The sequence below is a fragment of the Paenibacillus sp. J22P15 genome, from assembly GCF_056269345.1.
On the sequence record NZ_JBWDNT010000002.1, the window covers coordinates 403,700 to 519,042 of the forward strand.

A 115,343-nucleotide genomic window follows, 5' to 3' on the forward strand; every position below is an offset into this window, starting at 1 on the left:
TACATGCGTCACCACACCGACCACCCCGGTGGAAGTGCAGAAGGATCTGACAAAACAAGCGATTCAATTGAAACAGGGTTGGAATAAACTGATGATTCAAATCAAGCATACCTATACAGAAGATGTGAATGCCAACAATGTTCCGGTAGGGAAAGATCAGCATGTGGCCTATCTCGGGTTTTATGGCCGAGTCGCAGATCAAAACGGCAATAAAATAAGCGGATTAATCCAATCGGTCGAAGGTGAAACAGAAAATTTGAAAATTGTTACGCAAGGCCTTTCAACCGAGGATGATTTGGAAGCATCGCTTCCGACCGAAACGATGCCGATTGGTTATAAGGAATGGCCTTATGTATGGAATAAATCGACGACGAACAACCAACACGGCGTCGCGGCATCGGCATTTCAATTTATGGCTAGTGGCGGGAAGCCAGGTTATACGTGGACGATCGTAGACGGCAAACTGCCTGACGGATTGGAATTAAATGCAGATGGAACCATTGCAGATGGATTAGTGAATGGAAATGTCGATTTAACTAGCAGTAAGGGTATCATCGATATTAACACGAAACCAGGTGATTATAACTTTACTGTACAAGTAACGGATCTTGATGGGAATAAAGTTAGTAAGGATATGACCATTACAGTAAAGGAACGCCCCAACAAATGGTTTGAAGAGGGCAAGGTTGGCGCGTTAAGTCATACAATTGTCACTTACGGCTATTTTGTCGACCCCAATTACTCCGCTGATTTATGGGCAGAGAGAGCCAGACGTCAGGGACATTCACTCGTCTCGATTGAAGCATTGCAACAAAATTATTACTGGCCGTCAAAATTTTCGGATCCGAAACACGACCGGCAAAAATATCTTCCAAAGGATGAGAATGGTCAAGTCGTAGATGGATTAAAACAGTTTGAAGAAGCCGTAAAACGTAATGACATGAAATTCGGCATCTATTACGCAACCGAAGGCGGAGGCTTACAACATTTTTCTACGGATGTGTTTATGCAGAACGTGGAGGACCTCATTTTGCGGTATGATCCTGCTTACCTTTATTTTGACGGTCCGCAGGCAATGCGCAGTGCTAATTATGATGTGATGTACAGTAATATACGCAATTACAGCGATGAAATTATTGTCAACTCCAATGCATGGGGCGAAGAGTACGGCGACCCGGACTTAAGAACCGCCGAAGCAAGTCATATTTATGCGAATACGGGAGCAAATCATCTTGTAAAACGTACTACAATGGAACCATGGAAGTCTGTTCACACCAAGAACAACTATACGCCATACTATGAAAAACGCGATGATTACCGTCAGGTCGCGAAAGAAATGATCATGAATACCGGCAGGGGCTATGTGGATAACAACGACCAAATGCCGCTTATGAGCCGCGGAACAAACTGGGATTCTCCAGAAGACGTTGCCACAAGATATCCAAAATCCGTTCAGGAGTTTATCGATGTTCGCGAAGGGCTTGCAAGCTGGTTCGCGCCTGAGGGCAAGCAGGAAAGACACGAATCAACGACAGGTACAATGCCCTATTTCCTTAGCGGCTACGGTTACGAAGACGATGGAAAAGGAAACTATGATAAGTTTGCACATCCCAATAGTACAACAGGCCCGCAATGGGGATATGCAACCTCTAGAGATAACAATATCTATCTTCATATTATGAAAGATCCCGACAGTAAAAAAGGGTTCGATGCGATTGCCGGAAGATCCTTGACCATTGGTCCGATCAAAGATAATGTAACATCGGTAACTTGGTTAAACGAGAATAGTCCGATCCAGTCGTATACACAAAATGGGGACAACCTAACAATCGATCTTGCCAACGTTTCGGAGGATCCGATCGATACGATCATCAAGATTGTAACGGACAATTCCACTCGCAAATATACGCTTACGAATGTCAAAGCGACGGGCGAGCAGTTATCGCCTTCATCACTGCAAATTCACGCGGAGGGATATATGACCTTCTCAGCGCTGAAAGCGAAGCTTTCCGGTTTAACTTACGATAGCGGGAATGCTGACATAGCGGCAGTCGATAATAACGGAATCGTAACTGCAGTATCGAACGGAACGACAAGCATCACTGTAAGCGGCACTTATGAGGGAGTGACGAAACAGGATACATTGAAGGTAACGGCAAGAGACGGCAACATTTATGTGGGTGAAAGCATGATCGGGGCAACTTTGCATGTCAATGGCAAGGAGGCATACGGTGAATTCAACACATTAGAAACACTCGGCTATCAGATTGAGGGCAGGTCAGCGAAAGGCGGAGCCATCGGATTGGATGCGGCGCAAATTGTATGGCACGGCGGCATCGTTGACTTGCAGGCGGGAGACAAGAATAAGCCAGTTGTGATCAAAGAGGTTAGTACCTTCACTTTCAACAAAAATGTAATGATCACACCGTATGTCGATCAACTGACGAGAGGCGTTGTATGGGCGGATGTCACGTTAGACGGGAAGACGTTTACAACCAATAAAGTTTTCATGGATGTGCGTCCTTACACCAATCTTGCGAAGTCTGCCGAGATTACAGCGAGCCATAATCAAGCAGCGGTAGAACATTTAGTGAATGGCACAGCTATCGACGGTATTCATTTTGATCAAGCCAAATGGTCCGTTGCGGCAGAAGAAAAGGCATGGATTCAATTTAAACTGCCAACCAAGTCCGATATTGCAAACATCAATATCAACTTCAATTCGTTGGATCAAAGATATATCAATACGCCGAAATCGATTAAAATTCAAACGAGCGAGGATGGTACGACCTGGAACGATGTCAGCACTGTTACTGGTCCGACGGGGAATGCTTATTTTGGATTCTATAATCAATATCCAGTAAACACTTCGGCGCAATATGTCAAAATCGTATTTGAGGGCGGCTCGAACGGATCGACGATGGATTTGCTAGAAGTAGCTGTGAACGGAATCGATAAGTCCAATTTGTTCGATAGCTTCGATTACGAGTTCAAATCAGTAGACGCGACGACAGGTAAATTTGACATTAAAGCGTATACTGGAGCGGGCGAGCAAATCAATGAAAATATCGAGATTGCGGTAACAAGCGAAAATCAGGATGTCATTGCGGTGGATCAATCCAACCTGATAACGGCTGTTTCCGAAGGCATGGCCAAGCTGAAGATTAAGGTAATGATTGGCGGACGCACATTGGAGAAACTGGCATATTTATTCGTTGATAAGTCAGGACAACTCTATATGGATTCTTATTTGGACAAAGTCAGCGTTACGCTGAATAAGACGACAATTAAAGCTAACGAACCGATCGTTGCTGCTATTGAAGGTTTATTAGACACGGGAGAAAAAGGTGATTTATCCAGAGCTGTAGTCGAATATCTGTTTAGTGACTCGAGATTGGAAGTTGTTCCAGGCAGCAATACAATTGTGGTCAAAGAAGCTGTCAACAAAACGTTCCAATCGACCGTGAAAGCAAGAGTAACGCTGGACGGAGTGACTGTGGAGTCAAGTGAGCAAACCATTACTGCTTTAGGCAGAAATATAGCCGACATCGCCAGTGTATCCGTATCCTCTGTAAGAGACAGGAACGGTGTCCCTAATGGAGACGATCAGGATGATCGATATTTGGGAATTAAAGCAATTGACGGTAATAAAGGAACGACATGGGCTGCAAAAAGTGCGGATAAATCCCCATGGATAAAGCTTCAATTCACTGGTCCTATGGAAATTAGCCATATTAATCTGGTGGATAGAGGACACGATGTTAACCAAATTGTTGAGGGACTCCTTGAGTGGGAGGGCGGAAGCCAAAAGGTAACGGGTATCAAATGGGAAGGTCAACCGGATAACATCGTGACATTGGATGCTCCGATAACGACAAGCTGGATTAAGTTTACTATCGATCCGGAAAGTAAATACAGCAATCCAAGCGGTGCAGAATGCGGACTGGCAGAGTTTGAAGTATACGAAGCTCAGAAGCCATTCGTAAAAACGATAGTAGATTATAAATCGGTCGCCGTAGATACGGACCAAGGCGTAATCCCCGTACTTCCTGCACAGGTTGAAGCTGTGTACAACGACGGAACGACAGGATTAGCGGATGTTGTGTGGGCGCCGATTACGGCAGAAATGGTAGCTGAGCCTGGCGTACTTACCGTTAAAGGAACGGTAGAAGGGGCTTCGGCAGAACCAAAAGCTATCATCAGAGTAGCCGGGGTTCAACAATCGTTTACGCTCAGCTTGAACCAACCGTCATTCAGCTTGACCGTTGGCAATACGGTTCAAACGGTCGTCACATCGACATACGAATCCGGCGCGGTGAAGGATGTCACTTCACTAGCCGAATTCACGACAGAGGACGGGAAGATTGCCACTGTAGATAACAAAGGAATGATCACCGGGGTAGGGGAAGGTAGCACGACGGTGAGCGCATCTTATGGCGGAAAAACAGTAACGGCGCAGGTTCATGTGACAAAGGGTGACGAGCAGCAAACGGCTGTGAAGCTTTCCGGTCCGTCTTCGGTTGTGAAGGGCGAGCCGTTCTCGGTGAGCTATGGTCTGAAGGAAGTGCAAAATCTGGTGCTGGGCCAGGATGTGCTGCTCCAGTATGACTCCAGCCTCTATGAATTCAAAGGTGCGGTTGCCATTCTTGAGGGTATTAGTGTCTATGTAGAGGAGATGCCTGCTCCTGGACAAATACGTATGCTAGTCGCTAGTCATGGAATAGACAATGCGATCAAGAATGATTCAGAAATAGTAGAGCTGAAATTTATCGCTAAGCAAGTCTCGAAGAACGCAAGCGGGTCGATCACGGTTACAAGCGCTTCTTTAGGCGACGCGCAAGGAAACGAAAGTCAAGCGATTCCGGCGTCCATACGCGTTGAAGTGACGGCGGCATTGCCGGGCGACTCGAACAACGATAATAAGCACTCGATCGCCGATCTTGCCATCGCAGCGGCTCATTATGGCATGAATGACAAGCATCCGGATTGGAATCAGTTCAAGTCCGCGGACATCGATGGAAGTGGCGTTATCGATATTGTGGATCTTGCGGCGATTGCTAGAAAGATTTTGGAATAACCTGACCCATTACTGGGAAGTAACAACGAATATTCATAAGTGCTAACCAAACAACCATCCGCCTGGCTCATTATGCCGGAGCGGATGGTTGTTTTGCGTGCGATGCGGAAATCAATGGTTGTTTCATATGAAAGAATTGTAAAATATTAATGAAAATAGCACATTTTAGAGACTTTCTTTAGTTAATTTTCAGTGAAATATCTCCTTTTTTCTGTATTCAAGATAGGTCAGATTCATTAATGTTGAGTTGTTATCGGAGTTTTGCACCAAACATCATTGGCTGTCCCGTTACGAAGGCATACGCACAGCAGGAGGGATAGAGGACACAAAGTTAACCGAATTGTTAAAGGGCTTTTTAAGGAGGTGAAATTTTGTATTCTTTACTGCGTTGTGAATAGATAAGTGTTTTTGAAAGCGGCATCAATCCAGGCGGAACGACTAATAAGGATTATTTCCAAAAAACTTTAACGGAGGAATAAGACGTTGAGAAAAAAATTAAAGCGATTTTCTTCTTTATTATTAGCTAGTACTATAGTGGCTTCGTCGTTTTCGTATATGAATACAAACCTTGTAGAAGCGGCTCGAACGAACGGCACCGCGTCGTACATAAACCAATGGGCGGTCTCCGGTCCTTTTACAAACGAGCAAGCTCTTGGAAATGTTATGCCTATCATTGGCGAGTCTTTTGCTAACCCGGACAACACAGAAACATCCACTTGGCAATATTTCGACGACCGTATCTTCAATCGCAACTATGATGATTACAATGACCTGATGGGTTATTTTGATGTCAAACAGGGGCAGGATACACTCAATAAGTGGTTAGTGGCTGGGACCTATGTTTACAGCCCCACAGCACAAACGGTTCAGTGGCAGGTAGGCGGTTCGGGTGTGTATAAACTTTTTGCCAACGATATTCTCAGTGGACAACAAACTTCGAGTCCAGGTCGTGTGAGCAAGAGCGGTACCCAATATGCAATCAATTTAAAACAAGGTTGGAACAAGCTTTTCATTGAAATTCAGCACAAAAACCCAAGCAGTAATAAGAATTTTTTCGGCTTTTATACAAGACTTTCCGACACCAACGGAAATGAAATTCCTGGCCTCACATATTCTGTAACGGGACCAAACGTAACAAACAACCAACTGAAAATTGTGACACAGGGCCTTGCAATTGATAAACAAGCATTTGATGCCCGCAATGCAAATGTCCCGGCCAACGACTATCCTTCAAACACACTTCCATACGCTTACGATGAAAATCCATATGTATGGATGGTTGGGAAAATTAACGGAAATGTGAATACATCGGGTAATGCCCCGCAGGCATCTTCCTTTACATTCCAGGCTGCCGGCGGAAATCCCAGCTACACTTGGGAAATTGCCGATGGTCAGTTGCCACCCGGTCTGACATTGGCAGCAGACGGTCACATTGATGGTAAGGTTTCAGACGGCGCTCACGGCACTTCACAAAAGGATTACACCTTCACAGTGAAGGTAACGGACGCTCAAGGTACTACTGCAACAAATCCATATACCATCACTGTCAAGGAAAATCCGGTTGATTGGTTTATTGAGGGCAAGATGTCGGCACTGTCACACACCACAGGCACTTTACCGAACCTTTATGACCCGAACTTCAACTATGACACGTGGGCACAGGCAGCTAAAGAATTGGGAATGACCATGCTTTCGACAGAAAGCATTCAAAACACCATTTACTACTGGCCGTCACCCAATGCGAACTTGACCCCGAACGACAGTAACAAATTGTACAAATACAACGCTTTATACCAGTCTGAGGGCGGCAAATGGCAAGTAAAAGACAGAGTGATGCAGGCAAAGCAGGCTGTTGAGCGTTACGGCATGAAGTTCGGTGTGTACTTGTCGGCACTGTACGAAGGAAAAGAAATTATAGAAAGCGATATCCAAGGTTTGGTAGCAAGATACAATCCATGGTATATCTTCGTCGATGGTGGTCCTGCAAGCTATTCCAATCCTGACGTGGCGTGGAGTTCTGCCCGCAACTATAACGACCGTGTTTTAATTGATGCCAACCCCGATGCGCAAACGGGTGACCAAGATATTACGATTCACGAGCGTAATTTCTGGAACAGTGAACCTTATAATTATGGTAACTGGAAAAACGGTATTTTGCCACAGACCAGAAAAGTTGCCCATGAGGAATGGAACGATCCATATACAACTGGATTGGATGTCTGGAAACAATATGCAGGTGGAAACGAACGTGATAATTGGACTTATTTAGCAAAGGAGATCCTCAACCAATACGGACATGGTTATGTCATGAATTATGACCAGACCTTTGGTAGATCCCGCGGTATGGATAACCTGTCTAGTAGTTTGGATAACACAAATATCTTCTCAATGATACCTGTTACCACACAGCAACTGCTTGATATGCGTACTTCCATTACAAAGTGGATGGTAAATGCAGGCGGTCCCGACCTTCGCGAGTCCATGTACGGCACTATGCCATACACCTTGGATTACACCATTAAATCAGGATGGTATACCGACCCGCAAATGGCTATCGCCCATGGTCAGGGTCCAGACTGGGGTTACGCCATGTCCCGTGACCAGAATGTCTATATGCACATGATCCAAAACCAGATTCCGGGTACGAGCAAGGCAGGATTTACCGGCCAAGCCTCGATGAGCGGAATTGGTCCCTTCGATTACCCGGTTGACAAGGTCGAGTGGCTGAACAAGGGTGGTTCCCTGTCATTCACAACTGGGCAAAGAAATGGCAAAACCTATATTACAATTGACACTTCAAGTGTTGTTGCCGACCCTGTTGATACAATCATTAAAATTACAACACAAAACCCTGCAAGAACATACAAAATGACAAGTGTTAAATTGTTCAGCAGCCAAACTGAACCAAACAAACTGAAACTTAGAGCAGAGAGCTATATGAATAACTACACCAATGCTTTCGCGCCTGCTACACTTAACTACACAAGCGATAAAACAAGTGTAGCAACTGTAGACTCTGCAACAGGTTTGGTAACAGCTGTCGGTGACGGTACAGCTACAATCACCGTTACGGCAACCTATGATGATGGTGTGAACGCTCCTCAGGTGAAGACCGACACATACCCTGTAAAGGTGTCGGGCGGTGCGATTTCAGCTGCACTTCCGCTGGTTGGTGTTAATATGTTGACAAAAAGCGTTGTGTTATGGGGACAATTCTCCACGAACAAAGACCTTCCTGTGACATTCCAGGGATTCACAGAAAAAGGCGGCGCGGTTGATATTCTGAACGGCACGAATATCAAATACCACTATGCAACCGTTGACGGCAACCGTAACAACTCTACAGGTAAAATCATTGTAACTGAAGTGCCAGCAGATCAAGTACCGTTCGTTGTAAATGGCAGCACCATGCAATTTACAGGTAAAGTTTCCATCCCTACGATGTACAGCTATTGGGCTGATATCACGGTAGACGGAAAGACTTATACATCAAGCCGCAATTACATTACACTAATTCCGGATGCAAACGTCGCAGCTGGCATTGTGCCGACTGTTACAAGCGACAGCAGTAACGCTGACAAATTATCTAACGGCATCATCAATGATTCTACCGGCGGCAATCTCGCAAAGTGGGTAGCGCCGGCAAGCGACGCAAATCCGAGCATCACGTATGATTTGGGCAAACTGCAAAATCTAAGCCGCGTTAATATTTTCTTCAACCACCACATGCCGAATGCCAACAACGTTACTTACTACAACGTGCCGAATAAGGTAAAGATTCAGTATAGCGTTGACGGAACAAATTGGATAACAGGTAATGAAACAAATACATTGTCCGGCGGCGGATTGCCAACGAAAGATACACTGGCTGTTCCGAAAAGCGATACAACCTTGTATGCTTGGGAGCAAGAGGGCTTGTATTACAACTATCCGGTTGATCCAGACAAATCCGGCGTACAGGCGCGTTATGTAAGAGTATCCTTCCCTGGCGGGGGTCAAGGCGGCAGCCCGATTGATGTGCTGGAGGTTCAAGTATTCTCATCAGCAGATTTATCAGGGCTTGGCAGCATTAAGCTTGATCCGAATATCGGAACGGATAACAACACGGTAACGGTTGATGTAGAAGGTTCTTCCTTTTTAGGTGATCCTCTGGACCTAACAGGTGCGAACATCACGATCACAAGCGAAAACCCGTCCGTTGCAGCAGTTGGCGCAGATGGTGTGATCACAGCTGTTCATGAGGGTAAGGCTAAGATCAATGTATCTGTTAAGCTAGGCGGCAACATCGTAATCGATTATTTCTATGTTACTGTAGACGCTAACGGAAAAATACATCTAGATACTTTTCTGAAAGAAGCAAAGCTTTCTCTAAATAAAACTACAATTCAAGCCAATAAACCAATCATTGCTTCAATTGAAGGCCTCTTAAATACAGGAGAAACAGCTGATGTATCAAGGGCTACTGTAGAATATAAATTTAGTGATGAAAGGTTATCCGTTGTTGAGGGCAGCAATACAATCATTGTTAAAGGCAATATAGGTAGTGGATTTAATGCGACCGTTGCCGTTAAGGTGACTTTAGACGGGCTGACCGTTGAAAGTCGTCCTATGACAATTGAAGCAGTTAGGGATAGTATCCCTCAGTCGCAAATGACGGCAACGGCGACAAGTGAGGAATTTCAAGAATTTCTTGGGGGAGACAACAGAGCCCCGATGGCGATTGATGGAAAAATTGACACGATGTGGCACACGAAATGGGATGGTTCCGATGTACTCCCCCAATCGATTACGTTAAACCTTGGAGGAACCTACAATATCGATACAATCGCCTATTTGCCAAGGGAATCAGGCGGCAATGGAACGATTACAGGCTATAATGTATATGTAAGTGCGAATGGAGTGGACTTTGCCAAGGTTGCAAGCGGAACTTGGGCAAACGACACGAAAGTGAAATTCGCAAGTTTTACAAAGGCGAATGCATCGTATGTCAAGCTCGAAGCAACGGCGGGTGCTGGCGGCTTCGCAGCGGCTGCGGAGATCAATGTCTTTAAAGTAAATGATGAAGTCGTGAAAACGATCGTTGATTACAAGTCGGTTGCTGTGGATACGGGCATAGGTAGAATACCATCACTACCTGCACAGATCGAGGCTGTATACAGCGATGGAACAACTGGATTAGTTGACGTTGCATGGGCGCCTGTTACTGTAGATATGGTATCACATGAAGGTGTATTTACAGTAAACGGCACGGTAGCAGGAACCTCGGTCCAAGCAAAAGCGATCTACAGAGTAGCAGCTGATTTCAAACCTGCTCTACGAGAAGTTAAGCTTTCTTTGGATAAGCAAGACATCAAGAAGAACGAACCGATTGTCGGGACTATAGTGGGAACATTAAATACTGGCGAACAGGTGGATGTATCAAAAGCTGCTGTAGAGTATGTGTTCAGTGATTCAAGATTAGAGGTTGTTCCGGGCAGTAATACAATTGTGATCAAAGGAGATTTGAATACATCATTCCTTGCGACTGTTAAAGCGAATGTAACTCTGGATGGAGTAACCGTGGAGACCAAGCAGATGACGATTTCAGCTCTAATTGGAAACATAGCCAATATCGCAAATGTATCTGTAAAGTCAGTCAGGGGTAATGGTGATTCCAGATATGTTGGTAGTAAAGCGGTAGATGGTGATAAGAATACAAGTTGGGCATCATCTCCGAGTGATAATACCAAGGCTCCATGGATTCAATTGGATTTCGCTGCTCCATTAACCATCAGTAAGGTGAACCTGATAGACCGTGGCCACCAGGTCAATCAGATTGGAGAAGGGCTTTTGGAATGGGAAGGAGGCAGCAGGAAGGTAACGAATATTCTGTGGAATGGAAAGCCTGACAATATCGTCACGTTTGATACGCCGATCGTGACCAGCTGGATCAAATTCACGATTGACCCCGAGAATAAGTTCTCAAATGTAAATGGTTCGGAACAGGGAGAACTTGGTCTTACAGAATTTGAGGTATTTACACCGACTAAAGAATTTGTAAAGACGATTGTCGATTACAAATCGGTTGCTGTAGATACGAACGTTGGCGTCATTCCAACTCTTCCGGCACAGGTTGAGGCTGTGTACAACGACGGAACGACAGGATTAGCGGATGTTGTGTGGGCTCCGATTACGGCAGAAATGGTAGCTGAGCCTGGCGTACTTACCGTTAAAGGAACGGTAGAAGGGGCTTCGGCGGAACCGAAAGCTATCGTCAGAGTAGCCGAGGCTGGGCAATCGTTTACGCTCAACTTGAACCAACCGTCATTCAGCTTGACCGTAGGCAATACGGTTCAAACGGTCGTCACATCGACATACGAATCCGGCGCGGTGAAGGATGTCACCTTGCTAGCCGAATTCATGACAGAGGACGGGAAGATTGCCACTGTAGATAACAAAGGAATGGTCACCGGGGTAGGGGAAGGAATCACGACGCTGAGCGCAACTTATGGCGGAAAAACGGTGACGGCGCAGGTTCATGTGACAAAGGGTGACGAGCATCAAACGGCTGTAAAGCTTTCCGGTCCGTCTTCGGTTGTGAAGGGCGAGCCGTTCTCGGTGAGCTATGGCCTGAAGGAAGTGCAAAATCTGGTTCTGGGCCAGGATGTGCTGCTCCAGTATGACTCCAGCCTCTATGAATTCAAAGGTGCGGTTGCCATTCTTGAGGGTATTAGTGTCTATGTACAGGAGATGCCTGCACCTGGACAAATACGTTTGCTAGTCGCTAGTCATGGAATAGACAATGCGATCAAGAATGGTTCAGAAATAGTAGAGCTGAAATTTATCGCTAAGCAAGTATCGAAGAACGCAAGCGGGTCGATAACGGTTACAAGCGCTTCTTTAGGCGACGCGCAAGGAAATGAAAGTCAAGCGATTCCGGCGTCCATACGCGTTGAAGTGATGGTGGCTCCTGTATTGCCGGGTGACTCGAATAACGATAACAAGTACTCGATCGCCGATCTTGCCATCGCAGCGGCTCATTATGGCATGAATGACAAGCATCCGGATTGGAATCAGTTCAAGTCCGCGGACTTCGACGGAAGTGGCGTTATCGATATTGTGGATCTTGCGGAGATTGCTAGAAAGATTTTGGAATGATTTTTATTTACCACTTTGATTCTCTCTACGATTAAATAAATCGACCAACATGGTCGGTGAAAACACAGCAGGCACGGCTCAATCATTCCGATGATTGAGCCGTGCCTTATCCCTATGCAGAGCTTCTCTTTTTAGAGACTCGTTAGTTTTTGATGTGCCGATTCTATTGAATTTGATGTTTTATTCACTTTTTATTGTTGCATATGGTAAGGGTAACCATATATACTGAGGTCGTAAACAATAAGAGAATAGCCATTCTACTATCGAAAGGAAGAATTAATAATGATCCGTAAATTACTTTTGTTCAGCTTGGCTTTATTCCTGTGTGCATCTAGTTTACCTCCAAAAGCTGCGTTTGCAGCGAAAGAGCAAGCCTATTCGCTATCCATCGCCAATGCCAGCCCGAAGGTGAACCAAACCTTTCAGGTCAAAGTGAATGGAACAGATGTTATTGATTTGTACGCGTTTGAAATTAATTTAACTTATGATTCGAAACGTCTGCAGTTTGTGAGCGCGGACCTTGGAAAAGAAGGGTTCGCAGTAAAACCGATTTTAAAAGGGAATACAATTCAGTTAGCGCATACACAAATAGGAGAAAAGGCAGGCAAAAAAGGAAATGTGACCCTGGGCACACTAACCTTTAAGGCGATTGCTGCGGGATCGGCCGATATTGCACTTTCAAACATTAAAGTAGTAAATTCCAAAATAGAATCCAAGGTCATTTCAAGTCGTTCCAGTGTGAAAGCTGTTGTGAAAGGCGATACGGGAACTAACGGATTTACTGACATTTCCAGTCACTGGGCGAAATCGTCTATCGAAGAAGCAGTTAAGCTAGGATTCATCACAGGCTTCACTGATGGCACATTCCGTCCGAACGCACAAACAACGCGAAGTGAATTCGCTGTCATGTTGAGCCGTGCATTGAATCTAGAAGGCGAAGAAAGAGAGCTGCCTTTCACAGATCTGAATAAGATTCCGGCTTGGGCTAGACCTTCCATCTCACGAACGATAGAAGCAGGAATTTTGAAGGGCTATGACAATAATACCTTCGGTCCGACACGTAATATTACTCGTTCTGAAATGACGGTCATGATCGTCCGTGCACTAGGGCTCAAAGTAGATCCGAAAGCGAAGTTATCTTTTGCCGATGCGGACAAAGTAGCTGAGTGGGCAAGGCCTTCTGTAGCCGCAGCGTATGAAGCGAATCTCGTTAAGGGTCGAGGGAAGAACCTCTTTGCACCGAATGAGAATGCCACGAGAGCTGAAGCGGTGATGATGATCTTAGGGGTGCTGGAACATAAAGAAAAGGCAAATTAATAGTAAAATGAAAAAGGATTAATTAAGGGTTAAAGCGTTTGGATATTGCAGTTGTTGCTAGATTGATACAGGGTTAAATAAGGACAGGGGGAGGCAGCAAAGCCTTCCCTTCTTCTATTACTGATGATGCCAATTATCAAAATCTCCGTTTTTTCATCATAATGTCCGCATAGTGCAAAATTAAGTCTCGTTAGTTCAAAGACTAATATAGCTTGGGAGTTTATCATATCAGACAACACTATCATTTATTGATTCGTGACGGGCAGCAGCTGTTCCAGCATCGAATGATGTTCCAATTTCTGATAGCGTTTGCAAACGAAATTTAATCACTTAACTAAGGAAAAGAGGATTTAAATATGATCACAAACCAAATACAGCAATTAGGAAATACGGCACGCAGCTATGAACTTGTTGAAGGCTGGGCAAAGCTTCCTTCTCACTTGGAGCTTGGCTACACACATGGAATCGTCGTAGATCAACAGGATAACGTCTATGTCTTTCATACAGGAAAGCCCTCCATTTTCAAATTTGATCAGAATGGGGAATTTCAAGCGGCTTGGGGCGAAGAGTTCGAGGGCGGCGCACACGGATTTTATCTTCATAAGGAGCAAAATAGTGAATACCTGTATATCACAGACACATCTCGCGGTAATGTTGTAAAAATGGATTTGAGCGGAAATCACTTATTGACATTAGGAACACCTGATCGTCCTGATATTTACAACGAGGAGCTTAAATATATCCCTACAGATGTAGCCGTTTCGGCAAATGGCGATATTTATGTATCCGACGGTTATGGACAAAGCTGGATTCATCAATATACAGCAGCTGGGGAATATATCCGTTCTTGGGGTGGGAAAGGTACGGACTTAGGACAATTGAACTGCCCGCATGGTATTTCCATTGATATTCGCAGTGGTATAGAAGAAGTTTATGTAGCGGATCGCGGCAATCATCGGATACAAGTCTTCACCTTACAGGGCGATTTCAAAAGAGTCATCGTCGATGATATGGATATGCCCTGCAGCTTCTATTATCACGGGGACGATCTCTTCTTCCCAGACTTAAACAGTCGGATTACGATCTTCGACAAAAATGATCGGTTGATCTGTCATTTAGGCGAAGATCAGCAGGCCTACAAACAAGAAGGCTGGCCGAATTTACCTAAGTCTTACTACAAAGATAATAAATTCAGCTCACCGCATGGTGTTTGTGTCGATTCTAAAGGTTCTGTTTATGTTGCTGAATGGATTTTCGATGGACGTGTAACTAAGCTTACACTTGCATAATTAACTGGTAAACAATCATTATTACCTAGTCATAGAAGCTGATAAAGTAGGTAAACTTTAGTTTCAATAAACTAGTAAATGGAGATGATAGCATGTCTGGAAATAAGGCAGTTGTTTATAGTAAACCGGGAATTGTTGAGGTACGAGACACAGCTTATCCAGACTTGGTGTTGAAGGATGGGCCGGGTGTCAATCCTTTAAATGTAGGACGCAAATGTGAGCATGGGGTTATTCTGAAAGTCATTACAACCAATATATGCGGAAGCGATCAGCACATGGTTAGAGGAAGGACAACAGCTCCATCCGGACTTATCTTAGGCCATGAGATAACAGGTGAAGTTATTGAAGTGGGGCGTGATGTCGAGTTTATTAAAAAGGGTGACTTGGTCTCTGTTCCTTTCAATATTGCTTGCGGACGTTGTCGCAGTTGTAGAGAACGGAATACAAATATATGTTTAAATGTTAATCCAGATCGTCCTGGTTCTGCTTATGGTTATGTGGATATGGGTGGATGGGTTGGCGGACAATCCGAATATGTCATGGTTCCATACGCAGACTTTCAGTTATTGAAGTTCCCAGATAAAGAGAAAGCAATGGAAAAGATTCTTGATTTAACGATGCTCTCCGATATTTTCCCAACAGGTTACCATGGTGCGGTTAGTGCTGGGGTTCGCCCGGGTTCAACGGTATATGTTGCCGGTGCAGGCCCGGTAGGTCTTGCCGCAGCGCACTCCGCTCAATTGCTAGGGGCAGCGGTTGTTATCGTCGGTGATTTAAATGCAGAGCGTCTTGCCCAAGCGAAAAGCTTTGGCTGTGAGACGATTAATCTTCGTGAGAACGGTGATTTGGCCGGACAAATTGATCAAATTTTGGGATCTCCAGAAGTAGATTGTGCGATAGATTGTGTTGGATTTGAAGCACATGGGCATGGGAAGGGGCATGGCGAAGCGCCAGCAACTGTATTGAACTCTATTATGGAAGTTACTCGTGCAGGCGGCAGCTTAGGAATTCCGGGACTTTATGTAACAGGGGATCCGGGCGCTGTGGATGAGGATTCGAAAATTGGAACATTGAAAATTCGTTTTGGTCTTGGTTGGGCTAAGTCCCACACGTTTGTAACAGGCCAAACGCCAGTTATGAAATACAACAGAGAATTAATGATGGCGATCATGAGCGGACGTGCACAAATTGCTAAAGCCGTGAATGCCACACTTATATCATTAAATGATGCTCCAAAAGCGTATCAGGATTTTGATCGCGGCGTTTCCCGGAAATTTGTTATTGATCCTCATGGACTCGTTAAATAATGTTGTCTTTATCTAGATCGGATTAACATCATCTATAAATATTACGTTCAAAGGGGCAGGGAAACGTCGACTGAAGTCGATGATTCCCTGCCCCTTTTGTATGAATGCCAATTCGTTTATGAATTTCGATTGCGATAAAGCAAATAAATGAAGAACGGAGCACCGACGCCGGCAGTGAACACGCCGACCGGGATGTCGTACGGCAAAAATGCCGTCCTTGCGACCGTATCCGCCGCGACGACGATCAACCCGCCGATTAGGGCCGACACAGGCAGCATACCGCCATACGATGGACCGACCAGCTTGCGTGTCATATGAGGCGTAATGAGTCCGACGAACGAGATCGCCCCGCCTACCGATACGGCGGCTCCGGCGAGCGCAACGCTAATCATAAGCAGCGTAAAGCGCTGCCGCTGTACGGCGCTTCCCGCGCTTGCCGCGACATCGTCCCCGAGCTGAATCACGTTGATGTTCCGGGCGAATACGAATGCGAGAGGGATGAAGACGACCAGCCACGGCAGGATCATTCCCACAATGCTCCAATCGGTACCGTACACCGTACCCGTCAGCCACACGTAGGCCTGCGAAGCGGTAAACTCCGGGCTTTTGATCAGTATGACTTTGGTGATCGAGCCGAACAGGAAGTTGATACCGATTCCGACGAGTACGAGACGGATCGCCGTCACGCCTTTCTTCCATGCGAGCAAATAGATCAGTAGGGAGGTGATGCCCGCGCCAGCTATCGCGGCAATCGGCAGCCAGGCGATGCTGACCGTCCCCGCCAAAAAGCTGATGAAAGCAACTGCCGCAAGGGAAGCGCCGCTCGTAATGCCGATGATGTCGGGGGAAGCGAGCGGGTTGCGAATAACTCCTTGCAAAATCGACCCGGCGACGGCAAGTGCGGCTCCGACGAGAAACGCGGCAACGATACGGGGGAGACGAAGCGTATGAACGATAAGCCGCTGTTCTTCGGTGCCGTTTCCAAGAATCACGCGGATGGCATCCAAAGGATGAATGCGTACATCCCCAAGCGAAGCGCTTAGCAGGAAGAGGACAACGGAGGCAGCCGCAAGCACGATTGTAAGCATGATTGTTTTCTTCTGAATGAAAAAAGAAACCGGGATTCGCTCGAAGCGGATGTGCATATGGGGTTTCACTTCTTGACAATCCCCTTTCTGGCGATCGCGATAAAGGCTGGAATGCCGATGATCGCGGTCATAATGCCGACAGGAAGCTCTTCCGGCTGGATGACGAAGCGTGCCGCGACGTCGGCTGCGAGCACGAGAATCGCCCCGAGAATCGCGCTGTAAGGAATATTCCAGCGGTAATCATTGCCGGAGAACAAGCGGGCGATCGTAGGCACAATGAGCGCGATGAAGCCGACGGGACCTGCCACCGCTACGGAGCTGCCAGCAAGCGCAACGATGATCAGGCCGGCGGCCAGCTTGATGAACACCGTTCGCTGTCCGAGGCCTTGCGCCGTATCTTCCCCCATCGTCAGCACGTTCATATGCCTTGCGATCCAGAGCGCCCCGATCCATCCTGCTGCCATAATCGGCAGCACGCTCTTCAGCATGTCAAGCGATCTGCCCGCAACTGATCCGGCCAGCCAGAACATAACCTGGTTTAACCCCTGCTCGTCGAGAACGAGCATCCCTTGTGTGAACGAAGAGAAAAGGGCGCTCAGCGCGGCTCCCGCCAAAATGATCTTAAGCGGCGTCAATCCGTCGCGGCCGACCGATCCCAGCAGGTACACTGCGATGGCGGCAATTGCAGCGCCCACGAAGGAAATGCCAGTCAATACCGGCAGCGAGGAGACAGATAGCTGGGTGACGGCGAATACGATGGCGAAAGATGCACCATAATTGATTCCAAGAATATTGGGATCGGCGAGCGGGTTTCTCGTCAATCCTTGAATCAGCGAACCGGCAACGGCCAAGCTGGCACCGATGACGGCCGCGGTAAACGCTCTCGGTACGCGTGAAGTTTGTACGATGATTTGCGCGTCTGATGTCTCGTCATATAGCGTGAAAGAATGGTACACGTCGCTCCAACTGATCATCGTGATGCCAAATGCCAAGCTGGTGAACAAGCAAGCAATCAAGACGAGCAAGCCGAGCACAAGACCGGAGCTCTTAGCGAGGTTTCCAGTGAACAACCTTTCCATGAACGCCGCTCCATTCCCGCGACGCGAGGAAGAATGGACCGTTTCGGCCCATTCTTCCTTGTGTCGCCATTTATATTTCATCGTTTAAATATCGAAGTAGAAGAACAGATCATCCAGCATCATTTTCGCCGCGGTAGCGCCGCCGGACATGTTCCAGGTAATGTCGTTAACTTTGTAATACTTTTTATTTTTTACTGCTTTGAGATTGTTCCATAGTGGATTCTTCTGCCATTCAGCCTGCGTTTTGAACTCGTCCCCACCGCCGTTGCTGGACGTAATGTCAAAGATGATATCGCCGTTGATGAGCGGGATCTGCTCCTGCGAATCAAGATCGATGAACACTTTGTCTGGCGATTGCTGAGATTTCGGCCGTTTCAAACCGAGCTCTTCCAGGATGGAACCTGCAAATCCGGTAATGTAGATACGAGCGGAATTGTCATCATAGAAGCGGACGATCGATACCTCGGCGTTTCGGTCACCGACTTTGGCTTTGAATTCCGCTACACGTTTGTTCCAATCGTTCATGAAAGAAGTGGCTTTGTCTTCTTTATTGAATGCTTTGGAGACAATGTCCATGTTCGTTTTCCATTCGAATAGTTGGTCAACCATTATGGTAGGTGCGATTTTGGACAATTGGCTGTAGATTTTCTCATGGCGAGGCTTCGCTCCGATAATCAAATCCGGCTTCAAGGCGACGATGGCCTCCATATTAGGCTGCAGCTCGCTGCCGAGGTTTTTGACGCCGGCCATATCCGCGCGCAGGTAGTGATACCAAGGAGCTTGCACCCACGATTCAACCGCGCCGACAGGCTTGACGCCCAATGTAAGCGAGATATCAACCATGCCGTTAAACAAGACGACGACACGCTTTGGAACGGACGTGAGTGACGTTTGGCCTAGAGCATGATTAATCGTGCGTTTCGTATCGATATTAACCGTACGTGTGCCGGCGTTCCAGTTGACCCACAAGCTGAACGCTTCGCCGAGGAAACGGAGAGGCACGAGCGTGCGGCCGTTCTTCTCGATGACATTGACGGGAAGCTTAACGGCTTTCCCGTTAACGATTGCTTTATTGCTATTAATAGTTAATTCCACGGTCGTATTGCCCCGCGTGACTTTGAGCTGTTTCGTCTTCGAATTCAGGTTTAAGGTAGCGCCAAATTTGGATGTAATTACGGAGTAGGGGACCATCGTGGTTCCATTAATGACCTGAGGCTGAACATCGAAGCTGAGCTGCTTGCCGTCGAGCACAACTTTGATCGGCGCAGCGGCCGCTGTTGCAGCGAATGGGATGGAGACGATGGCAAGCAAGAAAGAGAGACATAAAGCGATTATTCGGAGCGTTGGTTTAACCATGGGAAACGGAAATCCACCTTTCAAGAGTATGTTATGATGATAATAATTATCACTATCAATTAAATTAGATCATTACTCTCATGCTTGTCAAGAATAATTTACCAAAAAATGATATTCCTTTTAAATGCCCGCCTTGTCGGCTAGTTGTCGAAAGGCTTGATACAGTTCGTAGTCCAGCTGTAAAATTGCGGTCGTGTCGAGCGTTTCAGCGGCTTGCAGCTCATTTAATTTGTCGATTTTTTCTTGCAAAAATTTAAGCATATCAGGATGGGAGGCTTCGACGTCCGATTTCATGCTGTCCCAACTCTTCGAGATTTGAGAGGAGACTTCTGCAATTTTTTTCACGTCGCCGCTCTCAGCTTGCTGCTTCAGGTCTTTGATGAGCTCGCGGATGCTCGGGATGGATGTTTTTAACGCTTGAGTTTCCGGGTCATTAACTGCGGCTATATCTTTATCTTTATCTTTATCCATAATGGAATCGGTAACGGCTTTGCCGATAGAAGCATTGTCTTTCCTCGCTTCCTGCGGCTTCGGGGGCTTAACAGGCTTAACTGCAGGTTTGGTTGTTGACGTGGATTCCTTTTTCGGGGTCTCGGTTGTCGTTGCCGCTGCGGCTTGTGTTTCAGCGACAGGCGTGTCTTGGTTCAATTGATTCGTCTCGGCGTTCTGCTCACTTGGCGTCTGCTCTGGTTGAATGGTCTGCTCGGTCTGGTCGTTTGCAGTTTCCTCGCTCGCAGGCTGAGCCCCTTTCTCTATGTAACGGTTCGATGACGGTGAAGAGCTGCAGGCCGTCATCAGGCACAGCGCTGTTACGATGGCGATTGTAAAAGTAAGTTTCAAGTAAAGTTCCTCCCATGTTATATGATTCGTCGCTTTCTGACTTCAAACGTATTCTAGTGGAAATACCGACCAATTTCAATAACTAATTAATAATGACTATCAATATCATTGACATCGCCTTACCTAGCGATTAAGATTTATGGTAAATAAAGGAGGAGTGCCGAGTGAATGCTCTGGAAGCAAAAGACTTGTCGATAGGCTATGGCGATCAATATATATTTCGGGAATTGCAGCTGTCGATCACCAAGGGGAAAGTCACTGTGTTGATCGGCAGCAATGGCTGCGGCAAATCCACGCTTCTGCGCACGATGGCTCGGCTGCTCAAACCGCAGAATGGCAATGTGCTGCTCGAAGGACAGTCTATTGCGGCGCTTCCCACGATTGAAGTCGCGAAGAGGATGGCGTTGCTGCCGCAGGCTCCTTCGGCGCCGGAAGGACTGACAGTGTTTCAACTCGTCAAGCAGGGGAGGTATCCGTACCAGAGCTGGTTGCAGCAGTGGACCAAGGAGGACGAGATGCAAGTAACCCGGGCGCTTGAGACGACCGGTTTGACGGAGCTGGCCGAGCGGCAGGTAGATTCGCTGTCCGGTGGACAGCGGCAGCGCGCTTGGATTGCGATGGTTCTGGCGCAGGACACGACTATCTTGCTGCTTGATGAGCCTACGACATATTTGGATCTGACGCACCAGATCGAGGTGCTTGATCTGCTCTATTCGCTTCATGAGCGTGAAGGGCGAACGATTGTTATGGTTCTTCATGACATTAATCTAGCCTGCCGTTACGCGCACCATATCGTAGCTATCCAGGATCAAGAAGTGTACGCCATGGGCCCACCGGAAGAAGTTGTGACAGCGGGCATGATTGAAGCCGTCTTCCAGATGAAGTCAAGCGTGATCCAAGACCCGTTGTACGGAACGCCGTTTTGCGTGCCGTATGGCAAGGGCAGAAAAATCTAAGCAAACGAGGGAAAAGCGATGCCGTTTCAGTATACGCCTGAAGAAATCGACGCGTTGATAAAGGATCACCGCTTGGCTCTGGAGCCTTCGGTGGACAGATGGTACTCTATCCCAGCGATCGACCTGCTAAATCGAGACAAAAGCCTGGTTTATCTAGAGAAGGTTGCCAGCATTTTCGAAGCGACATCCAGTAAGGCGAACGCCTCGCTGTTCGCCAAGAGATACAGCTTCTTGATTCTTGCATCCAGCCTTTACGCCATGAGCCGGTATGACAAAAGCCTGGACTATTCAATTGGGAACTGCCATGTTGAATCCTATCATCAAGGCGAGGCCTGGCTGCCAAAGGTACGCTTGGCCAATTGGAATGTCTCTCAGCCCGAGGAGGGCGGCCGCGACGAATGGCGAGACCTTGTAATTCGCAATGTGTTCGCCGACAATCTGGCCAAAGCCTGGCGCGCCATGTCCAAATCAGCCTCGATCTCGATCTCTGTTCTATGGGAAAATACGGCGATCTACGTATACTGGCTGTACGAGAACAAATTTGTCGAAGGTGCCAGCCCGGTCCAGCAAGCGCGAATTCAAGCTGACTATAACTATTTGTGTACCGCAGCCCCAGCGCATCTATTCGGTGAAACGAAAAATCCGCTTACCAAATTCAATAGCCCCAAAGTCGTTACCTGCGCTTCGGAAACGCCTATCCGCATTCGTAAAACCTGTTGTTTATACTATCAGGCCTCGGATGAGCCTAACGATTATTGCGCAACCTGTCCTAAAATAAAACACGAACTGGTATCGATAGGAGGTTAACCGCCTATCGATACTGTTGTTTCGAAGGTATAACCCCCCTATAAATCTGTCTCACCTCGGATATATCCCAGTCTCCACAACAATCTACAAGAGTGCAAGAAAACTCATGAAATTATAAATATTGACAATAACGAACGCTTTCTCTTATGATAAACAAGCAAAATGATATTGATTATCATTATCAAATAAAAGCGACAAAAGCATAACACTACGTTTCGCTTGTCGTCTGGGAGGGTGGCTTTGAAACAGGAGGATCAGGTTCAGAACCCGCAGAACAAACTCATTATGAGCAAAGCTTTAGAATTGGGAATCACCTGTAAGCCGCTGATTCCTGGAAACGAAGATTTTCTGGAGCTATCTTATGAAGGCAAGAGCATCATTATCAACAAGACCAGATCGCACAAAATGCCGCTAATGGCGGGATTGCTGGCCAAGAATAAAGAGGCGACCAATCTTCTCCTGCGAAGACGAGGGCTGCCGGTTCCGGCATATATCGTCGTCTCTGAAATGAGTGAAGATGCTTCGCGCTTCTTATGTGCGCATCGTCTAGTCACGGTGAAGCCGCTGGACTTGAACAGAAGCATTGGCGTGACGCTGGGCGTTCGGTGCGAGGAAGGCTTGGATCAAGCGATTCGGACGGCGCGTCTTCACAGCGAGAGCGTCATGATTCAGCGCTACGTGGAGGGCTGTGATTATCGGGTTTTGGTCATCGCGGGCAAAGCGGTTGGCGTCTTGGAGTACCGGCCCGCGTTCGTCGAAGGTGATGACCGTTCGACGGTCGGGCAGCTTATTAACGGATTGAATGAGCAGCAGCTTAAGCGAAACGCCGCAGGAACGGTCGGTTCGTTCCAGCCGATTGACGCCGAATCGGATATTGTACTCCTCCATTTGCGGGAGCAGGGCAAGAGCGTTCATGAGGTTGTTGAGAAAGGGACGCGGGTAGAGCTATTTGCAAGAGGGAATATAGCGGCGAACGACATCAGCGAAGTGGTGACAGACCGATCCGCTGAAATATGCCGGACAAATATCGATATTGCAATTGAGGCCGCTAAGGCATTGCATGTCGACGTCGCCGGCGTAGATATCCGCTGCAAGGATATCGGCCGTCCGTTGGACGATGAGAATGGAGGGATTTTGGAGGTAAATGCTTTGCCAGATATGATCGATCCCCACATCTTCTTCCTAGGGGATTGTTCAGACGTGGTCAAAATTTATTTGCAATACCTATTCGAGTAATAAAGGAGCGATCGATAATGATATCGGTGAGCGTAGGGAAGACCTATCTAGAGCTGCAGAACGAGAAGGAGTCAAATGCCCAGTCGTATCCGCGTCACTTTCCGCTTGTCATCGACAAAGCGAAAGGTATACTGATCACCGACACGGATGGCAAATCTTATTACGATTGCTTGGCAGGTGCGGGAACATTGGCGCTAGGCCACAACCACGAAGTGATCATCGCGGCTATTAAGGATGTACTGGCGAAGCAAATTCCTCTGCATACACTGGATCTGGCCACACCGCTGAAGCTGGCGTTCATGCAAGAGATTTTCTCGATTCTGCCCGAGCAGTTAAGGAATACAACCAAAATTCAATTTTGTGGCCCGACCGGCGCAGACGGAGTGGAAGCGGCGATCAAGCTCGCCAAAAACGCGACCAAGGGCAAATCTATTCTAGCATTTCAAGGCGGCTATCACGGTTCGACCCAAGCGACGATGGCGATGAGCGGCAACCTGAGCAAGAAGCAGCATTTGCAAAGCTTATTGCCGGATGTACATTTTCTGCCTTTTCCCTACGAATATCGCTGCCCGTTCGGGGTTGGAGAAGGGATGACGGCTCGTATCAGCGCGCAGTATATCGAGAATCTGCTGGATGATTGCGAAAGCGGCATCGCGGCTCCCTGCGGCGTGATCGTCGAGACTGTACAAGGGGAAGGCGGCGCAATTCCGGCCGATATCGAATGGCTGAGAGAATTGCGCCGCATCACCGCCGAGAGAGGAATTCCGTTGATCGTAGACGAGGTGCAGACTGGAATCGGCCGAACCGGAACGATGTTCTCTTTCGAGCATGCAGGAATCGTGCCGGACATCATCGTATGCTCGAAAGCGATCGGCGGCAGCTTGCCGATGTCGGTCGTGATTTACAAGGAGGAATTAGATCAATGGAAGCCAGGGGCTCATACGGGGACGTTCCGTGGGAACCAGCTGGGCATGGCAACGGGGCTCGCAACATTGAAATACATACAGGAATATGGCGTGCTTGCAAATGTGAGAGCGCGCAGCGATCAGTTTTTCAACGCGCTTGATCACTTGCAGGAGAAGGTTGAGGAAATAGGCGACGTACGCGGCAGAGGCCTCATGATCGGCGTCGAAATCGTCGATCCCCGCGGACGCAAGGACCGGCTCGGGCATTATCCGCAGAGCGGTGAACTGGCAGCCAGGATTCAAGAAAGATGCTTCAAGAATGGTCTGATCATTGAAGTGGGCGGTCGCCGCTCGGCCGTCATGCGGTTCTTGCCGCCGCTGACAATCACGGAGCGAGAAACGGCAGAAGTGCTTTCGATTTTCGAGAAATCGGTGATGGAAGCGGTAGAGACGGCGAAATCTACATGCTGATTTTCGCCCAGGTGAAGAAGCATTCCGTGCTGCTCGCGATTCTTATCGGCGCCTTCTCCTTGGTGCTGACGAACAGCGCATTCAATACGCTGCTGCCGAGCTTTGTCCAAACGTACGGGATTTCGACTGCGTTAAGCGGGTGGATCATCATTCTTTATATGTTGGCGATGACAATTACGATGCCTCTGACATCGCTTATCGTGGATCGTCTTGGCCGCAAATGGACGTATATTGCGGGAATCGGATTATACGGATTGTTCTCCATTTTGGGCGGGCTGTTTCACCGCTACGTGGAGGTCGTGTTGATCGTGCGCGTCATGCATGGCGTGGCCGCGGGGTTGATGATCCCCCTTTCCCTTGTACTGTTATTCGATTATTACGGACAAGAAACGAGGGGGAGGGTAGTCGGAATTTGGGGAATGCTGCTGACGATCGCACCCGCGATCGGTCCGACGCTCGGCGGCTTCATCATGCAATTCGGAGAGCTGGAACAGCTTTTCTGGATGAACGTTCCATTCGCTCTGATCTCATTCGTGCTGTGCTGCACGCAGATTCAATCCTATCGGCCGGCCAACAGGAAAACCATCCGCTTTCAAAGTATTGTGATGATTGTGGCCAGTCTTGCAGCAATTAGCCTGAGCATTCAATTCGTATCCAATTCCGCCGTTCCAAAGGCGGTCACATGCCTGCTGTTTCTGGCAGGCGTCCTGATGCTGATTGGCTTTATTCGGAATGAGAAAGCCCAGGAAGAACCTTTGATCCGATACGGGCTGCTGCGCCGCAGCCCCGTTTTCACGGTTGCGCTGCTGATCTCGACGGTGCAGGATGCGGTCATGTTCGGCGTCATCTTCGTCATGCCGCTGATCTTTCAAGACGTTCTTCATCTGTCGCCATTCGTAGCGGGTGCCTTGTTTATTCCGACAGCCGTTTTCACGAGCCTGTTCGTCTGGGTAGGCGGCAATTGGCTCGACGCGGGAAAATCCTTGACATTCATCGCATATGGCATCGTATTTGTCGCGGCGTCCGTGTTGTCTTTTGCGTTCGTACCGGCGGGCGTCTCGCTCATTCTCGTGATTTGTCTGATGGCGTTAAGGGGCATCGGCAATGGATTGTCCGATATGACGATGACGGCGATCGGCCTTCAAGCGTTGCCTGAAGAGGACCTGCACGAAGGCTCTGCGCTGTCCAATACGATCCAACGTCTGGCTTCTTCGTTTGCAGTTATGCTGCTGGCTGTATTTTATGACTTCCGGTGGCAGATGATCGCCCGGTCGGGAGAGACGGCAGCGCGCGCGAAATGGATAACGTTACAAGAGGAGTGCATCGTGTTGGGCATCTTGATGGTCCTGACGTTGCCGCTTGTATTTATGATAAATAAAAAGAGGGCAGGTGCGGTTATCGGACATGGAAAATAACGTACGGACGGGAATCCGCGAACATGCCAACGCGCATGCATGCAAAACGTTGTTGAATTGTTATATCCGGGAGTTTGGCGAACAACCCGCCAGCGGGATAACGCTTCACCCTGCTAACCGGACGTATGCAGTCTCGTTCCCGGCGAGCAGCGCTGCGATTTCGGGCAAGCTTGCATATTATTCGGCAATAGGCGAGCACGAATATTTAGATTTTTACACGAATGGCGGACGTCAGTTGGACTATAGCTCCTTGGTTCGCTATATCGCTGAGGAGCTTCGCCATCGTGATCCGTCAATCGTGCTCGAACGGACCGATGATTTGGCGGAGAAGGTCGGCAACAGCTGCCGGAACATGGTTTTCTACTTAGAGCATTCGGCCGGCTATCCGGTTCAGGACTACTTGTCCTCCGAACAATCCTTGATCTACGGGCACCCCTTTCACCCTTTTCCGAAGAATACGATAGGATTCACCGAGGAGGAAGCGAGAAGATTTAGTCCGGAACTTCGTGCTTCCTTTCCATTGTGCTATTTGGCTGTGAGAGAAGATGTCTATCTGGAGGAATGGGTGCTTGGCAGCAGTCGGGTCGAACTCCCCGGAAGCGTCGAAGCGATAGCGAGACAGGTGCTTCGGGAGAAGAGGGACGCATACCGTGTGCTGCCGGTCCACCCTTGGCAGTATGAACATGTGCAGACGGTTCAAGAAGTGAAGGCCTATATTCGGGAAGAGAAGATCGCCCTGTTGGGAAGCTACGGCCCGATTGCCTATCCGACTTCTTCGGTGCGAACCGTCTATATTCCCGATATGGCTTGCAACATCAAGCTGCCGTTAAACATTCAAATTACCAATCTGAGAAGAAACAACAGCCGAGAGCAGATGCGTCGAACGTTGGATGCGTCGAACTATCTGCTGCAGAGGAACTGCTTCGGAGACGAGGAGGCAACGCGGATCGCTTATGAGGAAGGCGTATGCGGCTGCCATTTCGATGACGAGAATATTTCCAAATTATTGACCGTCGCGTATCGCAGGGTTGAATTCGACGTGGCGTCAACCTATGTGTTGTCGAGTCTAATCGAGGCACCAGTGCCGGGCGAGCCTTGCCGGTTATTCGCGTTGATCGACCGGCGCGTTCCCATCGAAAGCTGGTTCCGCTGTTACCTCAGCATCTCCCTTCTGCCGATCGTCCGCGCGGCGGAAGAGCATGGCATTCATTTCGAAGCACATTTGCAGAATACCTTGCTTACGATCAAGGACGGCATGCCGCATGCATTTGTAATCCGAGACTTGGAAGGCGTTAGCGTGAATAGGGAGAAGACCTTGCCAAGTGCGGACGTGACAAGCCCTCTTTTTTATGAGAAAGAACAATGCTGGGCGCGTACGGACTACTACTTTATCGTTAACCATCTCGGTTCTTTAATACACGCGATAGCTAGGGATGTCCAGGTGGAAGAAGTGTGGTTGTGGGCGATCGTGCGGGAGGTTTTGACGGAAGCGTATGCGGAAACGGGGAACGAATACGTTTTTCACTTGCTGACGGCGGATGTGTTTTATGCGAAGAGGAATTTAATCAGCTGCCTTGCAGGGAACAGCGAGACGCCGTCTTACGCGCCCGTAAACAATGCAATGAAGACAATAGGGAGTGAAGCGAATGGAATCAACAAGCTGCTTGTCAAATGAAGCGAAGATTACCTCCTTGGATGAAGTCGTAGAGAGAATCATGCGACAGACGATAGAAGCTTTCCTGTTCGAGCAAATTATTGACGCCCTGCGACAGGGAGAGGTATGGCAGTTTACAGGTAGAACGACGAACGGGGCGACGGTCTCCTATTCGTGCTTGGCGGAGGAGAAAGCGTCTTTTGGCCGCGTAAAGCTCGTCAAACACTCCATCCGAAGAGAGGGGGAGCCTTGCGCCGATCTTTACCGGTTTCTCGAAGAGGTCGTTGCGAACAGCTTAGATGGAGCGTATGTTATGCAGTTCGTGGGCGAGCTGCTCGAGACGATGGCGAAGGATCATCAAGTCAAGACGTCCCAGCCAGAGCGCGTCCCGGAGCAAGATCGGCATTATGAAGCACTAGAGAGTCATATGGCGGACGGGCATCCGTATCATCCGAGCTACAAGTCGAGGATAGGATTTTCGCTGGCAGATAACGAAGCCTATGGGCCGGAATTTAATCATGCCGTCGCGCTGCATTGGGTAGCGGTTCATGACAGGCTTGCGGATATCTCCGTTTCGGACGAGACGGCTGCAGAGGCGATCAATATCAATCATCTGACGGATGAAGACAGACAAACGTTCAATAGCTTACTGGAAGCAAAAGGCTGCGATGCCGGGAGATACGTGTTTATTCCCGTGCATCCATGGCAAGCGGAGCATCGGATCCCCACGCTCTTTGTTCAGCAGTTGACGAACAAAGACATCGTGTTGCTAGGCGCGTCGCAAAGCCCGTATCGGGCGCAGCAGTCGATTCGGACGTTATCCCGCCGGGACGATGCAGGCGCCGCTTATATTAAACTTGCGCTGAGTATTACCAACACGTCGACGAGCCGCATTCTCGCGCATCATACGACGCAGAACGCTCCGAAGATCAGCAACTGGCTGCAGCGGATTATCCAAAACGACGCGCTGCTCGGCCGTGAGAGATTTCAAATTTTAAGGGAAGTGATGGGCGTCTCGTTTCGATATGAAGCGCTGCCGTCGATTGCGCAGGGATTGGTCTACGGGACGCTTGGCGCCATTTATCGTGAAAATTTATCCACTTACCTGACGACCCAAGAAGAAGCCTGGCCGTTAAACGCTGTGTCGCTCGTGCAGCGAAACGGAGAGTCATTTATCCAGGCCGCGATAAATCGTTACGGTGTGGAAACGTGGAGCGCCGCGCTGATCAAAGCAGTGACGCTTCCGATCATCCATCTGCTGTACGCCCATGGTATCGCGCTGGAATCCCATGCACAGAACATCATTCTCGTCCTCGAGAACGAGCTGCCGACCCGAATCATCGTAAAAGACTTGCATGACGGCGTTCGCTACGTTCCTGGCCAGCTGCTACATCCGGAGTGGGCACCGATGCTTCATCCTGAGCCGGAGACGCATCGCAAATTCAACCGTTACTCGTTCCTTCAGGCGGAAACGGCTTCGGAAGTGAGAGATTACACCTATGATGCGTTCTTCTTCATCTGCATGACGGAAATCGGCTTCACGCTCGAGAAATTTGGGCTCAGTGAAACGGACTTCTGGCGCAAATGCACGGAAACGATCCTCACCTATCAGAACGATCACCCGGAATACAAGGAACGGTTCGAGCTGTTCGATCTCTTCTCCGAAGACGGTCTCATTGAAGAGATGACGAAGCGGCGTATCTACGGCGACGGCGAATTGTATTTCCGCAAGGCAAATAACCCGCTGAAGCGGGCAAAGGATGCCTTTCAATGAGAAGGAATAGGTTGAAGGAAAAAATTAGCGCGGGCGAACCGGTCTTTGGACTGTTCGTCTCGATTCCTCATCCGATCGTCGTCGAGCTGATCGGCCATGCGGACTATGACTTCGTTATTATCGATTACGAGCATGCATCGACGAACATGGAAACGATCGAAGAGCTGATTCGCGCGGCGGAGCTGCTCGATCTGACGCCGCTTGTCAGAATCTCCAAGGTGGATCGTGGTGAAATTTTAAAGGTGCTCGATTGCGGCGCGCAAGGCATCGTTATACCCCACGTGGAGAGCAGAGCCCAAGTCGAGGAGGCTGTGCGCTTCGCCTATTATCACCCGATTGGAATGAGGAGCTTGAACAGCGGCCGACCGGGTGTTTTCGCGAAATACTCTTTATCAGACTATACTGCAGAAGCAAACCGGGAAATTTTGATCGTTCCTATGATCGAAAGCGTCGAGGGTGTGAATCGCCGCGAAGAGATTTTGTCCGCGCCGCATGTCGGCTTCGTCTTGGAAGGGGCAGCGGATTTGTCGCAATCGCTGTCGATGCCTTGGGAGACCGAGCACCCGGAGGTGCAGCGCCAGTTAGAGCTTGTGCAGGAGACGGCAGCGAAATTCGGTGTGCCTTATGCGGCCGTATCGCGAAACACGGCTGGCCATCTCCGGTGGGCGGAGCGGGGCGTCAATATTTTCGTGCTGGGGGACGACCGGAACACGGCTTTCCGCGCCTATTTGAACAAGCGGAACGACTATCGAAAGGTGATGGAGGAACGGAAATGAGCAAGGAAATCAATCGATTGATTGCAGAATGGAAGGGGGCGAGCCGTGAACCAGTCTGCGCGTACGTGTACGACTTAGCGGGCATTCGAGCGCATGTTGCAAGCATGCTGCAGATGATGCATGCGCAAACCAGCTTGTTCTATGCGATCAAAGCCAATCCGGACAAACGGATTATTGAGGCACTGCTGCCGCTCGTGAAGGGCTTTGAAGTGGCGTCCATCGGCGAATTGTTAAAGGTACGGGAGGTGTCTGCCAGTGTTCCGATTCTTTTCGGCGGTCCAGGGAAGAAAGACACCGAACTTGCGCAGGCCATGCGCAGCAACGTGACGTATTTCCATGTGGAAAGCCTGCTGGAGCTGCAAAAAATTATCGAACTGGCGAAGATTTTGAATCGGCCAACCGAAATTTTGCTTCGGGTCAACTTGAGAACGAATACGCTGCCTCAAACGAAGATCGCGATGGGTGGCCGCCCGAGCCCGTTCGGGCTCGATGAACCGTTGATCGAAGAGGCGATTGCGTTCCTGAAGGAGCCGGGCAATACGCATGTTCGCCTATGCGGCTTCCATTTTCATTCCCTCTCCAACAATGTGCTGGCCGATTTGCATGTGGATATGGTGTGTCTCTATTTGCAGAAAGTGGAGGAATGGAAGCTGCGCTATGAGCTGGACGTCAAGGTCGTGAACGCGGGAGGCGGGTTCGGTGTGACATACGACGGCGAGCCGGGCTTCGATTGGGCGAGTTTCACTTCGCTTTTGGCGCAGAGCGAGGAAATGGGCCGTCTAGGGGATATGCAATTGTTCTTCGAGCCGGGCAGATTCATCGTGGCCGATCACGGTTATTACGTGGCCGAGGTCATTGATATCAAGCGGTCGCACGATCAATCTTTCGCTGTCATTCGAGGCGGTACTCATCATAACCGGCTGCCGGCTTCGTGGGGGCATAATCATCCGTTCCGCGTCGTGCCAACGGAGGAATGGTCCTATCCTTTCGCACGCCCGGAGACAAAAGGCGGCAGCGTAACGATCGTCGGCGAGCTGTGTACGCCGAAGGATCGGCTGCATGCCGATGCCGAGCTTGAAAGTCTGCGTGCAGGAGACGTTCTCATTTTCGAGAAGTCGGGAGCTTATTGTTGGACGATTTCCCATCATGATTTCCTGGGTCATCCGCACCCGGCATTTTATTATCTGACGGAAGAGGGACAGATATGAAGAAGGACATTGTAATTACGCTATCGCCGCAAAGCCTGTCTGCCGCTGAGCGCCGAATTCGGAAAGAGCTCATGGACGCTTTTCTGGCGGAGCGGCTTATAGTCATCGATGATGAAAATACGAAGATACTATCGGAGGCGCACGAAGAGGTGCGAAGCCTTTACCCCGGCGTGCCTCATGCTTCCGTCTATACTGGCGATATCTGTTTTCTCATTGAGTCCAGCTATAGGCAAGGAGTTCAGTGGTCGGTAGATACGCCTATTTATAAAAAAGAGGGGGCGGGCTGGACCGTTGTCGACTTTCCCGTGGAGATTGGCCGTCTTGTACTGCTGCAAGCTTTATCCAAGGAAGCGTACGCCCATCCGGGCGTGGCAGATTTTCTGGAGGCGCTGAACGTCGCAGTCAATCAACTGAGCCTAAGCTTGGAACAAACGGGAGAGCACCTCGACTTTGCGCCTAAGTCGGCCTACGAGTGGTTCGTTAAAGGAGAGCGGCTCTCCTCCTTGCGCGATCGGCCGTTCCATCCGTTGTCCAAGGCGAAGATCGGATTCACGGATCAGGATTATCAAGCATACATGGCGGAGTTTGGGAATACGGCTGCGCTTTATTGGGTTGCCGTCGCAAACGATGCCGTGGCAAGCGGATGCGATGTGGGGGAAGTGAATTGTCTCGATGTACTCGACGAACAATCGAGAACGAGCATCGAGGAAGAGCTTGCGCGAAAAGGGATCTCGAAGGAGGCGTATACGCTGCTTCCCGTTCATCCGTGGCAGCTCCGCAACCGAATATTGCCGGGTTTTCGGCGTGAGCTGGAGGAAGGAACCGTCGTCCTTCTGGAGACGCAGACGGGCGAGTTTTTGGCGACTTCATCGGTGCGTTCATTCGCGCTAGCCGCCGAATCGACGAAAATGCTGAAGCTTCCGATCAGTGTGAATTCGTTAGGGGCCGCGCGGTACTTGCCGGTCGTGAAGCTGCTGAACGGGCTTGCTGGAGAGCGTTTGCTGCGCCAAGCGGTGGCAATCGATGAGACGCTTGCGAGTCGAGTCTTCCTATGCGAGGAGAAGCATTGGTGGGGCTATTTGCCTCCGGCGATGGGATTATTCGACGATCATCCGCGCCATCTTGCCGCTCAAGTCAGAATCTATCCTAAGGAGATATTGGAAGACGGATATAAGGTTATTCCAATGTCAGCTTTGGGAGTAACGAGGAACGGCAGCCATTTCCTAACGGAAATCAGGGGCGGGAAGCCGTCCTTGGAAGAAGCTGTTTGTTTCTATACGGATGTAGCGGAAACGTTCTATGACATTGCAATGCGATTGTTCAAGGTCGGCATCGTGCCGGAGATCCATGGACAAAATTGCTGCCTCGTGTTGAAAGACGACAACATCGCAGGCATACTGTTCCGTGATCACGATTCCGTGCGTCTGCATCCGCCTTATCTGGAATTGCACGGAATCGATGACCCTCGTTATCACATTCGGCCGGGTTATTCGAACAGCCTTTACAACGAAACGATCGAGAAATTGATATTTTACGTTCAATCTCTTGGCACACAAGTCAATTTAGCTTCGATTATGGAAGCTATGTCGGAGTCATATGCGATTCCGGAAAAGCGGTTATGGGACATTACGGAGAAGGCGCTGAGGGAGGCCGTATCGCGCATTGATATTCCGGAGGCCGATCGGGACGCGCTGGCGCATGCGTTGTTCGAAAGCGAGACGTGGCCGTCGAAGCTGGTCATCCGTCCGCTGCTAGAAGCTGACGGCGTGCCGGGAGCGATGCCGTCTGGCAAAGGTGTGGGGCATAATCCATTTCGTATAAGGTAAAACATTAATGATTCAAAGCACTATCGGCGGCAGCATGGCAACTCGATTAGCAGCTTTAAGGTTGCCATTATCTAACCATAAAGGATACAAATGAACTGAATGAATGAGCCTCAGAAACCACAATCAAAGTGGAATCGGAGGCTTATTTTTTTTTGATTTCAACACGCAAAGCGGGGGCTCGAAAATGCTGGAATGACTGATGAAGCTGCTTTTTTCAGCTATCTCTTTCAATGATTATAGTGACTCGCTAAAGATTATGGGAGCAAGGTCAAGCAAACTCGCTCGGCGATGATTGTAGACGGTAATTGCTTAGACAAGTTAGTTTTGGTGCTGTAAGAACATATGCGTGCTAACAGCGATCATTTGGATGTAGGCAGGTGGGTTTGAAGGCTCAGTAAGAACGCATACGTTCTTACAGGTGCTTAGACAGGTTAGTTTTGGTGCTGTAAGAACATATGCGTGCTAACAGCGTCCATGCGGACGGAGGCAGTTGGGTTTGAAGGCTCTGTAAGAACGAATACGTTCTTACAGGTGCTTAGATAAGTTAGTTTTGGTGCTGTAAGAACATATGCGAGCTAACAGCGTCCATGCGGACGGAGGCAGTCGGGTTTGAGGGCTCTGTAAGAACGCATACGTTCTTACAGGTGCACAGACAGGTTAGTTTTGGTGCTGTAAGAACATATGCGTGCTAACAGCGATCATGTGGGTGTAAGCAGGCGGGTTTGTGGGCTCTGTAAGAACGCATACGTTCTTACAGGTGATCAGACGGGTTAGTTTTGGTGCTGTAAGAACGCATACGTTCTTACAGGTGATCAGACGGGTTAGTTTTGGTGCTGTAAGAACATATGCGTGCTAACAGCGATCATGTGGGTGTAGGCGGTCGGGTTTGTGGGTTCTGTAAGAACGCATACGTTCTTACAAGTGCTCCTAAATCGAAAAGGAATAGCATCACAAAAATGGAAGGGTCACTTTCAGAGTGAAGGAGTACCAGCACAAAAAGTGGAGATTTCTCCAAATGCGCCCTGCATGTTACTTTAGGTTGGCAAGGCGTTGCTGAACCGAATTATTATTTGCATAAAGAAAGGGGGATTACATTGAAGCAGCATTCGCAGTCAGCAGCTCAGGCTCCAATGCCTGACACGCCGAAGACAGGAACAGGATCAAGCTGGATAACGTCCATGCGGAAGGAATTAACTCGCAATCATTTTCTATATATGCTTCTAGTTCCTGTAGCTATTTATTTATTGCTATTTAAATACGCACCGATGGCCGGAGAGATTATTGCGTTCAAAAACTACCGATTGTCCGAGGGGATTTTTGGCAGCTCATGGGTAGGATTCCAACAGTTCGAGAAGCTGTTTGCAAGCCGTGAATTTTATATCGTATTAAAAAACACGCTGCTGCTCAACCTGTATCATTTGATCTTCGCATTTCCTGCCCCGATTTTGCTTGCGATCATGCTTAATGAAGTGAGGGTGGAGTGGTACAAACGAACGTTGCAAAATCTGCTGTACATTCCTCACTTCATTTCGTGGATTGTTCTTGGCAGTATCATTATTGCACTATTATCACCATCTACAGGAATCGTGAACTACTTACTGCAGGCGTTTGGGATCGAGCCGGTCTATTTTATGGCCGACAAGGTCTGGTGGCCGGTGACGTTCATTGTGTCCGGTATTTGGAAGGAAGCAGGATTTGGGACGATTCTTTATTTGGCAGCGATGGCCTCGATTGATCCAACGTTGTATGAAGCAGCCAAAATCGATGGTGCCAATAAAATAAGACAAATCTGGCATGTCACGCTGCCAGGCATTCGCAGTACAATTGCGATTCTGCTTATTTTGCAAGTCGGTAAAATGATGGATGTTGGATTCGAGCAGGTGTATGCGCTTAGGAATCCAGCTGTAACGAGTGTGGCCGAGGTTATTAGCACCTTCGTGTATACAAGGGGGATTGTGAACTTGCAGTACAGTTACACTACCGCATTGGGCTTGTTCCAATCACTAATCGCGCTCATCCTCATCGTGTCGGTGAACCGGATTATTAAAGCGTTGGGAGAACGAGGATTATGGTAAGGGACGAAAGGAGTGATGCGTTCTGAAGGATGGAAAACAAACCGTTTCATCGATACTATTTCGCTGGTTTAATTACATCTTGCTGGCACTGCTCGCTTACATGGCATTATTTCCGTTCATTAACGTGATTGCAGTTTCATTCAGCAGCAGCAGAGCAATCAATGCTGCGGAAATCTTCATGTGGCCGGTTGAATTCAATGTGGAAGCATATGCAAAATTACTGAAAGACGGCCAATTAATAATCGCAATGAAGAACACTGTCGTGATAACAGTAATTGGAACGGCTTTGAATATGTTTTTTACGATCATTGCAGCGTATCCGCTCTCTAAAGCAAGATTGAAGGGCAGAAATTTCATGCTGATGGCTATTTTATTTACGATGCTGTTCAGCGGCGGATTGATTCCTAATTTTCTGCTTATTAATAGCATCGGACTGACAAACACTTATTGGTCACTTTGGCTTCCAGCTCTTATAAGCGCTTACAATATGTTCGTTATGAAAACATTCCTGGAAGGGCTGCCTGATGAGCTGGAGGAATCCGCTGCCATTGACGGCGCTGGGGATTTCACTATTTTATGGCGAATTATTTTGCCGCTATCCAAACCGGTCATCGCCGCGTTGACGCTGTTCTATGCAGTGGGCTGGTGGAATTCCTATATGAATGTCCTAATCTATATTCGCAGTACAGACAAAGTGTCGTTGATGGTGAAATTGTATCAGATGATAGATTTGGTAAGTCCGGAATTGCTGCGCGGGAGCGGTGAAGGTGTCTCGCAGATTTCGATTACGCCGGAAGGCATTCGTGCAGCAGCAGTCGTATTCGCAATTGTGCCGATATTATGTGTGTATCCATTTTTGCAAAAGCATTTCATTAAAGGCGTGCTGCTAGGCTCCATTAAAGGATAGCTGTCGAAATATATGTAATGAACGGAATATCAAGTGCGCCTTACTGGCGCGTTTCGATATATAAATTAATTTTTTTAGGAGGTCAAGTATGAAGCGAAATAGAATACAAACAGGGAAAATGTTATTTATGCTAGTTATGATCATGGCGTTCTTGGCAACGGCGTGTTCCAACAGCGGTGAAAACAATGGCTCTGAGAAGCCGGCAAACGAGTCTACGAACAATAAGGCCAATGAGTCCCCAAGCGGAGATAAGGACCCTTATGATGGATTACCTAAGAAAGTTAGTATTTCTACTTTTGATAGAGGTCAAGTCTCCAGCGATGAGGGCACCTATGAGGACAACCGCTGGGTGAAATGGATTCGCGAGCAATCGGGTATTGATGTGTCGATCGTTCCAGTACCGCGTAACCAAGCGCAGGATACGCTTAACGTATTGATTGCATCGAAACAAGCGCCGGACCTGCTCTGGGAGTATGACCGCACCTATATTGGCAAATTGGTTACTCAAGGGGTTATCCAGCCGATCGGAGAATATATAGAGAAGTACAGCACGACTTACAAAAAATATTTGGAAGACAATCCCGATTTGCTGCCTTATATTACTTTCGATGGTGAAGTCTATGCAGCTGTGACGAAACGTGCGATTACAGCCATTGTTAATCATGGCATGTGGATTAGGCAGGATTGGCTGGATGAATTGCAGCTTGAAAGGCCGACGACTGTGGAGGAGCTAGTTGCTGTAGCAAAAGCGATGAAAGAGCGTTATCCAGACAGCACGCCAATTGTTGGTCATACGACATTTGATATTTATTCTGCTCTCTATGCGGCAATGAACAATCAATGGTATGTGGAAGATGGGAAGATGGTATATGGCGCAACGCTAGATCGTTTCGGCGAAGCGATAGCGCTGGAGAAGCAGCTGTACGATTTGGGATTGGTCGATCGTGAATATTTAACTGATAGCAACAATCAGCGTGCAACGCAGCTGTGGACAACCGGCAAGGCTGGTATTTATATGGGGCAATGGGGACTTGGTAATACCGACATTTTAACAAAAGATCTACTTATTAATGTGCCGGACGCCAAGCCTGAGCCACTAGAAGCAGTCTCTACTCCGCATGGCAAATATGGTACGTATCAGGAGGCTTCACCGCTCTTTTATGTCACTTTCAATAAGGATATGAAAAATCCGAAAGCTGCCATGGAATATTTGGATTGGATTTTGGAGAAGGGCTGGTTCACACTCGTGAATGGCGAGGCAGGCGTGCATCATGAAATGGTAGGTGACGTTGCGAAGCGTCTAGACCCTGAGAAATTTACCAAAGAAGTGATTTTTGCAGGTGAATATGCTGTATTGCGAGATGAGAGCGGTTTCAAAGCTGAGAATTTGCTCGTTCAAGCGGCCAGTGATGATGTTTCGCAGCGCATTGCCAAGCTCGATATGGAATCACTCGATATTGTACTGAAAAATGAGTTCCGACGCGATATTCCTTATCAACCAAGCTTTGATGAAATCAATGAAATTCGTTCAACGCTCGATACCTTTATTAAGGAAACACGCGCCAATGCAGTCACACAAGGGGCGAAATATACAGGACAGTGGGCACTGGACGAAATTCGCAAGGAGTGGAAACGCCTTGGCGGTGAAAAAGCAGAAGAGATTGCACAGAAGTGGTATGAAGACAATAAATCCAGCTTCTAAATAGTAAGCTTTGGCTCTTGAAGAAGATACGGAGGAGGAACAGAAATGAAGCTCGTACAAAATCGGCGACTTACTAAAGCGGTCGCAATACTATCGACGCTGCTGTTCCTCCTCGTGTTTTCCTCTGCTTTTTTAACGTACTCCGTATTCAACCGTCAATTGGAGGGTCAGTTAACGAGTACAAACATGGAGCTGCTCGGACAGATGGATCATAAGCTGGAACTGTCGCTTAAGCATATTGATAAAACGGCTATTCAACTGCTGAAAGCATACGAGGTAGGGCGGTTCTTTAATAATGAGCTGAGCGAGCAGGAAACGCAGAACAATTCTTTTCGCGTATCCACTCTCATTACGAATGCGATCAACAGTATTGATTATATATTTTCGATTGATCTATATGCGTACGACAAGCAGCGGCTCGTTTCAGGAAATGTATTAACTGAACAGGATTATAAGCTGGATTTTTCATGGATTCCTGAGTTTCAGCAGTATGAAGGGTATTTCAACTGGATGTCGACTCGCAAAGTACAGCTTAATCACTCGCGATATCCAGTATATCGTAATGTTGTAACGTTGGTTCGCTCCTACCCGCTTATTCATTCTCCAGGTACACGCGAAGGCGCGATGGCTGTGAATATTAAGGAGGATTTGCTGTATGGCTTGATTCGAAATACGGCGCCGATGGATAAAGGACAGACCTTCATTATAGATAATGAAGGTGTCGTGGTGCTGCATGCTGACCAGAGTAAGCTAGGCAAAGATATTAGTGAATTTCCGTACATCGATCAAATTTTAAATGCTCAGGGAGCAAGCGGTCACTTCTCTGAGGAGGTTGAACAGACGGCAAGCTCGGTTTTTTATGTGAAATCAGATTATACGGACTGGAATATTGTGCGGGTTGTGCCGGTGGCACAATTTATGAAGCCGTTGTATGCCATTCGCAATGGACTGCTTATCCTTGCAATCGTATTGTTTGTGGTGGCGACAGCATCGGCAGCGATGGTAGGACGTTGGATTTTCAAGCCGGTCAATCGTTTCATTCAGGTGATGACACGGCATTTGACGATTCATTCGAAGGAAGCGGCAACACGTAAATATACCGATGAATTCCAATATTTTGAGTCGACGGTACAGCATATTTTACAAGACCGGGAAGATCTGCATAAGCAGGTGGTCGAAAGCAAGCCGCTCATCAAATGGCAGCTGCTGACTGAATTGCTGTCTGAGAAACGCAAAAACTTCGTGGTGTTACAGCCTTATATGGACATGCTTGGCATTAGTTTGTATCCAGACCATTTTATCGTAATGAGCATTGAATTTGACAATAAGCATGAAATTGCCTTGCCGCGGGATTTGCAGCTGTACGCTTATGCGCTCTGTAATGTTGCTGAGGAATTGATGAATGCAGAGAGCCGAGGAATCGCAGTGGAGCTGAGCATCGGCAAATGCGCGGTCATTATGAGCTTTGGTGCTGGCGATGAGTCGGAGCGACTGATGATGCGGGCGATGGCCGTAGCGGATTTAATGAAGGATTTCGTTCAGGAATACTTTAACCGTACGATTACGATTGGTATTGGAGATATTGTGGAGACGGTTAACGATATTCATCGCTCCTACAAGCAATCGCTTGAGGCACTGAGCTATAAGCTCGTAATGGGCAGCAATTCGATTATTACGAAAGAGGATGTATTCAGCGATCAATCCCCGCAATTTTATCGGTTATTCGCTATGACAGATGGGATCGTTGCTTCGGTTAAGGCGTCAGATGCGGATAAAATGAAGCTGCAAGTGCACAGATGGTTCGACTCTTTCACCGAGCATGTTGTACCGCCAGAAATGATTATGCAGCTAATTGTGCAATGTCTGATGAAGGCGGCGACAGCAGCCGTAGAGATTGGCGTCGATCCGGAAGGGATTTTTCCAGAGCAGTACATGGTTGAGATGCTGAATCAGTATGAGCAGCTGCACCATCTTGAGGCTTTTACGATCCAATCACTCACAAGCTTCATCGAACGGATTAAGGAAAAACGTAACAGCAGGGAACGAAATGATGTCATTGACAATGTGATGGTCTATATTCAAGAACATTATATGCGCAGCGACTTATCGCTCAACCTGCTCACAAGCGAGTTCCATTTGAGTGTATCCCATCTCAGTAAGCTGTTCAAAGAACAGAAGGAATGCAATTTCATCGATTATTTGATGGAAACACGCATGAACAGGGCCAAACAGCTGCTAAAGGATACGGAAGAGAAAATTCGCGATATTGCGGAGTGTGTGGGCTATACGAATGTGAATAGCTTTGTAAGGATTTTCAAGAAGATAACGGGATTTACACCTACGGAATTCAGGGAACGGTCACGGGGAGACCAAGACGAGGAAGTCAGTTCAATCCTATAGCGGAGAGGAAAGGCACAGCATGCTTATTCGCAAGTTGAAGGACCCTTTAACGAATATCGAAATAGGATCAGCACTTATGGATTGGTGTAATTGACCTTGATCAAATTTCGGAGGAGAGCTGATATGACAGGGCAGATGACAGATACGATGAGTAAAATCTACAGCTGCATGACCAGCGATCATCAGGGCATTTGGGGCATGGATATTAATCAATGGGACTGGGTTCCTGGTGTAGGTGTCATTTCGATTCTAGATTACGGAGAGAAGACAGGGCAAGAGGAAGCCATTCATTACGTACAAACATGGGTAGAGCGGAATAAGAATAAAGCCGATGCGCTGAATGTAATTAATGCAATGGCACCTTATGCCGTATTTCCTTCTTTGTATCGCCGTACAGGGGAGGAGTGGCTGCTGACCAAATCGCAGGAAATTGCACAGTGGATGCTGCATGAAGCGCCGCGCACTCGCGAGCGGGCTTTCGAGCATACGGTTACAGAAGCTGTTGAATTTAGGGAGCAGGTGTGGGCGGATACGGTGTTTATGGCGGTGCTATTTCTAGCACGTCTCGCCAAATTGACAGGTGACAAGCAGCTGGCGGAGGAGGCGCTCGAGCAGACGATGCTTCACTTGCAGCTGCTGCAGGATACAAATACGGGATTGTTATATCACGGCTGGAACTGTGAGGCAGGCAACCATTTGTCAGCGGTTCATTGGGCGCGGGCAAATGCTTGGGTCGTTTTGAGCGTACCAGAGATTATGACGGAAATTAGTGGATTAGCTGCCATCCCAGCAGAGCTTTATGAACGTTATCGTACCCTTGCTGCTGCACTTCGCGCTTGTCAGGCAGCAGATGGACTGTGGCATACAGTGCTGGATCGCATCGATACGTATAAAGAAACATCGGCAAGTGCCGGAATCGCATGCGGCTTTCTTAGAGGAATCGATGCGGGACTACTCGATGCCTCGTTCATGGAGCCGGCCGAGCGAACAGTAATCGCTGTGCTTTCCTTAATCAATTCGGTTGGTGAAGTAGCTGGAGTATCAGGCGGAACACCAATTATGCCATCCGTGGATGCGTATAATCAAATTAGTATCTATCCGACGCTATATGGGCAAGGATTGACTCTTCAGCTGTTGGCACAATTCAAATTGAATTCAAGCGAGGGATGAAATAGACATGGCGTACTATTCCGATAATCCATTTAATAACAGGCAAATGCTGATCAAGCAGATCGATTCTCGAGACGCACAGTACAATCCAGAGAATCGCCTTTTGAAGTCGCCTTTCAGCAGTCCTGGTTATCATACAACGATCAAACAAGCTGATTTTATTCACTCAACTCGCAATTCTCTCGTGTATGCGCTAGGTTTGCTAGATACGGAGGAAGCACACTATGAGCAGCGCGCCTTTGATATTATTGAGCAGGTTGTTTCTCTACAGGATACGGATCGCAGCCGCAGTACGTTCGGTATTTGGTCATGGTTTTATGAGGAGCCGCTCGATCATATGTCGCCTCCCGATTGGAACTGGGCTGATTTTTGCGGCAAGCTTCTCGTACTGATCGTTTCAAGGCATGCTGCTAAATTGCCAGAGAAGCTGAGGCAGTCGGTACAGCAAGCAATCTACAATGCCTGTGATGCAATAATTATACGGAATGTAGGGCCAAATTACACGAATATTGCGATTATGGGCGCATTCGTTACACTCGTCACGGGTGAATTATTCGAGCGGGAGGATTATGCGAAATACGGATTTGAACGATTGGAAAAGCTGCACAACTATACGCTGCCTAGGCAGGCGTTTCTAGAATATAATAGTCCGACGTACACGCAAGTCGCTATTTTGGAGCTGTCCGCTATTGTAACAGAAACGAATAATGCTGAGGCGAAGCAGCTCGGAAACGACCTGCTGAATATTGCATGGAAAAGCGTAGCAGACCATTTTCATGCGGGTACTCGGCAGTGGTCAGGCCCTCACAGCCGCTGTTACAAAACGCTGCTTACACCGCTGAGTGAAGCTTTCCTACAACTCGCAACAGGAGGAAAGCTGGCCTTCTATCAGGAGAAAGAGCTTCCCTATGATGAAGGTTGGTATAAGTGCGGTGTTGTTTGTCCAGAGCAATATATTGAACAGTTTCTTAGCCCCGTTCAGCAGACGATAAGAGAATGCTTTGGGATGAGCGGCAGCGGAACAGAGAAATGGGCAACGACTTATATGACGCCGACCTATTCGCTCGGCAGCTTCAGAAAGGAGATCATGTGGAATCAGACACGGACTTTGCTTGCGTATGTGGATAATGGCGGCAAGGCGACTTACTTGCAACTGCGTGCTTTGCATGATGGTTATGATTACTGCTCGGCTATTTTTCATGGGGAGCAGCGGGCGAACCATGTACTATTTGGTATGAATTTTGTCGTCAATGGCGGTGATACTCACCCGAATTTGGATATGATTAATGGAACCATCGAGGCTTCCGATTTCAGATTTCGTCTGGAAATAGGCGGTGCATTGGAGCATGTTCGTCCGGTTGTCGGAAAGGACAGTGTAAACCTGCGAATTGGTGAGACGTTAGTGTCGCTGTGCACTTGGTTTTCCGCATTTGAGGATCAAAGGGACTTGCGCTGGGAAGTAAACGAGTTAGACGGAATACTTGGTATCGATCTTGTCCTTCATGCCGGTGTAAAGAGGATCATCGATTTTCAAAAACTCAATGAGGCGGCGTTTGTCTTCTCTCTCAGTATTGGAGAAGAACTGGGGGGCTTCGTACCGCAGATTGATTGCACAGAAGAGCTCGTAAATGTGATCGGAAACTGGAATAATGAGCAAATGGGGCTTTCTTTGCAGCTGATGCCAGGCACGTTGTGATGATCTAATCGAGTAAATCGATTATATAATGATACAAAGAAGAGCCAAATCGGTCTTGAGCGACCGTTTGGCTCTTTTGGCTTTCATGATTTCAAATAAAGTCGACTAAGTAGCGCTGCGAACTAATTTCGTAATGCGGCCATCATGAATCCACTCGGCAACGTATACGCTTCCTTCACTGTTTACACATACTCCGTGAGGAGAGCTGAATTTGTTGGCGCGGTAATAAGCTTTTGGAAGATTAGGCCAACCTTGTTGCTTATAAGCCTGCTGATCTTCTCCTAAATGAGCTACGAGTCGATCATTGCGATCATAGATCGTAACACGGCTGTTCAAGTCAGGGACGTACATTTCATCCTTAAAGAAATAAAAGCTGCAAGGCATATCCATATCATCGACAAGGATTCGTTTCAATTGACCATCTAGTGTGAAAACCTGAATACGATGGTTTCCGCGATCCGCCACGTAAATTTCAGGTTCTCCGCTGCGTAAATCAACAGAAATACCGTGAGGGCAGTTTAATTGCCCCGGCTCTGCCCCGAATCCGCCCCATGAACGAATAAGTTCTCCAGCAGCTGTAAATTGATGAATCCATGGTTGTCCGTACCCATCAGCGATGTAAATGTCCCCATTAGGCGATACGGCAACATCGGTAGGAGAAAATTTGTTTTGCTCATTATAAATATGAGGCAAATTGGGAGTCTCAATAGTCAACAGATGCTGGCCTTCAGTGGTCATTTTTACCATGATTCCTCTAACATTATCTGTCACGTAAAGAAAGGCTTCCGCTGCTTCTTGATGCAAATAAAATCCGTGTGCGCCGCCCTCGAACTCATCTCCGAAAGCAGTAAGGAATTGCCCATTCGCATCAAATTTCATAATAGACGGTTTGCCTGTGTGAAATACGTATACGTTATCATTTTGATCTACTTCAATACCATGTGTGTAACCAAATTGAATGTGATCGGGCAGCTTCAGGAAATCATTGACGACGGTATAGTTATGTGAACTGTTGCCTGATTGTTCTAGACGAGTGATAGACATAGGACTCTCCCTTTAAAATTAATTTTTTGTTCATTGTTCTAATTTATCGTTAATCAGTCCAGCTTGCAATAGTTCTTAAATAATTTAGCTGTAATGTATGTCTGGTGCGAGGCAGCTTCGTTTGTAGCCTGAGGGTGTTGTTCCTGTTAGTTTTTTGAAGGTGCGGTGAAAATGCGGCAGACTCTCGAACCCGCACTCATTGGCTATCGCGTGGACAGGGGCATCCGACGAAAGTAGAAGCTCCTTTGCATGACTGATTCGTTTGGCTGTCACATATTCGGTTAGCGTCATTCCCGTAAGAAGCTTGAAGACACGTGTGAAATGAGACGGATTCACTGCTGCTTTGGCAGTTAGCGTAGCTAAGCTAACGTCCCCAAATGGGTGCTCGTCGATGGTTCGCAGCGTTAACCTCATCCACTCCGGAGCTCCATTATGTTTCCGTTCCTCCGCTGGCGCGGGTATTTGCCGATTCAGCAGAAGCAGCAGTTGAAGCAGGTGAAGCACGGCACCGTGTCGGCGCCCCGGTCTTTCAAGGGATAGCTCATTGTCGATATGAATGAGCGTCGTCTCAATAGGGTTCTGGTCCATAGTGTCCATTAGTAGTTTATGGCTCTTGCGTTTTTTTGCCTGTTCGAAGCATTGCAGGAATGAAAAGTTATCGCCAAGCGAGTCCCATTGTACAACACGTCCATGGAAATAAATGGCGCTCACCGTCAAAGGTGCTTCTTCATCCGGCAATGCGCGATGTACGGTATTACCAGGCAACAAGAACAGATGACCGGGCTCTATTGTATAGAATAACCCATCAATAAAAAAAACGCCTTTTCCCGAATGGACATATACGATTTCATGCCAATCATGCAAGTGATTAGGCAGCTCATTATGAGAATCTTTGACCACACGGTAAGCAAATTCAAATGGGAAAGAAGCAGCAGCATCGAATTGTTTGCGAATGGGCTTCATATAGCTGGACCTCCCTCGTTGGGATGCTGAAAAATATCTTGTTTGCTACTAGTGTAATTGCTCCTCGATTAATAGTCAAAATAGGGTACTAATAAGCGTATTCACGCTATTTTCGTAGCTTAAATGCTCGATTATTATGAAGGTTAATGGTATTGGTAGTGAGGCAATTAATCATCAACGAAGAGGATGAGGAGGTATGCTGGATGACCCAACAAATTACAGATGGCGTTGACGCATTAATTATGGATGACCGAGATCATGTTGTAATGGCGCTGCGCGATATAAAGCCAGAGGAAACAGTCCGATACAGAGATGGTCATGGTTTTCATGAAGTAACAGCACTTGACCCCATCCCGTTCGGCCATAAGCTGGCAGTTAAGGTGCTTGTCGAAGGACAGGAAGTACGGAAATATGGGGAAACCATCGGACGTGCAAGTATGGCAATTCAAGTTGGTCAGCATGTTCATGTTCATAATATTGAAGGAATACGCGGCAGAGGCGATAAGGCTGGAGAGGTGAGCGCATGAGCACATTTATGGGGTATGAAAGACCGAATGGAGATATTGGTATTCGCAATCATTTGCTCATCATTCCAACCGTTATTTGCTCCAATCAGGTTTGCAACCGGATCATGCAGCTGGTGCCTGGTACTGTATCGATTCCGCATCAGCATGGTTGCAGCCAAATCGGAGCGGACAAGGAGCGTACTTTCGAGGTGCTTTCCGGGACGGGTAAAAATCCAAATGTAGGCGGGGTTATCGTTGTCAGTCTAGGCTGCGAGGTAGTCGATCCTTACGCGCTTGCAGACGATATTAGGAAGACCGGCAAACCTGTGGAAGTGATTGATATTCAAGCGGTTGGCGGCTCGGTGAAGGCGATTCAGCATGGAACTGATATAGCAAAACAAATGATGGCGAAGCTTGAGCGTGAGCCTAAAGTACCCGTTCCTTTCTCTAAACTGAAGGTTGCTGTGAAATGCGGCGGCTCCGATGCGACATCCGGCTTGTCGTCGAACCCGGCGCTCGGTGAAGCTGCGGATGCATTAATTGCGGCGGGCGGAACGGTTGTCATCGGTGAGACAACAGAGATCATCGGCGCCGAGCATGTGCTGGCACAGCGCTGCGCTACACCGGACACAGCGGAGATGCTCTATCATATTGTCGGCCGGTTCGAAAGAGAAGTAGAGAGGATGGGCGCTGACATGCGGGGCGGTAATCCAAGTCCCGGCAATATCGAAGGCGGACTCTCTACTATTGAAGAGAAGTCGCTAGGCTGCATTAGTAAATGTGGGAAAGCGCCTATTAAAGGCGTCATCGAATACGCGGAACGGATACCTGAGGGCGGGCTATACTTCATGGATTCACCCGGCAACGATATTGAATGTGTATCGGGTATGGCAGCCGGAGGCGTTCATATCGTTTGCTTTACGACGGGCAGAGGTACGCCAACGGGTGCAGCTGTCGTTCCAGTCATCAAAATTACAGGCAACAAACGGATGTACGAGCGGATGGAAGACAATATGGATGTTGATGTTAGCGGTATGCTCGATGGGACGTTGAGCTTGGAAGCTGCTGGTGAACGGATTTGGCAAGACATCATCGATGTAGCGGATGGAAAATGGACAAAAGCGGAAACGCTCGGTCATCAAGAATTTAGTATTAACCGCATCGGACCAAGCCTTTAGTAAAGGCTTGGTTGTACATACGACAGCTTTGGATCATGAATCCAAACGGAGAAGGGATGTTAGGCCATGAGATTGGCGGATAAGGTTGTCCTCATTACAGGTTCAGGTTCGGGTATCGGCAAAAGCTCGGCACTATTGTTCGCAAGTGAAGGCGCGATCGTTGTTGTTAATGATCTGGATGTGGACAAAGGCAAGGAAACGGTGGAGGAAATTAATTCACAAGGCGGACGAGCTTCGTTTGTACATGCGGACGTTACTAATCCGGATTCTGTCCGCGCCATGGTGAGCGAGATAATTGCGGTACATAGCCGTATCGATGTGTTATTCAATAATGCGGGCATCAGCGGAGTAGGTGCGCTTCATGAGGTTGAGCCAGATGATTGGGATCGCGTCATGCGGGTCAATATCCGCGGAGTTTACTTGCCTTCTAAATATGTATTGCCGCATATGATGGAACGGGCATGCGGATCGATTATTAACATGTCCTCCTGCATTGCAGAGATGGGACTCGCGAAGCGCGCTTCTTACGCAGCCACCAAGGGAGCAGTGCTTGCGCTTACCAAATCGATGCAAGTCGATTATGCCCCTTACAATATTAGGGTGAATGCAATTCTGCCAGGAACCATTATGACGCCGTTCGTTGAGAACTATCTCCGCACCTCTTACGAAGACTCCGAGGCTGCGATTGCGTCACTCAAAACACGGCAGCTCAGCAATGAACTCGGGCGTCCGGAAGATGTAGCGAAGGCTGCGCTATTCCTTGCATCTGACGAGTCTAGCTTCATGATGGGCTCACCGCTTTATATTGATGGAGGCGTCGTATTCGGGAAGAACGCCTAACTCAGCAGTAGAATAGTAAACTCAAATACGAGAGGATGGTAGAAATGAAATTACTTATGATTCAAACAGAAGCTGGCGCTCATTTAGGCGTTAAGCTAGATACGGGCGTACTCGACATCGTAGAGGCGCTGAAAATTAGCAATGACCCCAACATTCCGACAGAGGTTATGGAAGTTATAGAGGGTGGATCAGATGTGCTATTGTCTTTAACTAAGTTCGTTCAGGAAGCTGCCGCTGCGCCAGAAAAGTTTGCTGCTGCGCTCTATCATGAAGAAGAGATTACATTCGGTCCATGCGTAACCGCCCCGCGCAAAATCATTTGCGTCGGACTGAATTACCGCAAGCATGCGGAGGAGACGAATGCACCGATTCCGGCGTATCCGATTTTGTTCAACAAATTCGATAATACGGTAGCCGCACATGGTGAGGACATTCCACTTCCATCTAAAGTGACAAGCCAAGTGGACTATGAAGCTGAACTAGTTATCGTTATTGGCAAAAAAACAAAGTACGTTGAGAAGGAGCAAGCGCTGGAGCACGTATTCGGTTATTGCTGCGTCAACGACTTGTCCGCAAGAGACCTGCAGATGCGCACGGCGCAGTGGCTGCTTGGCAAGTCGCTGGACAAGTTCAGTCCGCTCGGACCGTACCTGGTTACTGCGGATGAAATTGAAGATCCTAACAATCTATCGATCGGCTGTACCGTTAACGGTGAAGTGCGTCAGCAGTCGAATACATCGGATATGGTTTTCCGTTGTGATGAAATCGTCAGCTATGTTTCACAGCATATGACATTGTCGCCTGGTGATATTATTCTCACCGGAACGCCAGAGGGCGTCGTGCTAGGTTATCCAGAGGAGAAGCGGGTATGGCTGAAGGCTGGAGATACAGTTACGATTGAAATTGAGAAGCTTGGTTCGCTAACGAATCGGTTAGTAGAGGAAGTCATTTAACAACAAATCGCAACAAACCTATAATTAACAAAGAAACGCTTGGGAGTCCAAGCGTTTTTTTGTGTTTGCAGCTATCAATATGGCTAATAACAGGAGTGAAATATCAGGTTGAAAAAAGTTACAACGAACGCTATAATACTTTCAGCAAGCAAAAGCATACCGTCCAGACGGTTTTTTCGAAAGAGAGGGTAATCGGTAATGGATAAAGATGATAAAGTGTCTACGCGTAAACGTTTATTAATAGCAGCCTCCAACATTGTTCTGAAACAAGGAATGACGAAATTAACGCTTGAAGCGGTTTCCAAGGAAGCGGGAGTGAGCAAGGGAGGGTTATTGCATTATTTTCCGAATAAAGAGTCGCTGGTTGAAGGTTTAGTGAATGAGCTAATGCAAGAGTATGAGGAAGATATTGAGCAAAGAGTGCAAAGCGAAGGCGATACACATGGCAAGTGGGTGAGATCCTACGTAAAGTCGACATTTGAATATGATGAAGGCGGATTAGAAGTAGGTGCTGTTTTCTCAGCGGCGCTATTTGCTAACCCTGATTTATTGCTGAGAACTCAAACGCAATTTGCTGATTGGCAAAAAAAAATAGAGAACGATGGAATAGATCCCGTTCATGCAACAATAGCGAAGCTTGCGGCTGATGGGCTATGGTTCTCTGAAATATTCGGATTGCCTCCGATAGATGAACAGCTGAAAACTCAAATTCTTCAACAATTGATCAGATGGACCGAGGAGAGGACTGTATAATGGGTTATTTATTTTTAATGTTTTCTATTGTATTTGAGTTGATAGGCACCTCGATGCTGAAAGCATCTCAAGGGTTCACACGGATATTGCCTACGATCATTACAGTGATCAGCTTGGTGTGTTCCTTCTATTTCCTATCGTTGACGCTGAAGACGATTCCGTTAAACACGGCTTATGCCATTTGGTCTGGTCTGGGCGGCGTTGCGACTGTTGTTATATCGGTGCTCATTTGGAAAGAGAAATTGAATGGATGGAGTATTGTCGGCATTTCTCTTATTTTATTAGGCGTTATCGTGTTGAATTTACTGGGGCCTGGTCACAGTAACGAGTCAGCTTCTTCATCAGAAACCCAAATATCTGCTTAAGACAGACCAGCAAATCCTTAAAATAGGGTTTGCTGCTTTTTTTGTAGCGAGCCTATTTCGTTATATTGCTATTATATTCTAATAACTGAAAGTACAGAGCTTAGTAGGGTATAGTTAGAGTACGGAAATACTAAAGGAGGCGAGCCTTCTGCCAACCGTATATACCAAGCTGTTTGACTATGGGCAAGCAGAAATCGATTATTTGAAAAGCGTAGATGAAATGCTCGGATCTGCGATGATTCGGCTCGGAAAATTAGATCGCGTCATCATGCCGGATTTGTTCGCTGCACTCGTTTATGCGATCGTAGGCCAGCTTATTTCTGCTAAGGCAGCTCATACCATTTGGGAAAGAATGCAGGAGAAGCTGGGAGAAATCTCCCCATCAAATGTGGCGAAGCATACTGCCGATCAGATTCAAGGCTGCGGGATGACGATGAAGAAAGCTGTATGTATAAGAAGTATTGCTGAGTCGATTACACAAGGCGAGTTCCAGTTGGAAGAACTGAGCAGCTTATCGGATGCAGAGGTCATTAAGAGGCTGATCGCTCTAAAGGGAGTCGGCAAGTGGACGGCTGAAATGCTGCTTATTCATGCGTTGGAGCGTCCTGATGTTGTCAGCTGGGGCGATATCGCTATTCGACGCGGGATGATGAAATTATATAATCTTGAGGCGCTAACCCATGAACAATTCGAGCAATATCGGCTTCGCTATTCGCCGCACGGATCGGTGGCTTCAATCTATTAGTGGACGCTGTCTATGGAATAAATGAAAAAGGAGTGAACGGATGGAGAAGACAGTCAAGGAACAGCTGCTGGAATGGGCGGAGGTGGATTATCAGAAGTTCTCAGCTGCGCTGATCCCTACGATTAGTAATGTACTAGGGGTTCGACTGCCGAAGCTGCGCAAGCTGGCCCAAGCGATAGCAAAGGACGACTGGCGTAATTATCTTGCGTCTGCGGAAAGCGAATATTTTGAGGAGGTCATGCTGCAAGGTATGGTGATCGGTTACGCGAAAGCGGATATCGTAGAGATGCTGAGCTATGTCGCAGCATTTGTTCCGAAAATAAATAATTGGTCGGTATGCGATAGCTTTTGTATTGGATTGAAATTTACGAAGACGAATAAGGAGGTTGTATGGGATTTTATACAGCCATATTTGTCTTCACATCAGGAGTATGAAATACGCTTTGGCGTGGTGATGCTGCTGGATTTTTATATCGAAGAACAATACATTGAACGTGTTTTGCAACTGCTAGGGGAGACCGAGCGAGAGAGCTATTATGTCAAAATGGCTGTAGCATGGGCATTATCGATTGCTTATATAAAGCTGCCAGAGCCTACGATGAAATATTTGGAGAGCGGCGGTCAATCCTTAGATGACTTTACGTACAACAAAGCTTTGCAAAAAATAACCGAATCATACCGCGTTGATCAGGAGACAAAAAACATGATTCGCGGTATGAAACGAAAGAGTGGTTAATTGTATAGTTATTGTGTGCTCATGCTAGCTTTTTTCCAACTGAAGCAGATTCGTTTTCATTTCGATACCGCCGCGATAGCCTGTTAGAGCGCCGTTTTTCCCGATCACGCGATGGCAGGGAACTGTAATTAAAATGGGATTTGCGCCTATTGCCGAGCCAACTGCACGAACCGCCGCAGGCCGTTGAATTTGATGAGCAATATCGGAATAGGACTTCGTTTCACCATAAGGAATCTCGCAAAGCGCTTGCCATACGTCTAGTTGAAAGGTGGTACCGTGATAATCGAAGGGAACGTTAAAGTGTGTCCGTGTACCTTGGAAATACTGCTTCAATTCAGCCGTGTAAGGCTGGAGCAGTTCATTGCTTCTAAGCAAAGTGCTGCCAGGGAACCGTGAGTTTGCCCATCGTATAAGCTCATCTATCGTTTGGTTCTGAGAGCCAATAAAACAAAGCCCCTTCGTTGTGGCTGCAACGTGTATGCTCCAAGCCTCGTGCGTGAACAATGTCCAATAGATTAGAGGTTTATTGCTGCTGGTCATTTTGGCTTGCCTCCTACTTCGTTATTTGATGTAATTGTCGATAGTTTGCTGGCGTGTGGCCGGTCTTCTTTTTGAAAAGGGTAATAAAATAAGGTGTGTTGTGCAAGCCGACATTTGAACCGACCGTCGAAATGGCCATATCCGATGAAAGAAGCAGCTCCTTAGCCTTAAGGATTCGTTGAAGCTGCATATATTCAACAGGTGTCATCTGTTTGATTTTCTTGAATGTCCGATGCAAATGATAGGGACTGCCGTGACAGCTATCTGCAATGATTTGCAAAGTTAAATTGTTCATATATTGACGATCGATGAATGAAGCAGCTAAAGCGATCCACTCCTCATCAGGTAATCGTTGTCCAGTAGGTTTACACCGCTTGCACGGGCGAAAATGAGCAGACAAAGCTTGTTCAGCCGTGCGGTAAATGTTGATATTCTCTTTATTTGGCGGTTTGGATTTGCAGGATGGCCGGCAAAAAATACCCGTAGTCTTTACCGCGTAAAAAAATGTTCCGTCATAGGAAGCGTCATTGCTCAGGACGGCTTGCCACCGTGCATCCGTCAATATTTCCGACTGCGTAATTTGTTTCGCCACTTAGCTCACCTCATAACTAGTATAACCTCGAAAATGAACGTATGTACGTATTTGAGAATGTAAAAGCAAGATAACGAAGTCGAAGAGGAGCAACCCTGCAAAAGCAAAACTTTGATCCTGCGGTGCAATCGCGTAAAATGGGAGGATAAAAGGAATATATGCTGAGTCTAACCGGCGATCCTCATATAAAAGGAGAACAAAACAATGACATTACCGCTTTCGAAACAACTAAATCGAGAATATATATTGAGCCAGCTTGAGGCTTTGCTTAACATACCAAGTCCTAGCGGATACTGCATGGACATTGTGAAGTATTTGGATACAGAAGTTGGGAGACTTGGCTGTTCGCTAGAGATAACGCCGAAAGGGAATGGTATGGTTACGATTCCAGGCGTTAATTCCGAGAAGGTGATCGGCATAACGGCACATCTAGATACGCTTGGAGCGATGGTTCGTTCGATTAAGTCAGATGGTACGGTTCGTTTTACGCCCATCGGGGGTTATAATATGCAAACCGTGGAAGGTGAATATTGCCTCATTCATACACGCGACGGCCGTAAATATGAGGGAACGGTTTTGTCTACAAAAGCGTCTGTGCATGTTTACTCCGATGCTCGTGAATGGAAGCGTGAAGAAGCGAATATGGAAATTCGCATTGATGAGCTTGTGAAAACAAAAGCGGAGACGGAGGGGCTTGGCATTTCCGTTGGTGATATTATATCGTGGGACCCAAGGGTGCGTATGTTCCCGAATGGCTGGGTGAAATCGCGGCATTTGGACGATAAAGCGAGCGTAGCTGCGCTGCTTGGTCTGATCGAGTGGTTCAAGCGTGAAGGAAATACGCCCGTACATACATTGAAGCTCATCTTCTCGACTTACGAAGAGGTTGGACACGGAAGCTCGCACATCCCGGCTGATATTACAGAGATGATAGCGGTGGATATGGGGGCGCTTGGCGATGATCTTTCCGCTACAGAGCAGGATGTTTCTATTTGTGCGAAGGATTCAACGGGGCCTTATGATTACAATATGACTACGCGGTTAATTGAACTGGCCAAACGCGAGAAGCTGGCGTATGCGGTCGATATTTACCCGCATTATGGCTCCGATGCATCGGCTGCACTGCGCGGAGGAAGCAATATCCGGGCGGCTTTAATCGGACCAGGGGTGCATGCTTCCCATGGTATGGAGCGAACGCATGCGGATGCAATAGTTAACACAGCGGCATTGCTCCTTGCTTATGTAATGGAATAAGAAGTCATATAGAAGGAACGAAGAGTACCGCGCTGTCGGTGCTCTTCGTTTTTTTTGCTGTCCTCTTTCGTCAAATTCATCGGGGAATAGGACGTTAGTAGATTAACGCTATATAGATATTTTGGAACAAAACGATAGTATTTGTGGGTCTGTTTCAGTGCTTTCGAAGCTTTATATTTATCCCGATTAATGCTCGATAGTCCTGATAGGATGCAAAGGATAGAACACGGAAGAGTACGAACACTAAGTATAAAACCTTTGAATGTCCGCTTTTTTGGCTTCAAGAGCCCTCTTTTTTGAGTAAAATCATCTTTTTATTGTTTACTTAATGTAAATATAACGGCTTTAGGTGGTAAAAAGCATACAAAAAAGAGAGATGCAAAATATGTCGAATGGTGCTGTACTCCTGCTTAGGTAGGATGCTGGTCAATAGTCCCTTGTTTTATCGTTAAAATAGTAGTTTTTTTTATTGGAATTGTGACGTGGAGAAATGTGGGAAAAAGAGAAAAACCTTTATATTACACGGCATTAAGGAAAAAAATAGGTGATCATATACGAACTAAAAGAGGGTCCTAATTCGAAAATTAATAAAACGCTTTCAATAATTAGAATTATCAAGTTCACCCTAAAAAGGATGGCGTGTTATTTCCAACTATTTACATCAACTAGGAGCCCGTACTTATAAAAACAGCGAAGAAAATGAGCATGAATGTCTAAGTGCCACCATGTCTTTATTCCCTCAAGAATTGTTCTCAACTGTGTCATACTAGAGTGCAGCGAGAGACAAGAAGCATTCCAAAACTCAAAATGTATGAGCGTGCTTATGAATGGAGGTTTCAAAGATGAAGGTTTCAAATCAGGAGCAGAAGCGAAAGAAGCTGAAGCAATTTTTGAAAAGGTTATCCGAGGATCCTTCTCTATTACAGAAAGACGGATACACGGAAACGAGAACTTTGCCTGAGCTCCTTGCTGCGACCGGCTGCCGTATTCCTAATGAACCGATAGACATGGCGGAGCTGGTATCGCATTTGCTGGGAAGGATCGGACTGCAAGCCTGCTCAGCGGATATGATGGAGCATGTGATGAATGGCGGAACCGTAGATGAATTTATAAACAACCCTAGAACATAATTATATCCTTATAAGCAGGAATAGCTGAAACAATTCCTGTAAACAAATGATGCCCAAAAGTTCGCGTTTTGAATAATGAGAGAATTTTAATATTCATTAAGAACAACTTCCGTAATGAACGAAGACGGATGAATCAATTGTAATGGAGGAAATGATTTGGAATTAAAACAGTATTGGATCATCGTCAAAAGAAGGTTACTGATGATAGCTCTACTTATTTCAGTAAGCTGTCTAACCATGGGCATTTACTCCAGCTACTTTATCAAACCGCAGTATGAGGCATCCGCTAAATTAATAGTTAACCAATATAAGGACGCTAGCTCGCTTATTCCAAGCATAGACGTTGGATCGATTAACTCCACAATCGGACTTATCAAAACCTATAAAGAAATTTTGAGAACACCGCGAATGATGAAAAGGGTCGTTAAACAATACCCGACGCTTGGGGTCACCTATAACGAACTAATTGGCAAGGTAAGCGTAAGCTCGGTGAATGAAACGCAGGTCATGTCCATATCGGTTAGGGATGACTCCTACGAGCAAGCAGCTAAAATTGCGAATGCGGTTGCTATCGTCTTCCAGAAATCGGTTCCCGAGCTGATGAAGGTAGATAATGTCTCGGTCTTGGACCAAGCAGATCCACATGAGAATCACGGGCCGGTGGCACCGAATCCGAAAATGAATATTGCGGTCACGTTCATGCTGGCCTTGATGGTGGGAGTAGGGATTTCCTTCCTGCTTGATTACTTGGATGACACGATTAAGACCGAGGAGGACATAGAGGCATTACTTGAGGTTCCGGTATTAACTTCAATTCCTATTTTTGAAGAGAGAGATGTGACGGATCGGAGCAACGGCGCACCGTTAACGACGAAGGCAGGGAGGGAACACAATGTCTCGCTTGATTCCTAAATGGAACCTCATTACAGAGCTTAACCCTAAATCACCTATATCTGAAGGTTATCGTATGCTGCGGACAAACATTGAGTTCTCGACGATTAATCAAAAGCTGCAAATTATTATGGTCACCTCTTCTAAGCCAAGCGAGGGCAAGAGCACAACCTGCGCCAATATGGCTGTCGCCTTTGCGCAAGCAAACAAGAGGGTGCTGCTAATCGACGCTGATCTTCGCAAACCTTCACAGCATCATATTTTTGGAAAGTCTAACCGAAGCGGTTTAACGACAGCTTTATTGAACCAGCTAGAGCTGGAGGACATTATCCAGTTTACGAATACGGAGAACCTGTCCATTATTCAGGCGGGGCCAACGCCTCCCAATCCTTCAGAGCTGCTCTCATCCGAGCAAATGGCGCAGCTGCTGAAGAAGGCTAGAGAAAAGTACGATGTGATCGTCGTTGACACACCGCCTATTATGTCTGTGACAGACGCTCAGATCGTAGCAACACAAAGTGACGGCGTCGTTCTCGTTATCGACTCGGGAAAAGTGAAAAAGGATGTAGCACTTAAAGCGAAGGCTCAGCTTGAGCATGTGAAGGCTAGGCTTATCGGAGTTGTGCTTAACAGAATTAATCGAAATCATTCAGATATCTACTCTTACTACTACGGAGAAAAAACGGACGCATAAGCATTATTCCGCTCGTGGCTAGAAGCAAAGAATAGATAGGTAATGTCTCCTGCACCTCTATCACCGGAGGCACTCGGTCATGCTGTGGGTCAGCCGACCTTAGACGTTAATCGTCAAGGGTGTGACGTGAGGAAGGGTTAGATGCCCTAGTTAACATAAAAAAATAATAGGATAGGGTGAAATCAAATGAAAAAAGTGAGAAAAGCCATTATCCCGGCCGCCGGACTAGGTACCCGTTTTTTACCGGCAACAAAAGCGATGCCTAAAGAGATGCTTCCGATCGTCGATAAGCCAACTATTCAGTACATTGTTGAGGAAGCGATCGAATCTGGTGTTGAGGACATCATTGTTGTAACTGGTAAAGGAAAACGAGCGATCGAGGATCACTTCGATATCGCATTCGAGCTTGAACATACATTAGAAGAAAAAGGTAAGTTCGACATATTGGAAAAGGTAAGAAAATCATCAAATGTGAATCTTCATTACATAAGACAAAAAGAAGCAAAAGGGCTAGGTCATGCCGTTTGGTGCGCGCGCAATTTTATCGGAAACGAGCCGTTTGCCGTTCTGCTTGGCGATGATATCGTGGAAGCAGAGGTTCCTTGCACAAGGCAGCTGATTGAGCAATATGAGAGAACTGGCCGTTCGGTTATTGGTGTTCAGACCGTAGGCGTTGATCAGACACATCGATATGGCATCGTTGATCCAGGTAAGCAGTTAGATAATCTTTATGAAGTCAATCGATTTGTAGAGAAGCCGCCGCAAGGACAAGCGCCATCTAATCTAGCAATAATGGGACGTTATGTACTCACTCCTGATATTTTCGAGTTTTTAGGCAGGCATGAGCGCGGAGCTGGAGGCGAAATTCAGCTTACCGATGCGATTCAGAAGCTGAACGTTGAACAAGGTGTTTATGCGTTTGATTTCAAAGGCATTCGTTATGATGTCGGGGAGAAGCTAGGCTTCATTATGACGACGCTTGATTTTGCATTAAGAAATAATGAAATTAAGTATCAGCTTATGACTGAACTTGAGGAATTAATGGAGCGGGAGCTTAGCAAGCGATTAATAGCTGGGAGGGGTGAAAGAAGATGACACCTCCACCCTATCAGGATGAAGCGGTAATCGGTGTTTCTGATTACTCTTCGAATGCGATCTCAAGACGTAAGGCTGAGCAAGGGGTAAGTGTATACTCGATTCTCAAACGTACGCTTGACATTGTTGGTTCGCTAGTAGGTTTAATGCTGTTAAGCCCTCTGTTTATCATCATCGCTATCCTTATTAAATGGGAGGATCCTAAAGGTTCTGTCTTCTTCTATCAAACGAGGATCGGCAAGGATGAGAAGCCGTTTCGTATGTTCAAATTTCGCTCGATGCTGACAGGTGCCGAAGACAAGCTGAAGGAACTCTTGGATAAGAACGAGATCAGCGGCGCTATGTTCAAAATGAAGGATGATCCTCGCATTACGAAAATCGGAAAGCTGATTCGCAAAACGAGTATCGATGAGCTGCCTCAGCTGCTGAACGTACTTCGAGGTGAAATGTCCCTGGTTGGTCCAAGACCGCCGCTTTCAAGGGAAGTCGCAGAATATACAGAGTACGACAAGCAGCGCTTGTCTGTAACGCCAGGCTGCACGGGGTTATGGCAGGTTAGCGGCAGAAACAGTCTCTGCTTCAAGCAGATGGTCGAGCTTGACCTCGCTTATATCGAGAAGAGATGCATTTGGTACGATATCAAAATCATGCTGAGAACAGTGAAGATGATGTTCGTCCCCCAAGATGCATATTAGGAAGCTTATGCTTACGAAGTCAGTTTTGCTACGCAAAACCAAGCTTATGCTTACGAAGTCAGTTTTGCTACGCAAAACCAAGCTTATGCTTACGAAGTCAGTTTTGCTTCGCAAAACTTAAGGAGTTGAAGATAGTGGCAAGAATCCTGCATATTTCAGAGTTTACTAAGGGCGGCATCGAAACACACTTGAACGAGGTGCTGAGCTACCAAGCGAGCAGGCACGATATTTATCTTATGGCTTCTGAGCAGAATTCCAGCCCTGATACGCTTCAAATTAGCCGAGATCGGTTGTGCCTGTACCCTTACAAGAGAAAGCCGGCTTATTTCATTCAAGCGATGAAAGCCATTCATCGCAAAGTAAAAGATTTAAATCCAGATATTATACATGTGCATGGAACGTTCGCGGGTGTTTTCCTGCGAACGTTATTTTTTTTCCGAAGCAATCGACCGGTCATCATTTATAACTCGCATGGCTGGGCGTTTCTGATGGATACGAAGCCGTGGAAGCAGCGTGTTTTTGCCCTGGTGGAGAAAGTGCTGGCATCTAGAACCGACTTTATTATCAATATATCCAAACATGAATTTGAGATGGCGAAACATTACGGATTGCCTACCGGCAAGTCTGGGGTCGTTTATAACGGCGTTTCGGATACAGCAGCCTTGAGCAAGCCTCCTTTCGAGACGGATCCTGATATGATTCATTTACTTTATGTAGGGCGTTTCGATCGGCAGAAGGGTTTTGACCTGCTGCTTGAAGTATTCAATGAGTATCAGTTCAAGAATGTTCGTCTATATTTGGTCGGCGATACGGTGCTGAAGGATGTGGAATATAGCTTCCCTGAGAACACGATTAAGATTGGCTGGGTGGATAATTCTCAGATTGACCGCTATATGCAATCCTGTGATGCGGTAATTATTCCATCACGCTGGGAGGGATTTGGCATTGTCGCCATTGAAGCTCTGCGGAATAAGAAGCCAGTTATAGCAAGCAATCGGGGTGCGCTTCCTGAAATTATTAGGGATGGCGTTAACGGATATGTTTTTGACTTTAACGATAAACAAGAGCTAGCGCACATCATTGATGAACTTGATAAGAAGAAATTGAAAGAGCTGGGACAAGCGGGCTGGGACATTTTCCAAGAGAAATTCCATTCAGACAAAATGAATACCCACATTGAGCGGCTATACGAAGAAACCATGTTAAGAAAAACCAAATCGTATTCCGCCGCTGTCAAAAAATATGTCTAGATTTACGGGGATGAACAAAGGATGAGTCTAAGCTTGCAAAATAACTTAATAACCAAAGCTAAATTAGCCCAAAAAGCGGAAAAGGAACAGTTCTTTTTGGCGATTTATTTGTGCCTTTTGCTGGTGCTTACCGTCTATCAGGATTTCCCGTTAGTCAATATGATCGGAGAGATCGGCAGAACGCCTATTATTTTAATGCTTCCGTTTTTTATGTTTTGTGAGATTGGGCTGATGGCGAGGCATAAGCGGGTGATGCACGGCTCGAAGCTGCAGAAATATATATTAGGCTTTATTTTATATTTGAGCTTTATCAGCATTATCTATTTGTTAATTCAATTTCTTCAAGGAAACTACAGCTTCGGATCAGAAAGCATGCTGGGCAAGGCCATAAAGGTGCTGATCTACTTCGTGCTAATCCTGCTGTATATCAGGCATATGCAGCTTGTTTTTGCCAAAATAAAAAGCTTCAAAATGCTGTATGGCTGCTTTCTTGCGGTCGTTACGCTGCTTACATTCATTATGATCGTCGAGCTTATGAGTATGCCTCATGCATTCACGTCTTTGCATGCAGGGAGTAATCCCTATTGGAGAGTGAGGATGCTGACCTCAGAGAGCAGCACGACGGGTTCTATTGTTGTGGTATATGCATCTATCCTTGTTTATTTAACGAAGTATTTAAGTCGGCTAGGCAGAATATTAACGATCGTATATGCTTCAGGTTTTTTTCTGTTTTACTTATTTATTACGGGCTCGAAAGGGTTTATGATCATCAGCTTGCTGACGCTTGTCGTGACGATGGTCAAGTTTTTGGATTTTCGAAAGAAGAAAAATTTTGTTTTGCTCTTCGCAGTCGTTCTGGCCATGTATATGTTCATCACTCAATTTGCCGGGGGTTTGGTCAGCTCGTTCAGTAATGATATTGAAAACTACACATCTTCCTATACGCGAATGGGAACGATCATTATCTCGCTGATTACGGTGTTTCACAATCCTTTTGGGGTTGGCACAGGTGCATATCTCATGTATTTCGATAAATATGTGAATGATTCAATCAGCATGATGTCCCATTTCTACTACAATACATTTGGCATCAGCCAAATTAATGCGGGGGAGCTGTTGCAATATTCGGGCTCGGATAAAAACCTGGGCGTCAAATCGGGTTTTTTCCAATGGGTCATGTTTGGCGGTATAATCTCGGTCTTGTTTTTCTATTTGCTAGCCAAAAACTTGATCGTAAAAGTGAAATCCAGCTCTATTTTATTTCTTGCTCTCGTTTTTATTTTATTTTCAACTCTCCTCGTTTCCTTGGAGATCAAATACGAGGTGTGGCTGCTGTTTGCTTTTATAAGTCACTATCTAGGAAATAACGAAATGAAACAATTCAAACGGTCGGGGGTAACGAAATGAAAATGCTAGTGGTGTGCAGTGATTTCCCCTATCCCGCCGACCATGGCGGAAGAGTGGACACATGGGGCAGAATTAAGGTTTTGGCAGAGCTGGGCTGGGAGGTGCACTTGCTCGTATGCGGCAAACAAATGCCATCCAAGGAAGAAATGGATACGGTGTACGACTATGTGAAAGTCATTACGCTTTGTGAACGTAGAAGCAAGCTTGCTGATTTGCTCTACGCCATACCTATGCAGGTGCAATCGCGGAGCGAGCTAAGTAACGTTGAGCTTGCTGGGGATTATGATTATGTGCTGCTTGAGGGCGATTACGTATATCCAGTTTTGCAAAATCCGAAGATTAAGCATGACACGGTCATTCTAAGGGTTCATAACGATGAAGCGGTATATTTTAAGGCGCTTGCTAGAAGCACCAAAAACGTCGTTCATAAGATGTACTACCATATGGAGAGCAGTAAATTTACGGTTTTGCAGAAAAAAATGCTGGAGAAGGTTAATAAATACTTGTTTATATCAAGCAAGGAGTTTGATAGCTTTCAGAAGCAAAATCCTGCTGCCAAAAGCTTGTTCCTGCCTCCCCCCGTTACGAAGGTCAACTTCGAGGCGAGTGATTTTCAAAGCAAGCATGTTGTATTCATTGGCTCTTTGTTTATGCCGAATAACAGAGAAGCGATTCAGTGGTATTTGGAGCATATTCATCCGCTGATGCTGAAGGAGCCGGATTATAAGTTCATCGTCGCGGGCAATAGCAGAAAACAGAGCCTCAGCTGGCTCGACAGCTATAATCTAACGAATGTGATTGTGCATGATACGCCAAAGAGTCTGGATGATATTTATCGAAGCGGTTATGTATTCGTAAATCCGATGCAGAACGGGGCGGGGGTCAAGCTGAAGACGATTGAAGCGATTCAGAATGGCTTGCCGGTCATCTCGACCTCCATCGGCTATGAGGGAACAGGGCTTGTCGATAATGAGCATATTCTAGTCGCTGATCGACCGAAGCAATTTTACGATAAAATCAAACAGCTATTCGATAATCCGCAAAAGGCCAAATCGCTGCTGGATTCATCACAAAGCTTCTTGCACACGCATTACAACCATAAAGAAGTGCTGAACACGTATATTCAATCCTTAAATGTCAGTTATCCAGTAAAGCAGGTGCAGTAGCATGAGTCGTATGAAGACGAATATTTTGTTTGTAACCCATGCCGATAAAAAAGGCGGCGCTGAGCAAAGCCTCATACATCTGATCAATTATTTGGATCCATCAAAATTCCGGGTTTTCTTATTAAGCCCTCGAGACGCGACGTATTTAAATGAAATTAGAGCCGAATATGTCCATTTTCCGCTGCAGCTGGGCAGTATTAAGAAAAAATTAGGATTAGGCTACATGGAAACGGTGCTTAAAATTCAGTCATTTGTGCGGAAAAATCGAATCGATATCGTCCATGCTAATGGCTGGCGAGCACCATGGTATGCAGCTCCGCTGAAATTTTTAACGAAATGCAAGCTGATCTGGCATCACCGCGATTACAGTCACTTGCGTATGTACAACCAAGTGCTGCCGCGCTTCTTTGATCAAGTTATTTGTATTTCGCATTTTGTAGCGAATTCAATTCAGGGCAGTAACAAAACGATTATTTATAACGGTGTTGATCCAGAGCTTGCTTTGACGAAAAAAAGCCGGACCTTTATGGAGGATGATACGCTCGTTATTGGAACGTTCGGCCGCATTGTGGAATGGAAAAGGTATCATCTTATGATCGAGGCGGTAAAGAAGCTTGCTGATAGCAATCGTCAAAATTGGAAGCTGCTCATTGTAGGTGATACTTCTGTAGACGGGTCGGATGACTATTACAATGACATGATTGAGAAGGTGCTGTCTTATGGCTTGGAGCACCATGTTGTCTTTTATGGCTATAGCAAAAAACCGCTTGATGTGATGAAGGAATGTGATTTAACGATTAATTTCTCGCTAAACGAGCCGTTTGGGCGAGTCATTATTGAATCGATGCTCGTACAAACGCCAGTTATCGTAGCGGATTCAGGCGGAGCGCCTGAGATCATTCATGAGACGAATGGCGGCTTTATCGTGAAGGATGGCGATGTCGAGGAGCTGTATCAGACGATTCAGCGTGTTTATGATCAAAGGATCGATTATGAGCAGCTATCCAGCCAAGGTTATACGAGTGTAATGAATGATTTCAATATGAATACAATCGCGAAGAAGGTAGAGTCCACGTACTACCAGTTGCTCACACCAACGACGAAATCCGAACCGGCGGGTGAGATGGCAAGATGAGTACAACCTATAGTCGGATTAGCTTCAGTAAGCTGCTGGCTGCACCAAATCGATTCGAATCGGCAGGCAGTGTCGTAACGCGGGACATTCCGAGCAACGTGCTTGCAGGAGGTACTCCCGCTAGAGTTATTCGCGAGCTCCATGTAACGAAGGAATGGATTCGTAGATATAACTAAAGGGAGCGTATGGCGATGAAAGTATGGATGTGGCCGAAATCAAGCGAGTTGAACTTCTACAATGATTTGTTGACGGATTCACTCAGCAGCGCAGGTATGGAAGTCAAAGATTTGAAGCACGGCAAGCTGATGCTTCAGGTTGGTGAGGCGAGAGCGGGTGATGTTGTCCATATTCACTGGATGCATCATGCGTATCAGAATGACAGGCTGCTGCTGTTCATTGTGAAATCGTTTATTTTTGTGATGACGATGCTTTATTTAAAGGTGCGGAGAGTGCAGCTTGTCTGGACGATTCATAATCTGTATCCGCATCAGGTGAAATATAAAGGGCTGGAGAGGTTCATGCGATCGCTCATTTGCAAGTTTTGCAGCAAGCTGCTCGTTGCCTCTGAGTCGATCAAACGTAAGGTAATGATGGAATTTGGGGTTCCGGCAAAAAAACTTTTTGTCGTAAAGCACGGTCACTATCTAGGCGTGTATAAGCCGGCAGGGTTAGATTTCAGACAGTGCTATGGTATCAGTGAGAGTGCTGATGTTTATTTGTTTTTAGGCGCGATCAAAGCTTATAAGGGTGTTGAGGATTTAATTGAAGCCTTCAATGCGCTGAAGACTAGAAATTCCTATCTGATTGTTGCGGGTAAGGCGGACAAGCAGATGGAATCTTTTTTGAAGCATGTCGAGGATAAAGAAAATATTATATTGGATTTACGCTTCATTCCGAATGAAGAGGTTGCTGATCTCATTAGCGCCGTCGATGTGATGGTGATGCCGTATAAGGAGATTACGACTTCAGGCTCAGCGATACTTGGCCTCTCATTCAGGAAGCTGATCGTCATGCCGGATAACGACTTTATTGATGAGTATTTTAAAGAGGACATGGTGGTCAGCTACAATTCAAACGATTATAACGGCTTGGAGAACGCGATGAAAGCAGCTTTAAATGTGAAGCGAGAGCAAAGAACGCCTAAGTATGAAGAGGTACTTAAGGAGCTCGACTGGAGTGCAATCGCACAAAGGATAAAAAATGTGTACCAAGGATGGGGATAAAGGATGAAGGTAACGGTAGCCATCTGCACCCATAACCGGGCTAAGGATACGGGAGAGGCAATTGAGAGTGTGCTTGCTCAAAGCTTTGAGCGGGAGCAAATTGAAATCGTTGTGATCGACAATCGCTCGACGGACAACACCGCAAAGGTAGTTGGCGAGCTTGCAAGGCGTCATGGCAAGGGAGTTCGTTATATTTTTGAAAACAAGCTTGGATTGTCGGTTGCTCGCAATCGAGCGATTAAGGAAGCAAAGGGCGAATATATTCTATTTCTGGATGATGATGCACTAGCCTCTCGCGACTGGGTGCGACATATCGTGGATGTGTTCGAGAGCGACGCGTCGATCGGCTGCGTAGGCGGCAAAATCGATCCGATCTGGGAAGTGGCTGAGCCGGATTGGATTCCGGAGGAACATCGTTCGGTGTTCACCATTCTCGATTATTCGAGCGTAGTTAAGGAAATGCCAGCACCGTCCATTCCTTATGGCGCTAACGTTGCTTTTCGAACAAGTGTATTCCGGAAATTCAAGCCATTCCGTGAGGATCTTGGGAGGGTTGGCACGAACCTGCTCTCGAGCGAGGAAAGTGAGCTAATCGCACGGATTCGGAAGAACTATAAGGTGTTTTATACTCCGTTTGCGAGTGTTCAGCACAAAATTGCCAAGGAGAGAACGACGAAAAAGTGGTTTTTGAAGCGTATTTTCTGGCAAGGTGTGAGCGATGCGGTTAAGCGGCAGGACAGAAGCTTCCTTGCTATCGTAAAGCATTTGGTTCGAATGATTCAGGCAATTGGAACGTCCTTGCTGTCTATTTTTCATTTTAAGAGATTTATTAGCCAAGTCGTGAAAATATGTTACCGCAACGGATCACTTGTCGGCATCCTGCGTTATAACGGCAGGGGTTGATAGACAGGTATGGCACAACTCGCCATTTCAAAAGCTTGGAGGGGCAACGGCCTCATTCAAACGATCATGCGTACGAGCGCAACCAATCTGCTGGTCATGGTCATTAGCACGCTGACCTCAATTGTGACGGCGCGTATGTTTGGTGTCGTTGGGAAGGGGGAGTTTTCGGCCATCTTATTTTGGCCGACGCTTCTCGCAGGACTTGTAGGCTTCGGATTACCGACCTCTCTTATTTATAATATGAAGCAAAATAAAGGCAGCGGGAGCGATTTTGTTAGAGCGGGTTTTCTGTTTCAAATTCCGGTCAGCATAATCGTTGGTGTGGTCGCGTGGATTTGGCTGCCGGTTTGGTTAGGTAATTATCCCGCTGACATCGTTCAAATTGCGAGATGGTATACGGTGCTTATGCTGCCGATTCTGCTCGCTATCAATTTAATATCGGCACTGGCGCAAAGTACGGGCAGGTTCAGCATTTATAATGGTGTGCGTTTATCTGTTCCGCTGTTCAATTTAGTTGGGCTTATGGGGCTTTGGGCAGTCGGCGATTTAAGCTTGCACAATGCTTCTCTCGTCTTCCTCGTGACCAGCGTGCTTGTTATATCGTGGTCCCTGTACAGCATAAGGGACGCGCTTCGGATAAACTGGCTAAAGGGGCTTGGCAATCGATTGGCTGCCAAGGCACTGTTCGGATATGGCAGCAAAGTGTTCGGAGTTGAGCTGTTAGGGACGTTGTATTCACAGTTCGATAAGCTGGTCATTCTATCGATGCTGACTGCTAGAGAACTCGGGTTGTACACCGTCGTATACGCGTTGTCTCGCGTATTCAATGTCGTGCAAATGGCGATCACCAATGTTGTGTTTCCGAAGGTGACCGGCATGGATAAATCAGTCATTATTGCGACGGTTGGCAGGGCATTTCGACTATCGATGATGCTAATGACAATTGTTGTCGTTCCAAGTATGTTCATTGGACGATATCTGATGGGCATTCTGTTCGGAGCACCGTTTCTGGAAGCGAGCGGAGCATTTTATCTGTTGTCGTTTGAATGTATTCTCGGGGGCGGCTCATGGATTTTGGCATCCTCGTTTAATGCGATGGGCCGTCCGGGATTAGTGCTTATACGCCAGCTTATTGCGTTGACGGTAACGATCGGATTGTTTTTCCTGTTAACGCCTTTGTATGGGCTGAATGGAATCGCGCTCGCCTTGTTGATCGGAGCGGTCATCCGCTTAGCGGTGACGATGGTTTCGATGAGGATGATTTTTCGTGTAGAGCTTTCAGGCATGTTGTTTGATAAAAATGATTTCCGTTTTCTGATCGACCGTTTGAAAGACAAAAAACTACGTAAAGGAGCGCGTTGATATGCAAGTTGAATCACAGGTACATCCGATGGAGGGTTTGAAGCAGATGCTGCTTCGTATCACGAAGGTGATTCCTCCGGGCTCAAGCATTTATTATATCGATTACCCTGTATACAACAATGGCGGAGATTTGTTGATCATGAAAGGAGCAGAGGCGTTCTTCAAGGACAATAATATCCGCGTTGCGGCTCGTTACAGTGTCCTTGATTTTCCCGACAAGCTGAACATTCCGAAGGATCAGATCATTGTACTGCAAGGCGGAGGCAACTTCGGCGATTTGTATCCGGTGCATCAGAAGCTGCGGGAGAAAATTGTTGTCGACTACCCTAACCACCGGATCGTACTGCTGCCGCAGACGATTTTCTTCGAGAAAGAAACGGAGTATGATCGGACAGCGCGTATTTTCAACAAGCATAAGGATGTACATCTTTTCATTCGAGATACGCTGTCTTATGGCGTGGCTGCTCAAAAGTTTCATAAGTGCTGCGTATACTTATCACCTGACATGGCGCATCAGCTATGGCCGATTTTACCAAAAAGCAACCCTGGCAAGGAGCTGCTCTGCTTTTTCCGCACGGACATCGAGAAGACATCTGAGCAGGCGAGCTTCGAATCTGCTGGAATGGGAGATTTTTTGGACTGGGCATCCCTTTACAATCGCGTGGAGAAAAAGTCAATTAAGATGATCGGACAAATGATGACGAAGAGCAGTGTGCCGCTGCCAATGCAGGCGATATGGGGCAAGTATTCAGATTACCTAGTGGATAAAGCGGTTAAGCGTTTCAGCGGTTATCGTGCTGTACAAACCTCAAGACTACACGGGCATATATTATCTTGTCTTATGGACAAGCCGAATACGCTGCTCGATAACTCATACGGCAAAAACTCTAATTATTATAACACTTGGACAAGCGCCATCAAGTCAGCTCAACTAGTGGTGAAGAACGAAGCTTAGTTGCCTCGGCAACGGGGACTGGCACTTATAAGGCACATTGGTGGGGCGCGCGTCATGCATAAGTCTAATTTCTAGATCTATTTGAGTTAATTTGGTCGTTTTGGGAGAAATAGATCTAGTTACTAGACTTATTTTCTCGGTACGAGCACTTATAGGGCACATTGGTGGGGCGCGCGTCATGCATAAGTCTAATTTCTAGATCTATTTGAGAGAAAATGGTCGTTTTGGGAGAAATAGATCTAGTTACTAGACTTATTTTCTCGGTACGGGCTCTTATGGGGCACATTGGCGGGGCACGCGTCATGCATAAGTCTAATTTCTAGATCTATTTGAGTGAAAATGGTCATTTTGAGCGAAATAGATCTAGTTACTAGACTTATTTGTTCGGTACGGGCACTTATAGGGCACATTGGTGGGGCGCGCGTCATGCATAAGTCTAATTTCTAGATCTATTTGAAAGAAATTGGTCGTTTTGGGAGAAATAGATCTAGTTACTAGACTTATTTGTTCGGTACGGGCACTTATAAGGCACATTGGTGGGGCGCGCGTGGATAACTACGAAGTCATACAAGCAGCAGTGCTCCACAAAACTAAGCTGATGCTTACGAAGTAAGTTTTGTTACGAGGTCTATGAATCAGTAACGCTCCACAAAACTTTTAGGAGGAATCAAAATGAAAATAGTTCTTCTATCCGGTGGTTCTGGGAAACGTCTTTGGCCGTTGTCGAACGAGTCGAGGTCCAAGCAGTTTTTGAAGGTGCTTAAGGATGCTGATGGCGAGCGTGAATCGATGGTTCAGCGAGTATGGGGGCAAATAACGAAAGCGGATTTACGTGAACATTCTTATATCGCAACAAGCAAACCTCAGGTAGACATGATTCACAGCCAGCTCGGAAGTGAGATCGAGGTGATCGTTGAGCCGGAAAGAAGAGATACTTTCCCTGCAATCGCGCTAGCAGCCACTTATTTATATTCGGTAAAAGGTGTAAGTTTGAATGAGACAGTCGTTGTTATGCCCGTCGATCCTTACGTGGAGAAATCGTTTTTCCATAAGACGAAAGAGCTTGATCAGGTTCTAAATGAATCTGGCGCGGATTTGGCACTTATGGGCGTTAAACCTACGTATCCTTCTGAAAAATACGGATATATCGTTCCTGACCCTTCCGCTGATTCGGATAAGTCTTTCGTACAAGTACACAGCTTTAGAGAAAAACCCCGCGAAGAAGAAGCGGCAGCCATGATCGAGCAGGCTGCGCTTTGGAACTGCGGGGTTTTTGCATTCAAGCTGGACTTTCTTATTAATATTTTGATCGCCAATGAATTCCCGATTCAGTACGACGAGATGCTGAAGCAGTACGGCAAAATGCCGAAGAACAGCTTTGACTATGAAATTGTAGAGAAATCCAATCATATCGTGGCGCTGCCATACGAGGGAGATTGGAAGGATCTTGGAACATGGAATACGCTGACCGAGGAAATCGAGACGCCGCTTATCGGCAAAGGGATTATTACGGGCGACTCAATTAACACACATGTTATCAATGAGCTCGACATCCCAATTACGCTGCTGAATGTATCCAATGTGATCGTTGCGGCGAGTCCTGACGGTATTTTGGTATCGGATAAAGCGTCTAGTCCCATGATTAAAGAAGTGATGAAGCATTCGGATCAGCGTCCGATGTATGAGGAGCGGCGCTGGGGACGCTATCGCGTGCTGGATTATTTGAAATATCCGAATGGCAAAGAGGTGTTGACGAAACGTATCTGCGTAGCACCAGGACAGAATTTAAGCTATCAGTACCATCTGCTAAGAGATGAAGTGTGGACGATTGTATCAGGACAAGGGGTTATGGTCTTGAATGGTCGAAGCTTTGAAGTGAAATCAGGAGATGTGCTAACGATATCGAGAGAAAATCGGCATAGCCTGCGCGCGGAGACAGAAATGGACATTATCGAAATTCAGACAGGGACGGAGCTTATTGAAGAGGACATCGTCCGGCTTGCCTTCGATTGGAATGAGATTATGCAATTGTGCACCGTATAGATAAATCATTCAATGAAGGAGCGATCAGCATGAACATTACGGTTATTGGAACGGGTTACGTGGGACTCGTATCGGGTATCTGTTACGCCGAGCTGGGTAACCGCGTGATATGCGTGGACAAGGACCCTCGGAAAATCGAAATTTTAAATGCAGGCGGCATCCCAATCTATGAGCCAGGTTTGAAGGAGCTCGCTGCGGCAAACCGTGAGGCGGGAATGCTCACATTTACGACCGATTTGCCAAGCGCGGTGCGCCAATCGGACATTATTATAATAGCGGTAGGAACGCCGCCGCTGCCAAATGGCGAAGCAAATCTCTCTTATATTGATCAAGCGGCTATTGAGATCGCGAAGGCGATGAATGGCTACAAAATTATTGCTGTAAAAAGCACGGTGCCCGTCGGAACGAATGAGCGTCTAGCGAGTGTAATTAAGTCTCACACTAGTGAATTGTTTGACAGTATCTCATTGCCAGAGTTTTTGCGAGAGGGCTCTGCGATACAGGATACAATGCACCCGGATCGCATTATTATCGGAGCAAGCTCGCAAAGCGCAGCAGAGATTATGAAGCTTCTGCATATTCCGTTAACCGAACAAATTGTCGTCACAGATATTCGCAGCGCTGAAATGATTAAATATGCGTCGAATGCGTTTCTAGCGACAAAAATATCATTTATTAACGAGATTGCTAACATCTGCGAGAAAGTAGGCGCGGATGTGACGAAGGTAGCTGAAGGGATGGGGCATGACAAGCGGATTGGGCCATCGTTTCTAAAGGCAGGGATCGGCTATGGAGGTTCTTGTTTTCCTAAGGATACGAGTGCTTTGATTCAAATTGCCGGTCATGTTGATTATGAGTTTAAGCTGCTTCGCTCGGTGGTCGAGGTCAATCAAGATCAGCGATTCAACGTTATCCGCAAGCTGGAGACCATTTTTCAAGGTGATTTGGCAGGCAAGACGATTGCAGTTTGGGGGCTGGCATTTAAGCCGAATACCGATGATGTGCGCGATTCTCCTGCTTCAGAAATTATTCAACATTTGGTTGATAACGGTGTAAAAGTCAAAGCTTATGATCCTATCGCGATGGAAAATTTCCGTACCTTGTACGCAATAAGAGGTGTTGAATGGTGCGAGGATGCGATGGAAGCTGCAAAAGGCGCAGATGCGCTGTGCTTGCTGACTGAGTGGGAAGAGTTTTCGAAGGTTGATCTTGGGCTGCTCCAACAGGTATTGAAAAGCCCAATTTTGATAGACGGCCGTAATGTTTTTGAAGAGGAACATTTGGTTGGAACTGAATTTGTTTATTACTCCGTAGGCCGCCCTAGCCTTAATCAAGGCGTAAAGCAGCAAATACCTGTACTACAATTTTAGAACAAACTTATGACCAGAGGTGAAAGTAATGACGTTTCGAAAAAAAGTAACATTATCCGCGCTCGCGATTTCAATGCTTACAGCATCGTTAGGCGGATTGCCGCTCAGCCAGAAAGGGCTGACGGAGAAGCTGGGATTCGTTCAATCGGCGAGCGCTGCAGAAGCAGGCTTCCCTTCGAACGTGTTTTTGGAGCGCATGGAGAGTCTTTATGCCGCGCTTGCAGCAGGTGACAAAGCTGATATGCAAGAGGTAAGAAACTTGCGCGATGAAATTGCAGGGCTGGATGTAGTGAAGGACCAAGAGCTAATTGATCCCATTTGGACAAAAATTAGCGCGAAGCTCCCCAAGACTGCCGACAAGGCAGCGCTGAAGTCAAGTCTGTTTCGGTTGATCAAGGATGTAGGCTCCTTCCGTTATGATTCCGGAGCCTCAGATTTGGAAGCGATTCGGACGAATCCTGAATATCGCGCAACCTTGAAGATGATTGCTGCTGCAGGCGGCGACGAGAATATTAGAATGGAAGACTTTATCGTATTTATGTTTGGCGACGGCAGCAGTCGTAAAGGAATTGAAGGAACGATCGCCAGCTTGCTTGCAGAGAAGTCTCCCCAAGAGCTGATACTGCTGCTTGGCGATAAGCAAGGGATTACAACGGTCCTGCTTCAAGCGATGGACAAAATGCTAGGTGAAACGAAAAACTACAAGTTCAGCTCTATTCTGAAAAATCTAGGAGTGAAACCGCAGGATGTTAGAGCAACTGTTCTGAAGTTTCAGTTGAAGTTGAAGAAGGACGAGCCTGCGATTAGCGCTATGACCGTCGCCTATATTCGATCAACCGTGAAGTCAAACGTGAAGATAGATTACACAGGCCGTGTGCATACGTACAGCTTAAATGTGTTCGGCGTATATATTTTTCCGGAAGTGCTGGAGTGGTCAAAGGTATCCGGTGATTCGAATGTGACCGTATTGCCTACTGGCGTGGTTACCATTCCGGATAATGCGAAAACAGGTAATGCAGTTATTCAGGCTAAGCTGAGAAATCCGTACGGCGGATCGGCAAAAGTCATTTTTGAGCAAGAGGTTACATTAAATGCTATTGGCTCAATTGAAACTGAGTTTCCTGTAGAGAAATTCCTTGAGCGGATGAATAAGTTACATACTGCTCTTGCAGCGGGCGATTCGGCAGATATAAAAGCCGTTCGCAATTTACGAGATGAAATTGCTAAGCTGAGATTTGCGAAGGATCAGAAGTTAATTGATCCGATTTGGAACAAGATAGCGGCTAAACTTCCGGCAACAGCGGACAAAGCAAAGCTGAAGGCAGGTTTGTTCGATATTATAAAAGCAGTTAGTTTAATCCCGTATGATCCGCAGGCTGCGAGCTTGGAAGAGATCCGAACGAATCCTGAATATCGGGAAGTATTAATGGAGCTTGGAGCTGCTGGCGGCGGTGAATCAAGTTTTGTCATAGATGATCTACTGATGTTTCTGTTCGGAACTGGCGATACTATTCCCGGTATAGAAGGGGCTATTCGCCAGCATCTTACAAGCTTGTCACCGACGGGGCTGCTGCAATTATTAGGAGACAAGCGAGCATTGTCCGCTTTATTGCTCCAGAAGACAAATGAGCTTCTAAGTGAAACAGGCAACTATAAGGTCAGCTCGGTTTTAAGCCAGCTTGGTGTTACAACGAAAGAATCTACTGCGACATTTCTTAATTTTCAGTCGAAGTTGAAATATGATGAGCCTGCGCTTCAAGCAATGATCATTGCTCATATGCGAGCTGAGGCAGTGGAGACAGCTAAAGTCAGTCAAGACGGTCGAGAGCAAAAATACAGCTTAAAAGTGTTCGGCGTGGATGTTCCGCCACTTTCGCTGCGGTGGAGCAAAGTGTCTGGAAGTAAGGATGTGAAAGTAGCATCTAACGGTACGGTTACACTTTCACGTGGAGTTGAAAGCGGGTCGGCGATTATACAGGCGACGTTCATCAATCCATATGGCGGTTCAGCAAAGGTAATTTTCGAGAAAGAAGTGACATTAACTGCCGCAGAGGGAGAACAGTTCCCAGCGGAGGATTTCCTCGAGCGAATGAATAAGCTCCACGCAGCGCTGCTTGCTGGTGACCCATCGGATGTTCAAGATGTCCGCAATTTGCGCGACGAAATCGCGAAGCTTGATTTTGCAAAGGATCAATCTCTTATCGATCCAATTTGGAGCAAAATAGCATCAAAGTTGCCGGCATCGGTTAACAAAACGGAGCTTAAGAAGAGTCTGTTCCAAATCATTCAAGCGGTAGGCTCCATGCAGTATGACCCGAAAGGGAAAGGACTTGAAGCGATTCGAACGAATCCCGAGTTCAGAGCGACGCTGAAGACGATTGCAGCAGCCGGCGGAGTATCAAACTTAACGATGGACGATTTCCTGCTTCTACTGTTCGGCGATGGCGATGACCGCCTTGGTATCGAAGGGGAAGTTCGTGAGATCATCTCGGATATGAAGCCGCAGGAGATTGCTCAGCTGCTTGGCAACAAAGACAAAATTAATGCTGTCTTAATGGAAGCAATGGGCGAGATTTTAGACGATGAGGATGATTACGTACTGAGCCAAGCGCTGCATAACCTAGGTGTCAAATCTACGGACGTGCGCTTAGCGGTACTTAAATTCCAATTAAAGCTGAAGTATGATGAGAAGGCGATCAACGCATTGACCGTCGCCTATGTCCGTTCAGAAGTGATATCAGCAGTGAAGATCACGGCGGACGGCAGACAGCATGAATACAGCTTGAAGCTGCTCGGCACAACACTTCCATCCTCTTTCTTAAAGTGGAAGAAGGTATCGGGAAACAAGGACGTCACGGTCGATTCGAAAGGTAAAGTAACGATACCGAAAAATGTTGCTAAAGGAACAGCTGTCATTCAAGCGGCGTTAGTTAATCCTTACGGCGGCTCTGCGAAAGTGATTTTCCAGCAGGAGGTCACACTTGTTAACGGTGATGTAGAAACGGATCCAAAGGCAGAGTTTAAAAGAATCGCTGATGAATTGGATGATAAGTTAAATGAGATTAAGAAGAAGCTGAAAGCAGCAACCAATGACGAGCAGAAGGTACAATTGATTTTGGAGATTGTACAGGCTAGAAATGAAGCCGTAAATCAGATTAACAAAGTAGAGGCATCTAACTCATTAAAGAATAAGGAAATCAACGTAACGAAAAGCAAGGTTAACAAATTGCTTACTACCATTATAACGGAAATTATGCGATCTTAAGACCAAGCAGCCAGTCTTTCATCTCTTCGAAGAGAATGGAGACTGGCTTCTTTCTATTCTCTACGAAAGGCGGTAGAAGCTAAATATGAGTCAGAAGCATGCAAGAAAGAATAGGCGTCCTCGCCTACGCAAACCGGATACAATTAATATTATTTTGGGCTCGTTAACCGTTATTTTATTATTCGTATGGGGCGGACTATATTGGAATGAATCTTCACAGAAAGCGCTTGTTGTGAATGCGGATGGTGCAGCGCAAAACGAGCAGGCACAGCTGGGCGAGGATGAGCTATATGGAATTGAACCTGAAAAAACGAACCCTGTGGTAGAAGGTGCTCCTCTACCAACTGATAATCCAGGTAAGCCGATGGAACAAGTAACGGACAAACCTAACGCTAATGATGAAGCAGTATTGCCTGAGAAAGAAACGGACAAAGAGCTTCAGCCTGTTCAAACAACAAAGCCATCAAGCACAGCTAAGCCGAATAAAGAACCGGGTAAGAAGCCGGATAAAGGTACAACAACAAAACCGACACCGGAAGTGCCGAATATAAAAGAAACTGAACCGCCGATAAGTATGTCCGATAAGTATGAGCAAGAGATCATTCAGATTCAAGCTAAGTGCACACAGGATATGAATGAAATACTGGTGGGAGCGGAAACGAGTATTGAGCAATTGGATATGTCAGATCCGTATGCTTTTCAGGCGTTGAGTCAAAAGTGGATGGATAGTCTTACAAATGCGGAAACCGCCTGTAGCACGAAGCTGCAAGGGGTTATTGAAAAAGCACAAAAAGATAACGTACAGTCAGAAATTACGGAGAAATGGGAGCAATCGTACAGTGAGCTTATTCTGCAGCTTCAAGGACAGTTCGAAGCGAAGCTGCTGCAATTGATGAGCGGCTGATAGAATTAACCTATAGGTGGATGGTTCCCTCGACTGGAAAATAGGTTATTCATCCTTTGGCAAGGTGCGATCACGGAGCACGCGTTCGAGTAAGTTGCGAATCAAATCCAGATCGTCCTTCTCCAAAGGAACCCCATCCCAATGAAGTTGTTCATAATTCAAATACTCTTTTGCATTATGGTTTAGCTCGGTTGGCGGCTCGGGATAATCAGTTAGCCCGAGAAGATAATCCGCGGAAGTGCGCAGCTTACGCGAAATCGTCTGAATGGACTCAAGAGTCGGCTGTCGGTAGCCCGATTCGTAACCTGCATAGGTGCTTTTTGCAACCCCTAAGTAATCGGCTACTTCCTGCATCGTTAATTTCCTCGATTTACGCAACTGTTTAAGGCGCTTCTCAAACATCATTATCCCCCTCTCCAACGTCACAAATGATCTTATTTATATATTCATAAAGCTTGCTAGGTAAACGCACTCATAATTATATCATGTTTACCAATTGCATGTACAAGGCAGAATGTGTCTGGAATAAACTGTTATGTAATGAAACCTGAGTTCGGCAATCCTCGCATGATATACAACGACCAGCGGTTTCAGACCAAACTAAAATAACGCGCACCGATTGAATACCGGTGCGCGATGGCTGCTTAGCTTTTTTTCATTTGTCTACTTGACGGGGTATGACCAAAGCAGGGTTTAGGCTTTGGTTATTCATTAAGCTAGTCTCGTCTTAAAATCCTGATAGCCGAATTCGCGAACGACGCGGCAATTGCCGTCTTTCTCCTGCACGGCGATGGCCGGCAGCGGCATGCCGTTGAAGGTGTTGGTTTTGACCATGGAGTAGATCGCCATATCCCCGAACACTAATCTGTCACCGTTCTTTAAAGGCTGATCGAAGGAATAGTCTCCGATTACATCGCCTGTCAGGCAGGTTGGACCGCCTAGCCGATAGCTGTATGGCTTCTCGCCGGCTTCGCCCGAACCGAAAAGCGGCGGACGATACGGCATTTCCAGAACATCTGGCATATGACATGTAGCCGATGTGTCCACGATAGCGATCTCCATGCCGTTTCTATGGATATCCAGTACGGAAGTGACCATATAGCCCGCATTGAGCGCAATGGCTTCTCCGGGTTCAAGGTAGACCTTCAAGCCGTATTTATTCTGCATTCGAAGAATACAAGCTTCGAGTCTCGGGATATCATAGTCGTCTCTTGTGATATGGTGACCGCCGCCGAAGTTGATCCATTCCATTTGCGGCAGCCATTGACTGAACTTTTCTTCGACTGCATTCAGCGTAGTCTCCAAATCATCCGAATTCTGTTGGCAAAGGGTATGGAAGTGCAGTCCCGAAACGCCTTCGAGCAGTTCAGGCTGGAAATCCTCCTTTTTCACGCCGAATCTAGACCCTGGTGAACAGGGATCATAGATTTCATGTCCCTCTTGCGTCGAGCACTCCGGATTGATGCGAAGGCCCACTTTTCTGCCAGCTGATAGAGCTTTCGTCTTATATTTTTCCAGTTGGGAGAAGGAATTGAATATAATATGATCGCAAATGGATATAATTTCGTCTATTTCATCTTCACGATAGGCAGGGGCAAAGACGTGGTTTTCCTTGCCCATTTCCTCGTGTCCCAGCCGTGCTTCGAATAAACCGCTCGCAGTCGTGCCGCTTAAGTATTTTCCGATGAGTGGATACATAGCAGTCATGGAAAAAGCTTTTTGCGCCAGCAAAATCTTGGCTCCCGTACGCTGCATGATGCCGTTCAAAATGTTTAGGTTTTTTTCGATAAGTGCTTGATCGACTACGAAACAGGGTGTCGGTAATTCCTCGAACCGCATATTAGCGAACGAGCTCCGGCTTTTTAGCTTCCTCAGGCAAAGCATCAACAAGCACCGGACTAAAGTCTTCTACCCATGGAAGCCCCCATTTGTTTAGCTCTTCCATGAATGGATCCGGATCGAACTCTTCGATATTAAATACGCCCGGTTTATTCCATTTTCCAGTCATAACCATCGCCGCGCCGATCATGGCAGGAACTCCAGTTGTATAAGAGATGGCCTGAGAGCCAACTTCTTTATAGCACTCTTGGTGATCGCAAACATTGTAGACATAGTAAGTTTTATCTTGTCCGTCTTTTTTTCCTTTGAAGATGCAGCCGATGTTCGTCTTGCCTACCGTACGAGGTCCAAGGGAAGCCGGGTCCGGAAGTACTGCTTTTAGGAATTGAAGGGGAATGATTTGTTTTCCTTCATATTCGATTGGTTCGATGGAAGTCATTCCTACGTTTTCGAGCGCCTTCAAGTGCATGAGATAGCTTGGGCCGAAAGTCATGAAGAAACGGATACGCTTCAGTCCAGGCATGTTCTGAGCAAGGGATTCGAGCTCTTCATGGTATAGCAGATACATGTCCTTTTCGCCAACTTCAGCGAAGTTATAGCTGCGTTTGATTTCCATCGGTTTCGTTTCGATCCATTCCCCGTTTTCCCAGTAACGTCCGTTAGCGGATACTTCGCGGATGTTAATTTCTGGGTTGAAGTTGGTTGCGAAAGGATAGCCATGATCCCCGCCGTTGCAATCTAGAATGTCGATATATTCGATTTCGTCAAAATAGTGTTTCAGCGCATAAGCAGAGAATACGCCAGTTACACCTGGGTCGAATCCGCTGCCCAAAAGAGCCGTAATCCCGGCTTTTTCAAAACGTTCGCGATAATCCCATTGCCATTTGTATTCGAATTTCGCCGTATCTTCCGGCTCATAGTTTGCCGTATCCATATAGTTCGTTTTAGTCGCCAGGCAAGCATCCATGATCGTCAAATCTTGGTAAGGCAGAGCGAGGTTCATGACGATATCTGGTTTTACTTCATTAATCAGAGCGATCAGCTCATCAACGTTGTCTGCATCGACCTGTGCTGTCGTAATTTTGGTTTTGCCGCCGTCCAATTTCGCTTTCAGATCATCGCATTTGGATTTTGTGCGGCTGGCGATACAGATTTCTTCGAAAACTTCGCTGTTTTGAACACATTTATGAATGGATACTGATGCTACGCCCCCGGCGCCAATGATAAGTGCTTTTCCCATTTTTTGATCTCCTGACCCATATGAATTTTTTTTTTATGCAAAAACGGCAACAAAAAAAGCAAGCGAAATACGCTGCATGCGCATCACACTTGCTTTGATATATTTAAATAGTAAGACAATCCCAATAAGTACGACTGGACAAACCTCTTGCGTGCTCGTCAGTCATAAAACTCATAGTTTCATGGAAAGGCTATTAATATTCAAATATATCATGTTAGGATCAGAGTCTATATAGCAAATAATTACTTTTACCACTCTTATTGACCGTTTCACAAGTTGTGTGCATATGCACTGGTTGTAAAGTAACCAACTTATAAAATTTGAGCTTTTAACTCAATCAATAAGGCAACGAAAGTTGCCAATCGGCATTTGACCCGGCTGTCCGTATGGCCTTAACTTCTTAATGGAAGTGGTCAATGATTATCTGCTTGGAAAGATCCTACATTGTTTTGAATATTAGCTTTCCAAAAAATTATGCTTTTTCATAATAGCAGGATAAGGAGCATTGAGCAAGAAAAATTTTCAATCAAACGCATATTTTTTTTGAGCATAAGCAGCTAAGGTCATTTATGTGATTATAATCAAGCTTGAATAAGGCAGTAAGATGAAAAAAATCCCTATAGTGTAGCTTAGCTATAGGGATTTTTATTATGCGATTGAAACCATCTGTTTATTCAATAATATCTTGAATACGCCATGGAGATTGAATAGACGCTCGTTTGAACATAAAGGTATAGCTGCCGTTCCGACGAGGCTTGTCGAGCTCATGGATGGTTATCGGTAATCTAATCTCCGTCATGAGTGCATCGCCCAGCTCATCTGGAATAGGGGCTGAGCCTTTTGTTTTTGGCGGAATCTGCTCACGTATAGAAACGAGTGATTCCATCTGTTTCATAAAGGAAGCAAGCTTCTCCTTCGGTATTTCTTCAGCTAGCTGAAGTATTAATTCATGGTCCTGATGATACATCACTTCAACGAAGCTTCTCGCGAGAATGATAGGAGTGACAGAATCGAAGTAAGGCTTTATTTGTCCAGCCGCCTTATGCACCATCATCTGATGGGCGGGGTCTGGACTATCCGATTTATGGGTGGAGCTGCCCAGAAAATGAATACAGAAATGACCGGAGAAGCCATTCTCCGGAATGCCGTCTCCGCCGTGCGGCATGCCATTCATAGAGGCTGCGATCCAAGCACCGTCTGCGTGAACAAGCACAGCTTTCCTTTTCCAGCTCCATCTTCCATTATAAATTTGCTTCATAATCCGTGTATCGTCTTTCGTTAAAGGCTGTACATCCGCATGATCGCTTCCAGCTCGCCGCTGAACGTTGAACGTTAATCCAGTCTCCAGCTCCGTAACTGCAAAAATGCTTTTTTTAGGCAATACTTGCGTGGATTGCTGCCATGAAAGCAATTTACCATAATGCTGCGACCGCAGCGCTTCTGCTAACCCAATTAGTTTCTTAGCAAGCTTGTCTGGCAAAACCGTTCGCTCTGCCTTTGCTTCATTCCAGAGTTGACCGGAGCGCTCCAAGCGGAAAGGTATCGTTTCTGTAGACATCAGTGTGATCTCAATATCAGGGTAAAAGACGGTTTCAGCGGCAGGAGTTTTTTTCGCTTGGGACAATGCAGCATTGATTTCTCGGCTTTGGATTTGCAGATCGCTAATGAAGGCGGCTTGATGTCCAGAACGGACGGTCATCATCAGCTTATTCTGCAAGAGCTTTTCATCCGATTTTTTCGGTTTGTGATTCGTCGCCTGAGCTGTGACCGAATAGGGCTGTAAGAATAGCAGTGAGATAAGAGCTATTGTAATTATTGCTGCCGAATACCGTTTTATCCGGTACATTTGGTTTTCTTCCCCCATTCATAATCGTTTTTATTATTTTCAGCTATTATGTTCTTAATTATGTGGTCTGCCGTAGTGAATGGTTCTGAGCAAAATGATTCATACTAGCACGGATACTATCGTATGGGGGTGATTAACGACAATGGGACTGCAGTGGATTTTGGCTTTATTGTTTCTGTTTCAGCAAGGACAGTATTCCGACCCTTTAGTAATTGAACATGAAGGTCATGCCATAGTGGAGATGAAACGAGCACAGTACAGCGAATCACTAACAGGCATACCGCTCGTTAATCAAGATAAGCTCTATAAATTTATGGATGATCTTGAGAAACAGGTCGAGAAGAAGCCGATTAATGCAACGCTTGACGGAGCGGGGAGAATTTTGCCTGAGCATACGGGCAGCAAGCTTAATCGCAAAATGTTTGAGGAACAGTTTTACAGCTTTATTTTTGAAGGACAATTATCTCGGCTTACGGTTCCCATGTTAACAACTTATCCTAAAGTAGACAGTGAGCTGCTCTCAGCCATTAAGGTGAAGAGAATTGGTCTCTATGCTACATATTACAACTCGAATAACAAAAACCGCTCTCATAATGTTGAATTATCTGCCAAAGCGATAAATAATCATGTTGTCTTTCCTGGAGATCGGTTCTCATTTAATGAGGTTGTCGGCAAACGAACGAAGGAAAGAGGGTATTTGCGCGCCCCAGTCATCGTACGGGGAGAAGTTTCCGAGGACGTTGGCGGAGGCATATGTCAAATCTCGTCGACCTTGTTTAATGCGGTTGATCGAGCGGGTCTAAAAATCATCGAACGTTATTCCCATAGCCGACATGTCAAATATGTGCCCCCCCGCCGTGATGCGACCGTGAGCTGGTATGGCCCTGATTTTGTGTTTCAAAATAATTACGATCAGCCCATACTCATCCGCGCCTACGCCCATGGAGGGCAAGTTAGCGTCGTTATTTGCTCATCAGAAGATGTAAATGCGAAGACTAGACAAGTGCCAAGCGCTTCGAAGAAGCTGCCTGAGGAAATTAAATTGGAGATGGATGCAGGAGGCCTGGAGCCGAATCCGAACCTCATACATTAAGGAGGGCTGCCGCATTAGGCAGTTCTTTTTTTTGTGACATACTGCATTAAAAAAGTATAGGATCATATAATGATTACCAGCTAGCGCCATTAGGGCTCATATATGAACAGCCGCTCGGCTCGGAAGGGTTGACACCGCAAAGTTATTTCGTAATGATGGAGTAGAGTATGTGGTGGAAGGAGCTGACCGTGATGAAATTAGTTGTAGAACAGCCAGCAGCTCGCTGGTATAAGAATGAAATGGTGCTCGATGAGGGTGAAGCGATTCGTATCTATGTCCGTTTGGGCGGCTGCGGCAGCGTTCATCCAGGTCTTTCGCTTGGTGTTATGAAGGATGAGCCAAGAAGTATGGGGCTTCGTGATGTCGTGGAAGGTGTAACTTTTTATATAGAAGAAGATAATCTGTGGTATTTGGATAATAAGACTCTTCGGATTTCCTTTGACGAGAAATATGAAGAGATCAAAATGGTTGTGGAATAGCACATGACAACATAAGGAGCAGTTCTAATAGGTCGCAAACCTTGAGGAGCTGCTCCTTTTTTGCGCTCTTCTGGATACATCGGGGAACCTCCCTATTTATGCAGCAGCATTCGCGAAGAAACCCTGAGCTATAGTTCAGGGAGTTCCCCGACATACAAATGGCAAAGAATGCCCTAAACTAAAGGTGTAGCAAAGGTAAGCAAAGCATAAACGGTAAACACAAAATATTAGGAGGATTATCCGATGGAGCACGCTCCTTTGAGAAGGGTTGAACAGCTTGCATTGAAGAAGCAAAAGGTGTTTCGATCTAGCAAGCTGAGGTATATATTACGAGCAATGCTAGCCAGTATGTTTATCGGGTTTGGCGTAATCGTAGCGTTCAAGACAGGCAGCTTTTTCTACGAGGTACAAAGCCCGTTGACCTATCCCATGGCAGCAATTACGTTCGGAGCAGCAATCATTCTTATTGCATATGGCGGAGGCGACTTATTTACAGGCAACACCTTCTATTATACCTTCACTGCTCTAAGAGGCAAGATGCGATGGGTTAACGTAGTGAAGCTATGGTGCGCGAGTTACGCAGGAAACTTCCTAGGAGCAGTTGCCTTCGCACTGCTGATATGGGCAACCGGATTGTTTAACGATGCATCCGTAAATGGCTTTTTGCTCAGTGTTGTGGAGAAGAAGCTGCACGCTCCGGTATGGGAATTGTTTTTCAGAGGAGTGTTATGTAACTGGCTCGTCTGCTTGGCATTTTTTGTTCCAATGTCACTGCGAGGTGATGGTCCAAAGTTGTTCGCCATGATGCTGTTCGTATTTTGTTTCTTTATCTCCGGCTATGAGCACAGCATCGCTAATCTTTGCACCTTTGCAATAGCGCTTGTGCTAAATCACCCGGGAACGATTTCACTAGAAGGCATGATTCATAATCTTGTTCCCGTGACAATCGGTAATTTATTGGGTGGCTCCGTCCTTATGGGCGTTATGTATTATTTCGTAAATAAACCATTTGATGAGGTGGAATAACAATGAAAAAAACAAAAGTTGTCGTTATAGGTGTAGGAGCAGTAGGATCAACAACAGCATATACGCTGTTGCTTCGCAGCCGGATGGATGAGCTTGTATTAATAGACGCAAATGCAGGCAAAGCAGCAGGGGATGCACTCGATATGAATCACGGGATGCCGTTCCTTGGAAGAACGAAGGTATGGGCAGGCACGTACGAGGATTGCAAGGACGCGGATATCGTTATCATTACAGCTGGAGCAGCACAGAAGCCTGGTGAGCCTCGTTTGAATCTATTAAAGCGCAACGTTGCGATTTATGAGAGTATCGTTTCAGAAGTGTTGAAATACAATGATGACGGTATTCTACTCATAGCTACGAACCCGGTAGATATTATGAGCCACTTCTGCTGGAAAAAGTCGGGCTGGCCAACACATCGCGTCATCGGTTCAGGAACATTGCTCGACAGCGCTCGCTTCAGGTACCTCATTGGCGAGAAATTACAGCTTGATCCGCGCAGCGTGCATGCTCATATTATTGGTGAGCATGGTGACTCCGAGCTTCCATTATGGAGCTTAGCAAACGTAGCGGGCTCGTCCATCTCCCTTAGTGAGGAAGAAAAGGAAGACATTTTTGTTCATACGAGAGATGCTGCTTATGAAATTATAGAAGCGAAGGGTGCTACCTATTACGCGATAGCACTAGCTCTAGATCGTATCGTAACAGCAATCTTGCATAATGAGTCGGCCGTTCTCAATGTTTCCACATTAGTACAGGACTACCACGGCTTATCCGATGTGTATATGGGCGTTCCTTGCGTCGTAGACCGTCAAGGGGTTAGAGAAGTGCTGGATATCCCTATTACAGAGGAAGAAAAAGTGTTGCTGCATCGTTCGGCGAACAAACTGAAAGAACTGATTGAAACGATCTCGGATTAGACAAAAATAAAAGGAGCTGAGCGTCATGGTAATCAAATGGCTAAGCGAAAACAAATATGCAGCGGGTTTATTACTTATCCTGCGTGTCTACTTGGGATGGCAATGGTTGAGTGCAGGATGGGGTAAACTTGGAGGATTTGATGCAAGCGGATATTTAAAGAATGCGATTGCGAATCCAGTTATGGATAAAGCTACAAACGAATTAGTTTATCCAACGTATACTGCATTTATTGAACATCTTGTTCTTCCGTTTGCAGATATTATTAACTTTATCATTCCTATTGGTGAGGTTCTGGTAGGACTTGGACTTATTGTGGGTGGACTTACTGCTACGGCTGCATTCTTTGGACTATTAATGAATTTCATGTTCATGTTTGCGGGAACAGTATCGACTAACCCTTGGATGATGCTGATTGGTATTATTGTATTCGTTGCTGGCGCGAATGCAGGGAAATTCGGTATTGATTTCTTTGTACTTCCTTATCTTCGCGAGCTGTTTAACAATTTTAGAAAAGGCGGCAATGATTATAAAGATAATAAGACGATTCCGCGCTAGATAGAAATTGATCACATCAATAATAAAATGGTTCATTACATTGAATTAGGGTTGCACTGGGGTAGAATTATCTACTTCTAGGCAGCCCCTTTTTTTTGGATATGCAAGAATGGCTCCTGTTGAAAGCTGCTCACTCCGGATGAATGTTTGATTGACACATACTGTTTAGTTTGTTAGTTTAATTATACATATTCATACTGGTTTAGTTGGTAATACGCTGACAGGGGGTGTGTTAAATCAACATTGAGAATATAGAAGCGTTCGTCTATGTTATCCACTGTGGAAGCTTTAATAAAGCAGCGGATGCGTTGTATTTATCTCAGCCATCGGTAACAGCGAGAATTAAGTCTCTCGAACAGGAGCTTGATTGCAAGCTGTTTGATCGAAATGGGAAGCAGGTTCAAATTACGGAAGACGGCAAACGGTTTCTCCCTTACGCGCAGCAGCTCCTACTCATTTATCAGAAGGGCAAGCAGCATATTAATCAGAAGAAGTCGCTTCCGAACGAGTTTCGAATAGGCTGTACGGTGTCCGTCTCCAATTATATCATTCCCGACTTATTACCTCGCTTAAAGCAGAGATTTCCGAATACGCACTATAAAATCGTCACAAGCACGACAGACGAGATTGTGAATAGGGTGTTAAATAAGGAAGTTGATATCGGATTTGTACGCAAAGTAAATCATCCCAGCTTACAATCGAGCAAGTTTTATGAAGATCCGATCCGACTACATGTGTATGAGGGGCATCCATTCTTAACGATGGAAAATGTGACGATTGAAGCGATTGCCGAGCAGCCGCTTGTGTTTTTTGAATGCGGCTCATTGGATTGGCTTCGCATTCACCGCGTTTTCGAGAATCTAGAGCAGCCGCCGAATATCCAAATTCAAACGGATAATTCCGAGATGGCCAAAAAACTCGTTATTCAGAAAATGGGTATCGGTTTTCTTCCAGACTTATGCGCTAAGCAGGAATTGCAGCATGGAAAGCTTTATCCGATACGCATTCCTGAGACAGAAGGTATTTTCTTGCAAACCAATCTTATTTCACATCATGGTGAGCATCAGGAATTTCTGCGTGCAATTACGGAAATAGGCAAGCAATTAGCTGATGCGGGCCGATAAAAATAGTGAGTTTATACCCATTCGCCTGCTGCTTCTTCTGAAGCAGCAGGCGTTTTTTAGGTGCTGCAATCATCGATTGAAAAATTCGTTTTTCTTATAGAAGATCTCTATAAGCGATAGGATTGACGAAGTTGGGAGCGCGGTGTTAAAGTGAATCCAACATAAATTCTTACTTATCGGGTGGGAATTATAAGGATTTTGCCAACTCTAATATTTGGAGGAAAAGAAAATGAAAAAACAAATTATTTTATCGATTGCACTAGTCCTTTCACTTAGTCTAGCCGGCTGCGCTAGCAATAAAAACAATGCCAGCAGCAGTTCGGATGCGGGAAGCGGAGAGGCTTCCAAAGCAGTAACCAAAATCGTAGTTGGCACAGGAACGCAGTTCCCTAATGTTTGCTTTATTGACGAAAATGGAAAGCTTACAGGCTTCGATGTAGAGCTTGTTAGAGAAATCGATAAACGTCTTGCTGATTATGAGTTTGATATTCAGACGCTAGAATTTACGAACTTGCTGTTAAGCTTGGAAACGAAAAAAATTGACATGATTGCACACGAAATGGAAAAAAATCCAGAACGCGAGCAAAAGTATCTGTTTAATAAAGAACCTTATGCACACTGGAGAAACAAAATTATTGTAGACAAGGACAATGATTCGGTTCAAACATTGGCTGATTTAAAGGGTAAAAAGGTGCTAACAACAGCGACAAGCGCAGCGGCAACTATTCTTGAAAATTACAATAAGGCAAACGACAATGCCCTTGAACTCGTGTATCAGAATGGCGGTGCAAACGATAATTTAACGCAAGTAACCTCTGGTCGTGTAGATGCTTTCCTCGCTGCTGACTTTACATTATCGCTAGTTGATCCGAAAAAAGAGCTGAAAGCAGTAGGGCCAGCACTTAGTGAAGCAGACATTCTATTCATGTTCCGCAAGGACGACCCAGAACAGCAAAAGCTCTCGGATGCTGTTGATGAGGTAATCAAAGAGCTGAAAGCAGATGGTTTCCTTGCTAAGCTTAGCTCTGAATGGCTGGGCGACGACTTTACTTCCCAGGAATAATAATTCCAATAGAAAGGTGAGATGGCTTAGGTGGGAGAATCATTTGAGATCAGCTACGTGTTCGAGTATCTAATTAAGATGCTGCCTACCTTGAAAGTCACTCTTCTCATCGTGGTAAGCTCCATCATCATCGGGATTGGCATCGGATTTATCGTCGCCCTTCCCCAGCTTTATAAGATTCCGGTTCTAAGACGGTTCTCACAAGTGTATTTATCCTTTTTTAGAGGGACTCCCATTCTCATTCAGCTTTTTTTGTTTTACTATGGCCTACCTGAAATCTTGAAGATTTTTTATTTGGATGTAGCGAAGGTACCGGCTTTATATTTTGTCATTCTTACGTATGGACTGCACAGCGCAGCTTATATGGCAGAGTTAATCCGTATGGCAGTCGGGGCTGTAGATCGCGGACAGGTTGAAGCGGCTTATGCAGTAGGTATGACTGGCTTTCAAGCCTTTACCCGGATTGTGCTTCCGCAAGCAATGGCAATCGCGCTGCCTGTATTCTCAAACGTCGTTATTGCTAATTTGAAAGATACCTCACTCGCCTTCTCATTAGGCATTATGGAGTTGACTGGAAAGTCGCAGACGCTGGCCGTTATGTCTAGGCATTTCCTTGAAACTTACATTTCATTAGCTCTTATCTACTTCATCATTAGTTTTGGACTTGAGAAGCTGTTCGATCTCATTGAACGAAAGCTGCTGAAGCACGAGCGGCACATTGTCGTAGAGGACAAAGATCCAACAGTGAAAAAAATGAACCTAAAGTGGTTTACAGCAGGTTTAGGCTTTGGCAGAGGGGGAAAGGAAAATGAAGCTTGATTTCGCCTTCATATGGACAGCTTTCCTTCAGCTCTTAACGGCTGTACCTACGGCTTTGGCTATAACGTTCGTTTCTGTTTTTTGCGGCCTCCTGATTGGTACTTCTGTTGCGATTATCAGACTTTATAAAATTCCGCTCCTATATCCAATTGCCGTTTCTTATGTAACCGTCATTCGCGGTACTCCCATGTTAACTCATCTATTGCTTATTTTTTTCGGACTGCCAGTGATTGTTGATGCTATAGCTGAATCGCTAGGTTGGTCGTTCCGTTCCGTTTCAATACCAATGATAGGATTTGCCTATATCTCTTTCTCGATTACGGCTGGCGCCTATATGTCAGAGGTTGTCAGGTCGGGCTTGCTTGCTGTTAACCGTGGACAAATAGAAGCAGCTTATTCTATCGGTATGACGACAACGCAGGCGATGCGCACAATTATTTTGCCACAAGCATTTGCTGCAAGCCTGCCAAACTTATCGAACTCGGTCATTGGCATGCTGCACGGGTCAACGCTTGCTTTTACAGTGTCGGTCGTCGATATTAACGCCAAAGCGCAAATAGTTGCTTCAACCAATTGGAAGTTTTTTGAGGCTTATCTTGCTGCAGCCCTCATTTTCTGGGGATTAACCTTTTTCATTGAGCGACTGACCGCAGCAGCCGAGAAGCGCTTTAATCTTTATAACAGAGGCGGTGTTTCATGATTAAGCTGACGCAAATTAGGAAGAGCTTTGGACGAAATGAAGTGCTGAAAGGAATTGATCTTACAGTTAAGAAAGGCGAGGTCGTTGCTATACTCGGGCCAAGCGGCTCAGGCAAGACGACATTGCTGCGGTGCATTAACTATTTGGAGAAGCCAAATGACGGTCAAATAGGTATAGATGACTTTACGGTGAATTGCAAGCGTACAAATAAAAAGGAAATTCATGCGCTCAGGCAGAAAAGTGCGATGGTGTTTCAACAATACAATTTGTTCAAGCATAAGACTGCCGTTGAAAATGTAATGGAAGGTCTCGTTATCGTCAAGAAGCTTCCGAAGGATGAGGCGCGAACAAAGAGCGTTGAGCTGCTTGAAAAGGTCGGCCTCGGCAATAAATTGGATGCCTATCCGAGTGAGCTTTCTGGCGGACAGCAGCAACGTGTTGGGATTGCTCGTGCGCTTGCGCTGAATCCAGAAGTTATTTTGTTTGATGAACCGACATCGGCTCTAGATCCAGAGCTTGTTGGAGAAGTGCTTAGTGTCATTCGCAAGATCGCCAAGGAAGGCATCACGATGATTATCGTGACCCATGAAATGGGCTTTGCTCAGGATGTGGCCAGCCATGTTGTCTTTATGGATAAGGGCGTTATCGTCGAAGAGGGTAAGCCTAAAGAAATTTTCACTAATCCAAGAGAAGAACGAACGAAACAGTTTCTGAAACGGATCACACCTGAGGCTGTTTATTCCATCTAACGCATAGAGGAGCGAAATCATATGTCACTTAAATTCGGCATTCTGGATCAAAGCATTGTTTTTCCTGGTCAAACCGCAGCTGAAGCATTAGGAAATACAGTTAAGCTGGCGCAATTAGCAGAGACGCTTGGGTTCGAGCGTTTCTGGGTATCGGAGCATCATGATTCTTCACATATGGCGGGTTCATCGCCTGAGGTGCTTATTGCTTATTTACTAGCGCAAACGAATACGATTCGAATTGGTTCAGGGGGCGTAATGCTTCAGCATTATAGCCCCTATAAAGTAGCAGAAAACTTTAACGTACTAGCTTCACTTGCACCAGGAAGAGTTGAACTCGGTATTGGACGTGCGCCAGGCGGGCTGCCGCGTTCTACGAAGGCGTTGCAGAAGGGCATAGCTGATGCTGCTACTTTGGCTGAGAAGCTGACAGAGCTGGAGCAGCTGCTCCATGGTAAAACTGGCGACGATCACCCGCTTGCAGGACTTGAAGCAAGTCCGCTGCCTAACCAGCCTGCTGATATTTATCTGCTCGGCACAAGCGTATCCAGCGCGGAGCTTGCTGCGGAGAAGGGGTATCCTTATGCTTTTGCCCTATTCATTAATAACGATCCGCTTACCGCTCGCACAGCGCTTGATACGTATCGGAACAACTTTAATCGCTCGCACGGAACAGAGCCGAAGACGATTCTTGCATTGTCTGTAATTGCATCCGAATCAGAAGAAGAAGCGAATGAGCTGGCGGGGTTTTTCAAAAATGTGAGAGTTACGCTCGCAAGCGGCAAGACGGTTAATGTGAGTACGCTTGAGCAAGCGGAGGAATTTGCTAGGCAAGCAGGCGAGACCTATACAGCGGAAGAAAGAGATGCGGATATTACTAGAGGAACGAAGGAAACGGTTCGTAAACGGCTGCTTGAAATGGGTGCGGAATACGGAGTGGATGAATTCATCTTTACGACGATCATTCCTGATTTTGCAAAGCGTATTCGTTCATTCGAGCTGTTGAAGGAAGCATTCGAAGAGGAATTGGTATGAGTGATAGTGATTTGTTAGCTGAAGCTACCTTGGAGAGATTAGTTGCTATTCGCAGGCACCTGCATCAGCATCCCGAATTATCCCATGAGGAGTTCGAGACAACAGCTGCCATAAGTGACTGGTTAACAGAAGCGGGCATTCGAATCGTCGATTATGGACTCGAAACGGGGGTCATTGCAGAGGTTGGGGGCTTGCATGGCGGTCCGATCGTGGCAGTTCGCGCCGATATAGATGCACTGCCCATTCAGGAGGAGACGGGACTGCCGTTCGCTTCGAAAATTCAAGGCAAAATGCATGCCTGCGGCCATGATTTTCATACGGCTGCGATTGTTGGAACGGCATTCTTATTAAAGGAACGGGAGCATGAGCTGCAAGGAACAGTGCGATTTCTGTTCCAGCCAGCAGAAGAGAAGGCAAAGGGCGCAAAGAAGCTTATTGCAAGCGGAGCACTTGAAGGTGTGAATGCCGTGTTCGGTATGCATAATAAGCCGGATCTCCCCGTTGGAACGATCGGAATCACAGGGGGACCGATCATGGCAGCTGCAGATGGTTTTGTCGTAGAGGTTGAAGGACGCTGCAGCCATGCGGCGGTACCTGAGGCGGGTCTCGATCCGATTGTTACAGCGGCACATATGATCACGGCGCTTCAATCCATCGTAAGCCGGAGTGTAAGTGCACTGGACAGTGCAGTCGTTAGTGTGACGAGGCTGCATGCGGGAACGGCTTGGAACATCATTTCTGACAAAGCAGTATTTGACGGTACGCTGCGTACGTTTGAAGAGCATGTCCGCACGAGAGTTCGCGAGCGCTTCGAGCAAATCGTGAATGGTGTAGCCTCAGCATTCGCATCGAAAGCGCAAATCAAATGGCTTGCTGGCCCGCCTGCGGTTATCAATGATCAGAAATGGGCCGAACAAGCTGCTGTGACGGCTAAGGCGCTCGGTCTTACGGTGGTGAAACCGACTCCTTCTCCAGCAGGTGAGGACTTCGCCTTTTATTTGAAGGAAACAGAGGGGCTGTTCGTATTTCTTGGGACAGCCGGCTTACAGGAATGGCATCATCCGGCCTTCGATGTGGACGAAAGCGCATTGCCGATTGCGGCTTCGTTTTTTGCATCGTTAGCTTCAGATGCTTTGCACAAGCTGGCAGGTGAGAGCTTGCGGGGAGGTCGACAACATTCGGAAACCGTATGATGTAATCGTCGTTGGTGCTGGCTCGATGGGTATGAGCACAGGTTATGAGCTTGCTGCGCGTGGAGCAAGAACACTGCTCATTGATGCCTTTAATCCACCTCATAACATGGGAAGTCACCACGGGGAGCCGCGCCTTATCCGGCATGCTTATCATGGCGGTGATACCTATGTGAAGATGGCGCTGCGTGCGGATGAACGATGGCTGGCATTAGAGCAAGCGACCGGGCAGAAGCTGCTGGAGCGTTCTGGTGTGCTTAATATGGCAGAAACGAGCTTTTACAATTATGAAGGCAGATTAGGCGATGCTGTGGCGAATGGAGTTCATGTTGAATTGCTGAGCGCGGCAGAAATTAACCGACGATTTCCTGGCGTTCAATTGGCGGGTTCTTTCCAAGGCATGTATGAGCCGAATGCAGGCTACTTATACAGCGAGAAATGTGTAGCTGCTTACAAGCATCAGGCAATTGCAGCTGGAGCGGAGCTTCTGATGAATAGCTTTGTTACCAATATTCAAGCAGATGCTTCAGGTGTTACCGTGTATACGAAAGATGAAGCTTATAGAGCCTCACAGATCATCATTACCGTCGGTGCGTGGTTTGGTATGCTTTCGGATCATATAAAGCTGCCTATTCGTGCGGTTCGCAAGGTGGTGGGGTGGTTTGAAACGAGCTCACCTGCTTTTGATGCTGGCGTATTTCCTGGCTTCACTTGGGGCGGCGCAGCAGGCGGTTATTATGGATTTCCGAGCATCGGAGGAGCAGGAATAAAGATCGGCAGGCACGATACAGGAGTGGAATGGCTGCCTGGGGAGCCGCTTGCTCCATTTGGTGCTTATCCAGAAGATGAGGAAGATTTACGCCTTGCTCTGGATGCTTTTGTTCCCGGAGCAGCAGGCAGACTATTGCAAAGCGCGGTATGCAAATATGAGTTTACGCCAGATGAGGACTTCATAATAGACGCTCATCCAGAGCATGCCAATGTGCTGCTTGCCGGAGGGTTTTCCGGACATGGCTTTAAATTCGCAAGCGTAGTTGGTGAGATTTTGGCTGACAAAATAGAAAAAAAGAATGCGGGTTATGATCTGCGATTATTTGAGCTTGATCGTTTTAGAGAGACATGAAGATGTTAACGTTGGCTAATCACGAGGAGGAGTTTAAATGAGTCAAGCGGTTGTCGATATTCAAGCCTATTTGCAGGCCTATGATCAGATTGAGCATGAGTTAGAAGGGCTGTCGGCTGATCAGTTGAAATGGAAGGCTGCGCCTGAGTTTTGGAGTGCAACGGAAGTGCTTGCTCATCTCGTTGATCACAGCATCATCGTATCCTTTCGAATTCGCGAAATATTGTCGGGATCTGAGGTAAGGCTCCCTGCTTTCAACCAAGATGCATGGGTATCCGCTCAGAGAGCAAATGAAGGTGTAGCGAAGGATATTTTGCTTGTCGCTCGCTCACTAGTTCAATACAATAGTTTGCTGTTTCATCGTCTGTCGGAAGAAGAATGGGCCAAGACAGGCATTAACTTTAAAGGGGAGCCCATTTCAATTGCGGTTATCGTACCAGCGTTTGTTAAGCATGTGGATGGTCATTTAGCTCAAATTCGACGGATCAAGCAAGCGGAGTCTGAATCACACAGCGCTAATTCGCAGCGATCTATTCGATAAAAACCCTATTACAATGGCTGTTATCTAAAGGGAAAGCAGGTGAAGAAGCATGTCTGAAACTGCATTAATCATTCGTAATGCTGAGTCTACAGATCTCGATGCGACTAGAGAAGTGCTGCTCGATGCTTATGGTCAATATAAGAAAGTTCTTCCAGAACAGTACTGGAATAACTATAGGGACAGCATATTGGCAGCCGTTGAGGGGGAAGGAACGAAGGCGCGTTTAGTGGCGGTGCTTGGAGGCGAGGTTGTGGGGAGCGTGTTTTTGTTCGATTCCTCTGAAGCAGCGTATGGACGACCCGAGCTTCATATTCATTCGCCGATTATCCGTCTACTTGCTGTTTCGAGGAAAGCTCGCGGCTTTGGTGTAGCGACAGAGCTAATACGTGCCAGCGCGAAGCTTGCTCTTGAATGGGGCGCGGAAACGCTGCATCTTCATACCTCCGATATGATGGATTCAGCCGTTAGACTTTATGAGCGACTTGGTTTCGAGCGCGCGACCGATAAGGATTTGATAAACGGCGAGACGCTCGTTAAGAGCTATCGACTGGAGTTAAAGGAATCTGCTCTATTGCAGGTGCAATGAAGATTAGAGGCAGCTGCTGCCGAGTAAATAGCTAGGATGGTTGCTGTTTGATGAGGCGTTGCTACTTTTTTGATACTTACGTGGATAGTGTGACGATAGGGATAGGGCAGACCGCTGTATGAAACTGCTGATCACCGCGCGGCGGAATGGGAGGCCGCTGTATAACATTGCTGATCACCGTGTGGCGGAACGGGAGACTGTAGCATAACACTGCTGATCATTCGAAGGTGAACTTTTAGCGGGCTAGATCACATTTGGAGTGGCACCGCGCAACAATAGGCTAGTCTGCTGCACTTTCTGCAATAGAAACCGTACATGGTGAGTGGGTTGGGTGGCTACATTGCACTTTTGCAATAGGAATGCGGCTAAATGGTCCGTTTGCTCGGTCGAAGGCCGATTCTGTTGTAGAAAGTGCAATGTAGAGTTCAGGTGTGCGGTTGTCAGCTAATTCTGCTGTAGAAAGTGCAATGTAGCTTGTTTAACTTGAGGTTACTTATACAATGTAGCTTGTTTAACTTGGGGTTACGTTTATGAACACCGGTGCCGCGCAACAATAGGCTAGCCTACTGCACTTTCTGCAATAGAAACCTTACATGGTGAGCGAGTTGGGTGGCTACGTTGCACTTTTGCAATAGGAATGAGGCTAAATGGTCCGTGTGCTCGGTCGAAGGCCGATTCTGCTGTAGAAAGTGCAATGTAGAGTTCAGGTGTGTGGTTGTCAGCTAATTCTGTTGCACAAAGTACAATGTAGCTTATTTAACTTGGGGTTACGTTTATGAACACCGGTGCCGCGCGACAATAGGCTAGCCTACTGTACTTTCTGCAATAGAAACCTTACATGGTGAGCGAGTTGGGTGGCTATGTTGCACTTTTGCAATAGGAATGAGGCTAAATGGTCCGTGTGCTCGGTCGAAGGCCGATTCTGTTGTAAAAAGTGCAATGTAGAGTTCAGGTGTGCGGTTGTCAGCTAATTCTGCTGTAGAAAGTGCAATGTAGCTTGTTTAACTTGAGGTTACTTATACAATGTAGCTTGTTTTAACTTGGGGTTACGTTTATGAACACCGGTGCCGCGCTACAATAGGCTAGCCTACTGCACTTTCTGCAATAGAAACCTTACATGGTGAGCGAGTTGGGTGGCTACGTTGCACTTTTGCAATAGGAATGAGGCTAAATGGTCCGTGTGCTCGGTCGAAGGCCGATTCTGCTTTAAAAAGTGCAATGTAGAGTTCAGGTGTGCGGTTGTCAGCTAATTCTGTTGCACAAAGTACAATGTAGCTTGTTTTAACTTGGGGTTACGTTTATGAACACCGGTGCCGCGCGACAATAGGCTAGCCTACTGCACTTTCTGCAATAGAAACCTTACATGGTGAGCGAGTTGGGTGGCTACGTTGCACTTTTGCAATAGGAATGAGGCTAAATGGTCCGTTTGCTCGGTCGAAGGCCGATTCTGTTGTAAAAAGTGCAATGTAGAGTTCAGGTGAGCGGTTGTCAGCTAATTCTGCTGCACAAAGTACAATGTAGCTTGTTCACTAGTGCTTGTTCACTAGTGCTTGTTCACTAGCGCTTATTCACTAACGCTTGTTCACTAGCGCTTGTTTATTTGCATACATGCTTATTATTACATTCTGGAGTTAGGTTAGTTAAATTCATAAGTTACTTAGGAGGTTGTTTAATATGGCGAATCGCAAGCAGCTTAAGTTTGGCGCATTAATTCATGGTGTGGGAGGCAATGTGTCAGCGTGGCGGCATCCGGAAGTTCCAGCAGATGCGAGTGTGAACTTTAAATTTTATACCCAGCAGGCACAGACGGCTGAAGCGGGAAAATTTGATCTTGTATTTATCGCGGATGGTCTCTATATAAACGAAAAATCAATTCCCCATTTCCTGAACCGCTTTGAGCCGTTAACGGTACTGTCCGCGCTTGCTGCGGTTACATCCAAGATTGGTTTAGTAGGAACATTATCAAGCTCGTACAGTGAGCCGTTTACGGTTGCTAGACAATTCGGCTCTCTCGATCATATTAGCGGGGGACGCGCAGGCTGGAATGTAGTTACGTCTCCGCTTGAGGGCTCAGCCAGCAATTTCAGTAAGACTGAGCATCCGACGCATGACGAGCGGTACAAAATCGCCGAAGAGTATTTGGAAGTTACGCGCGGGCTGTGGGATTCTTGGGAGGATGACGCCTTCGTTAGAGACAAAGACTCCGGTGTATTCTTCGATCCTTCCAAGCTGCATCGTCTTGATCATAAAGGCGAGTATTTCTCTGTGCAAGGTCCGCTTAATATCGCTCGATCGAAGCAGGGGCACCCGGTTATTTTCCAAGCGGGCTCGTCCGAGAGCGGCAAGAAACTGGCTGGCAAAGCAGCGGATGCTGTGTTCACAGGCCATGACAATATAGAAGATGCGAAAGCCTTCTACAAGGATGTGAAGAATCGTACCGTTGCTGAAGGTCGTTCGGTGGATGATATCGTTATTCTTCCCGGCATTGGACCGATTATTGGACGTACGGAAGAGGAAGCGGAGCAGAAGTATCAGGAGCTTGCGGAGTTAGTTACGATCGAGAATGCTTTGAACTTTCTAGGACGTTTCTTCGAGCACCATGACTTCTCTCAATATCCGCTAGATGATCAGTTCCCAGAGCTAGGTGATCTCGGACAAAATAGCTTCCGCAGCGGCACGGACAAAATTAAAAGAAATGCGAAGGAGAAAAACTTAACACTTCGCCAAGTAGCACTTCAATCTGCGACTCCGCGCAGTCAGTTCATAGGTACGCCTGAGAAAATTGCTGATCTAATAGAGCAGTGGCATGAAGAAGGCGCCGCCGACGGTTTCATTATTCATGCTTCTGTTCCGAGTGGATTGAATGATTTTGTGGACTTGGTCGTTCCGATTCTACAAGAGCGCGGTATCTATCGTATAGACTATGAGTCTGATACGCTGCGTGGCAATCTAGGCCTACAGATTCCTGCAAATCGCTATACCAAAGAGAAAGTGAACAGTTAAGGAGATCATGCTATACGCGCACTTACTTGTGTGGAGGACGCAGCCCAAGCTTAATCGGGTGCGTTCTTTTTTTATGGATGGACAGTAAAGCCCAGCTGTAAACCAGAAAGATGTCTACATCCTTACGTTAGATGAAAAGACATCTTTCTTTTGGCAAAAACTTCAGGTGTCAGACTAGCCGTATATCGGTTATGTTACAGGTCCCAGAGGAGAACGGCAGCCGCCTGTTCGCATACCCAATTGATTGTAATTTTCTTTTATATTAACAATGGCTTGACCGTGTAAGACCTCGGCAATCATTTTATCAATTTCTGCTACATTTACGGTTCTGTTCTCCAGAAGGGCATCAAAGGTATGTTTGATTTCTTTAGGATACACATTTCCGACCATACTGGACAAGCCATTACATCCGCCTAATACAATATTGGATGCTAGGTTTATATCACCTGCTGCGAACCGGACAAACGATTCAGGAAACACCGTGTCTCTATGACGAAGAACGTCTCCTGCCTCCTTAAAACCTAAGATGTTTTTATGTCTGCTTATTAAATCGTGCAAAGATTCCGGACTTAAATCAAAACCTGTTCGGGAAGGATTGTTGTAAAGAATCACTTCTTTGGTTGTGTGTGCGAGCAGTTCATCCACATACGAGATAGCTTGCTGCTGAGTCGGTTTAATGTAAGGAGGGAATCCGATCATTACTATATCAAAGACCGATCCTTCAATTGCTTGGATTAATCTCACTCCGTCCTTTGTTCTAGTGGATGCAACGCCAAAAATTAATTCGACATCCGGAAAATGCATCCGATTGAAATAATCTATGATATAAAGTCTTTCTTCGATGCTGAGTGAATGCTGTTCCCCTGTTGAACCGGAAACAAACAAAGAGTCGATTGCATGAACTTTCAAATAATTTACAATTGGCTCGAATCCCTCTAAATACAAGCTTTCATCTTCTCGAAACGGAGTAGGTAAGGCAATATGAAAATTGTTCATATGGATCAAATTCCTCCTAATTAAAAGTTTATACTCTGCGAAATTAGAGCTGACATTGAAATTTTTTTTGATGCAAATCTCTGTGCAATCATCACACACAGTACCACGCCGAAGAAAGGCTGGAGCAGTTGCAACTGCCCGACCACTGTTATACCTCCCTGAGCTAGACCACGATGAAGGATTATCTTTAGGGTATAGAGAGGGAAGCTTGGTTAAACTAATAATAAACGTTTTATTTAATGGAGGATACATTGCGATGAAATTTGAGCTCGGCTCATGCCTGCTTGAGCAGCGATTAAGCGAGAGTGGGCTATCTCGGACAGAGTTGGCAGATGCACTGTTGGTAAGGCCCGAAAGGATCGGCGATTATATCGATAACAAGCGAATAATGCCGCTCAAAGTAGCGATATCGGTAGCAGCTACTATTAATTGCGATGTACGCGATCTGTATGAATTGCGACCATCAAACTAAAGTAGAAACGGCAACCGGTGGTTGTACTAATGATTTAAAGAGAAATAGCCCAGTAGGTCTGCTATGACCTACTGGGCTATTTACGCTACATAATAGATCTGGCCTGCATGGACCGGGGTAATCTCAAATTCTAATGTTCATGGTATAATTCACACATATTGTAGGGAGATGACAAACGAGCTGCAAATCCTGTGACAGACCCTCTATAGGAGTTGACATCATATTATGATTGTGGAAAATCATCTTATTCTTTGGAACCTTGTATCGCTGAAAATAAATGAAGTGCAGCGGACCGAGCTTACGATAGGCGAGCATTTGCACACATCGGAGCTAAGATCGAGTACTCTTTTATACATAATAAAAGGTCGTGCTCGGCTCCTGCTGGACGGGGATGAACACCATTTGGAGAGTGGATATGTTTGTCACGCCGGCAATGGCACTGTTCTTACTATCATGGATATCACCGACCATTTAGAATATTATATGATTCAGTATAAGGCCTTTCTACCGCTGCCGTGCAGCCAAGATTTGCTTCAATTGCTGGCTAGCACGGAACCGTTTGAGATCCAATATGGTTTTGTAGTCAGTCATGCTGCTCCGCTGCTCATATCCTTGTCCCGTATGGAGCAGGAATGGAACCATCCGGAAGCGATGGCGAAGCTGCAGGTGAAATCGTTCTTTTATCAGTTCATTTGCGAGCTAATGGGACAACTGCAGCACTGGCGATTGGAGCAGGCTTCACCGGATTTGGTGCTGCAGGCAGTCAGATATATGGATGCACACTATGCCGAACCGATCACAGCAGACTCACTTGCAACACTATTAAATTGCAGTCCTCGGACAATGCAGCGGATGTTCAACAAGCGGTTGGCTCTTGGGCCGATTGACTATCTGATGCAGATCCGTATAGACAAGGCCAAGGAATTACTATGTCGTACGAATACAGGGCTTAAGGATATCGCCGAAGCAGTCGGTTATGAGGACAGCTATTATTTCAGTCGTTTATTTAAGCGTTACACGGGCGTTTCTCCAAGCATGTATCGAGAATCAATGCACCAAGTCAGAGATGATGAGCCGGAGAATACTGCTGTAAACTCGTCTGATCTAGAAGCGGTTGGAAGTGAGAAGAAGGCGGCGTCAGATCCACTGGATGCTGCTATCCGTCGCTCACAGCTGACGATCATTCATCTTAAAGGCGAGCTGCTGCTCCAGCGGAGGCCTGAGAAAATTGCTGTGCTAGATCCACAGTTTATGGACCATATGCTGGCTCTAGGTGAGCAGCCGGCCGGCAGCGTCATGGTAAACGGAGATCTCAGCAGCGTTCCTGATTATCTGATCGGCAAGCCGCGCGCGATTCAGGCATTGGGAACAATGGAGGAACCCGATCTGGAAGCACTGCGTGCTTTGGCGCCTGAGCTGATCATTTGCACAGAGTTCCATAAGAACATTTATGGAAGCCTAATGAATATAGCGCCGACCATCATGCTCGAGCGAAACCGCGACTGGAGAGAAACATTGCGAACGATCGGGCGGATTATGGGCAAGAAACTTGAGGCGGAACAGGTCTTACAGAAGTATAAACACAAAATCAGCAGGCTGAAATCGGCACTGGCAGCCAAGTTGCATGGGCAGTCGGTAATGATGATTCGACCGCGGGACAATACCATTAGGCTGCATACATGCGCTCATCGTACGGCGGCGATTCTATACAGCGATCTGGGGCTGCATCCGCCGAAGCTAGCGATTGATCGCAAGAGGACCAGCTCACTGATATCTTTAGAGGGGTTGCCTGAGCTCGATGCCGACCATTATTTCGTATTGACCGACAACAAATTTAAAGCTTGGTCGGATGAGATCCAGACCACGACTACATGGAAAAGTTTGCGCGCCGTGCAGCAGCATCATGTTTACCAAGCCAAAGCGAGTATTTGGATTGCTTATTACGGCCCTATTGCGATGAATCGGGTGGTCGATCAAGTGGCAGAAGTTTTCTTGGATGCCAAATAGTCTGTTTTATCGTAAAGCGTAAGAAAGGAATAGCGCTTCGATGATCTATTTTTTATACAAACACCGTTGTATCCGGATCCGCCGATCCTAGCAACGGTGTTTTTGTGTCGCCACAATCCATTACTATTGGCGCAAATATCCATTGAAGATAATAGAACGAGTCGTTATAGTGTTATAAGTGATGATGAGTTTCATTCTCAATCAGATGAAAGTGGAGGAGTTATACATATGTTTCCAAAAAACAAATTTTTATGGACTATTAGCATGTTAGTAAGTTTGGTTATGTTTCTGAGCGCATGCTCAGTCAGTTCAAATCAAGGCAGCAATAACGCTGGGGCAGGATCGACGAATCAACCTCAAGCCAAAAATGAAGAGTCCGTAAACAGCAACTCTGAAGTGAAGCCTGGTCTCGCAGCGCCGGTCACCATCCAGCATCTGAAGGGTGAAATGACATTCGATAAAGTACCCGAGAAAATTGTCTTGCTGGACGTCCAATATGCGGATCAAATGCTGGCGCTGGGCGTTAAGCCAGCGGGCAGCGTAATAGCCGAAACCGACAACGGACTTCCTCCATACTTGGGCGATAAGATGGGCAATATTCCGTTACTCGGAACGTATGTAGAACCGAATCTGGAAGGAATCATTGCAATAGAACCGGATCTCATCATCGCAACGGAATTCCATGATGAGATCTACGAAGATTTACTCAAAATCGCACCGACAATTTCACTAGAGCGCAATGAGGATTGGCAGTCAGTGCTATTAAAGTTTGGGCAAATCTTGAATAAACCGCAAGAGGCGCAAGAGCTGGTTGATAGTTACCAACAAAAAATAAGCAATCTAAAAGCGGAATTGACAATCAAAATGAAGGGCCAAACGGTTGCCTTGATCCGGCCTAGAGATGATATGATTCGTCTCCAAACTTCATCACATCGAACATCACAGATTCTATACGACGATCTAGGGCTGACTCCGCCCAAAATGGCAGTCAACAGTACGGATTCAAGTATGATGATTTCGCTTGAAGCGATTCCAGAACTGGGTGCCGATCATTTATTTCTACTCCAGGATGATACGAATTTGGAGTTAACGACTGAATTTCAGAACACTTCTATCTGGAAAAGTATGAACGCGGTTAAGGCAGGCCAGGTATATGTGGAAAATACGGCGCAGTGGATCGGTTATTATGGACCTATCGCGATTAATTTGATTGTCGATCAGATCGCTGATGCGCTCAATTAAATCCTTTCGAGCATTGAGTCCTAGGGGGTTTTGTGTATGAATAAGCAGTCACTTCTCGATCAGGATGAAAAGGATTACTTGAGCCGACATTTTGGCTTGTGTGAATATGGTGCAACCCGTCCTGCTAATTCGGTGAGAGCCTTGGACTTGCTCGACGTGGAGATGTGCTCTGATTATCTGGACCGGCTGACAGTGCTTCTACAATCCCCATCGAGGATGACCACAGCTTCGCAGTTTTTTAAAAGGTACGCCTTCTTAACCACTGTTCCGCTGCTGTACGCCATGTCAGTGTATAACAAGGGATTGGATTTATCAGCCCAAAATTGCATTATTGGATCTTCACCAGGTCAATCCTGGCTGGAGCAAGTCAGTCTTGCAGATATGGATGCTACGATGCCCGAAGCTAGCGAACGACAGGTTTGGCGCAACACGGTTATTCAAGATCATTTTGCCGGGAATTTAGGGAAATTAATAGCGGTCATGTCTAGAGTGGCCAATGTGCCAAAACCGATTTTATGGGAAAATGTTGCGGTTCGTGTGTTCTCGTTATACGAGAAACGAATTGGGGCAGCGGGTGAACAGCAAGAGCAATCCCGTGCCCGAGCAGACTTTGAGTTTCTGATTCATCAGGCACCTGGTGCTTTATTCGGGGAAAAACAAAACCCGCTAAGCCGCTTTTATGGCGCATCGACATGCTCACCTGTTTCTAATACGCCTATGCGGGTTCGCAAAACCTGCTGCTTCTACTATGAGGTGTCCAGTGTCGAAGAATACTGCTCCAACTGCCCGAAGTTGGAAATTGTTGCTCCATGACGTATATGTCATGGAGCTTGTTTTATATATATTAATTAAATCATGATGAAACAGGACGACTATCGTATACTAGCTATATCAAATAGCAACGAGGGAGTGGAATGTATGAAGCTGACGGAGTCAGAAATCGAGACAAATTTGGCAGCATGTGAGGGTTGGAAGCGGGAGGATGGCAAGTGGATCATCAAGAAATATCGATTTCAAACTTTTCTGAGCGCTATCGCTTTCGTAAATGAGGTAGCGAAAGCATCAGAGCGACTTAATCATCATCCATTCATCGCCATTGATTACAAAATGGTCACGCTCCGCATGACGACATGGCATGATGGCGGCCTTACGGCGCTGGATTTTGCAGCAGCAGAAGCATTTGACCGTGCCTATGCCAGTAAATAGCTCGATAAACGTATAGAAAGCAGGCCGCCCAAGACAATAGGTCTATAAGGCGGCCTGCATTTTTGTCATGGATTGCCCTCTAAATCTACAGTGGAAGCGGCTGCAAGCTGATAAGCATCCCAAAGTCCCCATAAATACATAATGCCTAGAGCTCGGTCGTATAGTCCGTATCCGGGTCTACACTGTTCGTCAAAAATGTGCCGGCCATGATCGGGTCTTGCGTAACCTGTGAAGCCGACCTCATGATACGCCTTCACAATTCCCGCGATATCTACTGTACCATCCTGTGTTCGGTGGGACGTTTCGATGAAATCCCCATTCTCATAAACGCGTACGTTGCGAATATGTGCGAATGGGATACGATCCGCAAACTCATGAATCATTGAAATAATATCATTGCTCGGATTCGCACCTAACGAGCCGCTGCACAAGGTAATGCCGTTCGAAGGACTATCGTACAGCTTTAATAGTGTTCTGAAATTTTCCTGACCTGTCATAATACGCGGCAAGCCGAAAACAGACCATGGCGGATCATCGGGATGAATGGCCATTCTAATGCCGTTCCGCTCAGCGACAGGAATAATTTCACTCAAAAAATAACGAAGGTTTTCCCACAAATGCTCTTCCGTCACGCCTTGATAAGCTTCAAACAACTTCGTCAGATGCTGCAGCCGTTCGGGCTCCCAGCCCGGCATCGTAAGAGCAGAGTTCGCATTGATCTCTTCTACAAATTGGAATGGATCGGTATCAGCAATTCGGCTGTTCTCAAAAAATAAAGCGGTTGCCCCGTTGCCCATCGGCTTATGCAGGTCGGTGCGAAGCCAGTCGAAGATCGGCATAAAGTTGTAGCAAATCACTTTTACGCCAGCGCTGTCTAACTTCTCAATCGTCTTCTTATAATTCGCAATATACAAATCGCGAGTCGGCAAGCCGAGCTTAATGTCCTCGTGCACGTTGACGCTTTCTACGACATCAATATGTAAACCTGCCTGCTCCGCCTGCTGTTTAATATCCAAAATTCGCTCCAGCGGCCATTCCTCGCCTGCCGCTATATCATGCAGCGACCAGACGATGCCGTCGGTGCCGGGAATTTGTTTAATATAACGAAGGGGAACTGTATCGTTGCCCTCGCCGAACCACCTAAATGTCATTTGCATGCTAATCGATCCTCCCGTTTCATTTGTAGTAATGGGGATACTTTTCCTTAAGAAGAGCTTGATCTGATATATTCTGAGTGAGATGCTCTGTCATGAGCCGCTCAGCGGTATCAGCATCTTGGGCTTCAATCGCTTCGACCATTAAACGATGCTGCTCATAAAGATTTCCCCAGTGGTGGTCATCCGCAAGCCTAAGTACACGGCTTCGATTTAAATGTGCGTTCATTTGCTGCATAATCGACCATGTATTGCTCTTGCTGCAGCCATCAAATAAAATGCGATGAAAAGCCTCATCCAGCGTAAACATATTTTTGTTATCTTTAGTGTGAACACATTCCTGCTGACGACGAAGGTTATCCTTAAGAGAAAGAAGGAATGGCTCTGAAAAGTGGGCACAAGCTAAGCGAATGACTGCTCGCTCAAGCTGCTCCCGCATAAATCTGGCTTCTTCAACGAGCTCAGTATCAATTAATGAAACGAGAGTTCCACGCTGCGGAAGTACTTGAACAAGACCCTCTTGAGCGAGCCTGAGGAAGCTTTCTCTCACAGGAGTACGGCTGACCTTGAACGACAGAGAGGTCTCGTTCTCGGATAGAGATGTTCCTGGCGGAAGCTCCAGATTCAAAATCTGTTCTCTTAGCTGCATATAAACGGCATCCCTTGTAGAAAGGGGCTGTGGACGTACATGGAAATCCATAGGCTCATTCCTTCTTCTTTTTATACTACCATACTACCATACAAGTTTGGAAAATTGAAAGTCTAAACTAAAAAAAACGCCAGAAGGGCTGCCCCAAAAAGTAGATAATCTACCTTCTGAGACAGCCCTTCGTTATAGTTCTATTTCGTTATTTTGCGCTAATCGGCATTACTTCAAGTTGTTTCATTACCGCTAATCGCTTCAGTTCTTGTTTTCTCACGCTCTGAGATTGTTTTTAGATAAGCAGACATGACCCTCGAAAGTTGATCCGACACTTCCACAAGGCTCATATGTGCGACATCCTCGAAGGTTGTCTCCAGAATATGAGGGTATTTGTAAGTGGTTTCATGCTGATCCACACTTGTAACCGTGAAGGTATCATCAGGTTTAATAACGGCATCCTCTGCGCCTGCTACGAGCAATACTGGAAATTTCGCATTAGCAAGCACGTGGCTGCGGTCAGGGCGCAGCATCATTCCTTCTAAGGTAGCAATTGCTGCGCCAGCTTGCATTTCCTGTCCAACACCGATGAGTTGATTGACCTCATCGCGCATTTCTCCGAGCCTCTCATCCGTAAACAAATTAGGGATAATGCTGTAAAGGTATTTCGATATCCCTTTCTCACGAATCGCTTCAATATCCGCCATTCGTTTCTCCTTAACAACCTCTGAATCCGGGAGCACGGTGGAATGAATGAGCGCGAAGCCTGACAGCATAGTAGGATATTTCTCCGCGAAGGCTGCCGTTACGTAGCCGCCTAAGGAATGGCCGAACATTACGACCTTCTCGATCTGAAGCTCAGCTAAGAGTGCAGCGATATCCTCGGCCATCGTCTCCATTGTATACGGGCCATCCGGAGCCGAAGAGCTGCCGTGACCGCGAAGATCTGGAATGATGACGCGGTATTCATCACCGAGCATCGGACATATTTTTTGCCAGTATTGAGATGAGCCGCAAAAGCCGTGGAGCAATACGATTGCTGTACCTTTGTTACTTCCACATTCTTCATAGACTAAATCGATGCCATTAACGTGAATACGCTGCTTTTCCATCGATCATCACCAGCCTTTTCTATTATCGATTTGTTTGGTGTAGTCTCTTAACCTCATTCAAGACTTCTGAAACATCTGAAATATTTGCATATTTATTTCTTCAATTATAGCTGCGATTTTGACTAAATCGTCTGTAAGCAGGCTGTTTCAAAGGGCATGAGGCTGGTTAATAACATGACAAGTTAACAAAAACAGTTTAGAAGGAAGGTTGATTCCAATGTTAGGTTGGGCATTATTATTTTTCATCTTTGCCATTGTGGCAGGCATATTCGGTTTTCTAGGAATTGCCTCCGCACTAGCTGGGATAGCAAAAATATTATTCGTCGTATTCGTCATACTCTTTGTCGTATCTCTCATTGTTGGCAGGAGACGAGCCAGTTAACAAGGAATGGGAAACTAAACAAACAAAAAAATGAGGAGGAATTACAATGAATCATCTATCCAATACGAAGGTACACACGGTAAATAACGCTATCGAGGTTCAAGAACAGGTGTATAAATTTCAAACTGAGGGTTACCCGAAGGACAATATTTTCGTGCTGACGCATGATAAGGATCGGACTAAACGGATTGTTGAGAATACAGATGCTGAGCAAATCGGTATCGCTGAGGAAGGTCTAGGCTCGACAATCGCTAACATTTTCCGTTCAAGCGGTGATGAGCTGCGGGCTAAGATGAGATCACTTGGCATTTCCGAGCAAGAGTCGCAGCGCCTCGAACGTGAGATGGATCAGGATAAAATTCTGGTCATCGCATGGGGAGGCAAGGAGTATTCGGGTGAAGATTTCGACCCTGCCGTATATTATTATCCTCACTACACAGCGTAAACCAACACTCAAACAATGATGAGGAAATCGAAGGTCTATCCGCGAGGATAGACCTTTTCTCCAAATTTGATCATGTTTCAATGTTATAAGTAAGCTTATTAGACAGCGCGCTGACTTGGTAATCTTCCTTATAAATAGTTGACTCTACTACTAGTTACGCTCAGAATGTGAGTAGCGGATAATGGAGCTAAAGGAGCCTGAATATGAGTATTATAATCGTAGATGATAATGCTACAAATCAGATTATTATAAAAGCTATTTTAAATAAAGAGGGTTATAAGGATTTGAAAATTGCATCATCGGCGATGCAGCTTTACACCATGCTGGATATTGACAGTCCTTCGCAAACGGAATCAAAAGTAGATTTGATTTTGATGGATATGATGATGCCGGAGATCGATGGTCTGGAAGCATGTAAACGAATTTTGCAGGTGGAGCGTTATAAGGACGTTCCGATTATATTTGTTACTGCGCTGGGCGATTCTAACAAGATGGCAGAGGCGCTTGATGCCGGTGCCAGTGACTATGTAATGAAACCGATTAATAAGATGGAATTGCTAGCGAGAATTCGTTCAGCCTTAAGGCTGAAGCAGGAAATCGATTGGCACAAAGAGAGAGACAGACATGTGAAGGCTAAGCTGGAACTTGCCAAAAAAGTACAAAGAAATGTGTTAAGTCAGCCGATAAATGATGAACATGTAGCAATCAACGCGGTATATCAGCCATCGTCAGAGCTTGCAGGTGATTTCTACTCTTGGTATCGGATTGATGAGTATCGTTATGGCGTTATTTTGCTTGATATGATGGGACATGGTATTTCTTCTTCATTGGTATGCATGTACATATCTTCCGTTCTTAAGGATACGATAACGCGTATTACTGATCCGGACCTTGTTATGCGTGAGCTCAATCGATATATGAATCAGCTGTATAAGAAGGAAGAGCTGCTTAATTACTATTTTACCGCCATTTATTTAGTATTGGATACGGATAAGCGGGTTATTGAATATGTGAATGCTGGACACCCTCCAGGCAGGTTAATGATTGGCGACCAGGAAACTCTGTTAATAGAGGGCTGCTGTGCAATTGGTTTGTTTGAAAATATCGATATTAATAAGGGCAGCGTTTCTTACCAAGATCAGACTCAGATCGTCCTCTATACGGATGGATTAAGTGAGTCTATCGGCGACAACGAAGAGGAAATGCTGGATCTGCTTATGGGACAACTAAGAAGAAAAGATGCGAGTGAGCATGCTAAGATGGTTAGCGAGTTTATTGCGGAGCATGCCAATTCCAGTCAAAAGGACGATATTTGCTTAGTGATGATTGAGACAAAATGATAACTGTGGCAGCTTTGTTTTGAAGGCAGCATTATTTTTATAAAAATAATTGATTGAACCTGTTTCAAAGAGCAGAGAACAGTGTATAGGTACATATAAGCTAAAGGAAGCTCTACAATCCCGACAATCCCGCATAGGAGGGAGATCATATGAAGACTTTTATTATTATTGGTTGTTTAATCGGAGGCATTCTCGCCTGTACCGGCGACTTTGGACATGTCACCGCGACGAATTCTTCAGTGCAAGAATCAGGATCTGTGAAGGCGGAAGCGCAGCCCGAACCAACTAATGAAATCGTAATGGCTTCTGTGTCTCCTTCAGCAGTAACAGAAGTTACCTATGCAACAGAAGCAGTGAATGCAACAAAGCCGTCAGATCTGTCAGAAACAAGCTTTACGCTTCAGACTGTTAATGGCATCACGCTTTATGATGATCAGGGCAGCGTGGTCCAGAAGCTGGGCAAGCCGAAACAGATGACAACGGACCCGCATTTAAGTGAAGTGATGATTTATGAATACGAGGGTATGAATATCATCTTTAGTGACGAATTCATACAGTCTGTTGAAATAGCGGAAGACTCCAAGACGCTGAACATTGATGGAATTGAAGTCGCTGTTACAGTGGATGCCGTTACGGAAGCGCTAGGAAAACCCGATTATATCACGGAGGACGGTATTGTATTTGAGAGAGAGGAAGCCTTGTTGAAGCTTTTTATTGATGCGGATACTCAGAAGCTGACGTCCATTCATTACTTCCACAGCTTCTCCATGTAACAACTTAATGTGCATCTTGTGCAATGAGAAGGATCTTGATACGATTTATTAAACAAAAGTGAGCGGAGTGAATGGAATGAGAGCTGAGCAATTTCAAGTCATGCAGGAAGAGACACAGGACAAATTTATACTTCATGTAAGCGGGGAGCTGGATTTATCTGTTGTGCCGCAGCTGCGGGCAGCGTTAGAACCGATTATGAACCGCCAGGACAAAGCATTGATTCTAAATCTTAAACATTTGAAATATATAGACAGTACTGGGATTGGTATCATCGTTTCGGTACTTAAGCTCCGTGACGAGCTAAAAGCACCGTTTTTTGTACAGGAAATTCCTTCGGCTGTTAAGCGTCTATTTGATCTCACAGGGATCTCTAGATATTTAATTGAAGGGACAGAGGCTCAAGCATGAATGCCATAAGACTACAAATCCCGGCCCATGCGGACTATATCGATATGGTCAGAATCTGTCTGTTCGGAATCGCCTCGAAGATGAGCTATGCTTATGAAGATATGGAAGATATGAAGGTTGCTGTTTCTGAGGCATGTAATAACGCAGTGATTCATGGCGCTCAAGGAATGGAGCAAGATGTGATCGATATTTGCTTTGAACAAAGCGATACGGGGCTTACGATAAAAGTGAAAAATACGGGGCCAGCTTTCGCTGTACTTGAGAAGGCTGCTCCACTCCCAGAGGCAGATGTAAGCGGACTTCAAGTCGGTGGACTAGGCATTTATTTGATGCAGGCGCTGATGGATGAAGTTGAGGTTCATTCTTTAGAGGATGGTACTGAGGTTGTCCTTACGAAATATGTGAATAATGCTTCAGAAAATTAGAACGAAAACAGTTAATCAATTGAAGAAGAGGAAATGACGCTGGCGTCGTTTCCTCTTTTTTTTTTTATTGTGGGATAAAAAATGCTCTGTTGACTCCAAAGTGTATTACGTGCATAATACGCTTATGAAGTGTATTATGCACGTAATACACATTTGCTACGAATGTGAGGTATGGCTATGAACACCATTGAAGGCTGGACGGAAGTTGCGTTCAATAATCGGGATCCGGTTTATTTGCAGGTTGTCCGCCATTTTAAAGAACGAATCGCGACAGGGCGGCTTGTTGCCGGTCAGATCACTCCTTCACGGAGAGAGCTGGGCACCCTATTGAAAATTAATCCAAATACAGTACAGAAAGCATATAAGGAAATGGAGGAGCATCAGTTGATTATTTCGGAAGGTAATTCACCGAGCAGAATTACAAATGATACAGTATTGCTCAATCAAATTAGAACTGAATTAATAGGAGAAGCAGTCGGCAACTTCGTGGCGTCGGTGCGTAAGATCGATGTTCCAATCGACGAGCTGCTGCAGCTGGTCAAGAGCAAATATGAAGAGGTGGAGCCGGAGCATGATTGAAGTAAAGGATATACATAAGCGGTATCGTCGTCGTGATGTGCTGAAAGGGGTATCTTTTACTGCGGCAAAGGGTGAAATCACATGCCTTATCGGTGTAAACGGAGCAGGCAAATCAACGATCCTGAAGACGATCATGGGGCTGACGCCGATCTCCCGAGGCTCGATTCTTATTGACGGACAAGTGTTAACTCCAAGCTTATATGAAAAAATAGCGTTCGTTCCAGACCATCTGGCGATGCCCTCCAGTATGAAGCTATCCGAGGCGATCCGGTTTATGGCTGATTTCTATGAGAGCTGGAACGCAAAGCGAGCAAGTGAGCTTATGCAGTTTTTTAAACTGGAATATTCGGATAAAATCGGGAACCAATCGAAAGGAACCGCTGCAAAATTCAATCTTTTGCTAGGTCTTGGCCAAGATTCAGACTACATAATAATGGACGAACCGTTCTCGGGAATTGACTTGTTTAGCAGGGAAGCGATTACGGAAGTGTTTACGAGTGACCTCATTGAAGGGCGGGGCGTACTACTTACGACGCATGAAATCGGAGAGATGGAGCAGCTCATCGATAAAGCTATTTTACTTAAGAACGGCAAGGTAACCCAGGAGTTCTACTGCGAAGAAATGCGCAGCGAGGAAGGAAAATCTGTCATTGATGTCATGAGAGAGGTGTATCAGGCATGAATCGATATTTAAAGCTTGTTCATATGGAGGTACAACGCTTCCGCTGGGTACTCGCCATATTAATGGGAATTACAGCAATCTGTCAGTTCAGTGCTCTCATTTGGACGGTTACGAAAGAATTGTCATTTCGAGAAAAGCTGTTGTTAGAGACCGTAGATAAGAGCCTCCTGACTGGTTTTTCTCCTAAATATCTTAGTTTTGAATGGGCAATCTTTAGTTCGCAGATGGGCTATATTTTGCCGATGCTCCTTTGTATAGGTGTACTCGCTTTGTATGTTTTTATTATCTGGTACCGTGATTGGTTCGGGCGCTCTACGTTTATCTATCGATTGCTGGTGCTGCCGACAGCACGACGGAACATTTATTTAGCTAAATTAACGGCGTTTCTCCTGTTTGTGTTCGGATTTATTTCGTTTCAATTAATCATGCTGCCCATTCAGCATTTCGTCTTCAATCTCATCGTTCCTGCAGATCAGCGAGTCGACTCTCATATCGTAGAAGCAATAATGAGCAATCAAGCACTCGAAAAGTTAATACCGCAGCAGTTTGAACAATTTCTTTATTATTATGGTTTTGGAACGATTGTTGTCATCGTCATTGTTACCGCTATTTTGCTGGAGAGAAGTTATGGTCTTTTAGGTATTTTGTACGGTGTATTGTATGTGGCGGGTTGTGTGTTAGCTGTCGTATCCGTTTTCTTATTTTTGAATTCAGATGATCGTAATGCTTATCTTTATGCATACGAAATGTACGGTATAGTACTATTCATATTCCTTCTGGTGCTTTGCGTATCCGTGTGGCTTTCAATGAGACTGCTCACCAAAAAGATTACGGTGTAAGGAGAATGTTCATGAGGCGTTATTGGTTATCCATCCTAATAGCCGTACTCGCAGTAAGCGGAATAGGCACTTACTACGCGGTCGGCAAGCAGAACTTTTACCCCGAATTTCAGCTGGAAACGATTCAAGGCGATCTAAAGGAAGGCGAAGTTATCGAAATATCTGGCTCTTACTATTTAGAGAGACGTTCTGTACCTATACAAGTGAATAGCATCAGCAGCGAGGTTAATGGTTCGAATACGATTTCGAATACAAATTTGCGTAAGGAGTTAACGGATTATCGTTCATGGTTCTACAAACGGCCTGAGTTTGAGCATCTAATAAAAGAACATAAGTCATTTATGCGAGGTAAGCATAATAGTAGTAGTTTTTATCAGGATGAGGAGTGGGTCATCTATGCAGACGTTAGAACCCAAAAAAGAGAGTCAAAAGCTCCAATAGCTGCATTTCAGTTAAATCTTATCGAACAATCTACAGACAAAAAATCGAAACTCGAGCTGACGTATGAGCTCCCGAAAACAATAGATATTTCCAAATTAATAGAGTATGAGACTAATTATATGAGATTGGTAGACGTTCAACGGCTGGATAATGAGGTGCATTTACTCGCCACTACGTTTAATTTCGATGATTGGATAAGTGAGTATGAGATTTTTGTCATAGACATGAAAAGTGGGAAGCTGCTGCGGAATACGAAGCTCGAGCAATGGCCAGTCAACTATATCACTCAAAAAGACGTCAACATCCAAGTTAATCTTTTGGAAGATACAGATAGGGAGTATAGTGCTCCTTCTGAAAGTATTCTTTTTAATGTACGTGAAGAGAAAATTAGCAAAGAACAAAGAGAAGCGAATGAGGTTTCGGAAACGTTAAGCGAGAAATATTTTATGTATTCGTATCGTACGGGATTATTGACTGAATTGACTGATTTAAACTTTGATAATATGACGATAAGCCTGCAAGACGATTATTTTTTTATGGCAGAAACCGAACCTAATCAAGTCACTTTATCACGGTATGAAGTACAGACTAAACATCTCGAGAAAGCTTATGTGACGGTATCTGCAGAGCAATTGAAGGTGGACGAGATCGAAGCTGCCATTATTAAATCCAATCGAGTGTACCTACAAACCAAACAAGCAAATGTTGCCGGAGCATCTGTACTGGATCTTACGACTGGACAATTGCTCTATACAGGCCGAGTTGCTGTAGTCGGTGATGGTATTCAGACACCTGAAGCCATGCAGGAGAATCTACATTTGAATAATATCGATATCGCCGAAAAATAAACGCTTATAAAACAAGAGTCAGTATCCTATTGAAAGGATTCTGGCTCTTGTCTTGTAATGATAGGGATTAAACTTAGCTAACTATTCACCTTGCGGAAAATACGCTCTGGTTGATTAAAATCTTCATATTTGCTTTTGTGAACGGAAATGAGCGATTCCATATTTCCTAATGCTAAGAAGCCTTGCAGAGCTAAGCTATCAAAGAATAAGGTATGAACACGGCTCTGTAAGTCAGAATCGAAATAAATAAGAACGTTCCGACATAAGATAACGTGAAATTCATTGAAAGAATTATCCGTTGCCAAGTTATGCTCGGCAAACATGAGATTTTCTTTGAGATAGGGATGGAATAAAGCATGTTCAAAATCGGTCGTATAGTAAGAGGAAAATTCTTTCGTGCCGCCAGCTTGCAAGTAGTTTTTCGTAAAGCCCTGCATACGTTTAAGCGGGAATTTTCCTTGCTTTGCACTCTCGATGGCATGCTCATTCATATCTGTTGCGTAAATCTTTGACTTATCCAGCAAGCCCTCCTCATGGAGCAGGATAGCCATGGAATAAACCTCTTCTCCAGTTGCACAGCCTGCATGCCAAATTCGTATTTCAGGAAGATCCTTAAGCAAAGGAATAACTTCGGTACGAAATGCCGCAAAAAAATGGGGATCCCGGAACATTTCTGTCACTTTAATCGAGAAATCATTAAGTAAAATCTGGATAAAACCAGGCTCGTGAAGCACCTTCTCCAGTAGCGAGATGATCGTCGGCAAGCCTTCAAGACTTTTTCGATGATTGATCCGCCTGCGAAGCGAGGAACGCAAGTAATGACGGAAATCGTAGCCGTACACTTTGTGTATGCCGTCTAATAACAAATCAATTTCAATGCGTTCCAAATCGTTGGACGATAATTCATCGTTCTCAGCAGCGTCCTCATTCCATTGATTTATCAATTCCCCACCTGCTTTGTCAGCCATACCCGCATTAACGAGAAAAGCTGATCCATATTTAGAGGTTTGCTAATATAATCGGAAGCACCAGCTTCCAAGCATTTGTCACGGTCGCTCTTCATTGCTTTGGCCGTTAAGGCGATAATAGGCGTGTCCTTCATTGCGGTGTCTTGTCGAATGACTTTCATCGTTTCAAAGCCATCCATAATCGGCATCATAATGTCCATAAGCACAAGATCGAAGTCGGATTGCTCTTTAATTATGTCTAAGCATTGTTTTCCGTTACTTGCAACGGTCACGTTAAACTCCTTATTCTCGAGCGCTTGGACAAGCGCAAATACATTGCGGGAATCATCTTCAACGAGCAGTACCTTTTTTCCTTTAAACAGGGTACATTCATTCTCATTTACGTCTATTATCGTATTTTCGATAACGTCAGGTTCAGTGATTGTAACAGGAGACTCAGCAGCTGCGGCTGTCTCTTGGTGAAAGGTTACGAGTTGCTCCTTCTCCATATTAGGCAGGCTAGGCAAGAACAGTGTAAATGTACTCCCTCTCCTCGGTATGCTGTCTAGGACGATACATCCGCTCAGCAGCTTAGTAAATTCGTTGCAGATGGACAATCCTAAACCGGTTCCGCCATATTGACGATTCGTTTCACCGTCTACCTGTTGGAAGGCTTCGAATATTAGCTTCTGTTTATTAAGCGGTATGCCAATACCGGTATCGATCACTGATATCGCCAAAACGGTTTTGTCGGCATGCGCAGGGATAAGTTTTTTTACTTCTTCTTGATTAGCTCTTTGTATATCAAGGATAACCGAGCCTTTTTCGGTAAATTTAAATGCATTGGATAATAGGTTTTTCAAAATTTGTTGAAGCCTCTGACCATCTGTATAAAGCAACGGAGGCAGGTTAGCGTCAACGTTAATATGGAATTCCAGCTCTTTCTGATCAGCTATAGGTTGAAAAAGCAGCTGCATATGCTGCGGAATTTCACTGACGTTTACTTCATCCATCGTCAAGATGACTTTCCCAGCTTCAACTTTGGATAAATCAAGAATGTCGTCAATCAGTGTCAGCAGGTCATTGCCAGATGTATGGATAACTTTCGCATACCCTTCTTCCTCTGAATTTAGTGTCTCGTTTTCATTTTCCGTTAGAAGCTGAGAGAGAATTAAGATGCTGTTTAATGGAGTACGCAGCTCATGCGACATATTGGCCAAGAAATTGGATTTGTATTGCGAGCTTTGCTTGAGCTGCTCCGAATAAGTCTCCAGCTCTTCCTTTGCTTTCTCTAATTCCTTCGTCTTCTGCTCGGCAAACAGATTTTGCTCTTCTAAATGCTCGGTAGTCATACGCATTTCTTCTTGCTGCATCTGCAGCTCCTCCGACTGCGTTTGCAGTTCCTCGGTTTGCGTCTGCAGCTCTTCGGTTAACACTTGTGATTCACTTAGCAATCTCTCGATCTCCATACGGCCAAGAACGCTATTAATAGCAACGCCGAAGTGTGAATCGATTTGTTCAAGCAGCTTTAGATGCTGTGAAGTAAACGAATCCACAGAAGCAAACTCAACGACGGCTTCAACTTTTCCATGAAAATCGAAAGGCACGATCAGAATACTCCTAGGCTGCACTGTTCCAATACCCGACGTGATGTTAAGCGGATGTTCTGGGGCCGAATTTAATAGAAAAGTACGATTATCCAGGGCAGCTTGACCGATAAGGCCTTCGCCTAAACGAAAGCTTTCGTGTCCTGACGTGTCCCCATTCGCTGCATAGGAAGCTAATTTAATTAATTTCTGCTGATCACCGGTACCTTGACGAATATAAAATATGCCGTAGGCAGCGTTTATCATCGGAGCCAGCTTCGTGAGAAAGGAATCCGCTAACGTAGCGGTATCATTAATACCTTGATTCATAGTTGCTACCTCGGCAACCTTCGTTTGAATCCAATTTTGGTCATTTATATTATCCAGCAGCGTATTTGTAGCCACGGCGAGGTCGTTAATTTCATCGTGTGTGTTCACTTTAATGCGAGTGGATAAATCCCCTCCTG

Annotated in this window: 97 protein-coding genes and 1 pseudogene (2 of these 98 running past the window's edge); 79 read left to right on the forward strand and 19 right to left on the reverse strand. The window is 46.1% G+C overall.

Going from position 1 to position 115,343, the window contains the following annotated elements; genetic code table 11:
* The 5 genes from AC0YN6_RS06495 to fdhA form a co-directional block, all read left to right on the forward strand.
* Positions 1-5,077, forward strand: the 3' portion of a protein-coding gene (locus AC0YN6_RS06495) for a discoidin domain-containing protein (RefSeq protein ID WP_475745825.1). Its footprint begins 899 nt before the window's first position; only the last 5,077 of its 5,976 coding nucleotides appear in the window; the start codon falls outside the window, past its left edge; it ends in the stop codon at positions 5,075-5,077.
* A 483-nt stretch (positions 5,078-5,560) separates the two neighbouring features.
* Positions 5,561-12,214, forward strand: coding sequence for a discoidin domain-containing protein (locus tag AC0YN6_RS06500; protein ID WP_475745827.1), 6,654 nt, complete (start codon positions 5,561-5,563; stop codon positions 12,212-12,214).
* Positions 12,215-12,496: 282 nt separating this feature from the next.
* Positions 12,497-13,531 carry an S-layer homology domain-containing protein gene (locus AC0YN6_RS06505; protein ID WP_475745828.1) on the forward strand — a complete coding sequence of 345 codons (1,035 nt, stop codon included), beginning with the start codon at positions 12,497-12,499 and terminating at the stop codon, positions 13,529-13,531.
* A gap of 356 nt (positions 13,532-13,887) precedes the next feature.
* Positions 13,888-14,820 carry an NHL repeat-containing protein gene (locus AC0YN6_RS06510; protein ID WP_475745829.1) on the forward strand — a complete coding sequence of 311 codons (933 nt, stop codon included), beginning with the start codon at positions 13,888-13,890 and terminating at the stop codon, positions 14,818-14,820.
* Positions 14,821-14,912: 92 nt separating this feature from the next.
* Positions 14,913-16,127 (forward strand): formaldehyde dehydrogenase, glutathione-independent, encoded by a 1,215-nt coding sequence (gene fdhA / locus AC0YN6_RS06515; RefSeq protein WP_475745830.1) that lies wholly within the window; start codon positions 14,913-14,915, stop codon positions 16,125-16,127.
* A gap of 116 nt (positions 16,128-16,243) precedes the next feature.
* Here fdhA and AC0YN6_RS06520 read toward each other — a convergent pair whose 3' ends face one another.
* From AC0YN6_RS06520 to AC0YN6_RS06535, 4 genes are all read right to left on the reverse strand, one after another.
* Positions 16,244-17,284, reverse strand: coding sequence for a FecCD family ABC transporter permease (locus tag AC0YN6_RS06520; RefSeq protein WP_475745831.1), 1,041 nt, complete (start codon positions 17,282-17,284; stop codon positions 16,244-16,246).
* Positions 17,281-18,294 (reverse strand): FecCD family ABC transporter permease, encoded by a 1,014-nt coding sequence (locus AC0YN6_RS06525; RefSeq protein WP_475745832.1) that lies wholly within the window; start codon positions 18,292-18,294, stop codon positions 17,281-17,283. The genes AC0YN6_RS06520 and AC0YN6_RS06525 overlap by 4 nt, the downstream gene beginning before the upstream one ends.
* An 84-nt stretch (positions 18,295-18,378) precedes the next feature.
* Positions 18,379-19,650 carry a stalk domain-containing protein gene (locus AC0YN6_RS06530; RefSeq protein WP_475745833.1) on the reverse strand — a complete coding sequence of 424 codons (1,272 nt, stop codon included), beginning with the start codon at positions 19,648-19,650 and terminating at the stop codon, positions 18,379-18,381.
* Between the two features lie 120 nt (positions 19,651-19,770).
* Complete coding sequence (locus AC0YN6_RS06535) at positions 19,771-20,490, reverse strand: hypothetical protein (protein ID WP_475745834.1); 720 nt, start codon at positions 20,488-20,490, stop codon at positions 19,771-19,773.
* A gap of 164 nt (positions 20,491-20,654) precedes the next feature.
* Between AC0YN6_RS06535 and AC0YN6_RS06540 the strand changes: the two genes are divergently transcribed.
* From AC0YN6_RS06540 to AC0YN6_RS06615, 16 genes are all read left to right on the forward strand, one after another.
* A complete protein-coding gene (locus AC0YN6_RS06540; RefSeq protein WP_475745835.1) occupies positions 20,655-21,446 on the forward strand; it encodes an ABC transporter ATP-binding protein in 792 nt (263 codons plus the stop codon).
* An 18-nt stretch (positions 21,447-21,464) separates the two neighbouring features.
* Positions 21,465-22,253, forward strand: coding sequence for an IucA/IucC family C-terminal-domain containing protein (locus AC0YN6_RS06545; protein WP_475745836.1), 789 nt, complete (start codon positions 21,465-21,467; stop codon positions 22,251-22,253).
* 240 nt (positions 22,254-22,493) lie between these two features.
* Positions 22,494-23,489: a hypothetical protein gene (locus tag AC0YN6_RS06550; protein WP_475745837.1), complete on the forward strand. Its 996-nt coding sequence runs from the start codon at positions 22,494-22,496 to the stop codon at positions 23,487-23,489.
* A 17-nt stretch (positions 23,490-23,506) separates the two neighbouring features.
* Positions 23,507-24,865 (forward strand): diaminobutyrate--2-oxoglutarate transaminase, encoded by a 1,359-nt coding sequence (locus AC0YN6_RS06555; RefSeq protein WP_475745838.1) that lies wholly within the window; start codon positions 23,507-23,509, stop codon positions 24,863-24,865.
* A complete protein-coding gene (locus AC0YN6_RS06560) occupies positions 24,859-26,280 on the forward strand; it encodes an MFS transporter (RefSeq protein WP_475745839.1) in 1,422 nt (473 codons plus the stop codon). Before AC0YN6_RS06555 ends, AC0YN6_RS06560 begins: the two co-directional genes overlap by 7 nt.
* Complete coding sequence (locus AC0YN6_RS06565; protein ID WP_475745840.1) at positions 26,270-27,955, forward strand: IucA/IucC family protein; 1,686 nt, start codon at positions 26,270-26,272, stop codon at positions 27,953-27,955. The genes AC0YN6_RS06560 and AC0YN6_RS06565 overlap by 11 nt, the downstream gene beginning before the upstream one ends.
* Positions 27,927-29,708: an IucA/IucC family protein gene (locus AC0YN6_RS06570; protein ID WP_475745841.1), complete on the forward strand. Its 1,782-nt coding sequence runs from the start codon at positions 27,927-27,929 to the stop codon at positions 29,706-29,708. Before AC0YN6_RS06565 ends, AC0YN6_RS06570 begins: the two co-directional genes overlap by 29 nt.
* A gap of 11 nt (positions 29,709-29,719) precedes the next feature.
* Positions 29,720-30,484, forward strand: a complete 765-nt coding sequence (locus tag AC0YN6_RS06575) for an HpcH/HpaI aldolase family protein (protein ID WP_475745842.1) — start codon at positions 29,720-29,722, stop codon at positions 30,482-30,484.
* Positions 30,481-31,692, forward strand: coding sequence for a type III PLP-dependent enzyme (locus tag AC0YN6_RS06580; RefSeq protein WP_475745843.1), 1,212 nt, complete (start codon positions 30,481-30,483; stop codon positions 31,690-31,692). The genes AC0YN6_RS06575 and AC0YN6_RS06580 overlap by 4 nt, the downstream gene beginning before the upstream one ends.
* Positions 31,689-33,518, forward strand: a complete 1,830-nt coding sequence (locus AC0YN6_RS06585; RefSeq protein WP_475745844.1) for an IucA/IucC family protein — start codon at positions 31,689-31,691, stop codon at positions 33,516-33,518. Before AC0YN6_RS06580 ends, AC0YN6_RS06585 begins: the two co-directional genes overlap by 4 nt.
* Before the next feature lie 1,094 nt (positions 33,519-34,612).
* Entirely contained in the window at positions 34,613-35,593 is a 981-nt protein-coding gene (locus AC0YN6_RS06590) for an ABC transporter permease (RefSeq protein WP_475745845.1), read from the forward strand.
* Between the two features lie 79 nt (positions 35,594-35,672).
* A complete protein-coding gene (locus AC0YN6_RS06595; protein WP_475745846.1) occupies positions 35,673-36,500 on the forward strand; it encodes a carbohydrate ABC transporter permease in 828 nt (275 codons plus the stop codon).
* 88 nt (positions 36,501-36,588) lie between these two features.
* A complete protein-coding gene (locus tag AC0YN6_RS06600; RefSeq protein WP_475745848.1) occupies positions 36,589-38,202 on the forward strand; it encodes an extracellular solute-binding protein in 1,614 nt (537 codons plus the stop codon).
* 45 nt (positions 38,203-38,247) lie between these two features.
* Positions 38,248-40,602, forward strand: a complete 2,355-nt coding sequence (locus AC0YN6_RS06605) for a helix-turn-helix domain-containing protein (protein ID WP_475745850.1) — start codon at positions 38,248-38,250, stop codon at positions 40,600-40,602.
* A 123-nt stretch (positions 40,603-40,725) separates the two neighbouring features.
* Complete coding sequence (locus AC0YN6_RS06610) at positions 40,726-41,772, forward strand: glycoside hydrolase family 88/105 protein (RefSeq protein ID WP_475745851.1); 1,047 nt, start codon at positions 40,726-40,728, stop codon at positions 41,770-41,772.
* Positions 41,773-41,779: 7 nt separating this feature from the next.
* Positions 41,780-43,468: a hypothetical protein gene (locus AC0YN6_RS06615; RefSeq protein ID WP_475745852.1), complete on the forward strand. Its 1,689-nt coding sequence runs from the start codon at positions 41,780-41,782 to the stop codon at positions 43,466-43,468.
* A 105-nt stretch (positions 43,469-43,573) separates the two neighbouring features.
* Here the strand turns inward: AC0YN6_RS06615 and AC0YN6_RS06620 are convergent, their stop codons facing one another.
* Together AC0YN6_RS06620 and AC0YN6_RS06625 are read right to left on the reverse strand one after the other, a co-directional pair.
* On the reverse strand, positions 43,574-44,512 hold the full coding sequence (locus AC0YN6_RS06620; RefSeq protein ID WP_475745853.1) for an NHL repeat-containing protein: 939 nt from the start codon (positions 44,510-44,512) through the stop codon (positions 43,574-43,576).
* 84 nt (positions 44,513-44,596) lie between these two features.
* Positions 44,597-45,475, reverse strand: a complete 879-nt coding sequence (locus AC0YN6_RS06625) for an AraC family transcriptional regulator (RefSeq protein WP_475745855.1) — start codon at positions 45,473-45,475, stop codon at positions 44,597-44,599.
* A gap of 203 nt (positions 45,476-45,678) precedes the next feature.
* On the opposite strand from AC0YN6_RS06625, the gene AC0YN6_RS06630 reads away from it, so the two are divergent.
* The 8 genes from AC0YN6_RS06630 (at position 45,679) to AC0YN6_RS06665 (ending at position 51,551) form a co-directional block, all read left to right on the forward strand.
* Positions 45,679-46,002: a UxaA family hydrolase gene (locus AC0YN6_RS06630; RefSeq protein WP_475745857.1), complete on the forward strand. Its 324-nt coding sequence runs from the start codon at positions 45,679-45,681 to the stop codon at positions 46,000-46,002.
* A complete protein-coding gene (locus AC0YN6_RS06635; protein WP_475745859.1) occupies positions 45,999-47,159 on the forward strand; it encodes a UxaA family hydrolase in 1,161 nt (386 codons plus the stop codon). The genes AC0YN6_RS06630 and AC0YN6_RS06635 overlap by 4 nt, the downstream gene beginning before the upstream one ends.
* Before the next feature lie 66 nt (positions 47,160-47,225).
* Entirely contained in the window at positions 47,226-47,999 is a 774-nt protein-coding gene (locus AC0YN6_RS06640) for an SDR family NAD(P)-dependent oxidoreductase (protein ID WP_475745860.1), read from the forward strand.
* Positions 48,000-48,043: 44 nt separating this feature from the next.
* A complete protein-coding gene (locus tag AC0YN6_RS06645; RefSeq protein WP_475745861.1) occupies positions 48,044-48,952 on the forward strand; it encodes a fumarylacetoacetate hydrolase family protein in 909 nt (302 codons plus the stop codon).
* 198 nt (positions 48,953-49,150) lie between these two features.
* Positions 49,151-49,705 (forward strand): TetR/AcrR family transcriptional regulator, encoded by a 555-nt coding sequence (locus tag AC0YN6_RS06650; protein WP_475745862.1) that lies wholly within the window; start codon positions 49,151-49,153, stop codon positions 49,703-49,705.
* Positions 49,702-50,070, forward strand: coding sequence for a DMT family transporter (locus AC0YN6_RS06655; protein ID WP_475746286.1), 369 nt, complete (start codon positions 49,702-49,704; stop codon positions 50,068-50,070). The genes AC0YN6_RS06650 and AC0YN6_RS06655 overlap by 4 nt, the downstream gene beginning before the upstream one ends.
* 148 nt (positions 50,071-50,218) lie before the next feature.
* Positions 50,219-50,815 (forward strand): DNA-3-methyladenine glycosylase family protein, encoded by a 597-nt coding sequence (locus tag AC0YN6_RS06660; RefSeq protein ID WP_475746287.1) that lies wholly within the window; start codon positions 50,219-50,221, stop codon positions 50,813-50,815.
* A gap of 40 nt (positions 50,816-50,855) precedes the next feature.
* Complete coding sequence (locus AC0YN6_RS06665) at positions 50,856-51,551, forward strand: DNA alkylation repair protein (RefSeq protein WP_475745863.1); 696 nt, start codon at positions 50,856-50,858, stop codon at positions 51,549-51,551.
* A gap of 24 nt (positions 51,552-51,575) precedes the next feature.
* On the opposite strand, the gene AC0YN6_RS06670 is transcribed toward AC0YN6_RS06665, so the two are convergent.
* Positions 51,576-52,091, reverse strand: coding sequence for a methylated-DNA--[protein]-cysteine S-methyltransferase (locus AC0YN6_RS06670; protein ID WP_475745864.1), 516 nt, complete (start codon positions 52,089-52,091; stop codon positions 51,576-51,578).
* A 13-nt stretch (positions 52,092-52,104) separates the two neighbouring features.
* Positions 52,105-52,683 (reverse strand): bifunctional transcriptional activator/DNA repair enzyme AdaA, encoded by a 579-nt coding sequence (locus tag AC0YN6_RS06675; RefSeq protein WP_475745865.1) that lies wholly within the window; start codon positions 52,681-52,683, stop codon positions 52,105-52,107.
* 204 nt (positions 52,684-52,887) lie between these two features.
* On the opposite strand from AC0YN6_RS06675, the gene AC0YN6_RS06680 reads away from it, so the two are divergent.
* From AC0YN6_RS06680 to AC0YN6_RS06770, 19 genes are all read left to right on the forward strand, one after another.
* Entirely contained in the window at positions 52,888-53,937 is a 1,050-nt protein-coding gene (locus AC0YN6_RS06680) for a M42 family metallopeptidase (RefSeq protein WP_475745866.1), read from the forward strand.
* Positions 53,938-54,779: 842 nt separating this feature from the next.
* Positions 54,780-55,067, forward strand: a complete 288-nt coding sequence (locus AC0YN6_RS06685; protein WP_475745867.1) for a hypothetical protein — start codon at positions 54,780-54,782, stop codon at positions 55,065-55,067.
* Between the two features lie 156 nt (positions 55,068-55,223).
* Positions 55,224-55,979, forward strand: a complete 756-nt coding sequence (locus AC0YN6_RS06690; RefSeq protein ID WP_475745868.1) for a YveK family protein — start codon at positions 55,224-55,226, stop codon at positions 55,977-55,979.
* Complete coding sequence (locus AC0YN6_RS06695) at positions 55,960-56,652, forward strand: CpsD/CapB family tyrosine-protein kinase (protein ID WP_475745869.1); 693 nt, start codon at positions 55,960-55,962, stop codon at positions 56,650-56,652. Before AC0YN6_RS06690 ends, AC0YN6_RS06695 begins: the two co-directional genes overlap by 20 nt.
* A 186-nt stretch (positions 56,653-56,838) precedes the next feature.
* Entirely contained in the window at positions 56,839-57,747 is a 909-nt protein-coding gene (gene galU, locus AC0YN6_RS06700) for a UTP--glucose-1-phosphate uridylyltransferase GalU (protein ID WP_475745870.1), read from the forward strand.
* Positions 57,744-58,442, forward strand: coding sequence for a sugar transferase (locus AC0YN6_RS06705; RefSeq protein WP_475745871.1), 699 nt, complete (start codon positions 57,744-57,746; stop codon positions 58,440-58,442). The genes galU and AC0YN6_RS06705 overlap by 4 nt, the downstream gene beginning before the upstream one ends.
* Positions 58,443-58,576: 134 nt before the next feature.
* Positions 58,577-59,692, forward strand: coding sequence for a glycosyltransferase family 4 protein (locus AC0YN6_RS06710; protein ID WP_475745872.1), 1,116 nt, complete (start codon positions 58,577-58,579; stop codon positions 59,690-59,692).
* Positions 59,693-59,713: 21 nt separating this feature from the next.
* Positions 59,714-61,099 carry a hypothetical protein gene (locus tag AC0YN6_RS06715; protein ID WP_475745873.1) on the forward strand — a complete coding sequence of 462 codons (1,386 nt, stop codon included), beginning with the start codon at positions 59,714-59,716 and terminating at the stop codon, positions 61,097-61,099.
* Positions 61,096-62,265, forward strand: a complete 1,170-nt coding sequence (locus AC0YN6_RS06720) for a glycosyltransferase family 4 protein (protein ID WP_475745874.1) — start codon at positions 61,096-61,098, stop codon at positions 62,263-62,265. The genes AC0YN6_RS06715 and AC0YN6_RS06720 overlap by 4 nt, the downstream gene beginning before the upstream one ends.
* Before the next feature lies 1 nt (position 62,266).
* Positions 62,267-63,400, forward strand: a complete 1,134-nt coding sequence (locus tag AC0YN6_RS06725) for a glycosyltransferase (RefSeq protein WP_475745875.1) — start codon at positions 62,267-62,269, stop codon at positions 63,398-63,400.
* Positions 63,397-63,576: a hypothetical protein gene (locus AC0YN6_RS06730; RefSeq protein WP_475745876.1), complete on the forward strand. Its 180-nt coding sequence runs from the start codon at positions 63,397-63,399 to the stop codon at positions 63,574-63,576. The genes AC0YN6_RS06725 and AC0YN6_RS06730 overlap by 4 nt, the downstream gene beginning before the upstream one ends.
* Positions 63,577-63,591: 15 nt before the next feature.
* Entirely contained in the window at positions 63,592-64,623 is a 1,032-nt protein-coding gene (locus tag AC0YN6_RS06735; protein ID WP_475745877.1) for a glycosyltransferase family 4 protein, read from the forward strand.
* 3 nt (positions 64,624-64,626) lie between these two features.
* Positions 64,627-65,526 carry a glycosyltransferase gene (locus AC0YN6_RS06740; RefSeq protein WP_475745878.1) on the forward strand — a complete coding sequence of 300 codons (900 nt, stop codon included), beginning with the start codon at positions 64,627-64,629 and terminating at the stop codon, positions 65,524-65,526.
* A gap of 9 nt (positions 65,527-65,535) precedes the next feature.
* Positions 65,536-66,888 (forward strand): oligosaccharide flippase family protein, encoded by a 1,353-nt coding sequence (locus AC0YN6_RS06745; RefSeq protein WP_475745879.1) that lies wholly within the window; start codon positions 65,536-65,538, stop codon positions 66,886-66,888.
* A 1-nt stretch (position 66,889) separates the two neighbouring features.
* Complete coding sequence (locus AC0YN6_RS06750) at positions 66,890-67,843, forward strand: polysaccharide pyruvyl transferase family protein (protein ID WP_475745880.1); 954 nt, start codon at positions 66,890-66,892, stop codon at positions 67,841-67,843.
* Positions 67,844-68,515: 672 nt separating this feature from the next.
* The gene (locus AC0YN6_RS06755) at positions 68,516-69,886 is read left to right on the forward strand and encodes a sugar phosphate nucleotidyltransferase (protein ID WP_475745881.1); all 1,371 of its coding nucleotides are present in this window, start codon (positions 68,516-68,518) and stop codon (positions 69,884-69,886) included.
* 29 nt (positions 69,887-69,915) lie between these two features.
* Complete coding sequence (locus AC0YN6_RS06760) at positions 69,916-71,256, forward strand: UDP-glucose dehydrogenase family protein (RefSeq protein WP_475745882.1); 1,341 nt, start codon at positions 69,916-69,918, stop codon at positions 71,254-71,256.
* Positions 71,257-71,284: 28 nt separating this feature from the next.
* The gene (locus tag AC0YN6_RS06765; protein WP_475745883.1) at positions 71,285-74,521 is read left to right on the forward strand and encodes a hypothetical protein; all 3,237 of its coding nucleotides are present in this window, start codon (positions 71,285-71,287) and stop codon (positions 74,519-74,521) included.
* An 85-nt stretch (positions 74,522-74,606) separates the two neighbouring features.
* Positions 74,607-75,425 carry a hypothetical protein gene (locus AC0YN6_RS06770; RefSeq protein WP_475745884.1) on the forward strand — a complete coding sequence of 273 codons (819 nt, stop codon included), beginning with the start codon at positions 74,607-74,609 and terminating at the stop codon, positions 75,423-75,425.
* A gap of 45 nt (positions 75,426-75,470) precedes the next feature.
* Here AC0YN6_RS06770 and AC0YN6_RS06775 read toward each other — a convergent pair whose 3' ends face one another.
* From AC0YN6_RS06775 to AC0YN6_RS06790, 4 genes are all read right to left on the reverse strand, one after another.
* Positions 75,471-75,830: a helix-turn-helix domain-containing protein gene (locus tag AC0YN6_RS06775; protein ID WP_475745885.1), complete on the reverse strand. Its 360-nt coding sequence runs from the start codon at positions 75,828-75,830 to the stop codon at positions 75,471-75,473.
* A gap of 306 nt (positions 75,831-76,136) precedes the next feature.
* Positions 76,137-77,264: a carboxynorspermidine decarboxylase gene (gene nspC, locus AC0YN6_RS06780; RefSeq protein ID WP_475745886.1), complete on the reverse strand. Its 1,128-nt coding sequence runs from the start codon at positions 77,262-77,264 to the stop codon at positions 76,137-76,139.
* Position 77,265: 1 nt separating this feature from the next.
* Positions 77,266-78,504, reverse strand: a complete 1,239-nt coding sequence (locus tag AC0YN6_RS06785) for a saccharopine dehydrogenase family protein (RefSeq protein ID WP_475745888.1) — start codon at positions 78,502-78,504, stop codon at positions 77,266-77,268.
* Between the two features lie 670 nt (positions 78,505-79,174).
* A complete protein-coding gene (locus AC0YN6_RS06790; protein WP_475745889.1) occupies positions 79,175-80,350 on the reverse strand; it encodes a hypothetical protein in 1,176 nt (391 codons plus the stop codon).
* 142 nt (positions 80,351-80,492) lie between these two features.
* Here AC0YN6_RS06790 and AC0YN6_RS06795 point away from each other — a divergent pair, with 142 nt between their 5' ends.
* The 16 genes from AC0YN6_RS06795 (at position 80,493) to AC0YN6_RS06870 (ending at position 96,351) form a co-directional block, all read left to right on the forward strand.
* Positions 80,493-81,443: a VanW family protein gene (locus tag AC0YN6_RS06795; protein WP_475745890.1), complete on the forward strand. Its 951-nt coding sequence runs from the start codon at positions 80,493-80,495 to the stop codon at positions 81,441-81,443.
* A 191-nt stretch (positions 81,444-81,634) separates the two neighbouring features.
* Positions 81,635-81,922 (forward strand): HesB/YadR/YfhF family protein, encoded by a 288-nt coding sequence (locus AC0YN6_RS06800; RefSeq protein ID WP_475745891.1) that lies wholly within the window; start codon positions 81,635-81,637, stop codon positions 81,920-81,922.
* Between the two features lie 243 nt (positions 81,923-82,165).
* Entirely contained in the window at positions 82,166-82,948 is a 783-nt protein-coding gene (locus AC0YN6_RS06805; RefSeq protein WP_475745892.1) for a formate/nitrite transporter family protein, read from the forward strand.
* Positions 82,949-82,950: 2 nt separating this feature from the next.
* Positions 82,951-83,865 carry an L-lactate dehydrogenase gene (locus AC0YN6_RS06810; RefSeq protein ID WP_475745893.1) on the forward strand — a complete coding sequence of 305 codons (915 nt, stop codon included), beginning with the start codon at positions 82,951-82,953 and terminating at the stop codon, positions 83,863-83,865.
* Between the two features lie 25 nt (positions 83,866-83,890).
* Positions 83,891-84,421, forward strand: coding sequence for a DoxX family protein (locus AC0YN6_RS06815; RefSeq protein WP_475745894.1), 531 nt, complete (start codon positions 83,891-83,893; stop codon positions 84,419-84,421).
* Positions 84,422-84,657: 236 nt separating this feature from the next.
* Positions 84,658-85,545: a LysR family transcriptional regulator gene (locus AC0YN6_RS06820; protein WP_475746288.1), complete on the forward strand. Its 888-nt coding sequence runs from the start codon at positions 84,658-84,660 to the stop codon at positions 85,543-85,545.
* 229 nt (positions 85,546-85,774) lie between these two features.
* Positions 85,775-86,608 (forward strand): transporter substrate-binding domain-containing protein, encoded by an 834-nt coding sequence (locus AC0YN6_RS06825; RefSeq protein ID WP_475745895.1) that lies wholly within the window; start codon positions 85,775-85,777, stop codon positions 86,606-86,608.
* A 30-nt stretch (positions 86,609-86,638) separates the two neighbouring features.
* Positions 86,639-87,427: an amino acid ABC transporter permease gene (locus AC0YN6_RS06830; protein WP_475745896.1), complete on the forward strand. Its 789-nt coding sequence runs from the start codon at positions 86,639-86,641 to the stop codon at positions 87,425-87,427.
* Positions 87,417-88,127: an amino acid ABC transporter permease gene (locus tag AC0YN6_RS06835; RefSeq protein ID WP_475745897.1), complete on the forward strand. Its 711-nt coding sequence runs from the start codon at positions 87,417-87,419 to the stop codon at positions 88,125-88,127. Before AC0YN6_RS06830 ends, AC0YN6_RS06835 begins: the two co-directional genes overlap by 11 nt.
* A complete protein-coding gene (locus AC0YN6_RS06840; protein WP_475745898.1) occupies positions 88,124-88,876 on the forward strand; it encodes an amino acid ABC transporter ATP-binding protein in 753 nt (250 codons plus the stop codon). The genes AC0YN6_RS06835 and AC0YN6_RS06840 overlap by 4 nt, the downstream gene beginning before the upstream one ends.
* 21 nt (positions 88,877-88,897) lie before the next feature.
* The gene (locus AC0YN6_RS06845) at positions 88,898-89,908 is read left to right on the forward strand and encodes an LLM class flavin-dependent oxidoreductase (protein WP_475745899.1); all 1,011 of its coding nucleotides are present in this window, start codon (positions 88,898-88,900) and stop codon (positions 89,906-89,908) included.
* Positions 89,905-91,101, forward strand: a complete 1,197-nt coding sequence (locus AC0YN6_RS06850; RefSeq protein WP_475745900.1) for an amidohydrolase — start codon at positions 89,905-89,907, stop codon at positions 91,099-91,101. Before AC0YN6_RS06845 ends, AC0YN6_RS06850 begins: the two co-directional genes overlap by 4 nt.
* On the forward strand, positions 91,037-92,221 hold the full coding sequence (solA, locus tag AC0YN6_RS06855) for an N-methyl-L-tryptophan oxidase (protein ID WP_475745902.1): 1,185 nt from the start codon (positions 91,037-91,039) through the stop codon (positions 92,219-92,221). The genes AC0YN6_RS06850 and solA overlap by 65 nt, the downstream gene beginning before the upstream one ends.
* A 37-nt stretch (positions 92,222-92,258) precedes the next feature.
* On the forward strand, positions 92,259-92,762 hold the full coding sequence (locus tag AC0YN6_RS06860) for a DinB family protein (RefSeq protein ID WP_475745903.1): 504 nt from the start codon (positions 92,259-92,261) through the stop codon (positions 92,760-92,762).
* 49 nt (positions 92,763-92,811) lie between these two features.
* Positions 92,812-93,348 carry a GNAT family N-acetyltransferase gene (locus AC0YN6_RS06865; RefSeq protein ID WP_475745904.1) on the forward strand — a complete coding sequence of 179 codons (537 nt, stop codon included), beginning with the start codon at positions 92,812-92,814 and terminating at the stop codon, positions 93,346-93,348.
* A gap of 1,674 nt (positions 93,349-95,022) precedes the next feature.
* Complete coding sequence (locus AC0YN6_RS06870) at positions 95,023-96,351, forward strand: LLM class flavin-dependent oxidoreductase (RefSeq protein WP_475745905.1); 1,329 nt, start codon at positions 95,023-95,025, stop codon at positions 96,349-96,351.
* A 189-nt stretch (positions 96,352-96,540) separates the two neighbouring features.
* Here the strand turns inward: AC0YN6_RS06870 and AC0YN6_RS06875 are convergent, their stop codons facing one another.
* Together AC0YN6_RS06875 and AC0YN6_RS06880 are read right to left on the reverse strand one after the other, a co-directional pair.
* Positions 96,541-97,347, reverse strand: a complete 807-nt coding sequence (locus AC0YN6_RS06875; protein ID WP_475745906.1) for a dihydrodipicolinate synthase family protein — start codon at positions 97,345-97,347, stop codon at positions 96,541-96,543.
* A gap of 86 nt (positions 97,348-97,433) precedes the next feature.
* Positions 97,434-97,532: pseudogene (locus tag AC0YN6_RS06880) on the reverse strand (EamA/RhaT family transporter); the annotation flags it as partial.
* Between the two features lie 71 nt (positions 97,533-97,603).
* Here AC0YN6_RS06880 and AC0YN6_RS06885 point away from each other — a divergent pair.
* The 5 genes from AC0YN6_RS06885 to AC0YN6_RS06905 all read left to right on the forward strand — a co-directional run bounded on the left by AC0YN6_RS06885 (position 97,604) and on the right by AC0YN6_RS06905 (position 102,274).
* Complete coding sequence (locus tag AC0YN6_RS06885) at positions 97,604-97,819, forward strand: helix-turn-helix domain-containing protein (RefSeq protein ID WP_475745908.1); 216 nt, start codon at positions 97,604-97,606, stop codon at positions 97,817-97,819.
* A gap of 225 nt (positions 97,820-98,044) precedes the next feature.
* On the forward strand, positions 98,045-99,826 hold the full coding sequence (locus AC0YN6_RS06890; RefSeq protein WP_475745910.1) for a helix-turn-helix domain-containing protein: 1,782 nt from the start codon (positions 98,045-98,047) through the stop codon (positions 99,824-99,826).
* 228 nt (positions 99,827-100,054) lie between these two features.
* The gene (locus AC0YN6_RS06895) at positions 100,055-101,068 is read left to right on the forward strand and encodes an ABC transporter substrate-binding protein (protein ID WP_475745911.1); all 1,014 of its coding nucleotides are present in this window, start codon (positions 100,055-100,057) and stop codon (positions 101,066-101,068) included.
* A 36-nt stretch (positions 101,069-101,104) separates the two neighbouring features.
* The gene (locus AC0YN6_RS06900) at positions 101,105-101,881 is read left to right on the forward strand and encodes an IucA/IucC family C-terminal-domain containing protein (RefSeq protein WP_475745913.1); all 777 of its coding nucleotides are present in this window, start codon (positions 101,105-101,107) and stop codon (positions 101,879-101,881) included.
* Between the two features lie 105 nt (positions 101,882-101,986).
* Positions 101,987-102,274, forward strand: a complete 288-nt coding sequence (locus AC0YN6_RS06905; protein ID WP_475745914.1) for a 4a-hydroxytetrahydrobiopterin dehydratase — start codon at positions 101,987-101,989, stop codon at positions 102,272-102,274.
* A 65-nt stretch (positions 102,275-102,339) separates the two neighbouring features.
* Here AC0YN6_RS06905 and uxuA read toward each other — a convergent pair whose 3' ends face one another.
* The 3 genes from uxuA to AC0YN6_RS06920 all read right to left on the reverse strand — a co-directional run bounded on the left by uxuA (position 102,340) and on the right by AC0YN6_RS06920 (position 105,180).
* Positions 102,340-103,431 (reverse strand): mannonate dehydratase, encoded by a 1,092-nt coding sequence (gene uxuA, locus AC0YN6_RS06910; protein WP_475745915.1) that lies wholly within the window; start codon positions 103,429-103,431, stop codon positions 102,340-102,342.
* 19 nt (positions 103,432-103,450) lie between these two features.
* Positions 103,451-104,128: a GntR family transcriptional regulator gene (locus AC0YN6_RS06915; protein ID WP_475745916.1), complete on the reverse strand. Its 678-nt coding sequence runs from the start codon at positions 104,126-104,128 to the stop codon at positions 103,451-103,453.
* Positions 104,129-104,301: 173 nt separating this feature from the next.
* A complete protein-coding gene (locus tag AC0YN6_RS06920) occupies positions 104,302-105,180 on the reverse strand; it encodes an alpha/beta fold hydrolase (RefSeq protein ID WP_475745917.1) in 879 nt (292 codons plus the stop codon).
* Between the two features lie 217 nt (positions 105,181-105,397).
* Here AC0YN6_RS06920 and AC0YN6_RS06925 point away from each other — a divergent pair, with 217 nt between their 5' ends.
* From AC0YN6_RS06925 to AC0YN6_RS06970, 10 genes are all read left to right on the forward strand, one after another.
* The gene (locus AC0YN6_RS06925; RefSeq protein WP_475745918.1) at positions 105,398-105,562 is read left to right on the forward strand and encodes a DUF1328 domain-containing protein; all 165 of its coding nucleotides are present in this window, start codon (positions 105,398-105,400) and stop codon (positions 105,560-105,562) included.
* Positions 105,563-105,608: 46 nt separating this feature from the next.
* On the forward strand, positions 105,609-106,007 hold the full coding sequence (locus tag AC0YN6_RS06930; protein ID WP_475745919.1) for a YflT domain-containing protein: 399 nt from the start codon (positions 105,609-105,611) through the stop codon (positions 106,005-106,007).
* Between the two features lie 203 nt (positions 106,008-106,210).
* Positions 106,211-107,347: a SpoIIE family protein phosphatase gene (locus AC0YN6_RS06935; RefSeq protein WP_475745920.1), complete on the forward strand. Its 1,137-nt coding sequence runs from the start codon at positions 106,211-106,213 to the stop codon at positions 107,345-107,347.
* 149 nt (positions 107,348-107,496) lie between these two features.
* Positions 107,497-108,120, forward strand: a complete 624-nt coding sequence (locus AC0YN6_RS06940) for a hypothetical protein (RefSeq protein WP_475745921.1) — start codon at positions 107,497-107,499, stop codon at positions 108,118-108,120.
* A gap of 76 nt (positions 108,121-108,196) precedes the next feature.
* On the forward strand, positions 108,197-108,529 hold the full coding sequence (locus AC0YN6_RS06945; RefSeq protein ID WP_475745922.1) for an STAS domain-containing protein: 333 nt from the start codon (positions 108,197-108,199) through the stop codon (positions 108,527-108,529).
* On the forward strand, positions 108,526-108,954 hold the full coding sequence (locus AC0YN6_RS06950) for an ATP-binding protein (protein WP_475745923.1): 429 nt from the start codon (positions 108,526-108,528) through the stop codon (positions 108,952-108,954). Before AC0YN6_RS06945 ends, AC0YN6_RS06950 begins: the two co-directional genes overlap by 4 nt.
* Before the next feature lie 177 nt (positions 108,955-109,131).
* Positions 109,132-109,533, forward strand: a complete 402-nt coding sequence (locus AC0YN6_RS06955; RefSeq protein WP_475745924.1) for a GntR family transcriptional regulator — start codon at positions 109,132-109,134, stop codon at positions 109,531-109,533.
* The gene (locus AC0YN6_RS06960) at positions 109,526-110,215 is read left to right on the forward strand and encodes an ATP-binding cassette domain-containing protein (RefSeq protein ID WP_475745925.1); all 690 of its coding nucleotides are present in this window, start codon (positions 109,526-109,528) and stop codon (positions 110,213-110,215) included. Before AC0YN6_RS06955 ends, AC0YN6_RS06960 begins: the two co-directional genes overlap by 8 nt.
* Positions 110,212-111,054 carry a hypothetical protein gene (locus tag AC0YN6_RS06965; RefSeq protein ID WP_475745926.1) on the forward strand — a complete coding sequence of 281 codons (843 nt, stop codon included), beginning with the start codon at positions 110,212-110,214 and terminating at the stop codon, positions 111,052-111,054. The genes AC0YN6_RS06960 and AC0YN6_RS06965 overlap by 4 nt, the downstream gene beginning before the upstream one ends.
* A gap of 11 nt (positions 111,055-111,065) precedes the next feature.
* On the forward strand, positions 111,066-112,343 hold the full coding sequence (locus AC0YN6_RS06970) for a hypothetical protein (RefSeq protein ID WP_475745927.1): 1,278 nt from the start codon (positions 111,066-111,068) through the stop codon (positions 112,341-112,343).
* Between the two features lie 77 nt (positions 112,344-112,420).
* Here the strand turns inward: AC0YN6_RS06970 and AC0YN6_RS06975 are convergent, their stop codons facing one another.
* The gene (locus AC0YN6_RS06975; protein ID WP_475745928.1) at positions 112,421-113,311 is read right to left on the reverse strand and encodes a CheR family methyltransferase; all 891 of its coding nucleotides are present in this window, start codon (positions 113,309-113,311) and stop codon (positions 112,421-112,423) included.
* Positions 113,284-115,343 carry the 3' portion of a response regulator gene (locus AC0YN6_RS06980; RefSeq protein ID WP_475745930.1) on the reverse strand. Its footprint extends 688 nt past the window's final position, so the window shows 2,060 of its 2,748 coding nt (coding positions 689-2,748); its start codon lies beyond the right edge, outside the window; its stop codon occupies positions 113,284-113,286. Before AC0YN6_RS06980 ends, AC0YN6_RS06975 begins: the two co-directional genes overlap by 28 nt.

Excerpts from the sequence above, each read along its gene's own strand:
- AC0YN6_RS06505 (WP_475745828.1), top strand. The coding sequence starts at position 12,497 with ATGATCCGTAAATTACTTTTGTTCAGCTTGGCTTTATTCCTGTGTGCA.
- AC0YN6_RS06510 (WP_475745829.1), top strand. The coding sequence starts at position 13,888 with ATGATCACAAACCAAATACAGCAATTAGGAAATACGGCACGCAGCTAT.
- fdhA (WP_475745830.1), top strand. The coding sequence starts at position 14,913 with ATGTCTGGAAATAAGGCAGTTGTTTATAGTAAACCGGGAATTGTTGAG.
- AC0YN6_RS06525 (WP_475745832.1), bottom strand. The coding sequence starts at position 18,294 with ATGGAAAGGTTGTTCACTGGAAACCTCGCTAAGAGCTCCGGTCTTGTG.
- AC0YN6_RS06530 (WP_475745833.1), bottom strand. The coding sequence starts at position 19,650 with ATGGTTAAACCAACGCTCCGAATAATCGCTTTATGTCTCTCTTTCTTG.
- AC0YN6_RS06545 (WP_475745836.1), top strand. The coding sequence starts at position 21,465 with ATGCCGTTTCAGTATACGCCTGAAGAAATCGACGCGTTGATAAAGGAT.
- AC0YN6_RS06555 (WP_475745838.1), top strand. The coding sequence starts at position 23,507 with ATGATATCGGTGAGCGTAGGGAAGACCTATCTAGAGCTGCAGAACGAG.
- AC0YN6_RS06560 (WP_475745839.1), top strand. The coding sequence starts at position 24,859 with ATGCTGATTTTCGCCCAGGTGAAGAAGCATTCCGTGCTGCTCGCGATT.
- AC0YN6_RS06565 (WP_475745840.1), top strand. The coding sequence starts at position 26,270 with ATGGAAAATAACGTACGGACGGGAATCCGCGAACATGCCAACGCGCAT.
- AC0YN6_RS06570 (WP_475745841.1), top strand. The coding sequence starts at position 27,927 with ATGGAATCAACAAGCTGCTTGTCAAATGAAGCGAAGATTACCTCCTTG.
- AC0YN6_RS06580 (WP_475745843.1), top strand. The coding sequence starts at position 30,481 with ATGAGCAAGGAAATCAATCGATTGATTGCAGAATGGAAGGGGGCGAGC.
- AC0YN6_RS06585 (WP_475745844.1), top strand. The coding sequence starts at position 31,689 with ATGAAGAAGGACATTGTAATTACGCTATCGCCGCAAAGCCTGTCTGCC.
- AC0YN6_RS06600 (WP_475745848.1), top strand. The coding sequence starts at position 36,589 with ATGAAGCGAAATAGAATACAAACAGGGAAAATGTTATTTATGCTAGTT.
- AC0YN6_RS06605 (WP_475745850.1), top strand. The coding sequence starts at position 38,248 with ATGAAGCTCGTACAAAATCGGCGACTTACTAAAGCGGTCGCAATACTA.
- AC0YN6_RS06610 (WP_475745851.1), top strand. The coding sequence starts at position 40,726 with ATGACAGGGCAGATGACAGATACGATGAGTAAAATCTACAGCTGCATG.
- AC0YN6_RS06615 (WP_475745852.1), top strand. The coding sequence starts at position 41,780 with ATGGCGTACTATTCCGATAATCCATTTAATAACAGGCAAATGCTGATC.
- AC0YN6_RS06620 (WP_475745853.1), bottom strand. The coding sequence starts at position 44,512 with ATGTCTATCACTCGTCTAGAACAATCAGGCAACAGTTCACATAACTAT.
- AC0YN6_RS06625 (WP_475745855.1), bottom strand. The coding sequence starts at position 45,475 with ATGAAGCCCATTCGCAAACAATTCGATGCTGCTGCTTCTTTCCCATTT.
- AC0YN6_RS06630 (WP_475745857.1), top strand. The coding sequence starts at position 45,679 with ATGACCCAACAAATTACAGATGGCGTTGACGCATTAATTATGGATGAC.
- AC0YN6_RS06635 (WP_475745859.1), top strand. The coding sequence starts at position 45,999 with ATGAGCACATTTATGGGGTATGAAAGACCGAATGGAGATATTGGTATT.
- AC0YN6_RS06640 (WP_475745860.1), top strand. The coding sequence starts at position 47,226 with ATGAGATTGGCGGATAAGGTTGTCCTCATTACAGGTTCAGGTTCGGGT.
- AC0YN6_RS06645 (WP_475745861.1), top strand. The coding sequence starts at position 48,044 with ATGAAATTACTTATGATTCAAACAGAAGCTGGCGCTCATTTAGGCGTT.
- AC0YN6_RS06650 (WP_475745862.1), top strand. The coding sequence starts at position 49,151 with ATGGATAAAGATGATAAAGTGTCTACGCGTAAACGTTTATTAATAGCA.
- AC0YN6_RS06665 (WP_475745863.1), top strand. The coding sequence starts at position 50,856 with ATGGAGAAGACAGTCAAGGAACAGCTGCTGGAATGGGCGGAGGTGGAT.
- AC0YN6_RS06670 (WP_475745864.1), bottom strand. The coding sequence starts at position 52,091 with ATGACCAGCAGCAATAAACCTCTAATCTATTGGACATTGTTCACGCAC.
- AC0YN6_RS06680 (WP_475745866.1), top strand. The coding sequence starts at position 52,888 with ATGACATTACCGCTTTCGAAACAACTAAATCGAGAATATATATTGAGC.
- AC0YN6_RS06685 (WP_475745867.1), top strand. The coding sequence starts at position 54,780 with ATGAAGGTTTCAAATCAGGAGCAGAAGCGAAAGAAGCTGAAGCAATTT.
- AC0YN6_RS06695 (WP_475745869.1), top strand. The coding sequence starts at position 55,960 with ATGTCTCGCTTGATTCCTAAATGGAACCTCATTACAGAGCTTAACCCT.
- galU (WP_475745870.1), top strand. The coding sequence starts at position 56,839 with ATGAAAAAAGTGAGAAAAGCCATTATCCCGGCCGCCGGACTAGGTACC.
- AC0YN6_RS06705 (WP_475745871.1), top strand. The coding sequence starts at position 57,744 with ATGACACCTCCACCCTATCAGGATGAAGCGGTAATCGGTGTTTCTGAT.
- AC0YN6_RS06715 (WP_475745873.1), top strand. The coding sequence starts at position 59,714 with ATGAGTCTAAGCTTGCAAAATAACTTAATAACCAAAGCTAAATTAGCC.
- AC0YN6_RS06720 (WP_475745874.1), top strand. The coding sequence starts at position 61,096 with ATGAAAATGCTAGTGGTGTGCAGTGATTTCCCCTATCCCGCCGACCAT.
- AC0YN6_RS06725 (WP_475745875.1), top strand. The coding sequence starts at position 62,267 with ATGAGTCGTATGAAGACGAATATTTTGTTTGTAACCCATGCCGATAAA.
- AC0YN6_RS06730 (WP_475745876.1), top strand. The coding sequence starts at position 63,397 with ATGAGTACAACCTATAGTCGGATTAGCTTCAGTAAGCTGCTGGCTGCA.
- AC0YN6_RS06735 (WP_475745877.1), top strand. The coding sequence starts at position 63,592 with ATGAAAGTATGGATGTGGCCGAAATCAAGCGAGTTGAACTTCTACAAT.
- AC0YN6_RS06740 (WP_475745878.1), top strand. The coding sequence starts at position 64,627 with ATGAAGGTAACGGTAGCCATCTGCACCCATAACCGGGCTAAGGATACG.
- AC0YN6_RS06745 (WP_475745879.1), top strand. The coding sequence starts at position 65,536 with ATGGCACAACTCGCCATTTCAAAAGCTTGGAGGGGCAACGGCCTCATT.
- AC0YN6_RS06750 (WP_475745880.1), top strand. The coding sequence starts at position 66,890 with ATGCAAGTTGAATCACAGGTACATCCGATGGAGGGTTTGAAGCAGATG.
- AC0YN6_RS06755 (WP_475745881.1), top strand. The coding sequence starts at position 68,516 with ATGAAAATAGTTCTTCTATCCGGTGGTTCTGGGAAACGTCTTTGGCCG.
- AC0YN6_RS06760 (WP_475745882.1), top strand. The coding sequence starts at position 69,916 with ATGAACATTACGGTTATTGGAACGGGTTACGTGGGACTCGTATCGGGT.
- AC0YN6_RS06765 (WP_475745883.1), top strand. The coding sequence starts at position 71,285 with ATGACGTTTCGAAAAAAAGTAACATTATCCGCGCTCGCGATTTCAATG.
- AC0YN6_RS06770 (WP_475745884.1), top strand. The coding sequence starts at position 74,607 with ATGAGTCAGAAGCATGCAAGAAAGAATAGGCGTCCTCGCCTACGCAAA.
- AC0YN6_RS06775 (WP_475745885.1), bottom strand. The coding sequence starts at position 75,830 with ATGATGTTTGAGAAGCGCCTTAAACAGTTGCGTAAATCGAGGAAATTA.
- nspC (WP_475745886.1), bottom strand. The coding sequence starts at position 77,264 with ATGCGGTTCGAGGAATTACCGACACCCTGTTTCGTAGTCGATCAAGCA.
- AC0YN6_RS06785 (WP_475745888.1), bottom strand. The coding sequence starts at position 78,504 with ATGGGAAAAGCACTTATCATTGGCGCCGGGGGCGTAGCATCAGTATCC.
- AC0YN6_RS06790 (WP_475745889.1), bottom strand. The coding sequence starts at position 80,350 with ATGTACCGGATAAAACGGTATTCGGCAGCAATAATTACAATAGCTCTT.
- AC0YN6_RS06795 (WP_475745890.1), top strand. The coding sequence starts at position 80,493 with ATGGGACTGCAGTGGATTTTGGCTTTATTGTTTCTGTTTCAGCAAGGA.
- AC0YN6_RS06800 (WP_475745891.1), top strand. The coding sequence starts at position 81,635 with ATGAAATTAGTTGTAGAACAGCCAGCAGCTCGCTGGTATAAGAATGAA.
- AC0YN6_RS06805 (WP_475745892.1), top strand. The coding sequence starts at position 82,166 with ATGGAGCACGCTCCTTTGAGAAGGGTTGAACAGCTTGCATTGAAGAAG.
- AC0YN6_RS06810 (WP_475745893.1), top strand. The coding sequence starts at position 82,951 with ATGAAAAAAACAAAAGTTGTCGTTATAGGTGTAGGAGCAGTAGGATCA.
- AC0YN6_RS06815 (WP_475745894.1), top strand. The coding sequence starts at position 83,891 with ATGGTAATCAAATGGCTAAGCGAAAACAAATATGCAGCGGGTTTATTA.
- AC0YN6_RS06825 (WP_475745895.1), top strand. The coding sequence starts at position 85,775 with ATGAAAAAACAAATTATTTTATCGATTGCACTAGTCCTTTCACTTAGT.
- AC0YN6_RS06835 (WP_475745897.1), top strand. The coding sequence starts at position 87,417 with ATGAAGCTTGATTTCGCCTTCATATGGACAGCTTTCCTTCAGCTCTTA.
- AC0YN6_RS06840 (WP_475745898.1), top strand. The coding sequence starts at position 88,124 with ATGATTAAGCTGACGCAAATTAGGAAGAGCTTTGGACGAAATGAAGTG.
- AC0YN6_RS06845 (WP_475745899.1), top strand. The coding sequence starts at position 88,898 with ATGTCACTTAAATTCGGCATTCTGGATCAAAGCATTGTTTTTCCTGGT.
- AC0YN6_RS06850 (WP_475745900.1), top strand. The coding sequence starts at position 89,905 with ATGAGTGATAGTGATTTGTTAGCTGAAGCTACCTTGGAGAGATTAGTT.
- solA (WP_475745902.1), top strand. The coding sequence starts at position 91,037 with ATGCTTTGCACAAGCTGGCAGGTGAGAGCTTGCGGGGAGGTCGACAAC.
- AC0YN6_RS06860 (WP_475745903.1), top strand. The coding sequence starts at position 92,259 with ATGAGTCAAGCGGTTGTCGATATTCAAGCCTATTTGCAGGCCTATGAT.
- AC0YN6_RS06865 (WP_475745904.1), top strand. The coding sequence starts at position 92,812 with ATGTCTGAAACTGCATTAATCATTCGTAATGCTGAGTCTACAGATCTC.
- AC0YN6_RS06870 (WP_475745905.1), top strand. The coding sequence starts at position 95,023 with ATGGCGAATCGCAAGCAGCTTAAGTTTGGCGCATTAATTCATGGTGTG.
- AC0YN6_RS06875 (WP_475745906.1), bottom strand. The coding sequence starts at position 97,347 with ATGAACAATTTTCATATTGCCTTACCTACTCCGTTTCGAGAAGATGAA.
- AC0YN6_RS06885 (WP_475745908.1), top strand. The coding sequence starts at position 97,604 with ATGAAATTTGAGCTCGGCTCATGCCTGCTTGAGCAGCGATTAAGCGAG.
- AC0YN6_RS06890 (WP_475745910.1), top strand. The coding sequence starts at position 98,045 with ATGATTGTGGAAAATCATCTTATTCTTTGGAACCTTGTATCGCTGAAA.
- AC0YN6_RS06895 (WP_475745911.1), top strand. The coding sequence starts at position 100,055 with ATGTTTCCAAAAAACAAATTTTTATGGACTATTAGCATGTTAGTAAGT.
- AC0YN6_RS06900 (WP_475745913.1), top strand. The coding sequence starts at position 101,105 with ATGAATAAGCAGTCACTTCTCGATCAGGATGAAAAGGATTACTTGAGC.
- AC0YN6_RS06905 (WP_475745914.1), top strand. The coding sequence starts at position 101,987 with ATGAAGCTGACGGAGTCAGAAATCGAGACAAATTTGGCAGCATGTGAG.
- uxuA (WP_475745915.1), bottom strand. The coding sequence starts at position 103,431 with ATGCAAATGACATTTAGGTGGTTCGGCGAGGGCAACGATACAGTTCCC.
- AC0YN6_RS06915 (WP_475745916.1), bottom strand. The coding sequence starts at position 104,128 with ATGGATTTCCATGTACGTCCACAGCCCCTTTCTACAAGGGATGCCGTT.
- AC0YN6_RS06920 (WP_475745917.1), bottom strand. The coding sequence starts at position 105,180 with ATGGAAAAGCAGCGTATTCACGTTAATGGCATCGATTTAGTCTATGAA.
- AC0YN6_RS06925 (WP_475745918.1), top strand. The coding sequence starts at position 105,398 with ATGTTAGGTTGGGCATTATTATTTTTCATCTTTGCCATTGTGGCAGGC.
- AC0YN6_RS06930 (WP_475745919.1), top strand. The coding sequence starts at position 105,609 with ATGAATCATCTATCCAATACGAAGGTACACACGGTAAATAACGCTATC.
- AC0YN6_RS06935 (WP_475745920.1), top strand. The coding sequence starts at position 106,211 with ATGAGTATTATAATCGTAGATGATAATGCTACAAATCAGATTATTATA.
- AC0YN6_RS06940 (WP_475745921.1), top strand. The coding sequence starts at position 107,497 with ATGAAGACTTTTATTATTATTGGTTGTTTAATCGGAGGCATTCTCGCC.
- AC0YN6_RS06945 (WP_475745922.1), top strand. The coding sequence starts at position 108,197 with ATGAGAGCTGAGCAATTTCAAGTCATGCAGGAAGAGACACAGGACAAA.
- AC0YN6_RS06950 (WP_475745923.1), top strand. The coding sequence starts at position 108,526 with ATGAATGCCATAAGACTACAAATCCCGGCCCATGCGGACTATATCGAT.
- AC0YN6_RS06955 (WP_475745924.1), top strand. The coding sequence starts at position 109,132 with ATGAACACCATTGAAGGCTGGACGGAAGTTGCGTTCAATAATCGGGAT.
- AC0YN6_RS06960 (WP_475745925.1), top strand. The coding sequence starts at position 109,526 with ATGATTGAAGTAAAGGATATACATAAGCGGTATCGTCGTCGTGATGTG.
- AC0YN6_RS06965 (WP_475745926.1), top strand. The coding sequence starts at position 110,212 with ATGAATCGATATTTAAAGCTTGTTCATATGGAGGTACAACGCTTCCGC.
- AC0YN6_RS06970 (WP_475745927.1), top strand. The coding sequence starts at position 111,066 with ATGAGGCGTTATTGGTTATCCATCCTAATAGCCGTACTCGCAGTAAGC.
- AC0YN6_RS06975 (WP_475745928.1), bottom strand. The coding sequence starts at position 113,311 with ATGGCTGACAAAGCAGGTGGGGAATTGATAAATCAATGGAATGAGGAC.